Source organism: Streptomyces sp. NPDC005784 (genome assembly GCF_042871525.1).
GTDB lineage: Bacteria > Actinomycetota > Actinomycetes > Streptomycetales > Streptomycetaceae > Streptomyces.
On record NZ_JBIAIQ010000005.1, the window covers coordinates 399672 to 484932 of the forward strand.

Genomic DNA, 85261 nt, shown 5'->3' on the forward strand with positions numbered 1-85261 from the left:
CGACCTCCGCCGCGAACAGCCGCTCCAGACCGGTCAGATCGCCCTCGCGGGCGGCGGAGAGGAACGAGGTGACGAGCCGGGCCTGTTGCTCGGGAGGGGCCTCGAAGCGGGCCTTCGGCGCGGCGATCCGTCGTACCGCCCGCCGGTACAGCTGACGGCAGTTGGGCTCGGTCAGTTCCAGGACGTCGGCGATCTCCCGGTGGCCGTACGCGAAGGCCTCCCGCAGCACGTAGACGGCCCGTTCGGTCGGGGTGAGCCGCTCCAGGAGGACCAGCAGGGCGAGGGACACGGCGTCGCGCTGCTCCGCCGACTCCAGGGGGCCGAGGGTGCCGTCCGCGGTGACGACCGGTTCGGGCAGCCAGGGCCCCACGTACCGCTCCCGCCGTGCGCGGGCCGAGGTCAGCCGGTTGAGGCAGAGGTTGGTGACGACCTTGGCGAGCCAGGCGCCGGGCTGCTCGACCTCCGCGCGGTCGGCGCCGCTGAAGCGGAGATAGGCGTCCTGAACGGTGTCCTCGGCCTCGGCGGCGGAACCGAGCATCCGGTACGCGAGCCCGAACAGGCGCGGGCGGTACGTCTCGAACTCGTCGGCCAGGCTCGTCGTCACGCCTCCAGAGTGGCAGAGCCCGGGCGCCCGCGGACGGCGCGGGTGCCCGGGGTCCGCGGGTGCCGGCTGGGGGACCCGGCGGCGGGGCAAGGGCCTTCGTCACCGCCGCCGGGTCGATCGTGGGGGGACCGGCGATGAATGATCACTCAGTCTTGATCGAGGACACTAAGAGGACTAGACCATAGCGTCAATAGGTATGGACCAATTTTGGGGTCGCGTGATACGGCCCAAGGTCGCGCGTCGTGACGGAAGTTGACCGGAGGAACGGTTCCGCGGAAGTCCACGCCGATCTGCTGTGAGCCACCCCACAGGGGTGCCGCCGCATGGTCGTCGGTCGGGCGTGGCACACTGGCTCTGTACCAGAAGCAGCGCACTCCGGGGTCGGTGTAATTCCGAACCGGCGGTTACAGTCCGCGACCCGGTCGCTTCCAGCGGCCGGTTGACCAGGTGAAATTCCTGGACCGACGGTTAAAGTCCGGATGGGAGGCAGTGCGCGGCGGGCGGGCATCTGTGCGCGCTGCCGTTTGTCGCTTCTCGTCCTTCGGGACGAGTGACCTTTCGGCGTCGCTCCCGGTGTGCCGCGGTCCGCTCATTCTGTCGTCATCGACAGCCCCGGAGTCCGTGCCCTATGAGGCAGGAGGACCCGGGAAGTGTTCACCGGAATCGTCGAAGAGCTGGGTGAGGTCACCGCCGTCGAGATGCTCGACGACGCCTCGCGTTTCCGGCTGCGTGGCCCCGTCGTCACGCAGGGCGCGCAGCACGGCGACTCCATCGCCGTCAACGGAGTCTGTCTCACCGTCGTCGAGCACGAAGGCGACGAGTTCACCGCCGACGTCATGGCCGAGACCCTGAACCGTTCCAGCCTCGGCGCCCTCACGGTGGGCTCCCGCGTCAACCTGGAACGGCCGATGGCCGTGGGCGAGCGCCTCGGCGGTCACATCGTGCAGGGACATGTCGACGGCACCGGCGCGGTGATCGAGCGCAAGCCGTCCGACAACTGGGAGATCGTCAAGATCTCGCTGCCCGCCGACCTTTCGCGCTATGTGGTCGAGAAGGGCTCCATCACGGTCGACGGCATCAGCCTGACCGTCGTCGACGCCGGCCCGGACTACTTCACCGTCAGCCTCATCCCCACCACCCTCGATCTGACCACGCTGGGCCGCAAGCAGCCCGGCGATCCGGTCAACCTCGAGGTCGACGTCATCGCCAAGTACGTCGAGCGACTGCTCGGCGCCCGGGGCGAGCAGCCCGCCGGTCCGCCCGGCGTCCAGGGGGCCGGGCGGTGAACTGGCTCAACTCCGAGGCCTTCGTCCTCCTCGACCAGCACATCAAGTGGTCGGACATGATCGGCAACGTGATCGGTCTGATCGCCCTCGCGCTCGGCTGGCGGCGCTCCCTCTGGAGCTGGCCCGTCCAGCTCCTCTCCGGCGTCATCCTCTTCGTCGCCTTCTTCGGCCACCTCACCGGCAGCGCCGGCAAGCAGGTCGTCGTCATCGTCGTCGCCCTGTGGGGCTGGTGGCAGTGGAACCGCGGCGAGGGCAAGGACGGGCGCATCTCCGTACGGTTCGCCAGCTGGCGCGAGCGCGCGTACATGGTGGGCGCCGCGGCGGTGGGCACCCTCGCGGTCAGCGCGCTGTTCCACGCGTACCCGACGCTGTCCTGGGACCCCTGGCCGGACGCCTACATCTTCGTCGGCACGATCGTCGCCATGTACGCGCAGGCCCGCGGCATGGTCGAGTTCTGGTTCGCCTGGCTGCTGGTCGACCTGGTGGGTGTCCCGCTCAACTTCGCCAACGGCTACGCCTTCTCCGGTTTCGTCTACGTCCTGTACGGCGCGCTCGTCCTGTGGGGCCTGCGCGACTGGTGGCTGCGCTCCCGTGAGGCCGGGCAGCCCGTCCTGGAAGGAGCCCCGGCATGACAACGGCGCCGGTTTGGTACAGCACCGGGCACGATCAAGATGCCTCGGACTTCGCGCTCGACCCCGTCGAGCAGGCCATCGCCGACATCGCGGCCGGCCGCCCCATCGTGGTCGTCGACGACGAGGACCGCGAGAACGAGGGAGACCTCGTCGTCGCCGCCGAGATGGCGACCCCCGAGATCGTCGCCTTCATGATGAGCGAGTGCCGCGGGCTGATCTGCGCGCCCATGGAGGGCGACGAACTCGACCGGCTGCGCCTGCCGCAGATGGTCGACGACAACACCGAGTCGATGAAGACCGCGTTCACGGTGTCGGTGGACGCGTCCGCCGCGCACGGGGTGACCACCGGTATCTCGGCCGCCGACCGCGCCGCCACCCTGCGGCTCCTTGCGGACGGCGCCTCGGTGGCCGACGACTTCGTGCGCCCCGGCCACATCTTCCCGCTCCGCGCCCGGCCCGGCGGCGTCCTGGCCCGCAACGGTCACACCGAGGCCGCCGTCGACCTGGCCCGGCTGGCCGGTCTGCGCCCGGCCGGAGCGATCGTCGAGATCGCCGGCGAGGACGGCCGGATGCTGCGGCTCCCCGAGCTGATCCCCTTCGCCCGCAAGCACGGCCTGACGATCATCTCCATCGAGGACCTGATCGCCTACCGCCGCTCCACCGAACGCGCTACGTCGGCCGAGACCGGGGCGGCCCTCGCCGCACCCACCGTCCGCCGCGAGGCCGAGGTCCATCTCCCCACCGCCTTCGGCGAGTTCACCGCGTACGGCTACCGCTCCACGGCTGACGGGGTCGAGCACGTCGCCCTGGTCCTCGGCGAGATCGGCGACGGCGAGGACGTCCTCGTCCGCGTCCACTCCGAGTGCCTCACCGGCGACGTCTTCCACTCGCAGCGGTGCGACTGCGGTCCCCAGCTCCAGACGTCCATGGAGCGCATCCGGACCGAGGGCCGCGGCATCGTGGTCTACCTGCGCGGCCACGAGGGGCGCGGCATCGGCCTGCTCTCCAAGCTCCGCGCGTACGAACTCCAGGAGCGCGGCCGGGACACCCTCGACGCCAACCTGGAACTCGGCCTGCCCGCCGACGCCCGGGACTACGGCGCGAGCGCGCGGATCCTGGAGGACCTCGGCGTCCACAGCCTGCGTCTGCTGACAAACAACCCCGACAAGACCGACGCGCTCGTCCGGTACGGCCTGCGGGTCGCCGGGCGGGAGCCGATGCCCGTGCAGGCGGGCGAGCACAACCTGCGCTACCTGCAGACCAAGCGGGACCGGATGGGACACGACCTGCCCTGGCTCGACGCGACCACCGTGTCGGCCTGCGGGAGCCAGTGACACCGCACGACCGGTACCACCGGCACGACACAGCACCATCGGCAACACAGCACCACCGGTAACACAGGATCATCGGCAATACAGCACAGCGGGACTGAAGGAGAGACGTGAGCGGCAAGGGTGCACCCGAACTGTCCGTACGCAACTGCGGCGACCTGCGGGTCGCGGTCATCGCGGCACAGTGGCACGACAAGGTGATGGACGGTCTCGTCGACGGCGCGCTGCGCGCCCTGCGCGAGCTGGGAATCGACGAGCCGACCCTGCTGCGGGTCCCCGGCAGCTTCGAGCTGCCGGTCGCCGCCAAGGTGCTGGCGGGCCGAGGCTACGACGCGATCGTCGCGCTCGGCGTCGTCATCCGCGGCGGAACCCCCCACTTCGAGTATGTGTGCCAGGGCGTCACCCAGGGCCTCACCCAGGTCTCCATCGACACCGGCGTCCCCATCGGCTTCGGTGTGCTGACCTGTGACACCGAGGAGCAGGCCCTGGACCGCGCGGGCATCGAGGGCTCCAACGAGGACAAGGGGCACGAGGCGGTGACGGCCGCCGTGGCGACGGCGGCCACCCTCCGCTCAGTATCCGAACCCTGGCACTGAGGTACGGCACCGAGCGCGTAGGGTGAGGACCACCATGTCCAATAAGACGTTCGAGGAGCTCTTCACCGAGCTCCAGCACAAGGCCGCCACGGGCGATCCCGCCACTTCGCGTACCGCCGAGCTGGTCGGCAAGGGCGTTCATGCCATCGGCAAGAAGGTCGTCGAAGAGGCCGCAGAGGTCTGGATGGCCGCCGAGTACGAAGGCAAGGACGCCGCCGCCGAGGAAATCTCGCAGCTGCTCTACCACGTCCAGGTGATGATGGTCGCGCGCGGAATCTCCCTCGACGACGTGTACGCGCATCTGTAGGGGCCGGTCTCAGCAGCGCCCCCACCGAGCACGTCCACCCGTCCCACCCACTCCAGAACAACCTCGAGCAAAGGAAGCCGACCTCATGCTGCGCATCGCCGTCCCCAACAAGGGTTCCCTCTCAGGACCTGCGGCGGACATGCTGCATGAGGCCGGCTACCTGCAGCGCCGGGAGTCCAAGGAACTGCGGATCGTCGACCCGGGCAACGAGGTCGAGTTCTTCTACCTCCGCCCCCGAGACATCGCGATCTACGTCTCCTCCGGGCGTCTCGACATCGGCATCACCGGCCGCGACCTCCTGATCGACTCCGGAGCCAGCGCGGAGGAGATCCTCCCGCTCGGCTTCGCCCGCTCCACCTTCCGCTTCGCCGCCAAGCCGGGCACCGCGAACGGCATCGCGGACCTGAACGGCACGACGGTCGCCACCTCCTACGAGGGCATCGTCGCCAAGCACCTCGCCGACCACGGCATCGACGCCTCCGTCGTACACCTCGACGGCGCCGTCGAGACCGCCATCGAACTCGGCGTCGCCGAGGTCATCGCGGACGTCGTCGAGACCGGCACCTCGCTGCGCAACGCCGGCCTGGAGATCTTCGGCGATCCCATCATGAAGTCCGAGGCGATCGTCATCCGCCGCGTCGGAGCCGACCGCACCGAGGACGCCGAGCCCAAGGTGCAGCAGTTCCTGCGCCGGCTCCAGGGCGTCCTGGTCGCGCGGACGTACGTGATGATGGACTACGACTGCCGCGCCGAGCACCTGGAGAAGGCCGTCGCGCTCACTCCCGGCCTGGAGTCGCCGACCATCTCGCCGCTGCACAACGAGGGCTGGGTCGCCGTCCGCGCCATGGTCCCCTCCAAGGAGGCCCAGCGGATCATGGACGACCTGTACGCGCTCGGCGCGCGGGCCATCCTGACCACGGCCATCCACGCCTGCCGGCTCTGACGGGACCCACGGACATGTCGGACCTTCCCTCCCTTCCCATAACCTTCCGCCCGTCCCGTACCCGGGCCGTGCTGCTCACCGCGGGCGCCTCGATCCTTGTGGTCATCACCACGGTCGCGATGCTTCTGGAGCAACTCGGCCCGGGGGAGAAGCTCAGCTTCATCTTCACCGCGGCGCTCCTCTTCGGCGTGCTGGTGCTGCTCTCGCGGCCCAAGGTCGTCGCCGACGAGAGCGGTGTCACCGTCGTCAACATCGTGAGCCGCCGGCACCTGGACTGGGCCGAGATCTTGCAGGTCAACCTGCGTCCCGGCGACCCCTGGGTGTTCCTCGACCTCAGCGACGGCACCAGCCTGGCGGTGCTCGGTATCCAGCCGGGCATCGCCAAACAGCGCGCCATCGAGGACGCCCGCACCCTGCGCGCCCTGGCTTCGGCCCGTGGCATCCGCGAGCCCGACGGGCACCGCGGCGAACATCAGGGATGACTCTCGGCCTTCCACCCTGCCCTGAGAGCCCATGTCTTGATTAATCTGTTGGCGGAGGCGTTTTTCATGACGCCTCCGCCTCCGATGTGCTCCAGCCCTCAGAGGCCCCCTGCTACCCGAGGAGTGACTCCCTCCAGCGATGGACGGATCGTCCTGTAGTACCTGCGCCGCCCCCTTCCGACATAGCGAGGCGGCGGCATGACCATCCCCCTGTTGCTCCTTGGCACGGCGTTCCTGCTGATTCTCGCCAACGGCTTCTTCGTGGCCGCGGAGTTCGGCCTCGTCACGGTCGAACGCCCCGAGGCCGAGAAGGCCGCCGCCGACGGCGACAAGCGCGCCGGTACGGTCGTGGAGTCGCTCAAGGAGCTGTCCTTCCAGCTCTCCGGAACCCAGCTCGGCATCACCATCACCTCGCTCGTCGTCGGCATGCTCGCCGAACCGGCGCTCGCCCAGCTGCTGGACGGCCCGTTCAGGGCGGTCGGGCTGCCCGAGGGCGCGGTGCCCGGCTTCGCCGTGGTGACCGGCATGCTGCTGGCCTCCGCCGTGCAGATGGTGATCGGTGAACTCGTGCCCAAGAACTGGGCGGTGTCCAAGCCGCTCCAGGTGGCCCGCTTCGTCGCCGGCCCTCAGCACGTCTTCTCCCGTCTCTTCCGGCCGGTGATCGCCGCGCTCAACACGGTGGCCAACCGGCTCGTCCGCGCCCTGGGCGTGGAACCCGCCGAGGAGCTGGCCTCCGCCCGCACCCCCGGCGAACTCGTCTCCCTCGCCCGCCACTCGGCCCGGGCGGGCGCCCTGGAGCAGGACACCGCGGACCTCTTCGTCCGCACGATGTCGCTGGCCGACCTCACCGCGCAGCACGTCATGACGCCGCGGGTGAAGGTCAGCGCACTCCAGTCGTCGGCCACCGCCGAGGACGTGGTCAACCTCACCCGTGCCACCGGCCTGTCCCGCTTCCCCGTCTACCGGGAGCGGATCGACGAGATCGTCGGCATGGTGCACCTCAAGGACGCCCTGGCGATCCCCTCACGCGACCGGCTGCGCACCCCCGTCGGCCGGATCGCCCAGACACCGCTGCTCGTCCCGGAGACGCTGCCCGTGCGGCCCCTCCTGGAGCGGCTGCGCAGTGAACAGCCGATCGCCGTCGTCGTCGACGAGTACGGCGGCACGGCCGGCGTGGTCACCCTGGAGGACATCGTCGAGGAACTCGTCGGCGAGGTCCGCGACGAGCACGACGACGTGCTGGGCGAACCGCCCGAGCTCGCGGCCGCTCCCCCCGAGGACGGCAGGCCCGCCTGGGACGCCGACGGCAGTTGCCGGGTGGACATCCTGCAGCGCATAGGCCTCGACGTGCCCGAAGGACCGTACGAGACCGTGGCAGGCCTCGTCGCCGACCTGCTCGGAAGGATCCCGGCCCCCGGCGACAAGGCCGAGCTCCCCGGCTGGCGCCTCGTGGTGCGACAGGTCGGGCACTACCGCGCCGAACGTGTCCGCCTCGTGCGGACCGCGCTCGCCCCGGAGGCCGTCCGATGAGCATGCTCCAACTCCTTTTCGCGGGCCTGCTGGTGCTCGCCAACGGCTTCTTCGTCGGCGCCGAGTTCGCCCTCGTGTCCGTACGGCGCAGCCAGATCGAACCGCTGGGCACCGCACGTTCCCGGCAGGTCCTGTACGGCCTGGAGCGCCTCCCGCAGATGATGGCGGCGGCCCAGTTCGGCATCACCATGTGCTCGCTGACGCTCGGCGCGGTCGCCGAACCCACCGTCGCCCGTCTGCTGGAGCCGCTCTTCGCGGCAGTCCATCTGCCGGACTCGGTGATCCACCCCCTCGGCTATGTGCTCGCGCTCGCCCTCGTCGTCTTCTTCCACCTCGTCATCGGCGAGATGGTCCCGAAGAACCTGGCGATGGCCGCGCCCGAGAAGACAGCCCTGTGGCTCAGCCCCGGACTGGTCGCCTTCGCGCGTGTGTGCCGGCCGGTCACGGTGGGCCTCGGCGCCTGCGCGCGGCTGATCCTCAAGCTGTTCCGGGTCGAGCCCAGGGACGAGGTCGAAGCGGTCTTCACCAGCGAGCAGCTCAACCGGCTCGTCGAGGACTCCGGACTGGCGGGCCTTCTCGACCCCGAGGAACAGGAGCGCCTGGAAGACGCCCTGGAACTCGGCTCCCGCCCGGTCACCGACGTCCTGCTCGACAGCGGCTCGCTGGTCACCGTGGACCCCTCGGTCACCCCGGGCCAGGTCGTCGCGCTCACCGCGCGCACCGGGTACTCCCGATTCCCGGTGGTCGCGGAGAACGGCGCCTTCATGGGCTGCTATCTGCATGTGAAGGACGTCCTCGACCTGGAGGAGTCCGAGCGTGCGGTCCCGCAGCAGATGTGGCGCCCGATGACCACCCTGCGGTCCGAACTCCCCCTGGACGACGCCCTCACCGTGATGCGCCGCGCCGCCACCCACCTCGCCCAGGTCGCCGACGCGTCCGGCAAGGTCCTCGGCCTCGTGACGCTGGAGGACGTACTGGAGTTGCTGGTCGGCGAGGTGCGGGACCCCGCGCACCGCAACGTCGCGCCGGTACGGGTCGCGGAAGCGCGCCCCAGCCAGGCACCGGAGGAGGCGCTGGCGAGCTGACCGTGAGCGTCGGCCCCGGGTTCCCGGCGGCCGTGCGACCCGTCACGGTCGTACGGCTCCGGCGGAACCGGGGCCTTCTCACATCGCCGAGGGATCCTGCGGGCCGCGTCCCGACAGGACCTCCCCGTAGGCCTGCATGAGGTCCGGCAGACGCAAGGTCGACAGGTCGTCGCGCGACGGTGTGCCGGGGTATCCCGACAGCCGCAGATCGCGGTACGCGCAGCTCTTCTCGTACAGGGTGCGCAGGAAGCGGCCGTTGCCGAGTTCGTCGATCCAGCCCTGGTCGACGACGTGTCCGGCGATCGAACGCAGCTCGTCCAGCGCCTCCTCGTCCCAGATGTCGCCGTTCTCGGCCGCCAGCACCTCACCGATGGAGGTCAGTTCGAGGGGGCGGTAGGAGGGGAAGTCCACGCGGCTGGTGAAGCGCGAGGAGAGGCCGGGGTTGGCGGCGAGCAGGCGGTCCATGCCCTCGGGGTATCCGGCGAGGATGACGACCAGGTGGTCGCGGTTGTCCTCGGCCCGCTTCAGCAGCACCTGGAGGGCTTCGTCGCCGTACGCGTCCCCCTTGCCGTAGCCGGAGTTGGACAGCGAGTACGCCTCGTCCACGAACAGCACCCCGCCGATCGCCGAGTCGATCAGCTCGTTGGCCTTCACGGCGGTCTGGCCGAGGTACTCGCCGACCAGGTCGGCGCGCTGGGCCTCGACCAGATGGTCGCCGCCGAGCAGCCCGAGCGCGTAGAAGACCCGGCCGAGAATGCGGGCCACCGTGGTCTTGCCGGTGCCGGAGGGGCCGGAGAAGACGAAGTGCCGTTTCGGCGGCTGCACCGGCAGGCCCTGTCCGGTGCGCAGCCTGGCCATGTTCAACTGCGCCGACAACGCCTTGACCTGTCGCTTGACGGGCTCCAGGCCAACCATGCGCTCCAGCTCGGCGAGCGCCTCTTCGAGTAAGGCGGGGTCGGTCGGTCCCGCGGGCATCGGCTGCACCGGCACCACGGCCTTCTCCCGGAAGCCGTCGGTCTGGGCGGGCAGCCCGCCGGGCGGCGAGGGATCGGGCTCCGAGAGCCTCAGGTCGCGCCCCTCGGAGCCGAACAGCGGATCCATGCCGTCCGGGCCCTCCAGCACGTCCTGCCCTATCCCGGCGAGCGTGATGGCCGCGAGATCGGCCGCGGCGTCGTCGTACCCGTCCCCCTCGGAGATGGCCGCGAGCCGCGCCGAGGTGTCCATGAAGGAGGGGTCGACCCGGTGCACCGCCCGGTACAGGGGCAGCGCGGCGGCGGACCGCCCGGTGCCCTCGTGGGCGCGGGCCAGCCAGTACCGCAGCTCCTTGCGCTGCGGCTGTTCGCTGCGGCAGCGCATCAGCGCGGACGACAGCAGCGGCTCGGCCTGCCCGTACATCTCCAGCCGGACCCGCGCCATGCCGCCGAACAGTCCGGCCTCTATGCCGAGCATGGGATCGTTGATCAGCGGATCGGTGTGCCGCACCAACTGCTCCCAGTCCTTGACCAGATAGGCGCGGCACGCGTGCAGGAACCGAACCTGGTGGTCCGCGTCGACCGGTGGCAGGCCGGCCAACGCCCGGTCCAATTCGGGGACATGACGTCCGTCGAGCCAGTGCGAGGCGTGCGCGAGCAGCAGGTCGCGCGGACTCTCCAGCACCGGCTGAACCCACCAGCCCAGCCAGTACCAGGAGTTGAGGGTGCGCCGGTGGCGGGAGCGCTGTTCGCCGAAGCGGTCCCGGTGCCGGAACATCCGCAGCAGCGCGGTCGTCGTGTCCACCCGTAGCGCGTGCAGTCCGAGCCAGCCGTCCGCCATACCGGGGTCCATCCGGACCGCGGCGCGGAACTCCTCCTCCGCCTGCGGGTAGGCGCCCATCGTGTAGGCGTCCACACCCCGCAGCCAGGCGAGGTCGGCCGGGGCCTCGGGGCCCTGCGTGCCGAAGTCCATCACGTCCCCCACAAACCGTGCCCCCGATGGTCGGGGAGTGCCTCGCGGATCAGGACACCCCCCTTGCCGCCGGGCCGGTGCCCGTCGGCAGCTCTGGTCGAACGACTGTGCCGCGGACGGGAGTTGAAGCGGTGCGGCAGAGCAGCCGTCCGAAGGTCGCACCGAGAGGCATCGTACCTGCGGTTCATGGGCCTGCCGAAGGGTGCCGCACACCCCGTTCCACGAGGTGGGAGCAGATGGGGCGCACTGGAGACGGTGACCCAGGGTGAGCGAATCACGGCCGGTGGCGTCCGGAAAGAGAGGATGTGGGCAGAACGAAGCCCCCGATCACGGGGGAACAACCGGGGGCTTCGCGACTGCGGGGCGGCTCCCGAAGGCCGCTCCTTCAGAACGTAAGACCTGTACGGCCCCCTGGTCAAGCAGAGTTGAGCGACTGAGGCAACTTCTCTGGAGTGGCTCTTCACAACTTCAGCGCACTGCGGATGGTCCATCACGGTGAGTGATGAACTGGTCCGGTCCAGACGTCCCAACGGGCCCCGGAAGCACCTCGTATCCCTCAGGACACTGCCGCACCACATGGTCCGCGAACGGTCGTGTGGGGTCCTCGGCGAAGTGCCGGCGCTCGGCGCGGACCCATTCGGCCCAGAAGCCGCTCTGTGCCTCTCCGTCCCGTCGCCGCCCCCGCGCCCAGGCCTCCTCGTGCGGCAGCTCCATCCACAGCAGTCGCGCGAGCCACGGGCGCAACACGCGACGTCCCGCGCCGACGCCCTCCAGCAGCACCACGGGCGCGGCCGGCAGCTCACGGACCGGTCCGGACTCCCGGGCGGTCCAGTCGTACGGGGCGTAGCGTGCCGTCTCGCCGCGCCCGAACGGCTCGATCACCTGGCTGAGCAGGCGCCCGGTCCAGCCGAAGAGCTCCTCGTGGGTGGCGATGTCGTCGAGGTGCAGTACGGGTGCGCCGCCCAGAGCCGTCGCCAGTTCTCCGGTGAACGTGGTCTTTCCGGAGCCCGCGTGGCCGTCCACGCCGATCAGGCGGACGGGACCGCAGGACGGCGCCAGCCGGCGCAGTCGCGAGGCGAGGTCGTGAATGGGGCTTCCCGGGGTGAGGTGCGAGGTGGGCATGGGCCTGGCGAACATTCTATCGAGGCGCCGTTCGCGGCGGATCCACAGGTTCAGGGTAGTGCCGCATTGAACCATTCATTGAACAATCCTCAAGAAGTTCGGGGGCTTGCTCCAAAAGTTCCCGACCCTGCGGAACCAGGTATTTCAGATAGGGCGTTCCGGTACTCCGGGATGCTGAGTAGGGTTCCTGTTGCGCAACGGCGAGGCGTCGTATGGGGATGGACAGGGGAAGATGGCCGCGGGCTTATTCGAGGGGCAGTATGTGTGGCATCCGGCGGCCGACGACCGCAGACTTGCGAGCGTCTGCATGGATGTCCGGGCCGGCCGCTATCTGAGCGCCCACGAAGCCCTGTCGGAGACCCGCGCCGACTTCGGATTACGGGCCCATCGTTCCCTGGTCCTCGCCTCCGAGGCCGCCGACTCAGACCTCGCCGAACGCTGGCTGGCCGAGGAGCAGACCCCGGAGTCCGCGCTGATGTGGGCCCGCGTGGCCGTGCTGCGGGCGTTACGCGCGGCCGACGCCAAGGACGACCGGGCCGAGGCCCTGGAACGCATAGCGCTGACCGCCTGCGACCGGGCCGCCGTGATGGACCGCGCCGATCCCACGCCCTGGGTCGCCCGGCTGTCCATGGCCCGGCTGCACGACCTGCGTGACCCCGCCCCGCAGGGGCTGCTGACCCAGCCGCCCGGCCCCTGGCGCCTGTTCTCGCACATCCTCCGCCTCGACCCGTGGAACCGGGAGGGGCATCACCGGTTCCTGGCGTTCTTCTTCGCGCGCTACGGCGGCTCCGTGAACGCCGCCTGGGACGTCGCCGCCTTCCTGAGCCAGCGTGCTCCCGCCACCTCGTCGCTGCGGCTGCTGCCGCTGGTGGCCCTGGTGGAGGGCTACAACCCCACACAGCTGCTGGTCGACCGCACCTGGGAGCAGCCGCAGTGGCGTTCCACGGCGCTCGCGATCTACCAGAACTGGCTGCCGGCGGCGTCCGGGTACCGCTTCACGCCCGTGCTCGACCTGGCGTATCTGGCGCACGCGCTGTTCATGGCGCAGCGCGAGTTCGAGGCGCGCGCGGTCCTGATGGCCATGGGGCCGTACGCCTGCCGCATGCCGTGGAGCGTCTTCGGCGAACCCGAGGAGCAGCTCTCCCGCGCCCGCCGCGCCTGCGGCCTTCCCGTGCCGGGGGCTGGCTGACCGGCCGTCCTCCCTCCCCGACGTCCTGAACCACCCCGAGAGAAAGGTCAGTTGTGTCAGAACGGATATCGCCCCCACGACAGAGAACCGGCGCCGGAAACGATTCCGTCGCCTTCGACGACGACGCGACGCTTCACGCGATGGGGTATCCGCGAAAACTCACCCGCCGATTCCAGGCGTTCGACAATTTCGCGATCTCCTTCACCATCATCAACATCATTTCGGGTATTTTCTCGTCCTTCGGATTCGGACTGAATGCCGGCGGCCCGCGCATTCTCGTGTTCGGCTGGATCGGCGTCTCCGTGATGGTGCTCTTCATCGGCGCCGCGATGGCGGAAGTCGCCTCCGCCTACCCGACCAGCGGGGCGCTCTATTTCTCCGCCGGTAAGCTCGCCAAACGGCACAAGGGCGCCTGGTCCTGGTACACGGGGTGGCTGAATTTCGTGGGTCAGGTGGGCGGCACGGCCGCCACCGGATACGCGGCCGCCACCTTCATCCAGGCGTTCGTCGCACTGCAGTGGCACTCGTACGAGCCGACCGCCGAGCAGACGGTCCTGATCACGGCGCTCATCATCGTGCTCCAGGGTTTGGCCAATACCTACACCGTGCAGCTGGTCGCCCTGCTCAACCGGATCTCCGTGTGGTGGCTGCTGGTCGGGCTCGTAGTGATCGTGAGCACACTCATCGTGATGCCCGACGACCATCAGTCGGTCTCGTTCGTCACGCATTTCGCGAACAACACCGGTTTCACGAACGGGATTTACGGCGGGATGCTCGGCCTGCTGGTCACCAGCTGGACCTTCACCGGCTTCGACGGCAGCTTCCACATGTCCGAGGAAACGGTGCGGGCCACGGTCAACGCACCGAAGGGGATCACCCGTTCGATCGGCTATTCGGCGATCACCGGGCTCATCCTGATGCTTGCCCTTGTGTACAGCATTCATGATTATGACCAGGTCGCCGGCTCCTCGGCGCCGCCCGTGCAGATTCTCATCGACGGACTTGGCATGGGCATGGCAAAGTTCATTCTGCTCATCGTGATCGGATCCATGCTCTTCTGCGGGCTGGCCAACCTGACCAGCAACACCCGCCAGATCTTCGCCTTCTCCCGGGACGGCGCGATGCCGGGCTCCCGCTGGTGGCACTCCGTCTCGCCGCGCACCCGGACACCCGTCAAGGCCGTCTGGCTGGCCGTCGCCTGCTCCCTGGCCCTCGTCCTGCCCGCCTGGTGGTCGCACACCGCCTTCACCGCCATCGTCAGCGTCAACGTCGTCGGACTCTTCCTTGCCTACGCCGTGCCGATCTTCCTGCGGCTGCGGCTCGGCGACGAGTTCCAGCCCGGCCCCTGGAACCTGGGCCGCTGGAGCAAGCCCGTCGGCTGGGTGGCCGTGATCTGGATCCTCGCCAGCAGTGTGCTCTTCATGCTGCCCCAGTTCTCCCCGATCACCGGGGACAACTTCAACTACGCCTCGATCGCCCTGGCCGTGGTGCTGATCGTCGCGACGGTGTGGTGGTTCGCCACGGCGCGCCGCCGTTTCCAGGGCCCCGTCAGCTACGGCCGCCCCGACGAGGTCGCCGCCATGGACCTCGTCTGATCATCCGTCCGCCTCGGCCCCGGTATCCGCCGGGGCCGAGGCGTCCCAGGTCATGCCAGTGGTCCCGACCAATATTGGTGGGCGTGGCACAGGCCGAAGTGCTGGCAGAAGTCGGCCCCCGGCGTACATAGTTGGCGCACAACAGAGCATTGGGCCCGCCCGTTCCGGACACCTGGGGGTTCTCCACCCATGAGCAGAGCCGAACAGCCGTCCCGCAGAATCGTCCTGGCCGCCGCGGTCGCCGCGGCGGCGGTGGGGGCCGCGGGCCCGACGGCCGCCGCCGCCCCGGCCCGCCGGACCAGGGCGCCCGGCGGACTTGTCGACAACCACGCCTGGACCTCGCACAGCGACTGGCGCGCCGGCAGCGCACACGGCACGCGGGCCGTGCGGGGCGCGCGCCCCGGCCTGGTGATCGCCGCCCCGGCCGGCACCACGGACTACACCGACCCGCACACCGGCAAGACCGCCACCTGGGAGTACGCGACCTGGACCTCGCCGGTCCACCGGCTCGCCGTCCCCTCCACGGAGGCCATCGCCTCCTGGAACGCGCACACCCCGGCCGGCACCTGGCTCCAGGTCGAGCTGACCGGCACGTACTCCGACGGCACGGACACCCCCTGGTACGTGATGGGCCGCTGGGCCTCCGGCGACCAGGACATCAGGCGCACCTCCGTGGACGACCAGACCGACGGCCGCAGCACGATCTGGACGGACACCTTCTCCATCGACGACGCCGCCTCCGGCCTGCGCCTCGTCTCGTACCGGCTGCGCCTGACCCTCTACCGCACTCCGGGCTCCAGGATCACGCCCACCGTGTGGCGGCTCGGCGCCATGGGCTCCGACATCCCGGACCGCTTCACGGTCCCGGCCTCGACCCCGGGTCTCGCCCAGGAGCTGAAGGTTCCGCGCTATTCGCAGGAGATCCACGCCGGTCAGTACCCCGAGTACGACAACGGCGGTGAGGCCTGGTGCAGCCCCACCTCCTCGCAGATGATCATCGAGTACTGGGGGCGCAGGCCCACCGCCGAGCAGCTCGCCTGGGTCGACCCCGCGTACACCGACCCACAGGTGTGCCTCGCGGCCCGCTCCACCTACGACTACCAGTACACCGGCTGCGGCAACTGGCCCTTCAACGCCGCCTACGCGTCGACGTACAAGGACCTCCAGGGCGTGGTGACCCGGCTCGGTTCGCTCACCGACCTGGAGACGCTGATCGCCGCCGGCATCCCGGCCATAACGTCCCAGTCGTTCCTCAAGACCGAGCTGACGGGCGCGGGTTACGGCACCTCGGGCCACCTCATGACGGTCATAGGGTTCACCGCGGACGGCGACGTGATCGCCAACGACCCGGCGTCGCCCGGCGACGACGCGGTGCGCAGGGTCTACAAGCGCTCCGAGTGGGAAAACATCTGGCTGCGGACCAAGCGCTACAACGCCTCCGGGAAGGTCGTCTCCGGAACCGGCGGGGTCTGCTACCTGTACTTCCCGGCGCATCCCTCGGCGCGGCAGCGCAAGGCGCTCGCGGCGGTGGGCGTCCGGTGATCCGAGGGGCGGCCCCCGAGCCGGTGGGGGCCGCCCGCCTGTCCTGAACGCGCCCATCGGGGACCGATCGGCGGCCGTCCGCGGGCGGGTGACGAGACCCACACGCGGTGCCTGCCCGCTGGAATCCAGCGGGATCCGAAGCCGGTCGAGGCGCGGACGTGACCCAGCTCTCTACCGGGGAGAGCGGCTCCGGTGGCAAGGTGGTCGGGTCGGGTGGGGAGCCGACGGGAGGCGGGGGACGCCACCGCACCACTACGTCAGCGAGATGCCATGACCGCGAGCTCCGCCACCGCCCCTCGTCTCCGCGCCCGCACCGGCGGCCCCAAGGACGACGGCCCCAAGATCCTCGAACACGTCCTCGGCTGGACCTTCGTGGTGGTCGTGGCGATGCTGGTGACGCAGCTCGGTCTGCTCTGAGGCGGTAGGCCTCAGGGCCGCCCATCGCGCCCCAATGAGCGGTCGCCATGGTTCTGTCATACTGCGCATGTTCCGTCGGCAGTTGGAGACCAGGGCCGAAATTGAATAATAGTCAACAGCGTGACGTCGGCCGCCCCCGGGCGCGGGGCACCGACCGCTCACTGGCGCGCCGCGCCGAACTCATCGCCATCGGGCGGAAGTTGTTCGCCGACACGTCGTACGACGCACTGTCGATGGATGACATCGCACGTCAGGCGCATGTCGCCAAGGGGCTGATCTACTACTACTTCAAGTCCAAGCGCGGCTACTACCTCGCCATCGTGGAGGACTCGGTCGCGGATCTGGTCTCCCGGGCCGCCGACGGTGTGGAGCTGCCTCCGGTGGAGCGGGTCCAGCGCACGATCGACGGCTATCTCCGCTACGCCGAGCACAACCAGGCCGCCTACCGCACGATCATCGCCGGTGGCGTGGGCTTCGACACCGAAGTGCAGGCGATACGCGAGGGTGTGCGCGAGGCCATCGTCGCGACGATCGCCGAAGGGGCGTACGGCAGGGGCAGGATCGGACCGCTGCCGCGCATCGCCCTGCTCGGCTGGCTGCACAGTGTGGAGGGGGCCACCCTCGACTGGATCGGCCACCCGGCGCTGCCGCGCGACATGATGCGCGAACTGCTGGTGAAGATGTTGGGGGGCACGATGCGCGCTGTCGAGGAACTCGACCCCTCCTATGCGGCCCCGCCCGACGCCCGGCGGGACAACTGAGGGAACAGTATGAGGACTAGACCACGCTGTCAATGGTTCGGACCAATTCCCCGTCCCGTCGGCAGGTGGTCGACCTCCGATGCGGGTGTGCCTCCGTTCGGGCGTACTCCCGGCGCCACGGCCGCTGGTCGACCGATTCCGTGATCCGGACCGGGAGCATCGGCTGGGCCAGGTGAGACCCGGCGCCGCTCCACCCGGGTGGGCGTTCGCCGATGTGCCCGAACAGGGAGGAGCGGCGCCGTGCCCGATCGCGCCCCGCAGCCGGTGGACCGTCAACTGCCCACGGACGAGGCGCGGGATCTGATCGCGCTCGTCCGCGACATCACGCGGCGCGAGATCGACCCGAAGGCGGCCGAGGAGGAGGACGCCGGACGCTTTCCGCGCGAGGTCTTCGGGCTGCTCTCGGAATCCGGGCTGCTCGGACTGCCGTACGAGGTGGGCCTCGGTGGCGGTGGCCAGCCGTACGAGGTCTACCTCCAGGTCCTCGAAGAGCTCGCCATGGCCCGCCTCACCGTGGGCCTCGGCGTCAGCGTCCACACCCTGGCCTGCCACGCCCTGGCGAACTACGGCACCGAGGCGCAGCGGGCCGAGCAGCTGCCCGCGATGCTCGGCGGCGGCCTCCTCGGCGCGTACTGCCTCTCCGAACCGTCCTCGGGTTCCGACGCCGCCTCGCTGCGGACGAAGGCGGTGCGGCAGGGGGACGACTGGGTGATCACCGGCACCAAGGCATGGACCACGCACGGCGGGGTGGCCGACTTCTACACCGTGTTCGCGCGCACCGGCGTCGAGGGTTCGCGCGGCATCACGGCCTTTCTCGTACCCGGTGACGCCGAGGGGCTGAGGGCTTCGCCGCCCGAGAGGAAGATGGGCATGAAGGGTTCACCGACCGCGCAGGTCCACTTCGGCGGGGTGCGGGTCGCCGACGGCCGACGCCTCGGTGGCGAGGGCCAGGGCTTCGCGATCGCTCTGTCGGCGCTCGACTCCGGGCGGCTCGGGATCGCGGCGTGCGCGACCGGCGTGGCCCAGGCCGCGCTGGACGAGGCCGTCGCGTACGCCACGGGGCGGCGCCAGTTCGGGCGGCGGATCTCGGACTTCCAGGGCCTGCGCTTCATGCTCGCCGACATGGCCACCCGGATCGAGGCCGGCCGCGCGCTCTGCCTGGCCGCGGCACGGCTGCGCGACACGGGCCGGCCCTTCTCCAAGCAGGCGGCCATGGCGAAACTGCTGTGCACGGACGGAGCCATGAAGGTCACCACGGACGCCGTCCAGGTCCTGGGCGGATACGGGTACACCGCCGACTTCCCGGCCGAGCGGTACATGCGCGAGGCGAAGGCCCTTCAGATCGTCGAGGGCACCAATCAGATCCAGCGCATGGTCATCGCGCGCCACCTCGTGGGTCCCGAGGCGCGCTGACGTCGGCGCGCGCGTCCCGGTGGGCGCCGAACTCGCCCCGCGGGTCCGCAGCCACGCCGAACTCGCCCCGCGCATCGGTGCTCACGCCGAACTCGTTGCGCGGGTCCCGGGACGCGTTGAACTGCCCCTCGCCGTGCGGGTCCCGGCCCGGGACGAAGCGCGCCTCCCCCCGCGGTTCCGTGATCGCGCCGAACTGCCCGTACCCGTACATCACCGAGGGCGCCGCCAGACGCACCCACTCGGGGTCGTGGCGGCCCGGCAGCGTGCGGCCGCGGTCGGCCCAGGTGCGCATCAGGGCGCGGTAGATGGGCGGATCCTGGACCGGCGGGGGTGGCGGTGGCGGCGGTGCCCAGTGAACCGATTCCGCCGGAGCCGGGACGAGGATCCGGCGTCGGCGCCCGGTCGCGGAAGGTGTGGGGCTCATGCCGGGGCAACGCTCGGGCGGGCGGACAGGTCACCCGCCCGCGGAATCGGGCGTGCGTTCGCGACGGGACCCCTGCGGGATCCGCGCAGGAGCGCGCTGTCTGGTCCTCGGCCCATATCTGACGTACCGTCAATTCCGCCGCCGGGGGCCGTGCCCCTCCGGGCGACGTCAAATGCCGAGCGCCCTGGGAGGCTTGACGTGAACGACGACCGCCCCGTCCCCCTCGACGAGTACCCCGTGCACCAGATCCCGCTGTCCATGAAGCATGTCGCCGGCGGCGACCGCAACGCCTACGACCGCTGCATCTTCCACGTCCTCGACCACCAGGGCCGGGCCCTGCTGATCCTCGGCCTCGGCGTCTATCCGAACGTCGGCGTGATCGACGCGTACGCCACACTGCGCCTCGGCGACGCGCTGCACGCCGTCCGGGCCTCCGACGCGCGCGGCGACGACCGGACGAACCTGGCCGTGGGGCCCCTGAGGATCACCGTCGAGGAGCCGCTGCGCAGGCTGCGGCTGCGCTCGGTCGACGACTCCCTGGCGTACGACATCACCTGGACCGCCGACTTCCCGGCCCTGTGGGAGCCGCACCACGTTCAGCGGCGCGGCGGCCGGCTCACCCTGGAGGGCCGCCGCTTCGTACAGGCGGGCGGGGTCGAGGGCGTCATACGCGTCGGCGGCGACGAGATACCCGTTGGCCCGGGGGAGTGGACCGGCACCCGGGACCGCAGCTGGGGGGTGCGCCCGATCCCGGGGGAGGAGGGTGGCCGCCTCGCCGCCGAGAACCCGACCGAGGGATTCCACTGGATCTGGTGCCCGGTGCGCTTCGAGGACCGCTTCCTGATGGTCGTCGTCCAGGAGGACGCCGACGGATACCGCTCACTGGGCGACGCGACCCTCGTGCGCGACGGCGAGCGGGACCTCCAACTCGGCTGGCCCCAGGCGGACATCACCTACCGCTCGGGCACCCGTCAGCCCACCTCCGCCGTTTTCCACCTCACCCGGTCCGTGGACCGCAAGCCGCTGGAGCTGGGGGTGGAGGTGCTGGCCTCGTCCCCGCTCGCGGTCGGTGCGGGGTATCCGCCCGCCGACGACTGGCAGCACGGCACCTGGCGGGGCCGCGGCTGGACGGACCACCGCGTCTACGACCTCTCCGATCCGGCCGCCCATCCCCTCGCCCGCTACGGGGTGACCGACCACGCCGCCCGCTTCACCCTCGACGGGCAGGTCGGGTACGGGATCTTCGAGCACGGCTCGTTCGGCCGCCACGATCCGAGCGGCTTCACCGGGTTCGACTCGGTCGCGCCCTGAGAGGAGTGGCGAGATGGCCACGGCACCCCGCCCGCGTACGACCACCCGTGACCCCGAGGAACTCGCGCGCGGGCTGACCGCCTGGCTGGGCACCCGTCTCCCGGGCGCCGAGGTGGTGAACGTGACAGTCCCCGAGTCCAACGGCCTGTCCAGCGAGACCCTGCTGTTCGACATCGAACACCCCGAACCACCGCTGCGCGCGTGCGCGTTGAGACTGGCGGCGGACCCGGGCGCGTACACCGTGTTCCCCGTCTACGACATGGCGCGGCAGTACCGCACGATGCGTCTGGTCGGCGAGCGCAGCGATCTGCCGGTGCCGCGCGTGCGATGGCTGGAGGAGGACCCCGGGCCGCTCGGGGCACCGTTCTTCGTGATGGAACGCGTCGCCGGGCGCGTACCCCCGGACGTCATGCCCTATACGTACGAAGGCAATTGGCTGCACGCGGCGAGCGATCTCGAACGCGAGCACCTGGAGGCGGCCTCGATCGCGCTCCTCGCCCGACTCCACGACCAAGTCCCCCTCAAGGAAGCGGACTTCCTCGCCCTGCCCGGAGACGGCAGCCCGCTGCGCCGGCATGTCGCGGCCCAACGCGCCTACTACGCGTGGGTGACCGACGGGCGGTCGCGTTCACCGCTCATCGAGAGCGCTTTCGACCGACTGGAGACCCTGTGGCCGGGCGACGAGGGCGAAGCGGTGCTCAACTGGGGCGACGCGCGCATCGGGAACGTCATCTACGACGGCTTCGACCCCGTCGCGGTGCTCGACTGGGAGATGGCGGCGCAGGCCCCGCGCGAGGTCGACCTCGGCTGGACCGTCTACCTCCACCGCTTCTTCCAGGACCTGACCACGGGCTTCGGACAGCCGGGGCTGCCCGGTTTCCTGCGCCGCGACCGCGTCGAGGCCCGCTACGCCCGCCTCACCGGCCACACACCCCGCGACATGGACTTCTACACGCTGTACGCCGCCCTGCGGCACGCGATCGTCATGCTGCGCATCGCCTACCGCCAGGCGCACTTCGGCGAGGTGAGCGTCCCCCCGGACCCGGACACGCTGATCCTGCACCACGGCAGCCTGCGGGCCATGGTGCAGGGCAGCTACTGGGACGAACCGGGCGTCGGGCGCTGAGCGCGCCGACCGGTCAGGCCGCGCGCCGCATCTCGGGAACGCGCAGCGGCCGCGAGCCCGGCCCGCCCACGTGGGAGAACGGCTGCGTCCGCCAGTCGAGACCCTGAGGGAGCGTCAACAGCAGGGCCGTGTCCTGCTCCTGGAGTTCCGCGGTCTCGTCCGCGGGCCGCGCTTCGCCGGCCGTGCGGCCCGTGCCCGAGCAGACCGTGAGCCCGAACGGGTTCCACGGGGAGGCGCACAGCGCGTGCTCCGGCAGGACTTCCTCGTCCGCCAGCAGCGCGATCGGCTGCGCGCAGTCCGGGCAGATCACCCGGTACATCTCGAAAGTGTCGTACGCGTCGAACTCGTCGCCGTCCAGGGCGTCGGATTCGACACCCTCCGGCTCGAACTCGAGGACGGACTGCTGCCGCTTGGGTGCGGTACGACCAGGGCGCTTAAGACTCTGCATGGGATTCTCCCCCTCGGGTGGGCCGACAAGGCGCTGCGACCTCGACCACAGCAAGCACTTCCCGTCCCGTCTCTGCGGTAATCACGTGAACATCACGGACCCGGTTGCATCCATGTGTCGTTCGTCACATGCCGCCCGCAGGTGCCTGGCCCGGTGGAATTTCTCCGCCGGGTGGCGCGCGACTGACTCTAAGCCACATCACAAAGCGGGTATGACCTGCACCGCTGAGGTATCCCGCGGGATCGGCGGCCCTGTAGGTTCTTGCGCCATGGAGGAGCTGGACCGACAGATCGTGCAGCTGCTCGTCGCAGACGGGCGGATGAGTTACACCGACCTTGGCAAGGCCACGGGCCTGTCCACGTCCGCCGTGCACCAGCGGGTGCGTCGGCTGGAGCAGCGTGGCGTCATCCGGGGCTACGCCGCGGTCGTGGACTCGGAGTCCATCGGGCTGCCCCTGACCGCCTTCATCTCGGTGAAGCCGTTCGACCCCAGCGCCCCCGACGACATCGCCGAACGCCTCGCGGGCGTCCCGGAGATCGAGGCCTGCCACAGCGTTGCGGGCGACGAGAACTACATCCTCAAGGTGCGTGTCTCCACCCCGCACGAACTCGAGGAACTCCTCGGGCGGTTGCGAGCGCTCGCGGGCGTGTCGACGCGGACCACGGTCGTCCTGTCGACACCGTACGAATCCCGCCCGCCGCGCATCTGACCGACCGGCCCGCCCGCCCCGTACGGTGACCGCCCCGCCCGGGTTGCCGGACGGGCCCGTCCGCGCGGCCGTGCAGGCCAGGGGTGGCGGTCGCGCAGGCTCAACGGCGCGGTGACGCCGGTCCGTCCGGGCGGCGCCGCACAGGTTCGTCCGCGCGATCACGCGAACCCGTCCGGGAGGTCACGCCGGTCCGTCCACGCGGCCGCGCGGGCCCGTCTCGCGATCACGGAGGTCCTTCCGGGCGGCTCGCACGTCCGCCCAGTCGCTCACGCGGGTCGTCCGGACGGGCAGGCGGACCCGCCACGCCGCCGCACCGACCCCACCCGGGCGACGGCCGGCCGCCGGGAGGCGCGAGACTGTTCCCATGAGTGAGAGCACCGTCCCGTCGGAAACCGTGCTGCTGCGCGGTGGAGAAGTCCACAGCCCCGCCGACCCCTTCGCCACCGCCATGGTCGTGGAACGCGGGCAAGTCGCCTGGGTCGGCTCGGAAGGGGCCGCCGACGCCTTCGCCGAGGGGGTCGACGAGGTCGTGGACCTCGAAGGCGCCCTGGTCACCCCGGCGTTCACCGACGCGCATGTGCACACCACCGCCACCGGGCTCGCGCTCACCGGCCTCGACCTCTCCGACGCGCCGTCCCTGGACGCGACCCTCGCCCTCGTACGCGACTTCGCCGCCGCCCGTCCGGCCGACCCGGTGCTGCTCGGCCACGGCTGGGACGCGGCCCGCTGGCCCGGCGGCCGCCCCCCGACCCGTGCCGAACTCGATCAGGCTACCGGCGGGCGTCCGCTCTACCTCTCCCGCATCGACGTGCACTCCGCGGTGGCCACCAGCGCGCTCCTGGACCTGGTCCCCGGTGTCACGGCGCGTGCCGGGTACGCGCCCGACGGTCCGCTGACCCGTGACGCCCACCACGCCGTGCGCGCCGCGGCCCTCGGTGCGGTCGGTGGCGAGCAGCGCACCGAGGCCCAGCGTGCCGCGCTCGCCCACGCCGCCTCGCTCGGTATCGGCTCCGTGCACGAGTGCGCGGGCCCCGAGATCTCCTCCGAGGACGACTTCACCGGCTTGCTCAGGCTCGCCGGCGAGGAGCCCGGACCGAGGGTCGTGGGCTACTGGGCCGACCGCGATGTCGACAAGGCACGTGCTCTCGGCGCCCTCGGCGCGGCCGGCGACCTCTTCGTCGACGGCTCCCTCGGCTCGCACACCGCCTGCCTGCACGAGCCGTACCTCGACGCCGACCACACCGGCGTCGTCCACCTCGACGCCGACGCCGTCACCGCGCATGTGGTGGCCTGCACCGAGGCGGGCCTCCAGGCGGGCTTCCACGCCATCGGGGACGCCGCGGTGGCCTCCGTGGTCGAGGGCGTCCGCGCCGCCGCCGAGAAGGTCGGCCTGACCCGCGTGCGGGCCGCCCGGCACCGCGTCGAGCACGCCGAGATGCTCACCCCCGAGACCGTCGCGGGCTTCGCCGAACTCGGCCTCACCGCTTCCGTGCAGCCCGCGTTCGACGCGCTGTGGGGCGGCGAGGACGGCATGTACGCCCAGCGCCTGGGCGCCGAACGGGCCCGCACGCTCAACCCGTTCGCGGCCCTGCTGCGCGCCGGTGTGCCGCTGGCCTTCGGCTCCGACAGCCCCGTCACCCCGCTCGATCCCTGGGGCACCGTCCGTGCCGCGGCCTTCCACCGGACGCCGGAGCACCGGGTGTCCGTGCGCGCCGCCTTCACGGCCCATACGCGGGGCGGCTGGCGGGCCGTCGGACGGGACGACGGGGGCATCCTGGTGCCGGGCGCGCCCGCCGACTACGCCGTGTGGCGCACCGGCCATCTCGTCGTGCAGGCCCCCGACGACCGGGTCGCGCGCTGGTCCACCGACCCCCGCTCCGGCACTCCCGGGCTGCCTGACCTGACCCCCGGCAACGACCTGCCCGTCTGCCTGCGCACCGTGGTCGGCGGACGGACGGTATTCGTACGGCCTAACGAGTGATGTCCCGGGGGACCAGGGCCGCGTTCAGGGCCCGGAACCCCGTTGCTCGACCTGCGCGTCCGCGGCGCTGACCAGGGCTTTGTCGGAATAGGCGCAGATCAAGCCAGTGTTGACAGCTGGCCGCAGGGGGCGGGTAGGTTCGGCCGGGTCCACCACCGGACGGCCGACCGGGGAACTTCCGCGCGGCCTCGCAGCGCCGCTGGGTCAGGGGTGGTGTGCCGCACCGGCGCACCGCCACTGGGAGCCAGGCCCAGCGCCGGCGCCGCGAGGCGAGCGAACGTTCCGACAAGTCGGCAGGTGTGACCCGGGTGGGGCCCGGACGTTCAGTAGACAACGGCTTTCGGTCGACCCGCAGCCAGCGGGTCCCTGGTCGGCCCGAAGGGCGCCGGGCCCCGATCCGCAGGACGCGATCTCCGCCCCGGCGCGTCCGCTCTTACCCGCCTCTTGGGGAATCGACACCCCCGTAGGACCGCCGCGTCGCGGCAGCGCAGGTTGGGCGCACTATGGTGGACCCCTGCGTACGGATACGAAGGGGCAGCAGTGAACGACGGCGACGGGACCCGCGCGGCGGAAGCCCAGGGGAGGCAGTTCGGCCCGCTCGGCACGGCCTTGGTGATCATTCCGACCTATAACGAGGCGGAGAACATCAAGAAGATCGTCGGCCGGGTGCGATCCGCCGTGCCCGAGGCGCACGTTCTGGTGGCGGACGACAACAGCCCCGACGGCACGGGCAAGCTCGCCGACGAGCTGGCAGCCGATGACGAGAACGTCCAGGTCTTGCACCGCAAGGGCAAGGAAGGGCTCGGTGCCGCTTACCTGGCGGGGTTCCGCTGGGGCCTGGAGCACGGCTACGGCGTGCTCATCGAGATGGACGCCGACGGCTCGCACCAGCCGGAGGAACTTCCCCGCCTGCTGACCGCTCTCAAGGGGGCCGACCTCGTGCTCGGCTCGCGCTGGGTGCCGGGCGGCCGGGTGGTGAACTGGCCCAAGTCCCGCGAGTTCATCTCGCGAGGCGGCAGCCTCTACTCCCGCGTCCTGCTCGACGTGCCGATCCGGGACGTGACCGGCGGCTACCGCGCCTTCCGCCGCGAGACCCTCGAAGGCCTCGGCCTCAGTGAGGTCGCCTCCCAGGGCTACTGCTTCCAGGTCGACCTGGCCCGCCGCGCGGTGAAGGCCGGCTATCACGTCGTCGAGGTCCCGATCACCTTCGTCGAACGCGAGCTGGGCGATTCCAAGATGAGCCGAGACATCCTCGTGGAGGCGCTGTGGCGCGTCACCACATGGGGTGTGGGCGAGCGGGTCGGGCGGATCACAGCCCGCCGCAAGCAGCCCTGACACATCGGAACCGGCCGACGGGCAGTCCTGATGCCGGGACCGGCCCGCAAGCAGTCCCGACGCCGGGACCGGTCGACGGGGCAGTCCTGGCGCCGGGACTAGCCCACATGAGGTCCCGGCGCTTGGCGCCAGACGCCGGGACCGCAGGCTCCCCGTCCGGTGCCCCAAGCGGCTCACAAGCCCGTCCTGGCGCCTGTGCGGGGCGCAAGCCGGTCCCTGAACCCGTCCGGGCCGGGAAGTGGTTCTGTCGCCCGTGCGGGCCCCCGGCAGCCCTGCAGCCCTGTCGTCCGTACAGGCCCGCGTGTGGTCCGTGGGGGCCGTGCGCATCTCCGCGACCCGTACGAGACGCGGCCCGTACGAGGTGGTCGGTGCACGCCGCGAGCGGCCCTGTCGCCCGGACGCGGCCCGCACGCCTTGGTGACGCAGTGACGCACGGACGGGCCGCGAGGAGTCCTGGAACCTGTGCGGACCACGAGCCGTCCCCGTCGTCCGGAGCGGCCCGGTTCCCCGGCGGCGGGGACTGATCATCCGCTTATCCCGTACTGAGGCGAGCCCAGGCACACTGGGAGCATGACGACAGGCGTTCCGACCCCCACTCACCCCGCCCGCCCACGGCGCTCGCGGCTGCGAACCTTCCTGCCGCTCGGTGTCGCGGTGTGGCTGGTACTGGAGATCTGGCTGCTGACCCTCGTCGCGCGGGCCACGAGCGGCTTCACGGTGTTCCTGCTCCTGGTCGCCGGGTTCGTGCTCGGCGCCGTGGTCATCAAGCGGGCCGGCCGCCGCGCCTTCCAGAACCTCAACCAGACGCTGCAACAGGCGCAGAGCGGTGTCACGCCCACGAGCGAGGGCGGCCGGGGCAACGGCCTGACGATGCTCGGCGGCCTGCTCCTGATGATCCCGGGTCTGATCTCCGACGCGATCGGCCTGCTCCTGCTCGTCCCGCCGGTCCAGAAGGGCCTCAGCCGCTACACGCAGCGCGCTTTCGAGCGCAAGATGCGGCTGGCCGACCCCGGTACCGTCGGCGACGCCTTCCAGCAGGCCCGTATCCACCGCCCCGACGGCAAGGTGGTCCAGGGCGAGGTCATCAGGGACGACGAGCCGCGCCGGCCCGGCGGCACCTATCCGCCCCTGAACGGCTAGCCCTCACGGAGGCCCGGCCGGAGAAGACGCCGAGCCGACAGGCCGGACACTCGCGGCGCCCCCGACGACGTACGAGAATCGAACGGCTGGGCGGCACGGCTGGGCCGCCCCGAGGCACCCGGCCGGACGCCAAGGCAGGGGCCGACGTTCGAGCACGCGGCGCCCGACTCCGCCTCATCCTGTCTGTCGGCCCGCTGGAGCGGCAGCGGGCCGACAGACGGGAAACGGCACGCCGGCGACGTACGAGCAACGGCGCCACGGAATTCACCGGAACCGGAACGCACGAGACCGCGGGCCCCGTACATGACGTACGGTGCCCGCGGTCTCGGCGTGCGGTGTATGCCGCTCGACCCCCGGAGGGGTCAGGCGGACTTGCGGCTGTCCCGCGGATGCACCGCGATGTTCATCGCGCCGGAGCGAAGAACGGCCAGACGCTCCTCGAGGACCTCTTCGAGCTCCTCGCGAGTGCGCCGCTCCATCAGCATGTCCCAGTGCGTGCGCGCGGGCTTCGCCTTCTTTTCCTCAGGGCCGTCGCCGTCGACGAGGAGTGCCTGGGCCCCGCAGACCTTGCACTCCCACTCCGCCGGAATTTCGGCCTCCACCGAGAAGGGCATCTCAAAGCGGTGCCCCTTCTCGCATGCGTACTCCACCGCCTGGCGCGGGGCCAGGTCGATGCCGCGGTCCGTCTCATAGCTGGTCACTACGAGGCGTGTGCCGCGAAGAGCTCGCTCACTCATGAATCGTGCCTCCCGGGCTTGTCGCCCACAGGACAGGTGTCGCTGTCGTCGTCATCCGGTCAACGTCCGGTCGGCGGTAAAGATTCCCGTTGTGGGTCATGCGTCGCCGTCGTAGCCGCCCCTTGTTGTACCCACCGTCGCCCGGTTTGTCACATCTGGCATCAGATGTCACCCAACGCTTCAGTATCATTGACGCGCAGTAACGGTACGCCAGGCAGGCCAAACGCGTACACTACCGCTCTTTGAACCCGGACGCTAAATCATCTCGGGTACGGGATTGCCTGCGTCGCGGATCGCCTGGCGCACCGGGACCCGCGCGAGCAGGACGAAGCCGATGGCGAAGAAGGCCACGAGCGAGACGATCGCGTCCCTATAACTTCCCGTCAGCTGGTAGGTCAGTCCGAACAGCAGCGGGCCGAGCCAGCTCATTCCGCGGTCGCTCATCTCGTACGCCGAGAAGTACTCGGCCTCCTTGCCGCTCGGCACGAGGTGCGAGAACAGGGAGCGCGACAGTGCCTGGCTGCCGCCCAGGACCAGTCCGATGCCGGACGCGAGGACGAAGAACCACACGGGCGCGCCCGCGGGCAGGAAGTACCCGGCGGCGAGGGTGAGCGTCCAGGCGACGAGTGAGCCGAGGATGGTGCGCTGCGCGCCGTACGTGCGGGCCAGCCGGCCCATGCCCAGTGCGCCCCCGACCGCGAGTACCTGGACCAGCAGTACGGCCACGATCAGGGTCGACTGGCTGAGGCCCAGCTCCTCGGAGCCGTAGACGGAGGCCTGCGAGATCACCGTCTGGATGCCGTCGTTGTAGATGAGGTAGGCGAGCAGGAAGGACAGCGTGAGCGGCTGGCCGCGCATGTCGCGCACCGTGGCCGCCAGTTGCCGCCATCCGTGCGCGGACGCCCGCCCGGCGGAGGGCGTACGGCGGTCGCGCAGCCGCCTCAGCGGTACGAGGGTGAAGGCGCCCCACCAGACACCAGCAGAGGCCAGACAGATACGCACGGCCGTCGACTCGGAGACGCCGAAACTGTCATGGGCCGTGAACAGGACCAGGTTCGCGACCAGCACCAGCGAGCCCGCCGCGTACCCGAAGGCCCAGCCCCGGGAGGAGACGGCGTCGCGCTCCTCGGGCGGGGCGATCTGCGGCAGGTAGGAGTTGTACAGGACCATCGACACGGCCAGCGAGGCGTTCGCGACGATCAGCAGCAGTCCGCCCAGCAGATAGCGGTCGCCGTCCAGGAAGAACATGCCGGTGGTGGCTGCGGCGCCCAGATAGGCCGCCGCTGCGAGCAGTGGCTTCTTGCGGCCCGTGCGGTCGGCGGCGGCGCCCGCCATCGGCATCACGAAGATCGACAGGATGACCGAGGCGGAGACCGCGTACGCGAAGAAGGAGCCGGCCCGGACCGGTACTCCCAGCGGGTGGACGAACCCGTCCGCGTCCGCCGCGTGCTTGGCCACCGCTGTCAGATAGGGGCCGAGGAACACGGTGAGCACACTCGTCGAATAGACGGAGCAGGCCCAGTCGTAGAAGTACCAGCCGCGTTGTTCTCGCCGGCGCTCGGCAGCCTCCTCGGCTGCCCCCGCCCGCACGGTGTCCGTGCTCACCCGTGCCCTCGCTTCCCCGTGAACGGACCGCGCGAGGAGGTTCAGAACCAGGTGCCCCGGTCTTCCAGGACCTTGCGCAGCGTGTCGATGTGATCGGTCATGATGCCATCGACTCCCAGGTCCAGGAGCCGGTGCATGCGTTCCGATTCGTTTACGGTCCACACGTGCACCTGGAGCCCGCGCGCGTGGGCGGCCCGTACGAAGCGACGGTCGACCACCGGCACCCCCGACTGCGTCTCGGGCACCTGGGCCGCGACAGCGGAGCGGCGCACGGCGGCCGGTACGCCCCACGAGCGCAGCCGCAGGTTGAGCACCCCGCGGGTGCCGAACGACGTGGCGAGGCGCGGCCCGGCCAGATGCTGGGCACGGGTCACGCGCGCCTCGGAGAACGAACCGACGCAGACACGGTCCCAGGCGTCGGTGCGGTCGATCAGGTCGAGCAGCGGGAGGAGCGCGGGTTCGGTTTTGACGTCGATGTTCCAGCGCACCTCCGGGAGCTCTTCGAGCAGTTCCTCGAAGAGCGGGACCGGCTCCTTGCCCGCCACGCGCGCCTGGCGCACGTCGTCCCACGGGAGGTCCGCGATCCGGCCCGCGCCGTCGGTCACCCGGTCGAGAGTCGTGTCGTGGAAGGCTGCCAGCCGGCCGTCCGCCGTGGCGTGCACATCGGTCTCGATGTAGCGGTATCCGGCGTTCACCGCCCGCCGGAACTGGGCCAGCGTGTTCTCCAGGCCGTCCGCCGATCCGCCGCGGTGCGCGAAGGGGATCGGGCCGGGATGGTCGAGGTAGGGGTGACGAGTGCGCGTGCTCACCCGGGCAGTATGGCGTGCTCCGGTTGACCTGTGGCAACAACGGCGCTGCCGACCGGTGCCGGACGTGCGGCGAACACACGCAGGAAGAGCTGGGCGAGGGGCCCGATGGCGACGGCGTACAGCACGGTGCCGACGCCGACCGTGCCGCCGAGCGCGAAGCCGGTCGCGACGACGGCCACTTCGAGGACCGTGCGCACCAGACGGACCGAGCGGCCCGTGCGCCGGTGCAGTCCCGTCATCAGACCGTCGCGGGGCCCCGGGCCGAACCGGGCGGAGATGTACAGGCCCGTCGCCACGCCGTTCAGCACGATGCCCGCCACCAGCAGGGGAATCCGTACGGCCAGGGCGTGGACGTCCGGGACGAGTGCGAGGGTGCCGTCCATGGCGATGCCGACCACGAAGACGTTGGAGACGGTGCCGAGGCCCGGCCGCTGGCGCAGCGGGATCCACAGGAGCAGTACCGCGGCGCCCACGATGATCGACACGACGCCGATCGTCAGGCCGGTCAGCTCGGCGAGACCCTGGTGCAGCACGTTCCACGGCTCCAGCCCGAGACCCGCTTCCACGAGGAGCGCCGAACTCGCGCCGTACAGGGCCAGGCCGACGTAGAGCTGGAGGAGGCGGCCGGGCAGTCGCCCGGACCCGGGGTCCTCGGCAGGTGCGGACTCGGAACGTGTGGACACGGGATGCCCCCCAGTGGTGGTAGTGGCCTGGCGCATGACACTCTGTGACAGGGGAAGTTGCTTCATCCATGGCCAATTCGGGGAAGGTGGACTGGAATCATGGCGCAGTGGACTTCGGCGGTAGGGGCCGCTCAGCTCGCCCGGCTCCTCAATTCCCAGCAGGAGCGGCCCGCGGGCCCGGGGACCCGGCGTCCGCCCGCGTATCGCGCGCTCGCCGACGGTGTGCGGCTGCTCGTGCTCGAAGGCCGGGTGCCGGTCGCCGCACGGCTGCCCGCCGAGCGGGAGCTGGCGCTGGCTCTGTCCGTCAGCCGTACGACCGTGGCCGCGGCCTACGAGGCGCTGCGGGCGGAGGGCTTCCTGGAGTCGCGCCGCGGAGCCGGCAGCTGGACGGCGGTCCCCGCCGGGAATCCGCTGCCCGCGCGTGGCCTGGAACCGCTGCCTCCCGAGACGCTCGGCTCGATGATCGATCTCGGCTGCGCGGCGCTGCCCGCGCCCGAGCCGTGGCTCACCCGCAGTGTCCAGGGAGCCCTGGAGGAGCTGCCGCCGTACGCGCACACGCACGGCGACTACCCGGCAGGCCTGCCCGCGCTTCGCGCGATGCTCGCCGAGCGGTACACGGCGCGCGGTATCCCGACCATGCCCGAGCAGATCATGGTGACCACCGGAGCGATGGGCGCGATCGACGCGATCTGCCATCTCTTCGCGGGCCGCGGCGAGCGCATCGCCGTCGAGTCGCCCTCCTACGCCAACATCCTCCAGCTGATGCGCGAGGCCGGCGCCCGGCTGGTGCCCGTCGCGATGGCCGAGGGGCTCGCCGGCTGGGACATGGACCGCTGGCGCCAGGTCCTGCGCGACGCGGCGCCCCGGCTCGCGTACGTCGTCGCCGATTTCCACAACCCCACCGGGGCGCTCGCCGGCGAGGACCAGCGGCGCGGGCTGGTGGACGCGGCGCGCTCGGCGGGCACCGTCCTCGTGGTCGACGAGACGATGAGCGAACTGCATCTCGACGACGACCTGGAGATGCCGCGTCCCGTGTGCGGCTTCGACCCGGCCGGCTCGACCGTGATCACCGTGGGTTCGGCGAGCAAGGCCTTCTGGGCGGGTATGCGGATCGGCTGGGTGCGGGCCGCGCCCGACGTCATCCGCAGCCTGGTCGCCGCGCGCGCCTACGCCGACCTCGGCACGCCCGTGCTGGAACAGCTCGCCGTGAACTGGCTGCTCAGCACGGGGGGCTGGGAGCAGGCGGTCGACATCCGGCGCGACCAGGCCCGCGAGAACCGTGACGCCCTCGTCGCCGCGCTGCGCAGGGAGCTGCCCCGGTGGGAGTTCTCGGTGCCGCGCGGCGGCCTCACCCTGTGGGTGCGCACGGGCGGTCTGTCCGGGTCGCGGCTGGCCGAGGTCGGTGAGCGCGTCGGCGTTCGGGTGCCCTCGGGGCCCCGGTTCGGGGTGGACGGTGCCTTCGAGGGCTATGTGCGGCTGCCGTTCACCGTGGGCGGCGCGGTCGCGGACGAGGCCGCGGCACGGCTGGCCGCGGCGGCTCGGCTGGTGGAGGCGGGCGTGAGCGGCGGGGACGACGGGCCGCGGACGTTCGTGGCGTAGCCGAACGGACGGACGCCGGGGCGATGGACACCGGAGCAGTGGACGCCGGGGCAGTAGACGCCGACGGGCCGGAAACCCAGCTGGGTTTCCGGCCCGTCCGGCCTGCGTGCGAAGACCTGAGGAGCGGTGACCCTACCCTTCCGCCACCGCGACCCCGGCGACCTCCGAGGGCACCGGTTCCGCGTTCTCCGCGTCCCCCGGCGTGGTCCGCTCCGGGAGGAGGTCGAGTACCGCACGCCGGTGCGTCTCGCTCGTCGCGTCGTCGTAGGGGTCCGGCGTGGCCGGGACCTGGAGGCGCAGGACGGGCCCCGTGCCCAGGCGGGCGTAGCCGCGGCCGGGTGGTACGTCCCTGGTCGGGGTGGTGTGCGGGGGCGCGCCCAGCATCGATTCCAGCTGGGCGGCCGAGGCCGCGCCGAGCACCACGCGCGCGCGGGTGTGCTGCCGTACCGCGTCGCTGAGGAAGTCGAGGTTCTCGAAGTGCTCGGCGATCACGACCGTGACACCCGCCGCGCGGCCGTGCCGGAGCGGAATCTGCAGCAGGGCCTGCGGGTCCTTGCGTCCGTCGGCGGCGGCCAGATGGCCGATCGCGCTCGGCCGGTCGAGCAGAATCCACAGCGGGTTCTTGATGTCGTCGGGGGCGGGATGCCCCGCCTGCCGGGCGCGGTTGGCGGCGATCAGCCGCCGCTCCGTCTCGTGCGCCGCCCACTCCAGACTGCCGATCGCCCCGGCGGCCGCGCACTCGACGGCCAGTACGCCGTCGCGCCCGGTCAGGCACGCGTACTCGCCGGTGCCTCCGCCGTCGACGATGACGACATCGCCGTACTGGAGGGACTGCAGGGCGATGGAGCGAAGGAGGGTGGTCGTGCCGGTGCCCGGCTCACCCGTGATCAGCAGATGCGGCTCGGTGGAACGGGCACCCGTTCGCCAGACGACCGGCGGAACGTCACGCCGTTCCTCTCCGTAGGCGAGGGGGAGTGTGCGCTGGACGTCCGCCGGATCGGTGAAGCCGAGGACCGTCTCGCCGGGCGCGGTGACGAAGCGCTGGGCGGCGATGTCGGTGGGGAGCGGTGGGAGGACCGTGACGGTGAGTTCGTTGGCCTCCTCGTCCCAGCCGAAGTGGTACTCACGGCCGCGGCCCGACTTGGCGTGCAGGAGCTGTTCGATACGGGCGCGTGAGTCCGGCTCGCCGTCCGTGAAGTACGCCGGGTAGTGGATGAGCAGACGGGAGACCCGTCCGTCGTCGTCGAACTCGTACGAGGCGAAGGCCTCCTCCCAGTCGCCGCCGTGGGCGTACAGGGGAGCGGGGTCGTCGGCCGTGGAGAAGTACGGGACGAGTGCCTCGTAGAGGGACTGCAGGCGTCCGGTCTGTGCCTCGTCGGGGCCGGTCGCGGGCAGTGGCGTGCGCTCGCGACCGGTCCAGGCTGCCGCCGCCATCAGGGTGATGACGGCGAGCAGCGGTCCGTACGGCACCAGGGCCACGATCAGGATCACCGAGGCCACCAGGAACAGCAGCGGCCCGCGCCGGTCCTTGGGGGTGGCGGCCCACTTGCGCCGTCCGGCGGCTGCCAGCCGGCGCAGTCCACGGGTGACCGTGATCAGTGGATGGAGGACATCGGTGGCGCTGTCGGCTGCCGTCCGGGCCAGCTCCCGGCTCTTGGCGATCTGTGCGGTGCCGTTGCTGAGGATGCGGGGGAGAGGGCGCCGGGCCACTGCTGTCTCCTGAAGGTGCGTACGAGGTGGGGACGTCGTCAGAACTTGATCCCGCCGAGGAGGCCCGCCAGGCTCTCCCCGCCGGCCTTGATGCTCGGCGCGATGGCTGTGCTCGCGAGGTAGAAGCCGAAGAGCGCGGCCACCATTGCGTGCGACGCCTTCAGCCCGTCCTTCTTGAAGAAGAGGAAGACGATGATGCCGAGAAGGACGACGCCTGACATGGACAGAATCATTTGAGCTCTCCTGGTTCGTGGGGACGGTCACCATGAGTTGTTCCAGGATCACAGCATGTATCCATACGATAAAAGGTGCAACTGGGTGAAATACGGCAGATTTCACCCGCGCGGTGGAGCTGTCTTGAGCCGCCTGAGCTGGTCCGTTGCGTCCGATGCTCCCTTTGTGATCTTTGCCTCGGAGGGTGCCTGTGATGTGCCGCCGGAGCCAGTACCCTGTCGATTCACCCGAACGGTTGCAGTGAGAGGCGGTCCGGCCGATGAGCGAAGCCCCCGACCCCGAGGTCGTGGAGCTCGCGACCAAGATCTTCGATCTGGCGCGACGCGGCGAGACGGAGACGCTCGCGGCGTATGTCGACGCGGGTGTTCCGGCCGACCTCACCAACGACCGCGGCGACTCGCTCGTGATGCTCGCCGCCTATCACGGTCACGCGGAGGCGGTCGGCGCCCTGCTGGAGCGCGGCGCCGAGGCCGACCGCGTCAACGACCGGGGCCAGACCCCCCTCGCCGGAGCCGTCTTCAAGGGCGAGGAGGCCGTCATCCGGGTCCTCCTGGCCGCCGGTGCCGATCCGGCCGCCGGCACCCCCTCGGCCGTCGACACGGCGCGCATGTTTGCCAAGACGCAGCTGCTCGAATTGTTCGGCACGCAGTAATCCGAACGCTCTGACCAGGCGAGACGCAGGAAAAAGGGGAGGCGGAACGGGGCCGCCGGAAATACGGTCGCGGCAGGAAGAACCGCCGAGTCATCATGTCGACGTGATTCACGGACGCGACGGCTGGGCAGAAGTTGCCGCACCATGCGGGCCGTGACGCGGCCCGCATGGGCCACCGACGAGAGGCAGAGGAAGATGGTCTACAACAAGCAAGAGACGGCGGGCGCCCCGACGTGTTGTTACGCGGCCAGGTAATGCAGGATCCCGGTTGCGTCGACGCTTGATGTGAGGCTGTTTCCCATGTTCGATCCGGTCATAGCGCCCAGCGGAACCCTGCTCGGCCTGCTCCAGAGGGGCCGCGGCGACGGCACGCTGCACGCGCTCACCGCACCGCGGGCCGAAGCGCTCGCGGCACTGAACCACTGTGTTCTCAGGGACCCCCGCCACGACTGGCAGGTGGAGAACCGCTCCCTGTACTACGCCCGTCTCTACCTCGATCTGAGCGGTGAACTCGACGAGATCGAGCGACACCTCTTCGATGTCGAGGACGTCCTCGACGACTGCGAGTCACGCACGGGGCTCGCCCTCGCGGTCCTCGGACACCTCGCCTCCTACGGCAGGCGCGACGCGCTCGCGCTGCTGCGCCGGTACGCCGCCGTCGGCTCCAACTGGGCCTGGGCCCTCGACGAGTTGGCCCTCCGCGACGACGACGCGGGTCTGCGCGCCCTGGCCGCCCCCGTGCTCGCCCGGTTCCCGGCCGATCCGGAGGGTGAGGCCGCACTCGCCGCCGTCGTACGCGACTCCTTCGAGCCGCGGCCCTGGCGGCTGTGGGCCGACGATCCCCGCGCGTCCATCGCCACCCGCGTGCGTGCAGCCCAGGAAGCCGGGTCCTTCGACCGATGGCAGCGCCAGATGCGACCGTCGGGACCCCGCCCCGGGTGGAGCGTCAGCGCCGTCTTCGACTGGGCCCAGCAGGGCATCGACCGAGGAGCCGCGCTGCACGTACCGGCCGCCCGCTGCCTGACAGCCGTCGCCGGACCCGAGGACCGTCCCGAGATCGTCGAGGCCGCGCGCCACGGCGCCGAGGGCGCCCGCTGCACAGCTCTGCGCTATCTCGCCGACGGCAACGATCCGGACGCCCTCGACCTCATCGAAGCGGCGGCCGCGACCGCTTCGACGCCCGTCGCCGAGGCCGCCGTCGACGCCTTCGAACGGATGCGGAGCGTCGCCGCCGTCGACCGGGCCCGGGGCTGGGCGCACCGGCCCGACGCCCTCGGCGCCGCCGCCGGCCGCATGCTCGCCTGCCGGGGCGGGGCACAGGACCGCGACCTCGTCCTGGCCGCGCTGCGCGAGGCGGTACGGGGCGAGGGCCCCGACGCGCCGACCCTGTGGACCCTCGTCGACGGCACCGGACGGCTCGGCATCGCCTGTGCCGCCCCCGTGCTGCGGCACGTCTACCGGGAGACCGCGTCATCGCATCTGCGCCAGCGCGCCGCCCGTGCCCTGGCCGTCACCGATCCCTCCTTCCCCGCCGGCTTCGCCGTCGAGTGCCTGTGGGACTGCGAGGAGACCACCCGCGAGATCGCCGCCCGGCACGCCGAGACCGGTGACGCGCGCGTGGTGGATCAGCTGCGCCGGCTGGCGGCGGATCCGGCCGAGGAGGCCGAAGTCCAGACAGCGGTACGGAGCCGGATCGGGCCCGACATGCCGGCCGTATGAACGTTCGGTGACCCGGGAGTCAGGAGCGCGTGGACGGGGGCTGACCTGGACGGGTGCGGAGCGCAACGCTCACGGGACGTTCATCGTTCGCATAGATCCACGTTGACGCGGCCACGTCCAGTGCGGCGAGAACACCCGTATGCGTGTCGTCATCGTGACCGAATCCTTTCCCCCCGATGTGAACGGCGTGGCCCACTGCGCGCTCCAGACCGCCCGGCACCTCGTCGATCGCGGTCACGCTCCCCTTGTCGTCGCCCCGGCCACCTCCCCCAAGTTCTCGGCCTCCCCCGAACAGGGAGGCGCCCCCATGGGGAGCGGGCCCGACGCCCTCGCGCCGTGCCCGGTCGTCCGAGTCCCCTCCATCCCGCTCCCGGGCTATCCCCAGGTCCGCGTGGCCCTCCCCAGCCGACGCGTCGCCGCGGCCATCACCGAGCACCGCGCCGACATAGTCCACCTGGCCAGTCCGTTCATCCTCGGCGTCCGTGGCATGGCGGCCGCCTCCCGGCTCGGCATCCCCGCCGTGGCCGTCTACCAGACCGACCTCGCCGGATACGCCCGTACGTACATCAGCGCGGGTGAGGCCACCGCGTGGCGGCGCATCCGCTCCGTGCACGCCGCGGCCGACCGGACGCTCGCTCCGTCCAGCGCGGCCCTGCACGACCTGGAGGCGCACGGTGTGCCCCGGGTACGGCTGTGGGCGCGCGGTGTCGACACGGTCCGCTTCCGCCCCGACCACCGCGACGAGGCGCTCCGCCGTGAACTGGCGCCGAACGGTGAGCTGATCGTCGGCTATGTCGGCCGGCTCGCCCCCGAGAAGCACGTCGAACTGCTTTCCGGGGTCTGCGAGATGGAGGGGGTCCGCGTCGTCGTGGTCGGCGACGGCCCCAGTGAGGCCACCCTGCGCGGCGCGCTCCCCGGCGCGGTCTTCCTCGGCCGGCGCACCGGCGACGAACTCGCCCGGATCTTCGCCTCGCTGGACGTCTTCGCGCACACCGGCCCCTTCGAGACCTTCTGCCAGACCGTGCAGGAGGCCATGGCCAGCGGAGTGCCCGTCGTCGCGCCCGCCGCCGGCGGACCGCTCGACCTGGTCGCCCACGGGCGCACCGGGCTGCTGGTCCCGCCGCGCGACAGCGACGCCCTACGGGACGCGGTGCGCACGCTGGCCGCTGATCCCGCGCTGCGGGCGGCCTACGGCGCCGCCGGTCATGCCATGGTCGAGGGCCGCACCTGGGCAGCGGTGGGCGACCAGCTCATCGGCCACTACGAGGATGTGCTCTCCGCACGGAAGCTGGTGGCGGCATGAGTCTGCGCATCGTACGGCTCGCCAACTTCGTCGCCCCCTCCTCCGGGGGCCTGCGCACCGCGCTGCGGGAGCTCGGCGCCGGCTATCTGGCGGCCGGCCACGAACCGGTGCTCGTCATACCCGGCGAGCGCGCGAGCGACCGCGACACCGAACAGGGGCGGGTGATCACACTGCCCGGCCCACTGCTGCCCGGGACCGGCGGCTATCGCGTCCTCACGGACAAGCGGCGGGTGGCCCGGCTCCTGGAGTCGCTCGCCCCCGACCGCCTCGAAGTCTCCGACCGCACCACGCTGCGCTGGACCGGAGTCTGGGCGCGACGGGCCCGGGTGCCCGCGGTGATGGTCTCCCACGAGACCGCCGACGGTGTGCTGCGGACCTGGGGACTGTCCGAGGCGATGGCCCGGCGGACCGCCGACGCCCTCAACGTCCGTACCGCGCACACCTACTCGCGGGTGGTGTGCACCACGGAGTTCGCCGAGCGCGAGTTCGTGCGCATCGGCGCCCGCAATGTCGTACGCGCCCCCCTGGGCGTCGACCTGGTCAACCGGCACCCCGACCTGCGGGACCCGGCGCTGCGTGCCCGCCACGCGCGCGCGGACCAGGTCCTGCTCGTGATGTGCTCCCGGCTCTCGGTCGAGAAGCGTCCCGGTACGGCGCTCGACGCGCTGGAGGCGCTGCTGCGACGCGGCGAGCGGGCCGTGCTCGTGGTCGCCGGGGACGGACCGCTCAGGGCCCGGCTCGAACAGCGGGCCCGGGAGCGCAGGTTGCCCGTCACGTTCCTCGGGCACGTCGCCGACCGCACCCTGCTCGGCTCGCTGCAGGCCTCGGCGGACGTGTGCCTGGCACCCGGGCCCGCGGAGACCTTCGGGCTCGCGGCCCTGGAGGCGATGGCCTGCGGCACCCCCGTCGTCGCCAGCTCGCTCTCCGCCCTGCCGGAGATCGTCGGCTCCGCCGGAGCCACCGCCGGCGACAGCGGGGACTCCTTCGCGGACGCGGTACGGCTGCTGCTCGGCCGCGCCGAGAGCGAGCGCAGGCAGGCCGCACGCGCGCGTGCCGAGTGCTTCGGCTGGGACGCCGCCGTGTCGGGCTTCCTCGCCGCGCACGACGCGGTGGCCGGGACACGGCCGCGCCTCCAGGAGGGCGTGGCATGAGACCGGTTCGGTTCGTCGCCCTCGGGGACTCGCTCACGGAAGGCGTGGGCGACCCCGTCGGGGACCGGTGGCGGGGGTGGGCCGAGCTGCTCGCCCCGGGGCTCGCCCCGGCGGACGCGCCCGTGCGGTTCACCAACCTCGCGGTCAGCGGGGCGCAGACACGGGACGTCCTCGAACGGCAGACCCCGGCGGCGCTCGCCCTTGAGCCCGACATCGTCTCCGTCGTGATCGGCGTCAACGACACCCTGCGGTACACCTTCGACATCCACTCGGTGGCCGAACGGCTCGACAAGGTGTACGCGGCCTTCCGCGCGCGGGACGCCATCGTGATGACGGCCTGTCTCCCCGATCCCGGCTCGATGCTCGGGCTGCCGGGAGCCCTGGCCCGCCCGCTGGCCCGGCGACAGCACGCGGTCAACGCGGTCGTGCACGCGCTCTCGAAGCGGTACGGGGCGATGCATCTGCACGCGGCGGAGGAGGAGTGGCTGAAGGACCGCGCCGTGTGGAGCGCGGACCGGCTGCACCCGGGGGAGCTGGGGCACCGTCAGCTCGCCCTGCGCTTCCACGCCCTGCTCACCGAGGAGGGCATCGCCACCGGGAACACCCCCTCGGGCGAGCCCGAATTCCCCGCGCCGACCCGATCGGCGAGCCTTCTGTGGCTGGCCACGGCGGGAACGGGATGGGTGGCCAGGCGCTGCACGGACCTGCTGCCCCAGTTGCTCACCCTCGCCGCGTCCGAGGTGCGCCACCGGGCCCGGGGCACCAGCGCCCGACTCGACCTGAGCGCCTCGCACGCCGTCGCGTCCGCCCTGGCGGCCCTGTCCGTGTCCGAACGACCGGACGTGGCATGACGGCCGGACGTGGCATGACGGGTGGACGGACACGCGCGGGCGGGACCGGGCGTACGCGGGTCCGGCGTCCCGTTCGCCGGAGTACGGACCTCCCCCGGCCTCAGCGGCGGCGTACGGCCACGAAGCGCACCGGTGTTCCCGGGACCGCCTGAGCGGCCGCCGGGAGGTCGCCGGCACGGACGACCGCGATCACCGGGTACCCGCCGGTGGTCGGATGGTCGGCGAGGAAGACGACCGGGCTGCCGTCGGGCGGCACCTGGACGGCACCCAGCACCATGCCCTCACTGGGGAGTTCGCCGGAGACGGCCCTCTCCAGGGAGGGCCCTTCCGTGCGCAGGCCGATGCGGTTGCTCGCCGCCGAGACCCGGTAGGCGCGGCTCGTGAACATCCGTACGGCCGAGTCCGTGAACCAGTCGTCGCGCGGGCCGAGGGTCACCCGCAGGATCAGTTCGGCGGGCGGGGATCGGTGCGGAACGACGTCCACGCGCGCGTGAAGGGGGCCAGGGTTTCCCAGGGGAAGCACCGCGCCGTCCGTGAGGGGCGGCGGGCCGAGCCCCGAGAGAAGGTCGGTCGAGCGGCTGCCGAGCACCGGATCGACTGCCACGCCACCGGACACGGCCACATAACTCCGCAGCCCCGCGCGCGCGGAACCGACGTCCAGGAGCGCCCCCGCGGGCACCCGGACGGGAGCCCCCCAGGCGGCCGGGCGACCGTCCACCGTCACGGGGCAGGGCGCTCCGGTCACCGCCACGGTGACCGTCGAACGGGGGCGCACGGCACATCCGTTGACCGTCGTCTCCAATACGGCGGTCTCGGCGGGGTTGGCGACGAGCCGGTTGGCCAGCGCCGCCGCGGGCGCGTCGAGGGCCCCGGAGCGCGGTACACCGAGATGCGCGTGGCCCGGCCGCCCCTGGTCCTGGACGGTGGTCAGGGCCCCGGCCCGCACCACCGCGAGGGCCCGGTCGCTCATGAACGCCCCGCCGGAACGAAGCGGACCCGCGCGCCGGGAGCCAGCAGCGCGGCCGGTACGCGCGCGTGGTCCCACAGCACCGCGTCCGTCGTGCCGATGAGTTGCCAGCCGCCCGGCGAACTGCGCGGGTACACACCGGTGTACGGGCCCGCGAGTGCCACGGAGCCCGCGGGCACCGCCGTCCGAGGGGTCGCCCGGCGCGGCACGTCGTACCGCGCGGGCAGTCCCGTGAGGTAGCCGAAGCCGGGGGCGAACCCGCAGAAGGCGACCCGGAATTCGGCCGCCGCGTGGATCTGGGGCACGTCCTCCACCGCAACCCCCCAAAGGGCAGCCACATCCGCCAGGTCGGGACCGTCGTACCGTACCGGGATCTCGACGGCGTCGTCCGCGCGCGCGTCCAGCGGGGGAATCTTCCAGCCGGGCAGCCGCTCGGCGAGCCGCGCGGGATCGTCCAAGCCGTCCAGGAGCACCGTTCGGGCCGCCGGGACGATCTCCCGCACGGACAGCGAGCCCTCCGCGCGGCGCCGCACCAGCTCGGCGTGCAGGGCCTGGGCGGCCTCCCCCGAGGACACCTCGACGAGCAGCGCCCGGGCGCCGACGGTCCGGGTCTTCATGCCGTCGCCGACAGGCGCCGGGTCCGCCCTGTCGTCGACGGGCGCCGGTTCCGAGCTGTCGTCGGCGGGCCGCGCCCTCATGCGAACGCCTCCACGCGCACGCCCGAGGACTCCAGCCGGGCGCGCACCCGGCGGGCCAGTTCGACCGCGCCGGGTGTGTCCCCGTGCAGGCACAGGGAGCGCGCGCGGACCGGAACGCGCTCCCCGGAGTGGGAGGTGACCACCCCGAAGCGGGCCAGGCCCAGCGAGCGTTCGACCACGGCCTCGGCCTCCGTGATCACCGCACCCTGCTGGGTACGCGGCACCAGGGTGCCCTCCTCGGTGTACGCGCGGTCCGCGAACGCCTCCGTGACGACGGGCAGTCCGGCCCGCTCGGCGATCTTCAGGAAGCGCGAGGACGGCAGGCCGAGCACGGGCAGGGCGGCGCCCGCGAGCACGACACCCTCGACGACCGCCGCCGCCTGCTCCTCGTCGTGCACGACGCGGTTGTAGAGCGCGCCGTGCGGCTTCACGTAGGCCACCCGCGAGCCGGCCGCGCGCGCGAAGACCTCCAGGGCGCCGATCTGGTAGGCCACTTCGGCCGCCAGCTCGTCGGGCGGCACGTCCATCGCGCGCCGCCCGAACCCCGCCAGGTCACGGTAGGAGACCTGGGCGCCGATCCGTACGCCCCGCTCCGCCGCCAGCTCGCACACCCGCCGCATGGTGACCGCGTCCCCGGCGTGGAACCCGCAGGCCACGTTGGCGCTGGTCACGACGGACAGCAACTGTTCGTCGTCGGTCAGCCTCCAGCGGCCGAAGCCCTCGCCGAGATCGGCGTTGAGATCGATACGGGTCATGAGCCGCCGTGTCTCCTTTTCCGGCCTCTTCAGGCCACTCGGTACTGCTCGTCACGGGTGTCCGTGATGAACATCTGTCCGGGCGCGTGGGTGATCGCGAACGGCGGACGGGACGCCATCACGGCCGCCTGGGGTGTCACTCCGCACGCCCAGAACACCGGGATGTCGTCCGGGGCCGCGATCACCGGATCGCCGAAGTCGGGGCGCGAGAGATCCACGATGCCCAGCCCCGACGGATCACCGCAGTGCACCGGAGCGCCGTGCACGGCGGGCAGCAGACTGCTCTCCCGGATCGCCGCGCTCAGGTGCTCGGGCGGCACCGGACGCATCGACACGACCATGGCGCCGTGCAGCCGCCCCGCCGGGCGGCACTGACGCGCCGTCACGTACATCGAGACGTTGCGGCCCTGCTCGATGTGGCGCATCGGGACGCCCGCCGAGGTCAGCGCCCACTCGAAGGTGAAGCTGCACCCGATCAGGAAGGACACCAGGTCGGACCGCCAGTACTCGACGACCTCCGTGGGCTCGGCCACCAACACGCCGTGCTCCCACACCCGGTAGCCCGGCAGATCGGTGCGCAGGTCCGCGCCCGCGGCGAGCGGAGTGGTCCAGGAACCGGCGTCGGTGACGTCGAGGACGGGACACGGCTTCGGGTTGCGCTGGCAGAACAGCAGCATCTCGTACGCCCAGTCGGCGGGCACCGAGATGAGGTTCGCCTGGGCGTGGCCCGCGGCGATTCCGGCGGTGGGGACCGACAGCCCCGAACGGAACCGCCGGCGGGCCTTCCCCGGGGTCCACGCGTGCGCGGCGCCGGGGGGCTTCAGCGGGTTCGGCGAGCGGTCCCCCGTGAGGGCCGGCGGCCGGACCTGGACGGTGTCGTTCACAGGAGCTCCTTGCCGCGCGTCTCGGGGAGTCCGATCAGGGCGAGGGCGGCGAGGGCGTAGCCGATCGCGCCGAAGACCAGCGCGCCGCCCACGCCCCAGCTGTCCGCCAGGAAGCCGACCGTCGTGGGGAAGGCCGCGCCGACGGCGCGCCCGGTGTTGTACGCGAAGCCCTGTCCCGTGCCCCGCACAGCCGCCGGGTACAGCTCGCTGAGGAACGAGCCGAAGCCGCTGAAGATCGCCGACATGCAGAAGCCGAGCGGGAAACCGAGCACCAGGAGAAGGGTGTTGGCGCCGCTCGGGATGTTCGCGTAGGCGAGGACGCAGGCCGCGGAGAGGATCGCGAAGAGCAGGATGTTGCGTTTGCGGCCCAGTCTGTCCGTGAGGAGACCGCCCGTGAGGTAACCGAGGAAGGCTCCGGAGATCAGCAGCGTCAGGTAGCCGCCGGTGCCGACGACCGACAGTCCGCGCTCCGTCTTCAGATAGGTGGGCACCCAGGTGGCCAGCGTGTAGTAGCCGCCCTGGACACCGGTGGAGAGCAGGACCGCGAAAAACGTGGTGCGCAGCAGGCCCGGGACCTCGGCCGTGCCGGGCTTGAAGATCGTGGTGAACGACCCCTTGTCCGCGCTCTGTTCGCGGACCGCGGCCGACTCCGGCGCGTCCTGCACCTGGCGCCGGACCCAGACCACGAGCAGCGCGGGCAGCGCGCCGGTCCAGAACATCACTCGCCAGGCGATGTCGTCGTCGAGGTACTGGAACACCAGCGTGTAGACGACCACCGCCAGGCCCCAGCCGACGGCCCAGGCGCTCTGGACCGCGCCGAGCGTGCGCCCCCGGTGCCGGGGGCTCGCGTACTCGGCGACCAGGACCGCGCCGACCGCCCACTCGCCGCCGAAACCGAGGCCCTGGAGGGCACGGAACACCAGCAGCGTCTCGTAGTTCGGTGCGAAACCGCAGGCCACGGTGAACACCGCGTAGGTGATCACGGTGATCATCAGCGCCTTGACGCGTCCGATCCGGTCCGCGACCACACCGGCGACGGCGCCGCCGACGGCGGAGACGACCAGCGTGACCGTCGTGAACAGGCCGGTCTGGCCGCTGTCCAGGCCGAAGTACGCCGCGAGGGCGACCATGCTCAGCGGCAGGGTGAAGTAGTCGTACGAGTCGAGGCCGTAGCCGCCGAACGCGCCGCCGAAGGCACGCCGGCCCCGCGGGCCGAGTGCGCGCAGCCAGCCGAACGCGCCTTCCTGATCGGTGGGTTCACCCGTGACGGGTGGAGTGCCGGGGGTCAGGGCCTGGGATGGAGGGGTCGTGCTCATTGGCACCTCGCAGTGAGGGACGGAGGGTGCTTGAGGACTGAGCCGTGCCGTGCGGAAGCCGTGGGCACTCGGCGGTTCGCGGTGCGGAGTGGTACGCGGAGCGGTGTGCACATGCGGTGCGGAGAGGTGCACTCGCGTGGTGGTGCGGTGAGCGCCTGCCCGACAAGGTAGAGGATCGTTGAACGATCCCTCAATACCCGTGTTGTTTCGTTCTTGTATCTGCGGTTGAATTCCGGGCATGGCAGAGCTGACGGAACTGGCCGACGATCGCGCCCTGTTGGGACGCACCAGCACCGCCGAGCGGGTCTCGGACATCCTCAGGAGCCGGATCGCCGAGGGCTTCTTCCCGCCCGGGGCGCGGCTGTCGGAGGACAGCATCGGCGGCGCGCTCGGTGTCTCGCGGAACACGCTGCGGGAGGCGTTCCGGCTGCTCACGCACGAGCGGCTGCTGGTGCACGAACTCAATCGAGGGGTCTTCGTGCGAGTGCTCACCGTCGAGGACGTCGAGGACATCTACCGCACCCGGTCCCTCGTCGAGTGCGCCGTGGTCCGCGGGCTCGGCAGCCCGCCGTACGCCGTGGAGGGGATCGCCGAGGCCGTCTCCGAGGGGCAGCGGGCGGCCCGCGAAAGTGACTGGAAAGGAGTGTCGACCGCGAACATTCACTTCCACCGCGAGCTGGTCGCGCTCGCCGGCAGCGCCCGGACGGACGAGGTGATGCGCAGCGTCTTCGCGGAGCTGCGTCTCGCCTTCCACGTCGTGGACGACCCCCAGCGGCTCCACGAGCCCTACCTCGTGCGCAACCACGAGATCCTCCAGACCCTCCGGGCGGGCGACCGGGACGGCGCGGAGCGCCTCCTCGCGGGCTACCTCGACGACTCGCTCAAGAACCTCGTCGAGGTGTACGCACGCCGCGTGGCCGACGGGGGACAGGGCGTCGGCTGACGCGGAGCGCCTCCGGCGTGGGGTGAGGGAGCCGCCGGAGTCGCGCCCAGGGGGCTCGGGGCGAGTGTCCGGCTCGGCCGGGCGACGCACGGCTGCCCCGTACGGGTGTTCGGTCCTGGCGTCGCGGTGCTGGAGTGTGGCGTCGGACATGTGGGGCCCGTGCGCGAGTGGCCCGCCCGGCCGCGGCCGGCCCGGGCCGGGGGACCGGGCCCGGCGTTGCGGGGCCGGTGTGCGGGGGCTGTGCGGTGGGTGTGGGGCCACGCCGGGGCGGCGGTTTCATGGCGGTGCCGGGGACGGCGGTCGCTTCTGCGCCGTTTCGACCGTTGTCGGACCGAGGACCTAGTCTGTGCACCGTGACTTCGCCTGCATCGACGGACAGCGTTCCGCCCCAGCTCAGCGCGGGGCCGCGCCCGGCGCCGGGCCCGGCCGCCGACGAGGGCCTGGCGCGGCGGCTGCGCGCGCTCGCCTGCACCGCGCCGCTGCACGACCTGGACGTGCGCAAGGCGAACCTCGCGGGCGAGTACACGCTGTACGGCATGGCCGAGGTCGCCCTCGCCGCCATCGATCTCGTCACACTGAACATGGACTTCGACACCGGTGCCGACCACGACCAGATAGTGGCCAGGCTCATCCCGCGCATCGCCGCCCAGGCACCCAGGCGCCCGGTCGCCGAGCACGAGCGCGTGGCCCGCTGGGTCCTGGAGAACCTGATCAACGTCGGAAGTGTCGACCGGGGCTTCCGGGCCGTGTACGGCACCTTCGCACCGGACGGCACCTATGTGCGCCGCGACTACGACTTCAAGCTGATCGAGGAAGTCCCCGGCTACGGGGGCAGCGTCTACCTCCGTACGACCGACGAAGCGGTCAACGTGCTCGTCGGCGCCCTCGACACCGACGTCACCAGCGCGCAGATCGCCGCCGAGGTCAAGCTGGAGGTGCTGATCAGCCGCGGCCGGCTGGCCGACGCGCAACTCGCCGCCGAGCAGGCCCGCTACCGGACCGTTCAGTACGCGGAGACGCTGCGCAAGGCCCTCGACGCGACCCGGCGCAATGTCCGGGCCGTCGACTGGCTCCAGGCTGTGCCCGACATGATCGCCGAGGCCCTGGACCACGTCGCCGACCGGTACCGCCACGAGAACGCGATCCTCACCAACATCCGCAAGGCCCGTGACGAGTCCGAGGACCCCGAGCAGAAGCGGCGCGCCGCCGAGCTCGTCGACATAGTCAAGGACTGCATCCGCCGGCACACCCAGCTCCAGTCCCGCCTCCTGGAGGCCGGCCCGCTGTTCCGCGCCGAGCAGGACCGGCAGGCCTTCGGGACCCCCATGACGACCTCTGGGATCGACCTCTACGGCCATCTGGTCGCGCCGGTGCTCCCCCTGCCCGTGGAGCGGGCGCTGCGCGTCACCGACGCCTTCTTCGCACGCGGGACGGGCCTGCGCACACCCGTCGCCGTCCGTGTCGGGGACCTCGTCGACATCCTGCTGACGCCGCCGCTGGAACGCGAGCACCTCGGGGCGGAGATGCCCGAGCCCGACCTGATCGCCACACCGGACGACAGCCGCTTCAGCGAGGAGCAGCTCGTCTCCGCGAAGGAGCTTCTGAATCTGCCCCCCGACGCGCCGCGCCGGCTGTCCGGTCTGCTCGCCGAGGCGCGCCGCCGCGATCCCGAGCTGCCCTACCTGGTGGCTCTGCTGGCCGTGCACGCCGCGAGTCCGCCGGTCGGCACCGCCTACCGGCAGGGCGAGGAGCGCCTGCTGTTCGCCGTGGACGACGGGACCGAGCTGGACGATCCGGAATTCGGCGGGGCCGATCTGATCGTCGGCATGGCCCTGCTCGACGCGGCCGGGATGAAGGCGGACCGGGCATGAACGGTCCACCGCGAGAGCTCCGGGGCTGCGGGTCGCCCGCGGTCCTCGTGCCCCGCCGGTTCCTCGCGTCCCGCCGGGTCCTCGTGCCCTGCCCGGTCCTCGCGTCCGGCGCCACCGCCCCCGCCCCCGCGACGAAGCCGCACCCCTCCGCCCCGCGAGCCCCGCACGGGGCAGCCGCCCGCACCCGTGTACGTACCCTCGTACTTCCGAACAAGGAGCCCCAGCCGTGACCGAGCACGTCGAGTGGAGTGAACCGGAGGCCACCGCCGCACCGGCGAACGCCCCCGTCACACCTGCCGACGCCGCCGACGCGGCGCGGCTCGTCGCCTTCGGGCTGCAGCCCAAGCTGCAGCCCGCCCGCGACCAGGAGTACACCGAGCTGCTGCGCCGCTACCGCGAGGACCCGCCCTTCGCGCGGCTCGCCGACGCGGTCGCCGCCGGCCTCGGGCTGGTCGTCCTGGAGGTGTCCCCACGCGCGGGGATGGCGGTGACCGCCGCCGAGGACTCCGTCTTCGCCGTCCGTATGGGCGACTACGCGCGACGCGCCTCGACCGACTCCGGGGACCGGTTCCTGCACGGACTCGCCCACCTCGCCGTGGCCGCCATGGCCTTCCCGCGCCCCGAGGACCTTGCGGACGACGGATACATCGGGCGCGTCTCGGTCAACGGCGTGGACGCCTTCGTACGACAGGCCTGCCGACGCCTGGAGGAGCGGGCCGAGGAGACCGGCGAGAACACCGACCCGGCGACCGACGCGCCGGGCCTGGAGGCGGCCTGGCGGATCTGGGCGCGGCGCAGCTCCACCGGGGCCACCAAGGACGCCCGAAGACTGGCCGGTTCGACGACGGGCATCATCGCCAAGGCCGTCGCCTTCCTCACCGAGTCCGGGTTCCTCCAGCGCACCGGCGACGATTCCGGCGGGACGTACCGGACGACGGCCCGCTATCAGCTCCAGGTCCGTGACATGGCGGGCAGCGCGGCCATGGGCGAACTGCTGGAACTGGGCATCGTCCCGGTGACCGACGGCACGGCGACGCTGCTGCCCGCCGCGGACGGCGACGACCTGGAGCTCGTGGCCGGAGCCGGACTGCCCTTCCACTCCTGACGTCCGCCCGCCCCCGGCTCCCCCCCCACACGACCTCACCTCCCCACACGACTACGAGAGTCCGCCGCCATGTACGAGCTGTCCCGGGTCCGCCTCTACTCCATCGGGCCCGCCGGTGCGCGCTACGCCGACACCGTGCTGGACCTGCGCGGCGTCGGCGAGCCCGTACCCGATCCCGCGCCCACCCAGGCGGAGTTCTTCGAGGAGGAGCCGGTCGGCCCGCCGCGCCGGCCCGCGCCCGCAGGCGTGCTCTTCCTGGAGAACGGCGGCGGCAAGTCGGTCCTGCTCAAGCTGATCTTCTCGGTGATGCTCCCCGGCCACCGCAACACGCTGGGCGGCGCCAGCTCCGGCGTGCTGCGCAAGTTCCTGCTCGCCGACGACTGCGGACACGTCGCGCTGGAGTGGCAGCACACGCTGACCGGTGAATGCGTGGTGGTCGGCAAGGCGAGCGAGTGGCGCGGACGGCAGGTCTCCAACGACCCCCGGAAGTTCGCCGAGGCCTGGTACTCGTTCCGGCCGGGACCGGGCCTCAGCCTGGACAACCTGCCCGTCGCCGAGGCCACCGCGGTTCGGCCGCCGGTCGAGGGTGCCTCCGGAGCGCAGGGGCGGCGGCGCACCATGAAGGGCTTCCGCGACGCGATCACCGAGGCGGGCAAGGTCTACCCGCACCTGGAGGTGCACTGGGAGGAGATCCACGACCGCTGGAACGAACACCTCGGCGACCTGGGCCTCGACCCCGAACTCTTCCGCTACCAGCGGGAGATGAACGCCGACGAGGGCGAGGCCGCCGGCCTCTTCGCGGTCAAGAAGGACTCCGACTTCACCGATCTCCTGCTGCGCGCGGTCACCGACACCCGCGACACCGACGGGCTCGCCGACCTGGTCGGTGGCTTCGGCAACAAGCTGGGGCGCCGCGCCGAACTCATCGCCGAGCGCGACTTCACCGCCGGTTCCGTGGACCTGCTCGGCCGGATCGTCGACGCCGCCGAGGGACGAGCCCGCGCGCGTGACATCCACACGGGCGCCGAGCGGCGGACGAGGACGCTGGCACGCAGGCTGTCCGCGCGGGCCGTGCGGGAGCGTGTGCGCGCCGGTGAGCTCGCCCAGCGCGTGACCGCCGCCGCGTACGCCGTCACCCATGCCGAGGGCGCCCGTGAGCGCAGCGCGCTGATCGCCGCCGAACTCGCCTACCGTCACGCCTCGCTGGCCCTCGCCAGCGCGGAGAAGTCGGCGGCCGCGCAGAAGCGCGAGCTCGCCGACGCGCGCACGCTGCACGCCGCCTGGCAGGCCGCCGAGGCCGTGCTGCGCCACCGTGCCGCCGCCGACCGTTCCACCCGCGTGGCCGACGCGATCCGCGAGGCCGAACGGGACGCCGCTCCCGCGCTCGCCGCCCGCGCCAGGGCCGCCGTCGACCTCGTCCGCGCCCTGCACCGGGCCGCCGAGGGCGCCGAGTCGCTCGCCAACGAGGAGGAGGAGCGGTCCGCCGGCCTTCAGGAGGTCGGGGAGACGGCGCACGCCGACTCGACGGCCGCCGCCACCGCGGCGCAGCGTGCCCGCAGCGAGGTCGGTCATCTGCGTCAGCGGCTGGCCGAGGTCGAGCAGGAGACCGCCGAGGCGGTCCGGGCCGGCTGGCTCGACGACAGCGCCCCCGACGCCGACCCGGCCCGGGCCGCACTCGCCGCCAGCGACGCGGAGAAGGCGGCCGTCGCCGCCTGGGACACCGCCCGTGAGGCCTCGCGACGCGCCGCCGACCAGGCGCGGGAGGCGGCGTCCGCCGAGTCCCGCGCCGAGCTGACGGCGGCCCGCGCGGCGGACGCCGCGACGGCCGCGGAGCGGTCGTACGAAGCGGAGCGCCGCACGGCCGAGGCCCTGGCCGAGGAGGAACGGCTCGCGGAGCTGCTGAGCCTGCCGGGCGCAGACACCCCCCGCGGTGTTCCGCAGCCCCGCCGCGACGAGGACTCCGACGGTCTTGCCGGCTCGTCGGGCGGTGCCCCGCTGGCTCCCGAAGAGCTCGACCGGTACGCCGACGACCTCCGCGAACTACTCGACGAAGGGGTCGCCGCGTCCGAGCGGCAGCTCTTCGAACTGCGCACCGCCGCGGCCGACGACGCAAGGATCCTCGGGGCGCTCGGCGACGGCGGGCTCCTGCCGCCCGGCCCGGACGTCCTCGCCACCGTCGAGTACCTCGGCGAGCACGGCATCCCCGCGCTGCCCGGCTGGCGCTACCTCGCGCAGGCCGTCGATCCCGTCGACCACGCGCGCGTGCTGGCCGCCCGGCCCGAACTCGTCGACGGCGTGATCATCACCGACCCGGACACCCACGCGCGGGCCCGCGAGGCCCTCACCGACGCGGCGCTGCTGCCGCGCTCGGCGGTGGCCGTCGGCACGGCCGCCGCCCTGCTCGCCCCGACCCCGGCCACCGACGCGGGAGACGGCGGCGTCTTCCTCGTACCGCCGAACCCGGCCATGCACGACGAGCACGCGGCCGACGAGGAACGCCAGACGCTGCGGGCCCGCACGGGCCTGCGGGACGAGGAGATCCGTACCCTCGCCACCCGCCTCGGCAAGGACCGGGAGCTGGCCGCGCGGCTCGCGTCCTGGCGCACCGGCTGCCCCGCCGGACGGCTCGCCGAACTGGCCACGACCGCCCGAGACGCGCGCGCCTTCGCGGAGGAGGCCGAGGCCGAGCTGGCCGAGGCCCGTACCGTCCGCGCGGAGGCCGATGAGACGGCGGCCGACGCGGCCCATGTACGCGACGAGCGGCAGGAGGCCGCGCAGAAGGCCCGGCGCGCCGCCGACGCCCTCGCCGGACTCGCCTTCCGGCTGCGCGAACGCGCCGGATGGCAGGTCAAACTCCGGGAACTCGCCGACGAGGCAGCCGAGTCGGAGGCCCGCGCCCAGGTGTGTCTGGAGCGCGCCCGCGCCGCCGACGAGGACCGCCGCGCCACCCAGCGTGCCGCCGACGACGCCCGCCGCACGGCCCGCGCGCTGCGCGCCGAGCGCGCGGAGATCGCGGGCGCCCCCGACGAGGTGACACATGACGGGACGGCGGCGGCCAAGGCCTCGCTGCCCGCCCTGCGGGAGGCCTACCGGGCCGCTTCGCAGCTGTACGAGCAGGTCGGCGTGGGAGCCGACCTGCGGGCCGAGCAGACACGGGCCGAGAGCGACGAGAGCACGGCGCTCGCGGAGCTGGACCGGCTCAGCAACAAGGTCCGCACGCGCGCCGCGCAGCTCCTTGAGTCACCGGACGGTTCCGACAGCCCCTCCCGGCAGGCCGCCGCCGCGCGGGCCGAGGAACTGGTGCAGCTCCTGGAGACCCGGATGTCGACCGCGAGCGAACAGCTCGGGCGGCTGCGCGGCGAGGCCGAGCGGCACGCACCCGAGGACGGCGAGGTGCACACCGAGCTGGCCGACGAACTCGTTCCGAGCGACGCCGAGCACGCCCAGACCCTGCTGCGCACCGCCATGACCGAACTCGCCTCCCGCACCGAGGCGTTGAACCGGGCCCGCGAGGCACACGCGGAGTTCCTCGACGCCCACCGGTCCGCCGAGGACGCGGCCGGCGGCTTCGACGAGACGTCAGCCCTGCTCAGGGACCTGATCCGGGAGCACGTCGACGAGGAGCAGGACGAGCCCGAGCCCTACCCCGGCACCCTCGAAGAGGCGCGGAACTCAGCCGCCGAGAGCCGCCGCTCGCTGCGCGGCTGCGCCGCCGACCTCTCCACGGCCGAGGCCGCCGTCCGCGAGGCGAGCGACATCCTCGTACGGCACGCCAACTCCACGCGCTACGAGCAGGTGCGCACCCCCGCCCGGCAGCAGATCCGCGAGCTGCCCGCCTCCTCGCTGCCCGAGCACGCACAGAAATGGGCGGACGCGTTCGCGCCCCGGCTGCGCGTACTGACCGACGAACTGGAACAACTGGAGCGCAACCGCGACTCGATCGTGGACCGGCTGCGCGGGCTCGTGGAGTCCGCCCTCGCCACACTGCGGTCCGCACAGCGGCTGTCCCGGCTGCCGGAAGGACTCGGGGAGTGGTCCGGGCAGGAATTCCTGCGCATCCGCTTCGAGGAACCCGACCAGGCCACCCTCGCCGAGCGGCTCGGTGAGGTGGTCGACGAGGCCACCCGTGCGGCGGTCAAGAAGAACTCCGACATGCGGCGCGACGGTATGTCGCTGCTGCTGCGCGGAGTCGGCGCAGCGCTCCAGCCCAAGGGCGTCGCCGTCGAGATCCTCAAGCCGGATGCCGTGCTGCGCGCCGAACGCGTCCCCGTCGGGCAGATGGGCGACGTGTTCTCCGGCGGTCAGCTGCTCACCGCGGCCATCGCGCTGTACTGCACGATGGCCGCACTGCGCAGCAACGACCGCGGCCGTGACAAGCACCGGCACGCCGGCACCCTGTTCCTCGACAATCCCATCGGGCGCGCCAACGCGACGTATCTGCTGGAGCTCCAGCGGGCCGTCTCGGACGCGCTCGGCGTCCAACTCCTCTACACCACCGGCCTGTTCGACACGACCGCGCTCGCCGAGTTCCCCCTCGTCATCCGGTTGCGCAACGACGCCGACCTTCGTGCCGGGCTGAAGTACATCAGCGTGGAGGAACATCTGCGGCCGGGACTGCCGCGGGAGGCGCCCGCCGGGGAGACCGTGCACACCGAGATCACCGCGACCCGGATGTACAAGCGTCCGGCGCCGATCGCCCCGTAGAAACACGGCGGTCGGGGAACTGCGGGCCGTCCGTGGCCGGTCGCGCAGTTCCCGTTCCCCGCACCCCTCGCGGGGTTCAGTCCCGTTCCCCGTGTCCCTCGCGGTGCTCGGTTCAGTTCCCCGTGCCCCTCGCGGGGCGCTCGTCTACGCGTCCTCCTTCAGCATGTCGGAGCACTTCTCGCCGATCATCATTGTCGTGATGCACGGGTTCACGGAGATCAGATCCGGCATCGCCGAGCCGTCCGCGACCCGCAGACCCTCGACCCCCTTGACCCGCAGCCGCGCGTCGAGCGGGGCCGAGGCGTCGTCGTCCGCGCCCATCTTCACGGTGCAGGACGGGTGGTAGACGGTGTTGTGGGTCTTGTGGATGTAGTCCAGCAGCTCGTCGTCGGACCGGATGTCCGGTCCGGGGGCCAGCTCCGCGCCCGCCCAGCCGCTCAGCGCGGACTGGGAGACGATCCGCCGTGCCAGCTTCAGCCCGTACGTCATCACCCGCACGTCGTGCTCGTGCGTGAAGTAGCGCGGATCGACTTTCGGTTTGTCCCGGTAGTCGCGGGTGCGCAGCCGCACGGTGCCGCGGGACTTGGCGAGCGCCACCGCCGAGATCGTCACGATGGAGGCGACCAGCATCATCCAGCCGGCCGGCCAGCCGAGATGCGGATTGCCTATCTTCTTGGACCAGTTGTAGACGGAGCCCGCCACGGGACAGCGCGCGGCCAGCTCCGCGAAGCAGAGCGCGACCATGAACTGCCCGGCGAAGACCATCGGCCAGGACCACCAGTAGGCGGCACCGCCGCTGGCGTAGCCGAAGTAGAAGAGCTGGAAGGTGCCGGTGAGGATGGAGATGCAGCTGATGCCGGCGGCGAAGGTGTGGAAGTTGCCGAGAGTGCGCTTGAGTTCGGGTCTGTAGCCGAACTCGGTGAGTTCGGCATCGTCGTGGTGGTGTGGGCGGACGATTGGTCTGCGGTTGTCATGAGCGGACTCCAGGTGGGCCTGGGGACGGGGTGAGGGAGCGGCTCGTGCGGGTGCCGGTGCGGGTGTGGGTGCGGATGCCGGGTTCTACGGGGGAGCGGTACGCGGGCACCATGTCCGCGTACTTGCGCCGGGGCGGCCGGATGCACCGCCCCGGACGATCAGGATCAGGCGAACCAGCCTTGCGGGGACGGATCGGTGTTGCGCCAGATGTGTTTGGCCTCGCGGTACTCGGCCAGTCCCGAGGGCCCGAGTTCGCGGCCGAGGCCTGACTGCTTGAAACCTCCCCACTCGGCTTGCGGGACGTAGGGGTGGTAGTCGTTGATCCACACCGTGCCGATGCGCAGCCGGGCCGCGACGCGCTGGGCCTTGGCCTCGTCGGTGCTGAAGACGGCGCCCGCCAGCCCGTAGACCGTGTCGTTGGCGAGGCGCACGGCCTCGGCCTCGCCGCTGAAGCGCTCCACGGTGAGCACGGGCCCGAACGACTCGTCCTGGACCACGGACATGTCGCCGCTGCACTCGTCGAGGACGGTCGGCGGATAGTAGAAGCCCGCGTCGAAGCCGGGCCCCGTCGGCCGCGCGCCACCGCAGCGCAGCACGGCTCCCTCCGCCAGGCCCTTGGCGACGTACGCCTCGACCTTGGCGCGATGCGCCGCCGAGATCAGCGGCCCGGTCTGTGCCCGCTCGTCGAACGGCCCGCCCAGTCTGATCTCCGAAGCCCGCCGTACGAGCTCGTCGACGAACCGGTCGTGCAGCGTGTCCTCGACCAGCAGCCGCGCGCCCGCCGAACAGACCTGCCCGGAATGCAGGAAGACCGCGGTCAGCGCCATGTCGACGGCCGTCTCGAAGTCGGCGTCGGCGAATACGATGTTCGGGTTCTTGCCGCCGAGTTCGAGCGCCACCTTCTTGACCGTCCCGGCCGCGGCGGCCATCAGCCGGCGCCCGGTCCCGAGGCCTCCGGTGAAGGAGACCAGGTCCACGTCCGGATGGTCGGCGAGCGGGGCGCCCGCCTCGGGGCCCGCGCCCAGCACCAGATTGGCGACGCCCGGAGGCACTCCGGCCTCTTCCAGGAGCCGCATCAGATGGATCGCCGTGTGCGGAGTCAATTCGCTCGGCTTGAGGACGAAGGTGTTGCCGGCGGCGAGCGCCGGTGCCACCTTCCAGGCCGTCTGCAGGAGCGGATAGTTCCACGGGGTGATCAGCGCGCAGACCCCGACGGGTTCGTACACGACACGGCTGTCGACGCTCGGCGTGCCCGTCTCGATGACCCGGCCGGTCTCGGCGGCGGCCAGCCTGCCGAAGTAACGGAAGCAGTTGGCGATGTCGTCGATGTCGTACTCGCTCTCGACGAGCCGCTTGCCGGTGTCCAGCGACTCGGCGCGGGCGAGGGCGTCCTTGTCGCGGACGAGGAGGTCCGCGACGCGCAGCAGCAGGTCACCGCGGTCCACGGCCGGGGTCGCGGGCCAGGGGCCCTCGTCGAAGGCGCGGCGCGCGGCGGCGATGGCCTCCACCGTGTCCTTGCCGCCCGCCTCGTCGACGACGCCGACCAGTGAGCCGTCGGCGGGACAGCGGATCTCCCGGGTGCCCTCGTCGAGCGGGCCCCGCCATGTTCCGTCGATGTACAGGTCAGGCACGTGGGCCTCCCAGTCGCGCGATCAACCACTCATGGAAGATCCCGATGTGATGCTCGGTCGGAACCAGCACACCACCGTTGCGATAGGCCCGGGACGCCATCGCCGGCTGTGTCCTTTCACAGGCTTCGAAGTCCTGTTCGTTCACCCGGTGGAACAGCTCCACCGACTTGGACACGTCCGCACCCGACTCGACGACCTCCGGGGCGTAGCGCCAGTCGCACTCGACGACCGTGCGGTCCTCGGCGAGCGGGAACATGCGGTGCAGGATGGAATCGACGCCGCGCGCCCCGCCTCCCCGTCCACCGCCGGAGTGGTCCGCGTCACCCGGCCGTGCCGAGTGAGCTACTGGTGCGGGGTGGGTCACTTGAGCCGCATGAGGCACTTGAGCCTTGCCGCCCACGTGAGCCGAATTCGTCACGTGGGTGCCACGAGCCTCCCTGCCGTCGGGCGGTCCCGATGAGGACCGTGACCGTCGTCGGTGCCTCCCTCTCCGGTCTGTACGCCGCCCGCGAGCTGCGCGCCCAGGGCTTCGACGGACGGCTGGTGATCGTCGGAGACGAACCCCACCGACCCTACGACCGGCCTCCCCTCTCCAAGGACTTCCTCACCGGCCGCGCCGACGAGGACCGACTCGCACTGACCGACGCCGAGGAGTGCGCGGGGCTCGACGCCGAGTGGCTCCTCGGCATACGCGCCCGCGGCCTCGACGCTCGTGGCCCCACCGTCATCCTCGACGACGGCCGCACCGTCTCCACGGACGGAGTCGTCATCGCCACGGGCGCCTCCGCCCGCCGCCTCTCCGGTGACGGTCTCCTCGGCGTGCACACCCTGTGCACCGTCGACGACGCCCGGGCCCTGCGCGCGGAACTCGCCGCGGGACAGCGCCGTGTCGTCATCGGCGGCGGCTTCATCGGTGCCGAGACCGCGTCCTCGTGCGCCGCCCTCGGCCATGACGTCACCGTCGTCGAGGCCGCACCGCTGCCCCTCCTTCCCCAACTCGGCCCGGACATGGCGGCCGTGTGTGCCGCACTGCACCGGCGCGCAGGCACCTGCCTCGTCACCGGAACCGGCGTCGCCGGCTTCCGGCGGAGCGGCCGCGCGTCTCCAGGCGCGGTCATCGGAGTGAAACTGTCCGACGGTCGCACCCTGCCCGCCGATGTCGTGATAACCGGAATCGGTGCCGCCCCGAACACCGGCTGGCTGGCGGGCTCGACGCTCGCCCTGAGCGGCGGAGTGCTGTGCGACGACGGCTGCGTGACAGGAATTCCGCAGGTCGTCGCCGTCGGTGACGTCGCCCGGGCCGAAGGCACCCGCACCGAACACTGGACCTCCGCAACTGAGCAACCCCGGTTCGCGGTGGGCAATTTGCTCGCAGGACGCACTGTGGCGACCCTGCGGTCCCTGCCCTACTTCTGGTCTGACCAGTACGGTGCGCGGATCCAGTTCGCGGGCCGACGACAGGAATCGGACACGGTCGGGATCGTCGAGGGAGCCCTCGACGACGGCGGACCGGCAGAGGGCGGCTCCTCACCCTCTATGAGCGTGCCGGCCGGACGACAGCGGTGCTCGCGGTCGACCGCCCCCGTCCCTTCATGCGCATCCGCCGTGAACTTGTCGCGCAGTGAGGACCCGGTAGAGCGGGCGACACGGTGAGGGAGTGACTCCGGTGGCCGCCGGACGAGCGCGGGCGCGAGGGGCAGGTGGAGGCCCGTCCCGTTCCCTTGCGCCGGCCGGCCGTGTGAGCAGTGGCCCCCCAACGCTTCGTCGCGACGTGCCGCTCCCGCCCACGCCGTACCCGGGGTGGAGGCAGGGAGGTCTGCCGCTCCGCTAAGGGTGCGACAACTGTCCGGCCCCGCCCCGCCTGCGTATCCGCTCCTGGGCCCGCGCCGAGATCCGTGCCTGACGCCTGGCCTTGCGGCGCTCGCGACGCAGTGCGCGCGCGGTGCTGCTCGGCACCGACACGACGCCGTTCCGCTGGTTCCACACCTGCCGTGTCACCCAGACGTCCAGTGCGGCCCATGTCGCGACGACCGTACTGGCCACGCTGCTCAGGACCATCGGGAAGGCCAGCCAGGACTCCGCCATCGTGCACAGGAAGGCCACCACGGCCTGTATCAGCGTCACCGCGATGATGAGCACCGCGCGCACGGCCGACGTACGCACCGGATCGGGCAACCGGCGCCTGCGCGCGGGCTCCTCGATCCACAACGGCCGGTAGTACGACCGCTCTTCGTGGGCCTCTTGTCCGTCCGTGGCAGCGCCCTTCTCATCAACTCGGCCGCCCCTGTCCGTTGCGGTTTCCTGGTACTCCGCCCTGCCGGGCTCGCCCGTCCTGGTCCGCCGCTCGTCCGGCCGACCGCGCCCAGCTGCCGGAATATCGTGATCCGGTGCCCGGGTGGCCAGTTGTGCCGCCTCGCGCGTCCCAACCCCAGTAGCGGGTGCCCCGCTCCGCTCCGCCGTGCCCATCAACTTGTCACTCCCCACCGCCCAGCAGCCCTCTCGCACGGGTGTCTTTGCGACCCCCGCTCCCCAGTGGCTGCCCGGCTTGCGCTCTTTTACGCCGCCTGAGCGCGGCATGCGGCACCTGTGGCCGATTCCGCCCTCAATTCCCGTACAGAAAGACGAACGACCTGCCCCGAAGATTCCCGCCGAGCGAAGAATTCCGGCCAACTGACGATGTTCCCCGCTCCGATGTGATCCGGCCCCAAGTGCCGGATTCAGGGAGGCAATCTCCCCCAATGAACGGACAACTCCCCATGTCTTGTTCCCCGTCGAGCCCGGACCGCGTCCGGACGGGTCTTCGAGTTACCTCTGGGTCAGTAGTAGGCTCACGCCGTTTGTTGACGCACATGTGTACCCCCGGCCGAGGGGGTCGAGCTGGGGGAGGCCATGCGCTTTCGCGGGAAGTCCATCCGCCGGAAGATTGTGGCGCTGCTCCTCGTGCCCCTGGTGTCCTTGACCGCGATCTGGGCTTTCGCGACCGTGCTCACGGGGCGTGAGGCAAGTCGGCTCTTCAACGTGTCCGAGATCGTGCAGAAGATCGACTACCCGACAGAGGACACCGTCAGAGTCCTCCAGCAGGAACGCCGCCAGACGCTCGTCTACTTGGCCGATCCTCGCGCGTCGGACGGGCTGGCCGCGCTCAAGCGCAGCCGCGGTGCCACGGATCGCATCGTGGCGAAGGTCCGCAGGAACGCCAACGACAAGGGCGTGCGCAAAGAGCTGAGCGGGGGCACCGCGGAGCGCCTCACCTCTCTCCTCGACGCGCTCGACGGGATCTCCTCGCTGCGCAGCGGCATCGAGGACGGCACCGTCAACCGTGTTCAGGCCCTCGGCCTCTACAACCGTCTGATCGATCCCTGCTACGTCCTGATGGCCAACCTGCACGTGGTCGACGATGTGGAGCTGGACAAGGAGGGCCGCGCCCTCGTCAATGTGTCCCGCGCCCGCGAACTGCTCTCCCGTGAGGACGCCCTCCTCGGCTCCGCACTGGTCGCCGGTCACATCACCCGGGACGAACTCCGAGACCTCTCCGACCTGGTGGCCCAGCGCACCCTCCTCTACGACATCAGCCTGCCCTTGCTGCCCTCCTCGGAACGCGACCGCTTCGAGCGCTACTGGAGGAACGCCGGCACCGGGCCACTGCGCGTGGCGGAGCAGGCCGTGGCCGCTTCCACGGCCGGCTCGCCGAGCGGCGTCACCGCGAAGAGCTGGGACGGCGCGGCCGGGCATGTGCTCGCCGAACTCGGCGACCTCGAGGACCGGGCCGGCGACCACTACCGGGACCGGGTCAGGCCCGTCGCCATGGGCGTCATCCTCCAGGCTGTCGTCGCGGGCGTGGTCGGTCTGATCGCCCTGCTGATCTCGCTCGTCATGTCCGTGCGCATCGGCCGGAGCCTCATCCGCGACCTGCGCCGGCTGCGTCTGGAAGCCCACGAGGCGTCCGGCGTACGGCTGCCCAGCGTCATGCGCCGCCTCTCCGCCGGTGAGCAGGTCGACGTCGAGACCGAAGTGCCGCGCCTGGAGTACGACAGGAACGAGATAGGCGAGGTCGGCCAGGCCCTCAACACCCTTCAGCGCGCCGCCGTCGAGGCGGCCGTCAAGCAGTCCGAACTGCGCGAGGGCGTCTCCGAGGTCTTCGTCAATCTCGCGCGCCGCAGTCAGGTCCTGCTCCACAAACAGCTCACCCTCCTCGACACCATGGAACGCCGGACCGAGGACACCGACGAGCTGGCCGACCTGTTCCGACTCGACCACCTGACCACCCGAATGCGACGCCATGCCGAGGGTCTGGTCATCCTGTCCGGCGCGGCGCCGTCCCGGCAGTGGCGCAAGCCGGTCCAGCTGATGGACATCGTCCGCGCGGCTGTCGCCGAGGTCGAGGACTACGAACGCGTCGAGGTACGCCGGTTGCCGCGCGTCGCCCTCACGGGTCCCGCCGTCGCCGACCTCACTCATCTCGTGGCCGAACTCCTGGAGAACGCCACGGTGTTCTCGCCCCCGCACACGGCCGTGCACGTCGTCGGTGAGCGCGTCGCCAACGGCTTCACCCTGGAGATCCACGACCGCGGCCTCGGCATGGCCGCCGAGGCACTGCTCGACGCCAATCTGCGGCTCGCCGAGACCCCCGAGTTCGAACTCTCCGACACCGACCGGCTCGGCCTCTTCGTGGTCAGCCGCCTCGCCCAGCGGCAGAACGTCCGCGTCTCGCTCCAGCCGTCTCCGTACGGCGGCACCACCGCGGTCGTCTTCATGCCGGACGCTTTGCTCACCGACGACGTACCGGACACCAACGGCATCGGATTCCGCCTCGACCGCACCCTGCCCACCAAGGAGGGCGGGACGGAGGAGCGCCGCAACGCTGCACTCACCCAGTCTTCCGTGCGTCTGCCGGGACTGCCCGCCTCGGTCCTGGACGGCCCCGTCGAGCTGGACGCGCCCGTCGACCTGGACACGCTCACCGGATTCCCCGGGGCTCTCGGCGACGACGACAGCGAACGCGGGGGACTGTTCCGCCCGCGGCGCTCGATCGCCGGAGTTCCAGCAGGGCGGCACCAGCAGGCCGGGGACAGCAGCGACGATCCCGCCCGCTCCGCGGACGACGACCGTCCGGGCACCGCTCCCGTCCCGCTGCCGCGACGCCGGGCACCCAAGCTCGTCAGCTCCCACGGCCGGCCCGTCACCCAGGCCAGGTCGTGGCGAGACCGGGCGGACGACGACACGGACCGGGACCTCGAATCGGCGCGGAACCTGGGCACTCCGTCGGACCCGGAGCCGAGGGAGAGCGCGGATCGCCCGGAACGCCGTGCGACGGAACTCGAAGGCGCGAGGCCACTGCCGCAGCGGCGCGGCGAGCGATCCGCTGCCCCGGCCCGGCGCGACGGTGGGCGCTCCGGTGTCCCCGGTCCGCGTGGGGCTTTCGGTACACCCGAGCGACCCGGCCTTCATGAGGCACCCGAACCTCGCACAGCGCCCGGCCGCCGTGAGGGCCCCGGCCATCCGGACGCTCCGGGCCTCGGAGATGCCCCGGCTCTGCCCCGGCGCACCCGCACCACCGCGTCGGCCGTGAGCCCGGACGAAACGACCCCGCAGCGCGACATCGCGGTGGGGCAGGCAGAATCGGGTACGGCCCCGCTGCCCCGGCGCGTCCGACAGGCCAGTCTGGCACCGCAGTTGAAGGACGGACCGGCGCGGCTCGCCGAGCGCGGCAACGGCCGCGACGGCACGGGGGCGGACCCCGCCGAGCGGGACGCCGACGAAGTACGCAGCCGGATGGCCTCGCTCCAGCGGGGCTGGCAGCGCGGCCGCGAAGAGAACGCCGTGGGCGACCAGGCCCAGGACGGCTCAGCACGACGAACGACAAAGGGGGATGGTCGATGACCGCACCGAAGGCCGCAGGGCCCACCGCGACCAGCAATGTGTCCGGTGAGCTGAACTGGCTGCTCGACGAACTGGTGGACCGTGTCGCCAGCATCCACAAGGCGATCGTGCTCTCCGGCGACGGCCTTCCGACCGGGGCCTCGAAGGACCTCACACGGGAGGACAGCGAGCACCTGGCCGCCGTCGCCTCCGGCTTCCACAGCCTCGCCAAGGGCGTCGGCCGCCACTTCGAGGCGGGCAGCGTCCGCCAGACCGTCGTCGAACTCGACGAGGCCTTCCTGTTCGTCACGGCGGCCGGCGACGGCAGCTGCCTCGCCGTCCTCTCGGACGCCGACTCGGACGTGGGCCAGGTCGCATACGAAATGACGCTCCTCGTCAAGCGAGTCGGCGTACATCTTGCCGCCAGTCCGCGCACCGATCTGACTTCGGGCGGGTAGTGGGATGACATGAGCGGAGACGGTCAGGGAAGACGCCACTGGTTCGACGACGAGGCGGGACCGGTGGTCCGTCCGTACGCCATGACTCGCGGCCGCACCACCAGCACGGGCCAGCACCGCCTCGATCTGATCGCGCTGGTGGTCACGGAACAGCACGCCGAGGACCCCGAGGCGGACCACACGCTGTCCCCGGAACACGTGGACATCGTCGAACTCTGTCGTGGCGTCCCCCAGTCGGTCGCCGAACTCGCAGCCGAACTCGATCTGCCCATCGGAGTGGTGCGGGTCCTCATCGGGGACCTGGTGGACGACGAAATGGTGCATGTGACACGCCCCGTACCCCCTGCCGAACTGCCGGACGAGAGTATTCTGCGCGACGTGATCAGCCGCCTCCGGGCGCTCTGAGCTGGGCGGAAACGGGGAACAGACGTGACAGGCTGGCAGTTCTGGGTCGACCGGGGCGGTACCTTCACGGACATCGTCGCGCGATGCCCCGACGGTCGGCTGCTGACGCACAAGCTGCTCTCCGACAATCCGGCCCGCTACGCCGACGCGGCCGTCGCGGGCGTCCGTGAACTCCTCGGCAGCGAAGGGGACGCCGCGGGCGCCCCGGTGGACGCCGTCCGCATGGGCACCACCGTCGCGACCAACGCCCTCCTGGAACGCAAGGGCGAGCGCACGCTCCTCGTCACCACCAGGGGCTTCCGCGACGCCCTGCGCATCGCCTACCAGAACCGCCCCCACATCTTCGCCCGCGCGATCGAACTCCCCGAACTGCTCCACGAGCGGGTGGTCGAGGTCGACGAACGGATCGCCGCCGACGGCACCGTCCTGCGCGCCCCCGACCTGGACGCCCTCGTCGCACCCCTCCAGGAGGCATACGACGACGGGATCCGCGCGATCGCCGTGGTCTGTATGCACAGCCACCTCCACCCCGCCCACGAACAAGCCGTGGGCGAGCTGGCGGCCCGCACCGGCTTCTCGCAGATCTCCCTCTCCAGCGAGGTCAGCCCGCTGATGAAGCTGGTGCCGCGTGGTGACACGGCCGTCGTCGACGCCTACCTGTCGCCCGTGCTGCGCCGCTACGTCCAGCACGTCGCCGCCGAACTCCGGGGCGTACGGCTGATGTTCATGCAGTCCAACGGAGGCCTCGCCGAGGCGGGCCAGTTCCGCGGCAAGGACGCCATCCTGTCCGGACCCGCCGGCGGCATCGTCGGCATGGCCCGGATGTCGCAGCTCGCCGGCTTCGACCGCGTCATCGGCTTCGACATGGGCGGTACGTCCACGGACGTCTCCCACTTCGCCGGAGAGTACGAGCGGACCTTCACCACCCGGATCGCCGGGGTCCGGCTGCGCGCCCCCATGCTGGACATCCACACCGTCGCCGCGGGTGGCGGATCGGTGCTCCACTTCGACGGCTCCCGCTACCGCGTGGGCCCCGACTCGGCCGGCGCCGACCCCGGACCCGCCTGCTACCGCAACGGCGGTCCGCTGACGGTCACCGACGCCAACGTCGCACTCGGCCGCATCCAGCCCGCCCACTTCCCGAAGGTGTTCGGCCCCGGCGGGGAGCAGCCCCTCGACGGCGCCCTGGTCCGCGACCGGTTCAACGCCCTCGCGCACGAGATCCGAGAGAGGACCGGAGACGACCGCACCGCGGAGCAGGTCGCCGAGGGCTACCTGCAGATCGCCGTGGCCAACATCGCCAACGCCGTCAAACGGATCTCCGTACAGAAGGGCCACGACGTCACCCGCTACGCGCTGACCACCTTCGGCGGCGCCGGTGGCCAGCACGCGTGCATGGTCGCCGATTCCCTCGGCATCCGCACCGTCCTGGTCCCGCCGATGGCAGGCGTCCTGTCCGCCCTCGGCATCGGACTCGCCGATACGACAGCCATGCGCGAACAGTCCGTCGAGGCGCCCCTCGAACCGTCCTCGATGCCCGGCATCCTCAAGACGGCCGACGATCTGGAGGGCGCCACCCGCGCCGAACTCCTCGCCGAGGACGTTCCCGAGGACCGCATCCGGATCACCCGCCGGGCCCAGCTCCGCTATGACGGCACGGACACGGCGCTGACCGTCGAGCTCACCGAGCCCGGCACCATGAACCACGCCTTCGAAGAACGTCATCGCGCCACCTACTCCTTCACTCTCGACCGCCCGGTCGTCGTCGAAGCCCTCTCCGTGGAAGCCACCGGTCTCACCGAAACCCCCGATCTCTCCGCCCTCGCCCCCTACCGGGCCGCACCCGCATCCCGCTCGGCCACCCCGGAGACCGTCAGCCTTCACACGGGAGGCACCTGGCGCGAAGTGCCCCTGCACCGCCGCGAGGAGCTCCCGCCCGGCGAGACCGTGAACGGACCCGCGATCATCGCCGAAGCAGGCGCGACAACCGTCGTCGACGACGGCTGGCGGGCCGCGACGACCCACGACGGGCATCTGGTCATGGAACGCGCGGCGATTACGGAGAGTTCCGAACTCGACACGGAAGCGGATCCCGTTCTGCTCGAGGTCTTCAACAACATCTTCATGTCCATCGCGGAACAGATGGGCGCACGCCTGGAATCGACCGCCCAGTCCGTCAACATCAAGGAGCGCCTGGACTTCTCCTGCGCCCTCTTCGACCCCGACGGCAACCTGGTGGCCAACGCCCCGCACATCCCGGTCCACCTGGGCTCGATGGGGACCAGCGTGCAGGAGGTCGTCCGGCGGCGCGGCGACACCATGCGGCCCGGCGACACCTACGCCGTCAACGATCCCTATCACGGCGGCACCCACCTCCCCGATGTCACCGTGATCACCCCGGTCTTCGACACGGAGGGTGAGCGGATCCTGTTCTACGTCGCCTCGCGCGGCCACCACGCCGAGATCGGTGGCATCGCCCCGGGCTCCATGCCGGCGAACAGTCGCACCATCGACGAAGAGGGCGTCCTTTTCGACAACTGGCTGCTCGCCGAGAACGGCCGCTTCCGGGAGGCGGAGACACTGGCCCTGCTCACCGAGCCGCCCCACCCCTCGCGCAACCCGAAGACCAACCTCGCCGACCTGCGCGCACAGATCGCCGCCAACAGGAAGGGCGTCGAAGAAGTCGGCCGGATGATCGAGGACTTCGGGCTCGATGTCGTCCAGGCGTACATGAAGCACGTCCAGGACAACGCGGAGGAAGCGGTGCGCCGCGTCATCGACACGCTCGAAGACGGCGAGTTCGCCTACGAGACCGACTCAGGGGCGGTCATCCGTGTCCGCGTCTCGGCAGACCGCGAAACACGCTCCGCCACAGTCGACTTCACGGGCACGTCCGCACAGCTCACCACCAACTTCAACGCGCCCTTCGCCGTGGTCAACGCCGCGGTCCTGTACGTCTTCCGCACCCTGGTGGACGACGACATCCCGCTCAACGACGGCTGTCTGCGCCCCCTGCGCATCGTGGTGCCGCCGGGGTCGATGCTCGCCCCCGAGCCCCCGGCCGCCGTCGTCGCCGGCAACGTGGAGACGTCCCAGGCGATCACCGGCGCCCTCTACGCGGCCCTCGGCGTGCAGGCCGAGGGCTCGGGCACCATGAACAACATCACCTTCGGCAACGAGCGCCACCAGTACTACGAGACCGTGGCCTCCGGATCGGGTGCGGGCGACGGCTTCCCCGGCGCCCCCGTCGTACAGACCCACATGACGAACTCGCGGCTCACCGACCCCGAGGTCCTGGAGTGGCGACTGCCCGTCCGGCTCGACGAGTTCGCGATTCGACGCGGCAGCGGCGGCCCCGGACACTGGCGGGGCGGCGACGGCGCCGTACGCCGTATCCGGTTCCTGGAACCGATGACCGTCTCGACGCTCTCCCAGCACCGCAGGGTGCCGCCGTACGGCATGGCGGGTGGCGAGCCCGGTGCGCTCGGCGCCAACCGGGTGGAGCGCGCCGACGGTACCGTCACGGAACTCGGCGGAAGCGATGCGACGGACGTCGGACCCGGCGACGTGCTCGTCATCGAAACCCCCGGCGGCGGGGGCTACGGCCCACCGCCGCACGACCCCCATCAAGCAGGAGAAGAGATCGATGATCTTCGGGCGTTCTGAGCGCGGCAAGCCTCCGGTCGAGCCCGTCACGCTCAAGATCCTGGTGGCAGGCGGCTTCGGCGTGGGCAAGACGACCCTTGTCGGCGCGGTCAGCGAGATCAAGCCGCTGCGCACCGAGGAACTCCTCACCGAGGCGGGCCGGCCCATCGACGACACCAGTGGCGTGGAGGGCAAGCACACCACCACTGTCGCCATGGACTTCGGCCGGATCACGCTGCGCGAGGACCTGGTGCTCTACCTGTTCGGGACCCCCGGCCAGGACCGTTTCTGGTTCCTCTGGGACGAGCTCGCCACGGGTGCCCTGGGCGCCGTCGTGCTGGCCGACACCCGCCGTCTGGAGGACTGCTTCGCCGCGGTCGACTACTTCGAACGGCGCTCCATACCCTTCGTGGTCGGAGTCAACTGCTTCGAGGAAGCCGCCCTTTACCCCGCGGAGGACGTCCGCCAGGCCCTCGACCTCGACCCTGGTGTGCCCGTCGTCCTCTGTGACGCGCGGGACCGGGAGTCCGTCAAGGAGGTCCTCATCCGCGTCGTCCAGCACGCGATGGCGTACGCCGCCGCCCGCCGCGAGAGCGTCACGACCTGACGCGGGCGCGGCGCCGCGGCCGTCACGACGCACAGGGGCGGCCCGTACCCCCGCCGACAGGGGTACGGGCCGCGGTCATGCACGCGCGCGTGGTTCACGTGAGAACCACGCACGCGTGGACACCTGTTTCGCGCCGACGCGCCGCCCGCGCCGACAGCGCGGGTGCAGGGGTCATTCGATGGTGTCGTCGTGCCAGCCGAAGCTCTTCTCCACCGCCTTGCGCCAGTTGTGGTACTCGCTGTCGCGCACGGAGGCCTCCATGGACGGCGTCCATTCGACGTCCTTCTGCCAGTGCGTCTTCAGCTCGTCGAGGTCGTTCCACACCCCGGTCGCGAGTCCGGCCGCGTACGCGGCGCCCAGGCAGGTCGTCTCGGAGACCTTCGGGCGGATCACCGGTACGCCGAGGACATCCGCCTGGTGCTGCATCAGCAGATTGTTCTTGGTCATGCCACCGTCCACCTTCAGGGTGGTGATCTGCACCCCGGAGTCCTGGTACATGGCGTCCACGACCTCACGCGTCTGCCAGCTGGTGGCCTCCAGGACCGCGCGCGCGAGGTGCGCCTTCGTGACGTACCGCGTGAGACCGGTGATGACGCCACGCGCGTCCGAGCGCCAGTAAGGGGCGAACAGACCCGAGAAGGCGGGCACGATGTACGCGCCGCCGTTGCCCTCGACGCTCGCCGCCAGCGTTTCGATCTCGTCGGCGGAACGGATGATGCCCAACTGGTCCCGGAACCACTGCACCAGCGCGCCCGTGATCGCGATCGACCCTTCGAGGCAGTAGACCGGCGCCTCGGTGCCGATCTTGTATCCCATGGTCGTCAGCAGTCCGTGCTTCGAGGGAACGGGCCTGTTGCCGGTGTTCAGCAGCAGGAAGCTGCCGGTGCCGTACGTGTTCTTGGCCGTGCCGACGTCGTAGCAGGCCTGCCCGAAGACCGCCGCCTGCTGGTCGCCGAGCGCCGACGCGACCGGGACACCGCCGAGTTGGCCCACGGCGGTGCCGTACACCTCGGCGGAGGACCTGATCTCGGGGAGTACCGCTTCGGGGATGTTCATCGCGGAGAGGATGGACGGGTCCCACTGGAGGGTTTCCAGGTTCATCAGCATGGTGCGCCCGGCGTTGGTCACGTCGGTCACGTGCCGCCCGCCGTCCGTGCCACCGGTCAGGTTCCAGATGAGCCACGAGTCGATGGTGCCGAAGGCGATCTCACCGCGCTCGGCGCGCGTGCGCAGGCCCGGGACGTTGTCGAGCAGCCAGGCCGCCTTCGGCCCGGAGAAGTAGCTCGCGAGGGGCAGGCCGGTCTGCTCGCGGAAGCGGTCCTGACCGTCCGGGCCGCCCAGTTCGTTGCAGAGCGCCGACGTGCGGGTGTCCTGCCAGACGATCGCGTTGTGGACGGGCTTGCCGGTGGCGCGGTCCCAGAGAACCGTTGTCTCGCGCTGGTTGGTGATGCCGAGCGCGCTCAGCTGGTCGGCGCGCAGCCCGGCCTTGGCGATCGCTCCCGCGACCACGGCCTGCACCTTGGACCAGATCTCGGTGGCGTCGTGCTCCACCCAGCCCGGTTTGGGGAAGATCTGGCGGTGTTCGCGCTGGTCGACGGCGACGATCGCGCCGTCCCGGTCGAAGATGATGCAGCGGCTCGAGGTGGTGCCCTGGTCGATTGCGGCGACGTATTTCTCGGCGTGGTCCGTCATGTCGTCCCCTTACGTGTTCTTCGTCAGGAGGCTGAGTTCTCGTCAGGAGGGTGGCTGGGCCTTCGTCAGGCGGCTGCGCTTCCGGGGTGGCCGCGTTCCGTCAGAAGGCCACGTTGTAGATCCCGGCGCCGATGGCGGCACCCGCGATCGGGCCGACCACCGGAATCCAGGAGTATCTCCACTCCGAGGTGCCCTTGTTGGGAATCGGCAGCAGCGCGTGCGCGAGGCGGGGTCCCAGGTCGCGGGCCGGATTGATGGCGTACCCGGTCGGGCCGCCCAGGGAGAGGCCGATGCCGACGACGAGGAAGGAGATGAGCAGCACCGGCAGACCCGCGTCGCCGATGCCCGCGACGTGCTTGCTGCCGCCGACCAGCCCGAGAATGGGCAGCATCAGGGCGGCCGTGGCGATGATCTCGGTGATCAGGTTCTGCACCGGGTTGTCGATCTCGGGGCGCGTCGAGAAGATCCCCAGCGTCTCGATGGCCTTGTCCTCCTCGGCGTTGAGGTTGAACTGGCCGAGGTAGAGCAGCCAGCACAGGACCGCCCCGATGATGGCTCCGGCGAACTGCCCGAGGAGGTAGAAGGGCACGTCCGACCACTTCGTCGAGCCCTCGATCGCGAATCCGATGGTGACCGCCGGGTTGATCTGCCCTCCTGACAGCGGTGCCGCGGTATAGGCGCCGGCGAGGACGCCGAAGCCCCATCCGAAGGCGATGACGACCCAGCCCGCTCCCTGGGCCTTGGACTTGTTCAGCGTGACAGCGGCGCACACACCCGCGCCGAACAGAATCAGAATCGCGGTGCCGATCAACTCGCCGACAAAGATGTCTCCGTTGCTCATGGCGGCTCCTAGGCTCTCGCCCGGGGCGATCCGCTCCGGGCCACCGTGCAGGGTGCGTTTCCCATGGCTACTTCAGCCGAAGGCAGGGAGATCCCGCGCCCCGCTCGGCGTCCGTGACGAGCGTGCCGTCGCAGCGGAATCGCCCGTGGGGGACGGCCCTGGGTACAGGTCGGAACCCGAGCGGAGCGGTGCTTGAAGACGCCCGAATGCGGCGATGCCGACTGACACCCGGAAGTGTTCTCCGGCGCCCGGGGGGCGTCAAGGTCGCGGACTGCAACGGTTCGAGGGCGCAAAGAGGACGCGCCGCGGAGGGACGCGTGCGTCGTACGAGCGGACCATTTCCGGGAAGCCGGGAAGCCGGGAAGCCGGGAAGCCGGGAAGCCGGGAAGCCGGGAAGCCGGGAAGCCGGGAAGCCGGTCAGCCGGTCAGCGTCTGCCCGTACGGCTCCATCGGCGCGCCCCCCGTGCCGCGGAGGATCTCATGACCGGGCAGCCCCGCCCGCCCCAGCACCCAACTCGCCCCGTCCAGAACCTTGGCGGCCTGCTTGAGGGGTGCCAGCGAGGTGGCCGCCTGCCGGTGGTCGATCACGCTGCCGGGGGCGCACAGCACCGTGGCCAGCGACAGGGTGACGGCGCGGCCGCCGGCCGCCCAGGGTGTGTCGAGCACCGAGGAGACCAGCGGGTCGAGGGCGTCCGGGTCGGCGAGAACCAGGAAGTCGTCGCCGCCGATGTGCCCGACCAGCGTCGTCTCGGACGCCGAGAGCTGCAACGCCCGCCCGACCGCCCGGATCAGCTCGTCGCCGGCCGCGAACCCCGCTCCGTCGTTGACCTGCTTGAAGTGGTCGATGTCCAGCCAGCTCAGAGCGAACATCCGGCCGTCCGCGATCCGCCGGTCCACCTCCCCGGTGATCGCGTCCGAACCGGGCAGCCGGGTCAGCGGGTTGAGCCCCGCCGCCTCCTCGACCCGGCTCTCGGACAGCGCCCGTACGAGGTCCGCTAGGCGTACGACGCCCACACACCGTCCGTACCGGTCGACGACCGCGACATCGTCGGACGTACGGTCCCGGTCCCCGTCCGCGACGACGTCGAGCACTTCCCAGGCCGTGGCGTCGACGCCGACCGTACGCGGTGGATCACCGAGCTTGGAGGCGGGCCGATCGGCGTACAGCGCATGCCCGTAGCGCCCGGACATCGACAACAGGAAGCGTGACCGGTGCACCGAGCGGACCGGCATCCCGGACGGGTCCACGAGCAACACCCCGGACACGTCGGGCGACCCGGTGAGCAGTGCCCTGACCTGTCCGGCCGACGCGGTGGTCGGCAGCAGCGCGGCCGGGCGTACGAACTGCCGTACGGACGGCCCGGACCGGGGCGCGCTGCGGACGCCGGGCGACAGCGCCGGAACGTATACGTCCGCCGAGGGCAGCCGGGCGGGCGGTGCGAACAGTTCGCCCTGCGCGAGCTGCGCGCCCGCCGACACCGCGGCGGCACACTGCAGTTCCGTCTCGACCCCTTCGACGGACAGCAGCGCGCCGAGCTGTTCGCACAGTGTCCGCATCGCGCGCACCGCGGCGGGCCGCGACAGCAGGGACACGTCGAGCTTCATCAGCTCGGGGGCCAGATCCGTGAGCAGGCGCAGCGGTACGTCGCCGTCGCCGATGCCGTCCGCGCAGATCCGGAAACCCTCGCCGCGCACCGCGGCGACCGCCTCCAGCAGGGCGTGCTGCGGCACGTGCGTGTACGGCGGGCCGACGTCGACGGTGACCTCCCAGGGCAGCCGCCCGGCTTCCCGCACCTCGTTCCGCAGTGCCGAGAGGCTGCCGAGGTCGGCCAGGGTTCCGGCGAACACGTTGACGTGCAGGGGCAGCAGTGTCTCCCTGCGGGCGGCGGCCCGGATGGCCAACGCGGCCAGCCTGCCGTCGAGTTCGGGGTCGCGGCGGGCCTGAGCCAGGATGTCGCCGGACTCCGGACGGGCGAGTATCTCCAGCGCCGCGACCCCTCCGGTCGTCAGATTGACGACCGGCTGGAAGGCGAAGCGGACAGTATCCGTCCAGGAGGGCACAGCAGCATAGTGCCGCCGTCGGCGTACGCCGGTGGGCGATTCATGAGGAGTTCACGCAGGATTCCGGGGTCGTCACAGTGGGTGTGTACGAGCCCCCTGGCGGCCCGCACGCGCTTCCCGACCGAGGGGGGTTCGAAGGCCGTGCCGTCCGGGTCGGGCGGGGTCGGTCCTCGGGCCGGCGGCGCGGGGCCCGGTCCTCCGAAGCCCCGGGTCCGGCGTGGACCACCCCGGGGCTACCGCACCGCCACGACCGAAGAGCCGTGTCCGAACAGCCCCTGGTTCGCGGTGATTCCCACATGCGCCCCGGCGACCTGCCGGGCACCCGCACCGTCCCGCAACTGCCACGTCAGCTCGCACACCTGGGCGATGGCCTGCGCCGGAACGGCCTCTCCGAAGGAGGCGAGCCCGCCGCTGACGTTCACCGGTATGCGCCCGCCGAGCGCCGTGGCGCCCTCGCGCAGCAGTTTGGCGGCTTCGCCCTCCCCGCAGAGCCCGAGGTCCTCGTACCACTGCAGCTCCAGGGCCGTCGACAGGTCGTACACCTCGGCGAACGAGAGATCATCGGGCCCGATACCCGCCTCCTCGTACGCCGCCCGGGCGATGGACGACCGGAAGGTCCCGGCCGCGGGCTCCACCGCGACCGCCGAGTCCGTCGCGATGTCCGGCAGATCCAGCACCGTGTTGGGATAGCGCGGTGTCACGGTCGACACCGCGCGGATCCGAACCGGCTCGGATGCCCCGTGCCTGCGCGCGAACTCCATGCCGGCCAGCACCACGGCCGCGCCGCCGTCGGACGTCGCGCAGATGTCGAGCAGCCGCAGCGGATCGGCGACCACGGCCGACGCGGCGACCTCCTCGACCGTGACCCTCTTGCGGTAACGGGCATGGGGATTGAGTGCGCCCAGGGCCGCGTTCTTCACCTTGACCTGGGCGAAGTCCTCCAGGGTGTCGCCGTACAGAGCCATCCGGCGCCGCGCGTACAGCCCGAAATACGTCGGATTCGTCGCCCCGAGGACGCGGAAGCGCAGCCAGTCCGGATCGTCCTGCCGGTCCCCGCCGGCGGGGCGGAAGAACCCCTTGGGTGCCGCGTCGGCGCCCACCACGAGGACCACCTCCGCGAGACCCGAGAGGATCTGCGCACGTGCCGTTCCGAGTGCCTGCGCCCCGGACGCGCACGCCGCGTACACGCTCGCGACGCGTGCCCCCTGCCACCCCAGCGCCTTCGCGAACGTCGCCCCCGCCACGTACCCCGGATAGCCTCCGCGCACGGTGTCCGCGCCCACGATCGAGTCGACGTCCCGCCAGTCGATCCCCGCGTCGGTCAGTGCCGCGCGCGCCGCCGCGACCCCGTACTCGACGAAACTCCGCCCCCACTTGCCCCATGGGTGCATCCCCACGCCGAGCACCGCCACATCACCGCTCACACCGCCACTCCCGTCCGCCATGTGCCTCTCATGCCGTCACCCCTGTCGGCCGCCAGTGCCACGTCGTCCAGGTCGTCTCCCTGTCCTCGTTCAGCACACCGGGGACGATCTCCACCTCCATGCCCACCGTCAGGTCGGCGACGGTGATCCCGGGAGCCGCCTGGCCGAGGACCACGAGGCGCTCGGATTCCAGCTCCACAGCGATCAACGCGCAAGGCTTCCACGAGAGTTCCGGATCGGTCACATAGGGTGACGGCGGTCGGTACCGGCTGTCGGTGTACGACCAGACGCGGCCACGGGGGGACAGCGGCACCTCGGCCAGCTCGCCGCCCGTACACCCCGGATTGCGGCAGAAGGCGTCCTCGCGGGGGAAGAAGACCGAGGTGCACGCCGAGCAACGTGTGCCGAGCAGACGGAAGTCGTTCCCTTCCCCGGTGAACCACCCGGCGACCACAGGTGTGCGTGTGCGCGACACGATCCCTCCACTGCACTGGATCTGACGGGACGTCAGAAGTGTGCCACGGGCAACAGGAATTGGGCAGGGCGTCCGGGCGAACCAACGGGTGCCCTTCTGGCGTCGGAGTACCTGCCGGGGCGGCCGGGGCCCACGGGGGTGGTTCCGGCCGCTCCGCCCGGGCCGCCCCGTCCCGGCCGCCCAGTTCGGCCCACTCTGAAGACGTCCGTCCGGTGATCGGCTACAGTCCGCGGCGTGTCCGCAACCCCGCACCCACCCGCCGACTTCGCGCCCGATTCGCACTGCTCGAGCTGTGGCGCCCCCTACGGAGAGGGCATCTCCGGCTGGCCCCGCACCTGCGCCGCCTGCGGCACGGTCGCCTACCGCAACCCGCTGCCGGTCGCGGTGGCCATGCAGCCCGTCTACGACGACAGGGGCGCCTCCTTGGTCGTCATCACCCGGACCATCGCCCCCGCGCGCGGGGGCGTGGCCCTGCCCGGGGGATTCATCGACCACCGGGAGGACTGGCGGCACGCCGTCGTGCGCGAACTCAAGGAGGAGACGGGCATCGACGTGGCGAGCAGGGAAGTGCGGCTCGCGGACGCGATGAGCTCTCCCGCGGGCCATCTGCTGCTCTTCGGGCTCCTCCCGGAACGCCCCGCCGCCGAACTGCCGCAGTCCGCCGCCACCGACGAGACGGAAGGCTGGCATCTGCTGCGCCGGCCGGCCGAACTCGCCTTCCCGCTCCACACCCTGGCGGTCCGCGCCTGGTTCGAGGGACGGTACATCTGAGGATCAGGGTGTCCCCAGCCCCCGCACCCGTACGGGATACGGCGGCTCGCTCAGACCCCCCGCGCCTCCGGCCCGTCGCACCACCACCTCGTCCCCTTCCCAGCGGGTCACATAACGCTCGGCCTCCGGTTCCTCCCACCCGTCGCCCGCGTCCGGCACGACGAGCCCACCTCCGCTGCGCCCGCGCGCGGGCGCCCACGCCTCCAGCTCCAGACCACCGTCGGCACCGCGGACGGGCAGGACGGTACCGGCCCGTGCGAGCACCGGATTCCGCGACAAGGGGGCGTCGACCAGCACCTGCGCCGGCCCTTCGTACGCCTCCTCGGTGACCGTGTCGTACCAACGTCCCCGCGGCAGTTGCACCGCCCGCCGGACCGCCCCGTGGTCCATTACGGGCGCCACGAGGAGGCAGTCGCCGAGCAGGAAGGCGTCCTCGCAGTCGCGCAGGGCCCGGTCCTCCGGATTGCCCCACCACAGCGGCCGGACGTACGGGGCACCGGTGCGGCGCGCCGTATGCGCCAGCGTCATGAAGTACGGGAGCAGCCGCCGCCGTTCGAGGAGTGCCACGCGCGCGTGCTCCAGGACCTCGTCACCGAACTCCCAGGGCTCCCTGCGCCCGGCTCGCAGGCTCGCGTGGGTACGGAACAGCGGGAGGTACGCCCCGAGCTGGAACCACCGCAGATAGAGCTCGGGCGACGGGCTGCCGTCGAAGCCGCCCACGTCGGGTCCCGAGTAGGGCACCCCGCACAGCCCGAGCCCCATCACCAGGGACAGCGACGCCCGCAAGCCCGGCCAGCCCGTGGCCACGTCCCCGGACCAGGTCCCTCCGTAGCGCTGCAGTCCCGCCCATCCGGAACGCGAGAAGAGGAACGGCCGCTCCTGGGGCGCGAGTTCACGCAACCCCTCGTAGGCGGCTCGGGCCATGCCCAGCGCGTACACGTTGTGCGCCTCGCGGTGGTCACCGCCACGGCCCTCCAGGGAGTGCCGCGCGGAACGCGGCAGTGTCGACTCCCCGAAGGCCGTGAACGACGTCGGCTCGTTCATGTCGTGCCAGAACCCCGCGAACCCCTGAGCCAGCCGCTCCTCGTAGAGCCTGCCCCACCACGCACGCGCCCGAGCGTTCGTGAAGTCCGGATAGACGGATTCCCCGGGCCATACGACCCCCCGCACGAGTTGCCCCGAGGCGTCCCGCACAAAGGCGTCCTCGGCGAGACCGCTGTCGTACACGGCGTTGCCCGGCTCCGCCTTGACCGCCGGGTCGATGATGGAAACCAGGCGGATTCCGTCGCGCCGGAGCTCCTCCGCCAGCACCGGAAGCTTGGGGAACCTGTCGCGATCGACCGTGAACACCTGGTGGGCGTCGTAGTGGTCGATGTCCAGGTGCACGGCGTCCAGCGGCAGGCCGCGCTCCCGATAGCCGGCGACGATTCTGCGCACCTCCTGCTCACTGCCGAAGCCCCACCGCGCGTGCTGGTGTCCCAGTGCCCATGCGGGCGGCAGCGCGGCGGCGCCGGTCAGCGACGCCCAGGAGTGCAGCACGCGCGCGGGAGTCCCCACTATGACCCAGCAGCGCAGCGGGCCCCCGTCCATGCGCAGCTCGCACGATCCGGCCCGGTCGTGCCCGGAGCCGGCGCCCTCCTTGCCCTCGCGCAAGGTCACGGTGCCGTCCCACGAGGTGTCGTGGAACACGAGATGCGTGGCCGCGTCGGCGACCACCATCTGCACGGGCATCGTGAGGTACAGCGGATCGTCGCCCGGCCCGAAGGCCTGTCCGGGGTCCGTGTTCCACAGTCGGTACGTCCCGTCGCGCAGACGGGACCCCGCGGCCCGTCCGCCCAGACCGAAGAAGCGTGCGTCGGCCGCCACTTCGGAGCGCTGCATCCAGCGTGCCGTGCCGCCGTCGACGGGCTCCCACCACCGGGGCGGCAGATCGCGACGCATGATCACCCCACCGGGGGTAAGCACCTGGATCGCGCCGTGCCGTGAGACCACGATCGTGACCCGCTCGGCCACGACCCGCCAGCCGCCGTCCTTGTCCGGCTCCAGGACGGCCCGTGGGTCCGGCTCCGGGCGGCGGCCCGCGAGGGCGTACGACGGCTCCGGCGCGACCGCGTCCCAGCCCCAGAACACCGCTCCGCCCACCGTGACCGTGATCCGCAGCTCCGAGCGCGTGAAGCGGACGACGCCGCCACCGGGCCCCGGCTCCACACCGAGCACCGGCCCGGGTACCCGCGCCCGCTCGGCGCCCCGCTGCGGCAACGCGGTGGCGTCGGCACGCCTCCTCCGCCACGCGGCTCGCACCGTGAGCAACCCCTGAGTGGCACCCCCCGAGCCGATCGCTTTCACCGAACGCACCAGGTCACGACCGTCCATGCTGCTCACCCTGCCACTACCGGCGCCCGATGAGTGAGTCGTTCAACTGCCGTTCACCTGTAGTGACGCCACATCTTCATGTCGCGGACTATGTGTGGCGTGCCCTGGTGCAGAAGTCGATCACATGGCATCGTCCGTGTCAGCCGCGTGACGCGCACACCCCCGCTCGTGCGCGACCGACGCACACGACGCGCACAGTCCGGGAGCCGCCCCATGTCCACCACGAATCCCTCACCGCTCTGGCAGCCCACCGACGAGGTCATCGCCCAGGCGCAGGTCACGAAGTTCCAGGCCTGGGCGGCCGAACGGCACGGAGCCCCGTCCGACGGCGGCTACGCGGCCCTGCACCGCTGGTCGGTCGACGAGCTGGACACGTTCTGGAAAGCCGTCACCGAGTGGTTCGACGTGCGGTTTTCGACCCCCTACGCGCGCGTGCTCGGCGACCGCTCCATGCCCGGTGCCGCATGGTTCCCCGGAGGGTCCCTCAACTACGCGGAGCACGCCCTGCGCGCCGCGGAGACCCGCGCGGACGAACCAGCCCTCCTGTATGTCGACGAGACGCACGAGTCCGTCCCCGTGGCGTGGTCAGACCTGCGCCGCCAGGTCGGCTCCCTGGCGGCCGAACTGCACACCCTCGGCGTACGCCCGGGAGACCGCGTCAGCGGCTACCTCCCGAACATTCCCCAGGCCGTGGTCGCCCTGCTCGCCACAGCCGCTGTGGGAGGCGTCTGGACGTCCTGCGCCCCCGACTTCGGCGCCCGCAGCGTCCTCGACCGCTTCCAGCAGGTCGAACCCGTGGTCCTGTTCGCCGTCGACGGCTACCGCTACGGCGGCAAGGAGCACGACCGCCGGGACACGGTCGCCGAACTGCGCCGTGAACTGCCCACCCTGCGCGCCGTCGTGCACATCCCGCTGCTCGGCACCGAGGCACCCGAGGGCGCCCTGGACTGGTCGGCCCTGACCACCGCCGACGTGGAGCCCGTCTTCGAGCAGGTCCCCTTCGACCACCCCCTGTGGGTGCTCTACTCCTCCGGCACGACCGGCCTCCCGAAGGCCATCGTCCAGTCCCAGGGCGGCATCCTCGTCGAGCACCTCAAGCAGCTCGGCCTGCACTGCGACCTGGGCCCCGAGGACCGCTTCTTCTGGTACACGTCCACCGGCTGGATGATGTGGAACTTCCTCGTCTCCGGGCTGCTCACGGGCACCACGATCGTGCTGTATGACGGCAGCCCCGGGTACCCGGACACGGGTGCCCAGTGGCGCATCGCCGAACGCACCGGAGCGACCCTCTACGGGACGTCCGCCGCGTACGTCATGGCGTGCCGCAAGGCGGGCGTCCACCCCTCGCGCGACTTCGACCTGTCCCGGGTGCGCTGCGTCGCCACCACCGGCTCGCCGCTGCCGCCCGACGGATTCCGCTGGCTGCACGACGAGGTCCGCGAGGACCTGTGGATCGCCTCCGTCAGCGGCGGCACCGATGTGTGCTCCTGCTTCGCCGGAGCGGTACCGACGCTCCCGGTGTACATCGGCGAACTCCAGGCCGCCGGCCTCGGCACCGACCTCCAGTCCTGGGACCCCAGCGGAAAGCCCCTGACCGACGAGGTCGGCGAACTGGTCGTCACCAACCCGATGCCGTCGATGCCCATCCGCTTCTGGAACGACCCCGACGGCAGCCGCTACCACGACAGCTACTTCGACACGTATCCCGGAGTATGGCGCCACGGCGACTGGATCACCGTCACTTCACGAGGCTCGGTGATCATCCACGGCCGCTCCGACTCGACGCTCAACCGGCAGGGCGTGCGCATGGGCTCGGCCGACATCTACGAAGCAGTCGAGCGACTCCCCGAGATCAAGGAGTCACTCGTCATCGGCGTCGAACAGCCCGACGGCGGCTACTGGATGCCGCTGTTCGTCCACCTCGCCCCCGGAGCCGTCCTGGACGAGGCTCTCCTGAACCGCATCAAGGGAACCATCCGGGAGCAGCTCTCCCCGCGCCACGTTCCCGACGAGGTCATCGAAGTACCCGGAGTGCCCCACACCCTGACCGGCAAGCGCATCGAAGTGCCCGTCAAACGCCTCCTCCAGGGCGCCCCCATGGAGAAGGCCGTCAACATCGGCTCCGTGGACGACGTCGAACTCCTGCGCTTCTACGAAGAGCTGGGCCGCGAGCGCGGCTGATCAGCCTCCGTAGGTGGCCTCGGACTCGCCGAGCACAGCGGCGAAGTCCGAGGCCAGGCGCACGGCGTCGGCGGGTGGGAGTTCCGCGACCGAAATACGTACGCCGGGCGCGGCCGAGGTCCTGAAGCGCGCGCCCGCGGCGACCCACCATCCGTACGAACGCAGCCCGTTCACGACGGCGGACTCGTCCCGGACGGGTACCCAGACGTTCATCCCGCTCACACCGTGGGCCTCCACGCCGCGGTCGGCGAGCTCACGGAGCAGCGCGTTCCGACGCAGCGAGTACGTCTCCTGGGCGCGCGCCACCAACGCGCGCGTGCCCTCGTCCGTCATCAGCCCGTACACCGTCTCCTGCAGCAGATGACTGACCCAGCCCGACGTCAACAGCAGGCGACCGTCGTGACGGGCCAGCGTCGTCGGATCACACGCCGCGGCCGCCCACCGGAGATCGGTCCCCAGGAACTTGCTCACCGTGCGCACATGGACCCAGCGGTTCAGTGCGCCCGAGGCCAGGGTGTGCAGTGGCGCGTCAGCGACCGACGACGCGTGATCGTTCTCCACGACCAGAACCTCGGGGTCCTCATGGAGCACGTGGACGAGCGCGTCCCGCCGTTGTCCCGAGAAGCTGCCGCCCCAGGGATTCTGCGCCCGCGGACTGCACACCACTGCGCGTACCCCCGCCCGTAGAGCCGCCCGCAGGGCCTCCGGGCGGATGCCCTGGTCGTCCACCGCGACCGGAACCGTGCGCAGTCCCAGCGCCGTGACCAGATCCAGCAGATGGTGATAGCCGGGATCCTCCATCGCGACCGCGTCCCCCGGACGCAGCTCCACCGAAAGCAGCCGCCCGATCAGATCCAGCGCACCATGAGCGAACGTCACGTGCTCGGCCGGCACTCCGTCGGGCTCCAGCCAGTCCCGCACCGCATCCTCCAGCCGCGTCAGGCGCGGCGTACTGCGATGCGAGCGCGCACCGGGGGAGAGCCGCGACGGCGGCACCAGCCGGGGGAGCAGTTGGGGGTCCGGATGCCCGCCCGCCAGATCGCGTAGCCCGTCCGGCACGCGCGGCGGCCGCCGTGACGCCACCGCGGGCGCGGCAGCGACCACGGTCCCGCCGCGCCCGCGGGTCACCACGATCGCTCGCTGCCGCAGTTCCTTGTACGCCGTCGCGACCGTCCCCGGGCTCACGCCGAGCCGGTCGGCCAGACCGCGCACGGGAGGGAGTGCCGTGCCCGGCTCCAAAGCACCTTCAGTCACGCCGCGTTCGACGGACGCGGCAATTCCCTTGGCTGTCGTGCCGTCGATCGAATATTGTGTTGCCACGTTGCCAAGTATGTATCAATACATAATCCGGGGCAAGGGGGAGCAGTGAGTCCGACGCGCCGAGCAGCCGGATGGTCGACACGCATTCCAGGAGGCCCCGACGGCCGAAGAATGCTCTGGATCGCCCTGGTCGACCGCATCGGCAGCGGCCTGTGGGCATCCGTCTCCGTCCTGTACTTCACCTACGTCACCGGTCTCTCGATCGCACAGATCGGCACCCTCGTGGCGGCGGCCGGAGCCGTCGGCATCGCCGGCGCACCCCTCGGCGGGCGCATCGCCGACCGCCTGCCGCTCACCCGGGTCCTGATCGCACTCCAACTCCTGCGCGCCCTCGCCTCCTTCGCTCTGCTGACCACCGACAACTACGTCCTGCTCGTGGCGTTCTCCGCAGCGGGCAGCTTCGGCGACCGTGCCGCGAACGTCCTCACCAAGCTCTACGCCACCCGCGTCTCGGGACCCGACCGGGTCCGCTACCAAGCCGTCAACCGCACCGTGGCCAATGCCGGTTGGGCCCTGGGAGGCCTCGTCGCGGCCGGCGCCCTCACCGTCGGAACCACCGCCGCGTACCAGTGGCTGCTCGCGGGCGACGCCCTCTCGTTCGTGGCAGCCGCCCTCGCGACTGCCCGCTGCGGCGAACCGTCCTCGGCCACCCGCACCATCACCACATCGAAGGACCCCGTTCCCGCGACGCCACCGGCCAGTCCCTGGCGCGACCGCACGTACCTCGCCTACGTCGCCACCGAGACCGTCCTCTTCCTCGACGACGCCGTGTTCAAGGTCGGGCTGCCCCTGTGCATCGCCCACTCCGACAGAGCTCCCCATGGCCTCGCACCGCTGCTGATGGTCCTGAACAACGTGATGGTCGTGACCCTCCAGGTCCCCCTGGCCCGGTTCGGCGCCACAACGGCCGCGGCCCGTGCGCTGCTCATCCCGCTCTCCGCCTTCTTCGCCCTCGGAGGCGTCACCATGGCGCTCTCGGCCAAGGGCGGAGCCGTGGCCGTGACCGTCTTCCTGACCGCAGCGGCCACCACTTTCACGGTGGCGGAGATGCTGCACGCCACCGTCTCCTGGGAACTCTCCGTGGCCCTCGCCCCCGACGCGGCGCAGGGCGCCTACCTCGGCGTCCACGGACTGGCGCCGGCCGTGCAACGCAGCATCGGACCACTCGCCGTCACCGCGGCCATCGCCACCGGCCCCCTCGGCTGGACCCTCTTCGGCACGACCATAGCCATGACCTGCATGTTTCAGCATCGCATCGTGCGCGACCGGCTCTCCCGCCCCGCATTGTCAGTGCCGCCCGTTACTGTGAGTGAGCATTGATCGACTGTGCACAGGGGGAAACATGGCGAACACCCAGCACCACACCATGCGACGCGTCCTGCGCCGCGAAATCGCCGGCACCATCGGCCTGCTGACCGACGAACAGGACTTCCGGGCGATGCGGCGGTACCGCACCTTCGCCTTCGACGACCACACGACCTATCTCCGGCAGGTCGAAGCCCTGCTCAAGACCCTCGCCGCCCAGGGCAGCCACACCACGGTCGCGCTCTTCGACCCCGAGGAGTACGCCGCATACTGTGCCGAAAGCGGCCTTGAACCCGACACCCCGGTCAGCCGCACCCGCTTCACCGCGCAACTGGCATCGACCGGCCCCACGGTTCCCTACGACGGACAGTCCCTGGACGAGCTGGTTCCGGACCTCGTCGACGAAGCGGTCCGCCGAGCCACCTGGGAGTACGCGACCAGTCTTCTGGCCCGCATCGGCACCTGTGCGACCTGCGGTGAGGACATCGGCCGCGCCTCCTTCATCCGCGCCGCCCACCTCCTCACCCGCGTCGTCGACACCGCGGGCCCGGGCGACCTCCACCTCGTGTGCAGCGTGTCGACGGCGCCCGACACACTCGTCGCCGTGCTGAGGGCGGAGGGCCGCACCGAAGGCGCCACACGCCTCGACGAATCCGAAGCCCTCGAATTCACCACCGTCCTGGCCCTCGGCATCGCCACACGAAGCGCCGGCGGACTCGTCATGCGCACCACCGCACCCGACACCACCGACCGCGTCTACGGATGGCGCCTGCGCGGCGAAGACCTGGAGCCCCTCACCGCCGGGGAGGTGTTCGACGCCTACTGCACCGACATCGATTCCGGCGATCTCGTCTCCCCGGAATCGGGCGTCGACTACTGCGCACCACCCGACCTCGGAGACGAGGGGAGGGGGACGGGCCACACGCACTGATCGCGAGAGGGGCGCCCCATCCGCAGATGGAGCGCCCCTCTGTACCGCCAACCGCTGTCGCTCGGTGGACGGCGCGGTCCGGCTACTCGCCTGACAGCACCGCCTGCGCCGCTGTGCGCGCCTCTTCCGCCGTGTCCGTGGCACGTGCGGCCGAGGCGGCGCGCTCGCACTGGGCCAGCGTGTACTTCGCCAGCGTCGCCCTCACATAGGGGATCGACGCGGCACCCATCGACAGGGAGGTGACGCCCAGACCGGTCAGCACACAGGCCAGCAGCGGGTCCGACGCGGCCTCACCGCAGACACCACAGCTCTTGCCCTCGGCCTTCGCCGCCTCGGCGGACAGCGCGACCAGGTCGAGCAGCGCGGGCTGCCACGGGTCCTGCAGACGGGACACCGCGCCCACCTGACGGTCCGCGGCGAACGTGTACTGCGCGAGGTCGTTGGTCCCCAGGGAGAGGAACTCGACCTCCTGCAGAATCGACCGTGCCCGCAGCGCGGCCGACGGGATCTCCACCATCGCGCCGAACTTCGCCTGCAGCCCGGCCGCACGGCACGCGTCCGCGAACGCCTTGGCGTCCGTGCGGTCCGCGACCATCGGAGCCATCACCTCGAGATAGACCGGCAGCCCCTCCGAAGCCTTCGCGAGAGCGGTGAGCTGCGTACGCAGCACATCAGGGTGGTCGAGCAGCGAACGCAGACCCCGCACGCCGAGCGCGGGATTCGGCTCGTCGGCCGGAGTCAGGAAGTCCAGCGGCTTGTCCGCGCCCGCGTCGAGCACTCGCACCACGACACGGCCTTCGGGGAAGGCTTCGAGCACCTGGCGGTACGCCTCGACCTGCTTCTCCTCGGTCGGCGCCTGCTTGCTGTCATCGAGGAAGAGGAACTCGGTACGGAACAGACCGACGCCCTCGGCACCGGCCTCCACGGCCGCCGGCACGTCGGCCGGACCGCCGACGTTGGCCAGCAACGGCACCTTGTGTCCGTCGGAGGTGGCACCCGGACCCGTCGAGGCGGACAGTGCCGCCTTGCGCTGGGCCGCCGCCGACTCCAGCTGGGCCTTCTTCTCCGCGCTCGGCTCCACGAAGATCTCACCGGTACTGCCGTCGACGGCGATCACGGTGCCTTCGGCGAGTTCCCCGGCCCCGGGGAGCGCCACGACGGCCGGTACACCGAGCGCACGCGCCAGGATCGCGCTGTGGCTGGTAGGCCCACCCTCCTCGGTGACGAAGCCGAGGACCAGGGTCGGGTCCAGCAGCGCCGTGTCGGCGGGCGCGAGGTCACGCGCGATAAGGACATAGGGTTCGTCGCTGTCCGGAACGCCCGGCATGGGCACGCCGAGCAGCCGCGCGACGATACGGTTCCGCACGTCGTCGAGATCGGCCACGCGTCCGGCGAGGTACTCACCGGCACCGGCCAGCAGCGCCCGATACGCGGCCAGCGCGTCGTAGACCGCACGCTCGGCCGTACTGCCGACGGCGATCCGCCGGTCCACATCGGCCATCAGCTCGGGGTCCTGGGCCATCATGGCCTGCGCCTCGAGTACCGCCTGGGCTTCGCCCCCCGCCAGATTGCCGCGCGCAATCAGGTCGGCTGCCACAGCTTCCACGGCCTTGCGGGCGCGTCCCTGTTCGCGCGCCGCGTCCTCCGGCGGAATCTGCTTGGCAGGCGGTTCGAGAACCGCCGTCCCCATGTGCCGAACCTCGCCGATCGCCACACCGTGGCTCACGCCGACGCCTCGCAGCGTTGTCTCCATCTAACCCTCCCCGATAGTGCGGCGGGTATCGCCGCCGTGATGGTTGCCGAACGCGCCGTCCAGGACAGCGTTGAGGTCACTGCCAGCCGAAGAGTTCGTCGCCGGCCTTCACGTCGCCGTCCTCGCGGACGTCGGAGAGGGAGTCCGCCGTGGCTTCCAGGGCCACTACCGGGCACACCGGGGATTTGCCGGCCGCCTCGACGGCGGCGGGGTTCCACCGCACGACGCTCTGGCCGCGCGTTACGGTGTCCCCCTTGTTGACGAGCAGCTCGAAGCCCTCGCCATTGAGCTGCACGGTGTCGATGCCCAAGTGCGTGAGTACGCCGTGGCCCTCGCCGTCGACGACGACGAACGCGTGCGGGTGAAGGGAGACGATCACGCCGTCCACGGGAGCGACAGCCTCCGAGGGTTCACGCACGGGGTCAATCGCCGTACCGGGGCCGACCATCGCTCCGGAGAACACGGGGTCCGGTACCGCGGCGAGTCCGATGGCGCGTCCTGCAAGAGGGGACGTCACGGTGGTCATGGGAAGCCTCCGAGGGGGTGGAGATCTATACGGGCCGTCACTGTCTGTCCCGGACAGCGCACTGTTGAGCAGGATATGTCATATGAAGTGCCGGTTCCGCGCGAGAGATCCCGGTTGGCGCCGTAGAGCACAGGGCAAACGATTTGCGCCTGCTCCCGCACCCCATGTACAGTCGTACTCCTGCTTGAGGCTGAGCGGCGTGACCAAGCGTCGTTGCCCGGCAGCACCCAACTTGTCAGATCCTATCTCGGGGTCCTGTTTCGCATGTCTGCGGGACGGTGGTCAGGGAAACGGAAAAGCACTGATAGAGTCGGACTCGCCGGAAAGGGAAACGCGAAAGCGAATCACCTGGAAAGCACCGAGGAAATCGGATACGGAAACGGCCTGATAGAGTCGGAAACGCAAGACCGAAGGGAAGCGCCCGGAGGAAAGCCCGAGAGGGTGAGTACAAAGGAAGCGTCCGTTCCTTGAGAACTCAA

The 85261-nt window shown here is 71.4% G+C and carries 69 protein-coding genes, 2 pseudogenes and 1 riboswitch (1 of these 72 running past the window's edge); of the genes and pseudogenes, 41 read left to right on the forward strand and 30 right to left on the reverse strand.

Going from position 1 to position 85261, the window contains the following annotated elements:
• Window positions 1–604: the 5' portion of an RNA polymerase sigma-70 factor gene (locus ACFYR3_RS12155; RefSeq protein ID WP_389282660.1), read on the reverse strand. The gene continues 326 nt to the left of window position 1, outside the view; the window shows 604 of its 930 coding nt (coding positions 1–604); its start codon is at window positions 602–604; its stop codon lies beyond the left edge, outside the window.
• 366 nt (window positions 605–970) lie between these two features.
• Window positions 971–1101, forward strand: a riboswitch (FMN riboswitch).
• A 153-nt stretch (window positions 1102–1254) separates the two neighbouring features.
• Between ACFYR3_RS12155 and ACFYR3_RS12160 the strand changes: the two genes are divergently transcribed.
• From ACFYR3_RS12160 to ACFYR3_RS12200, 9 genes are all read left to right on the forward strand, one after another.
• The gene (locus ACFYR3_RS12160) at window positions 1255–1890 is read left to right on the forward strand and encodes a riboflavin synthase (protein WP_355839453.1); all 636 of its coding nucleotides are present in this window, start codon (window positions 1255–1257) and stop codon (window positions 1888–1890) included.
• A complete protein-coding gene (locus ACFYR3_RS12165; RefSeq protein ID WP_355839451.1) occupies window positions 1887–2522 on the forward strand; it encodes a nicotinamide mononucleotide transporter family protein in 636 nt (211 codons plus the stop codon). Before ACFYR3_RS12160 ends, ACFYR3_RS12165 begins: the two co-directional genes overlap by 4 nt.
• Entirely contained in the window at window positions 2519–3856 is a 1338-nt protein-coding gene (locus ACFYR3_RS12170) for a bifunctional 3,4-dihydroxy-2-butanone-4-phosphate synthase/GTP cyclohydrolase II (protein ID WP_355839449.1), read from the forward strand. Before ACFYR3_RS12165 ends, ACFYR3_RS12170 begins: the two co-directional genes overlap by 4 nt.
• Window positions 3857–3963: 107 nt before the next feature.
• Window positions 3964–4449, forward strand: coding sequence for a 6,7-dimethyl-8-ribityllumazine synthase (gene ribH / locus ACFYR3_RS12175; RefSeq protein WP_151468514.1), 486 nt, complete (start codon window positions 3964–3966; stop codon window positions 4447–4449).
• Window positions 4450–4483: 34 nt separating this feature from the next.
• Entirely contained in the window at window positions 4484–4756 is a 273-nt protein-coding gene (locus tag ACFYR3_RS12180) for a phosphoribosyl-ATP diphosphatase (protein ID WP_030038616.1), read from the forward strand.
• A gap of 85 nt (window positions 4757–4841) precedes the next feature.
• Entirely contained in the window at window positions 4842–5699 is an 858-nt protein-coding gene (hisG, locus tag ACFYR3_RS12185) for an ATP phosphoribosyltransferase (RefSeq protein ID WP_355839447.1), read from the forward strand.
• A 14-nt stretch (window positions 5700–5713) separates the two neighbouring features.
• Entirely contained in the window at window positions 5714–6181 is a 468-nt protein-coding gene (locus ACFYR3_RS12190) for a PH domain-containing protein (RefSeq protein WP_355839445.1), read from the forward strand.
• Between the two features lie 198 nt (window positions 6182–6379).
• Window positions 6380–7711 (forward strand): hemolysin family protein, encoded by a 1332-nt coding sequence (locus ACFYR3_RS12195; protein ID WP_355839443.1) that lies wholly within the window; start codon window positions 6380–6382, stop codon window positions 7709–7711.
• Window positions 7708–8796, forward strand: coding sequence for a hemolysin family protein (locus tag ACFYR3_RS12200; RefSeq protein ID WP_355839441.1), 1089 nt, complete (start codon window positions 7708–7710; stop codon window positions 8794–8796). The genes ACFYR3_RS12195 and ACFYR3_RS12200 overlap by 4 nt, the downstream gene beginning before the upstream one ends.
• 78 nt (window positions 8797–8874) lie before the next feature.
• Here ACFYR3_RS12200 and ACFYR3_RS12205 read toward each other — a convergent pair whose 3' ends face one another.
• Both ACFYR3_RS12205 and ACFYR3_RS12210 read right to left on the reverse strand, forming a co-directional pair.
• Window positions 8875–10740, reverse strand: coding sequence for an AAA family ATPase (locus tag ACFYR3_RS12205; protein WP_389282664.1), 1866 nt, complete (start codon window positions 10738–10740; stop codon window positions 8875–8877).
• 468 nt (window positions 10741–11208) lie between these two features.
• A complete protein-coding gene (locus ACFYR3_RS12210) occupies window positions 11209–11862 on the reverse strand; it encodes a uridine kinase (RefSeq protein WP_389282666.1) in 654 nt (217 codons plus the stop codon).
• 232 nt (window positions 11863–12094) lie between these two features.
• Between ACFYR3_RS12210 and ACFYR3_RS12215 the strand changes: the two genes are divergently transcribed.
• The 6 genes from ACFYR3_RS12215 (at window position 12095) to ACFYR3_RS12240 (ending at window position 18779) form a co-directional block, all read left to right on the forward strand.
• Window positions 12095–13051: a hypothetical protein gene (locus tag ACFYR3_RS12215; RefSeq protein WP_355839435.1), complete on the forward strand. Its 957-nt coding sequence runs from the start codon at window positions 12095–12097 to the stop codon at window positions 13049–13051.
• 53 nt (window positions 13052–13104) lie between these two features.
• A complete protein-coding gene (locus tag ACFYR3_RS12220; protein WP_355839433.1) occupies window positions 13105–14646 on the forward strand; it encodes an amino acid permease in 1542 nt (513 codons plus the stop codon).
• 189 nt (window positions 14647–14835) lie between these two features.
• Window positions 14836–16188, forward strand: a complete 1353-nt coding sequence (locus tag ACFYR3_RS12225; RefSeq protein WP_355839431.1) for a peptidase C39 family protein — start codon at window positions 14836–14838, stop codon at window positions 16186–16188.
• 270 nt (window positions 16189–16458) lie between these two features.
• Window positions 16459–16605, forward strand: coding sequence for an SCO1431 family membrane protein (locus ACFYR3_RS12230; protein WP_355839429.1), 147 nt, complete (start codon window positions 16459–16461; stop codon window positions 16603–16605).
• A gap of 101 nt (window positions 16606–16706) precedes the next feature.
• A complete protein-coding gene (locus tag ACFYR3_RS12235) occupies window positions 16707–17366 on the forward strand; it encodes a TetR/AcrR family transcriptional regulator (RefSeq protein WP_356783139.1) in 660 nt (219 codons plus the stop codon).
• A 240-nt stretch (window positions 17367–17606) separates the two neighbouring features.
• Window positions 17607–18779 carry an acyl-CoA dehydrogenase family protein gene (locus ACFYR3_RS12240; RefSeq protein ID WP_355839425.1) on the forward strand — a complete coding sequence of 391 codons (1173 nt, stop codon included), beginning with the start codon at window positions 17607–17609 and terminating at the stop codon, window positions 18777–18779.
• Here the strand turns inward: ACFYR3_RS12240 and ACFYR3_RS12245 are convergent.
• Window positions 18742–19203: a hypothetical protein gene (locus ACFYR3_RS12245; protein WP_355839423.1), complete on the reverse strand. Its 462-nt coding sequence runs from the start codon at window positions 19201–19203 to the stop codon at window positions 18742–18744. The two genes, ACFYR3_RS12240 and ACFYR3_RS12245, sit on opposite strands and share 38 nt — an antisense overlap.
• 198 nt (window positions 19204–19401) lie before the next feature.
• On the opposite strand from ACFYR3_RS12245, the gene ACFYR3_RS12250 reads away from it, so the two are divergent.
• Both ACFYR3_RS12250 and ACFYR3_RS12255 read left to right on the forward strand, forming a co-directional pair.
• Window positions 19402–20514, forward strand: a complete 1113-nt coding sequence (locus ACFYR3_RS12250) for a hypothetical protein (RefSeq protein ID WP_389282669.1) — start codon at window positions 19402–19404, stop codon at window positions 20512–20514.
• Window positions 20515–20527: 13 nt separating this feature from the next.
• Entirely contained in the window at window positions 20528–21640 is a 1113-nt protein-coding gene (locus tag ACFYR3_RS12255; protein WP_389282671.1) for a phosphotransferase family protein, read from the forward strand.
• 13 nt (window positions 21641–21653) lie between these two features.
• Here ACFYR3_RS12255 and ACFYR3_RS12260 read toward each other — a convergent pair whose 3' ends face one another.
• Window positions 21654–22088, reverse strand: a complete 435-nt coding sequence (locus tag ACFYR3_RS12260) for a hypothetical protein (RefSeq protein ID WP_355839418.1) — start codon at window positions 22086–22088, stop codon at window positions 21654–21656.
• A gap of 268 nt (window positions 22089–22356) precedes the next feature.
• Between ACFYR3_RS12260 and ACFYR3_RS12265 the strand changes: the two genes are divergently transcribed.
• The 4 genes from ACFYR3_RS12265 (at window position 22357) to fxsA (ending at window position 27253) form a co-directional block, all read left to right on the forward strand.
• The gene (locus tag ACFYR3_RS12265; protein ID WP_355839416.1) at window positions 22357–22797 is read left to right on the forward strand and encodes an Lrp/AsnC family transcriptional regulator; all 441 of its coding nucleotides are present in this window, start codon (window positions 22357–22359) and stop codon (window positions 22795–22797) included.
• Between the two features lie 364 nt (window positions 22798–23161).
• Window positions 23162–24778, forward strand: a complete 1617-nt coding sequence (locus ACFYR3_RS12270) for an amidohydrolase (protein ID WP_389282674.1) — start codon at window positions 23162–23164, stop codon at window positions 24776–24778.
• A gap of 540 nt (window positions 24779–25318) precedes the next feature.
• The gene (locus ACFYR3_RS12275; protein ID WP_355839412.1) at window positions 25319–26113 is read left to right on the forward strand and encodes a polyprenol monophosphomannose synthase; all 795 of its coding nucleotides are present in this window, start codon (window positions 25319–25321) and stop codon (window positions 26111–26113) included.
• A gap of 570 nt (window positions 26114–26683) precedes the next feature.
• Window positions 26684–27253, forward strand: coding sequence for an FxsA family membrane protein (fxsA, locus tag ACFYR3_RS12280; protein WP_355839410.1), 570 nt, complete (start codon window positions 26684–26686; stop codon window positions 27251–27253).
• A gap of 362 nt (window positions 27254–27615) precedes the next feature.
• On the opposite strand, the gene ACFYR3_RS12285 is transcribed toward fxsA, so the two are convergent.
• The 4 genes from ACFYR3_RS12285 to ACFYR3_RS12300 all read right to left on the reverse strand — a co-directional run bounded on the left by ACFYR3_RS12285 (window position 27616) and on the right by ACFYR3_RS12300 (window position 31123).
• Window positions 27616–27990 carry an RNA polymerase-binding protein RbpA gene (locus tag ACFYR3_RS12285; protein ID WP_081223278.1) on the reverse strand — a complete coding sequence of 125 codons (375 nt, stop codon included), beginning with the start codon at window positions 27988–27990 and terminating at the stop codon, window positions 27616–27618.
• A gap of 255 nt (window positions 27991–28245) precedes the next feature.
• Window positions 28246–29595 (reverse strand): MFS transporter, encoded by a 1350-nt coding sequence (locus ACFYR3_RS12290; protein WP_355839408.1) that lies wholly within the window; start codon window positions 29593–29595, stop codon window positions 28246–28248.
• A gap of 41 nt (window positions 29596–29636) precedes the next feature.
• A complete protein-coding gene (locus ACFYR3_RS12295) occupies window positions 29637–30404 on the reverse strand; it encodes a glycerophosphodiester phosphodiesterase (RefSeq protein WP_355839406.1) in 768 nt (255 codons plus the stop codon).
• Window positions 30401–31123 carry a hypothetical protein gene (locus tag ACFYR3_RS12300; protein ID WP_355839404.1) on the reverse strand — a complete coding sequence of 241 codons (723 nt, stop codon included), beginning with the start codon at window positions 31121–31123 and terminating at the stop codon, window positions 30401–30403. The genes ACFYR3_RS12295 and ACFYR3_RS12300 overlap by 4 nt, the downstream gene beginning before the upstream one ends.
• Window positions 31124–31186: 63 nt before the next feature.
• Here ACFYR3_RS12300 and ACFYR3_RS12305 point away from each other — a divergent pair, with 63 nt between their 5' ends.
• Window positions 31187–32686, forward strand: a complete 1500-nt coding sequence (locus ACFYR3_RS12305; protein WP_355839402.1) for a PLP-dependent aminotransferase family protein — start codon at window positions 31187–31189, stop codon at window positions 32684–32686.
• 132 nt (window positions 32687–32818) lie between these two features.
• Here ACFYR3_RS12305 and ACFYR3_RS12310 read toward each other — a convergent pair whose 3' ends face one another.
• Together ACFYR3_RS12310 and ACFYR3_RS12315 are read right to left on the reverse strand one after the other, a co-directional pair.
• Window positions 32819–34396, reverse strand: a complete 1578-nt coding sequence (locus ACFYR3_RS12310; protein WP_355839400.1) for a hypothetical protein — start codon at window positions 34394–34396, stop codon at window positions 32819–32821.
• Window positions 34397–34434: 38 nt separating this feature from the next.
• On the reverse strand, window positions 34435–34629 hold the full coding sequence (locus ACFYR3_RS12315) for a hypothetical protein (RefSeq protein ID WP_355839398.1): 195 nt from the start codon (window positions 34627–34629) through the stop codon (window positions 34435–34437).
• A gap of 260 nt (window positions 34630–34889) precedes the next feature.
• On the opposite strand from ACFYR3_RS12315, the gene ACFYR3_RS12320 reads away from it, so the two are divergent.
• The 5 genes from ACFYR3_RS12320 to ACFYR3_RS12340 all read left to right on the forward strand — a co-directional run bounded on the left by ACFYR3_RS12320 (window position 34890) and on the right by ACFYR3_RS12340 (window position 40306).
• Window positions 34890–35282: an ankyrin repeat domain-containing protein gene (locus tag ACFYR3_RS12320; protein WP_355839396.1), complete on the forward strand. Its 393-nt coding sequence runs from the start codon at window positions 34890–34892 to the stop codon at window positions 35280–35282.
• A gap of 300 nt (window positions 35283–35582) precedes the next feature.
• Entirely contained in the window at window positions 35583–37001 is a 1419-nt protein-coding gene (locus ACFYR3_RS12325; RefSeq protein ID WP_389282678.1) for a HEAT repeat domain-containing protein, read from the forward strand.
• Between the two features lie 139 nt (window positions 37002–37140).
• Window positions 37141–38304: a glycosyltransferase family 1 protein gene (locus tag ACFYR3_RS12330; RefSeq protein ID WP_355839393.1), complete on the forward strand. Its 1164-nt coding sequence runs from the start codon at window positions 37141–37143 to the stop codon at window positions 38302–38304.
• On the forward strand, window positions 38301–39455 hold the full coding sequence (locus tag ACFYR3_RS12335) for a glycosyltransferase (protein ID WP_356783151.1): 1155 nt from the start codon (window positions 38301–38303) through the stop codon (window positions 39453–39455). The genes ACFYR3_RS12330 and ACFYR3_RS12335 overlap by 4 nt, the downstream gene beginning before the upstream one ends.
• Window positions 39452–40306, forward strand: coding sequence for an SGNH/GDSL hydrolase family protein (locus ACFYR3_RS12340; protein ID WP_355839389.1), 855 nt, complete (start codon window positions 39452–39454; stop codon window positions 40304–40306). Before ACFYR3_RS12335 ends, ACFYR3_RS12340 begins: the two co-directional genes overlap by 4 nt.
• A gap of 100 nt (window positions 40307–40406) precedes the next feature.
• Here the strand turns inward: ACFYR3_RS12340 and ACFYR3_RS12345 are convergent, their stop codons facing one another.
• The 5 genes from ACFYR3_RS12345 to ACFYR3_RS12365 form a co-directional block, all read right to left on the reverse strand.
• Window positions 40407–41276: a biotin-dependent carboxyltransferase family protein gene (locus ACFYR3_RS12345; protein WP_355839387.1), complete on the reverse strand. Its 870-nt coding sequence runs from the start codon at window positions 41274–41276 to the stop codon at window positions 40407–40409.
• Window positions 41273–41890: an allophanate hydrolase subunit 1 gene (locus ACFYR3_RS12350; RefSeq protein WP_389282723.1), complete on the reverse strand. Its 618-nt coding sequence runs from the start codon at window positions 41888–41890 to the stop codon at window positions 41273–41275. Before ACFYR3_RS12350 ends, ACFYR3_RS12345 begins: the two co-directional genes overlap by 4 nt.
• A gap of 77 nt (window positions 41891–41967) precedes the next feature.
• Window positions 41968–42726, reverse strand: coding sequence for a 5-oxoprolinase subunit PxpA (locus ACFYR3_RS12355; RefSeq protein WP_355839385.1), 759 nt, complete (start codon window positions 42724–42726; stop codon window positions 41968–41970).
• Window positions 42727–42755: 29 nt separating this feature from the next.
• A complete protein-coding gene (locus tag ACFYR3_RS12360; RefSeq protein WP_355839977.1) occupies window positions 42756–43550 on the reverse strand; it encodes a putative hydro-lyase in 795 nt (264 codons plus the stop codon).
• 56 nt (window positions 43551–43606) lie between these two features.
• On the reverse strand, window positions 43607–44926 hold the full coding sequence (locus ACFYR3_RS12365) for an MFS transporter (RefSeq protein WP_389282681.1): 1320 nt from the start codon (window positions 44924–44926) through the stop codon (window positions 43607–43609).
• Between the two features lie 238 nt (window positions 44927–45164).
• On the opposite strand from ACFYR3_RS12365, the gene ACFYR3_RS12370 reads away from it, so the two are divergent.
• The 4 genes from ACFYR3_RS12370 (at window position 45165) to ACFYR3_RS12385 (ending at window position 53549) form a co-directional block, all read left to right on the forward strand.
• Window positions 45165–45869 (forward strand): GntR family transcriptional regulator, encoded by a 705-nt coding sequence (locus ACFYR3_RS12370; protein ID WP_355839382.1) that lies wholly within the window; start codon window positions 45165–45167, stop codon window positions 45867–45869.
• Between the two features lie 353 nt (window positions 45870–46222).
• Window positions 46223–47740 carry a hypothetical protein gene (locus ACFYR3_RS12375; RefSeq protein ID WP_355839380.1) on the forward strand — a complete coding sequence of 506 codons (1518 nt, stop codon included), beginning with the start codon at window positions 46223–46225 and terminating at the stop codon, window positions 47738–47740.
• Between the two features lie 226 nt (window positions 47741–47966).
• The gene (locus ACFYR3_RS12380; RefSeq protein ID WP_355839378.1) at window positions 47967–48845 is read left to right on the forward strand and encodes a hypothetical protein; all 879 of its coding nucleotides are present in this window, start codon (window positions 47967–47969) and stop codon (window positions 48843–48845) included.
• Between the two features lie 69 nt (window positions 48846–48914).
• Window positions 48915–53549 (forward strand): hypothetical protein, encoded by a 4635-nt coding sequence (locus tag ACFYR3_RS12385; protein WP_389282684.1) that lies wholly within the window; start codon window positions 48915–48917, stop codon window positions 53547–53549.
• Window positions 53550–53693: 144 nt separating this feature from the next.
• On the opposite strand, the pseudogene ACFYR3_RS12390 reads toward ACFYR3_RS12385, so the two are convergent.
• The 3 genes and pseudogenes from ACFYR3_RS12390 to ACFYR3_RS12400 all read right to left on the reverse strand — a co-directional run.
• Window positions 53694–54523 (reverse strand): annotated as a pseudogene (locus ACFYR3_RS12390) (amino acid permease).
• Window positions 54524–54688: 165 nt separating this feature from the next.
• Window positions 54689–56155, reverse strand: coding sequence for an aldehyde dehydrogenase family protein (locus tag ACFYR3_RS12395; RefSeq protein ID WP_355839374.1), 1467 nt, complete (start codon window positions 56153–56155; stop codon window positions 54689–54691).
• A pseudogene (locus ACFYR3_RS12400) lies at window positions 56148–56423 on the reverse strand (SRPBCC family protein); the annotation flags it as partial. The pseudogene ACFYR3_RS12400 and the gene ACFYR3_RS12395, both read right to left, overlap by 8 nt.
• A 197-nt stretch (window positions 56424–56620) precedes the next feature.
• Here ACFYR3_RS12400 and ACFYR3_RS12405 point away from each other — a divergent pair.
• Complete coding sequence (locus tag ACFYR3_RS12405) at window positions 56621–57808, forward strand: NAD(P)/FAD-dependent oxidoreductase (RefSeq protein WP_389282686.1); 1188 nt, start codon at window positions 56621–56623, stop codon at window positions 57806–57808.
• Between the two features lie 174 nt (window positions 57809–57982).
• Here ACFYR3_RS12405 and ACFYR3_RS12410 read toward each other — a convergent pair whose 3' ends face one another.
• On the reverse strand, window positions 57983–58621 hold the full coding sequence (locus ACFYR3_RS12410) for a hypothetical protein (RefSeq protein WP_389282688.1): 639 nt from the start codon (window positions 58619–58621) through the stop codon (window positions 57983–57985).
• A gap of 423 nt (window positions 58622–59044) precedes the next feature.
• On the opposite strand from ACFYR3_RS12410, the gene ACFYR3_RS12415 reads away from it, so the two are divergent.
• The 5 genes from ACFYR3_RS12415 to ACFYR3_RS12435 are packed head-to-tail and all read left to right on the forward strand — an operon-like array spanning window position 59045 to window position 67129.
• Complete coding sequence (locus tag ACFYR3_RS12415; protein WP_355839370.1) at window positions 59045–62035, forward strand: nitrate- and nitrite sensing domain-containing protein; 2991 nt, start codon at window positions 59045–59047, stop codon at window positions 62033–62035.
• Complete coding sequence (locus ACFYR3_RS12420) at window positions 62032–62472, forward strand: roadblock/LC7 domain-containing protein (RefSeq protein WP_355839368.1); 441 nt, start codon at window positions 62032–62034, stop codon at window positions 62470–62472. Before ACFYR3_RS12415 ends, ACFYR3_RS12420 begins: the two co-directional genes overlap by 4 nt.
• A 9-nt stretch (window positions 62473–62481) precedes the next feature.
• The gene (locus tag ACFYR3_RS12425) at window positions 62482–62877 is read left to right on the forward strand and encodes a DUF742 domain-containing protein (protein WP_355839366.1); all 396 of its coding nucleotides are present in this window, start codon (window positions 62482–62484) and stop codon (window positions 62875–62877) included.
• 24 nt (window positions 62878–62901) lie between these two features.
• The gene (locus tag ACFYR3_RS12430) at window positions 62902–66543 is read left to right on the forward strand and encodes a hydantoinase B/oxoprolinase family protein (protein WP_389282691.1); all 3642 of its coding nucleotides are present in this window, start codon (window positions 62902–62904) and stop codon (window positions 66541–66543) included.
• Window positions 66524–67129, forward strand: a complete 606-nt coding sequence (locus ACFYR3_RS12435; RefSeq protein ID WP_355839362.1) for an ATP/GTP-binding protein — start codon at window positions 66524–66526, stop codon at window positions 67127–67129. The genes ACFYR3_RS12430 and ACFYR3_RS12435 overlap by 20 nt, the downstream gene beginning before the upstream one ends.
• Window positions 67130–67300: 171 nt before the next feature.
• On the opposite strand, the gene glpK is transcribed toward ACFYR3_RS12435, so the two are convergent.
• The 5 genes from glpK to ACFYR3_RS12460 all read right to left on the reverse strand — a co-directional run bounded on the left by glpK (window position 67301) and on the right by ACFYR3_RS12460 (window position 73601).
• Window positions 67301–68821, reverse strand: a complete 1521-nt coding sequence (glpK, locus tag ACFYR3_RS12440; protein ID WP_355839360.1) for a glycerol kinase GlpK — start codon at window positions 68819–68821, stop codon at window positions 67301–67303.
• Window positions 68822–68921: 100 nt separating this feature from the next.
• Window positions 68922–69662 carry an MIP/aquaporin family protein gene (locus tag ACFYR3_RS12445; RefSeq protein ID WP_355839358.1) on the reverse strand — a complete coding sequence of 247 codons (741 nt, stop codon included), beginning with the start codon at window positions 69660–69662 and terminating at the stop codon, window positions 68922–68924.
• 417 nt (window positions 69663–70079) lie between these two features.
• The gene (locus ACFYR3_RS12450) at window positions 70080–71723 is read right to left on the reverse strand and encodes a GGDEF domain-containing protein (protein ID WP_355839356.1); all 1644 of its coding nucleotides are present in this window, start codon (window positions 71721–71723) and stop codon (window positions 70080–70082) included.
• A 233-nt stretch (window positions 71724–71956) separates the two neighbouring features.
• On the reverse strand, window positions 71957–73147 hold the full coding sequence (locus ACFYR3_RS12455; protein ID WP_389282725.1) for a lipid-transfer protein: 1191 nt from the start codon (window positions 73145–73147) through the stop codon (window positions 71957–71959).
• 28 nt (window positions 73148–73175) lie between these two features.
• Window positions 73176–73601: a zinc ribbon domain-containing protein gene (locus ACFYR3_RS12460; protein ID WP_355839972.1), complete on the reverse strand. Its 426-nt coding sequence runs from the start codon at window positions 73599–73601 to the stop codon at window positions 73176–73178.
• Between the two features lie 255 nt (window positions 73602–73856).
• On the opposite strand from ACFYR3_RS12460, the gene ACFYR3_RS12465 reads away from it, so the two are divergent.
• Window positions 73857–74393: an NUDIX domain-containing protein gene (locus tag ACFYR3_RS12465; RefSeq protein WP_355839354.1), complete on the forward strand. Its 537-nt coding sequence runs from the start codon at window positions 73857–73859 to the stop codon at window positions 74391–74393.
• A gap of 3 nt (window positions 74394–74396) precedes the next feature.
• Here the strand turns inward: ACFYR3_RS12465 and ACFYR3_RS12470 are convergent, their stop codons facing one another.
• The gene (locus tag ACFYR3_RS12470) at window positions 74397–76766 is read right to left on the reverse strand and encodes a TIM-barrel domain-containing protein (protein ID WP_355839353.1); all 2370 of its coding nucleotides are present in this window, start codon (window positions 76764–76766) and stop codon (window positions 74397–74399) included.
• A 213-nt stretch (window positions 76767–76979) separates the two neighbouring features.
• On the opposite strand from ACFYR3_RS12470, the gene ACFYR3_RS12475 reads away from it, so the two are divergent.
• Entirely contained in the window at window positions 76980–78947 is a 1968-nt protein-coding gene (locus ACFYR3_RS12475; protein WP_389282694.1) for an acetoacetate--CoA ligase, read from the forward strand.
• On the opposite strand, the gene ACFYR3_RS12480 is transcribed toward ACFYR3_RS12475, so the two are convergent.
• Window positions 78948–80267: an aminotransferase class I/II-fold pyridoxal phosphate-dependent enzyme gene (locus ACFYR3_RS12480; RefSeq protein WP_355839349.1), complete on the reverse strand. Its 1320-nt coding sequence runs from the start codon at window positions 80265–80267 to the stop codon at window positions 78948–78950.
• Between the two features lie 111 nt (window positions 80268–80378).
• Between ACFYR3_RS12480 and ACFYR3_RS12485 the strand changes: the two genes are divergently transcribed.
• Window positions 80379–81587 (forward strand): MFS transporter, encoded by a 1209-nt coding sequence (locus tag ACFYR3_RS12485; protein ID WP_389282696.1) that lies wholly within the window; start codon window positions 80379–80381, stop codon window positions 81585–81587.
• 22 nt (window positions 81588–81609) lie between these two features.
• A complete protein-coding gene (locus ACFYR3_RS12490) occupies window positions 81610–82503 on the forward strand; it encodes a hypothetical protein (protein ID WP_389282698.1) in 894 nt (297 codons plus the stop codon).
• An 82-nt stretch (window positions 82504–82585) separates the two neighbouring features.
• Here ACFYR3_RS12490 and ptsP read toward each other — a convergent pair whose 3' ends face one another.
• From ptsP to ACFYR3_RS12505, 3 genes are all read right to left on the reverse strand, one after another.
• Window positions 82586–84256, reverse strand: a complete 1671-nt coding sequence (ptsP, locus tag ACFYR3_RS12495; RefSeq protein WP_355839343.1) for a phosphoenolpyruvate--protein phosphotransferase — start codon at window positions 84254–84256, stop codon at window positions 82586–82588.
• A 76-nt stretch (window positions 84257–84332) separates the two neighbouring features.
• Entirely contained in the window at window positions 84333–84782 is a 450-nt protein-coding gene (locus ACFYR3_RS12500) for a PTS glucose transporter subunit IIA (RefSeq protein WP_355839341.1), read from the reverse strand.
• Between the two features lie 282 nt (window positions 84783–85064).
• A partial coding sequence (locus ACFYR3_RS12505) for a hypothetical protein (protein WP_389282700.1) occupies window positions 85065–85261 on the reverse strand: 197 nt, incomplete at its 5' end.

What these genes read in the sequence shown, in the direction of transcription:
- ACFYR3_RS12170 (WP_355839449.1), top strand. Translation starts at nt 2,519, where the DNA reads ATGACAACGGCGCCGGTTTGGTACAGCACCGGGCACGATCAAGATGCC.
- ACFYR3_RS12180 (WP_030038616.1), top strand. Translation starts at nt 4,484, where the DNA reads ATGTCCAATAAGACGTTCGAGGAGCTCTTCACCGAGCTCCAGCACAAG.
- hisG (WP_355839447.1), top strand. Translation starts at nt 4,842, where the DNA reads ATGCTGCGCATCGCCGTCCCCAACAAGGGTTCCCTCTCAGGACCTGCG.
- ACFYR3_RS12190 (WP_355839445.1), top strand. Translation starts at nt 5,714, where the DNA reads ATGTCGGACCTTCCCTCCCTTCCCATAACCTTCCGCCCGTCCCGTACC.
- ACFYR3_RS12195 (WP_355839443.1), top strand. Translation starts at nt 6,380, where the DNA reads ATGACCATCCCCCTGTTGCTCCTTGGCACGGCGTTCCTGCTGATTCTC.
- ACFYR3_RS12200 (WP_355839441.1), top strand. Translation starts at nt 7,708, where the DNA reads ATGAGCATGCTCCAACTCCTTTTCGCGGGCCTGCTGGTGCTCGCCAAC.
- ACFYR3_RS12205 (WP_389282664.1), bottom strand. Translation starts at nt 10,740, where the DNA reads ATGGACTTCGGCACGCAGGGCCCCGAGGCCCCGGCCGACCTCGCCTGG.
- ACFYR3_RS12210 (WP_389282666.1), bottom strand. Translation starts at nt 11,862, where the DNA reads ATGCCCACCTCGCACCTCACCCCGGGAAGCCCCATTCACGACCTCGCC.
- ACFYR3_RS12215 (WP_355839435.1), top strand. Translation starts at nt 12,095, where the DNA reads ATGGCCGCGGGCTTATTCGAGGGGCAGTATGTGTGGCATCCGGCGGCC.
- ACFYR3_RS12225 (WP_355839431.1), top strand. Translation starts at nt 14,836, where the DNA reads ATGAGCAGAGCCGAACAGCCGTCCCGCAGAATCGTCCTGGCCGCCGCG.
- ACFYR3_RS12230 (WP_355839429.1), top strand. Translation starts at nt 16,459, where the DNA reads ATGACCGCGAGCTCCGCCACCGCCCCTCGTCTCCGCGCCCGCACCGGC.
- ACFYR3_RS12245 (WP_355839423.1), bottom strand. Translation starts at nt 19,203, where the DNA reads ATGAGCCCCACACCTTCCGCGACCGGGCGCCGACGCCGGATCCTCGTC.
- ACFYR3_RS12255 (WP_389282671.1), top strand. Translation starts at nt 20,528, where the DNA reads ATGGCCACGGCACCCCGCCCGCGTACGACCACCCGTGACCCCGAGGAA.
- ACFYR3_RS12260 (WP_355839418.1), bottom strand. Translation starts at nt 22,088, where the DNA reads ATGCAGAGTCTTAAGCGCCCTGGTCGTACCGCACCCAAGCGGCAGCAG.
- ACFYR3_RS12265 (WP_355839416.1), top strand. Translation starts at nt 22,357, where the DNA reads ATGGAGGAGCTGGACCGACAGATCGTGCAGCTGCTCGTCGCAGACGGG.
- ACFYR3_RS12270 (WP_389282674.1), top strand. Translation starts at nt 23,162, where the DNA reads ATGAGTGAGAGCACCGTCCCGTCGGAAACCGTGCTGCTGCGCGGTGGA.
- fxsA (WP_355839410.1), top strand. Translation starts at nt 26,684, where the DNA reads ATGACGACAGGCGTTCCGACCCCCACTCACCCCGCCCGCCCACGGCGC.
- ACFYR3_RS12285 (WP_081223278.1), bottom strand. Translation starts at nt 27,990, where the DNA reads ATGAGTGAGCGAGCTCTTCGCGGCACACGCCTCGTAGTGACCAGCTAT.
- ACFYR3_RS12300 (WP_355839404.1), bottom strand. Translation starts at nt 31,123, where the DNA reads ATGCGCCAGGCCACTACCACCACTGGGGGGCATCCCGTGTCCACACGT.
- ACFYR3_RS12305 (WP_355839402.1), top strand. Translation starts at nt 31,187, where the DNA reads ATGGCGCAGTGGACTTCGGCGGTAGGGGCCGCTCAGCTCGCCCGGCTC.
- ACFYR3_RS12315 (WP_355839398.1), bottom strand. Translation starts at nt 34,629, where the DNA reads ATGATTCTGTCCATGTCAGGCGTCGTCCTTCTCGGCATCATCGTCTTC.
- ACFYR3_RS12320 (WP_355839396.1), top strand. Translation starts at nt 34,890, where the DNA reads ATGAGCGAAGCCCCCGACCCCGAGGTCGTGGAGCTCGCGACCAAGATC.
- ACFYR3_RS12325 (WP_389282678.1), top strand. Translation starts at nt 35,583, where the DNA reads ATGTTCGATCCGGTCATAGCGCCCAGCGGAACCCTGCTCGGCCTGCTC.
- ACFYR3_RS12330 (WP_355839393.1), top strand. Translation starts at nt 37,141, where the DNA reads ATGCGTGTCGTCATCGTGACCGAATCCTTTCCCCCCGATGTGAACGGC.
- ACFYR3_RS12335 (WP_356783151.1), top strand. Translation starts at nt 38,301, where the DNA reads ATGAGTCTGCGCATCGTACGGCTCGCCAACTTCGTCGCCCCCTCCTCC.
- ACFYR3_RS12340 (WP_355839389.1), top strand. Translation starts at nt 39,452, where the DNA reads ATGAGACCGGTTCGGTTCGTCGCCCTCGGGGACTCGCTCACGGAAGGC.
- ACFYR3_RS12345 (WP_355839387.1), bottom strand. Translation starts at nt 41,276, where the DNA reads ATGAGCGACCGGGCCCTCGCGGTGGTGCGGGCCGGGGCCCTGACCACC.
- ACFYR3_RS12350 (WP_389282723.1), bottom strand. Translation starts at nt 41,890, where the DNA reads ATGAAGACCCGGACCGTCGGCGCCCGGGCGCTGCTCGTCGAGGTGTCC.
- ACFYR3_RS12355 (WP_355839385.1), bottom strand. Translation starts at nt 42,726, where the DNA reads ATGACCCGTATCGATCTCAACGCCGATCTCGGCGAGGGCTTCGGCCGC.
- ACFYR3_RS12365 (WP_389282681.1), bottom strand. Translation starts at nt 44,926, where the DNA reads ATGAGCACGACCCCTCCATCCCAGGCCCTGACCCCCGGCACTCCACCC.
- ACFYR3_RS12370 (WP_355839382.1), top strand. Translation starts at nt 45,165, where the DNA reads ATGGCAGAGCTGACGGAACTGGCCGACGATCGCGCCCTGTTGGGACGC.
- ACFYR3_RS12385 (WP_389282684.1), top strand. Translation starts at nt 48,915, where the DNA reads ATGTACGAGCTGTCCCGGGTCCGCCTCTACTCCATCGGGCCCGCCGGT.
- ACFYR3_RS12410 (WP_389282688.1), bottom strand. Translation starts at nt 58,621, where the DNA reads ATGGGCACGGCGGAGCGGAGCGGGGCACCCGCTACTGGGGTTGGGACG.
- ACFYR3_RS12415 (WP_355839370.1), top strand. Translation starts at nt 59,045, where the DNA reads ATGCGCTTTCGCGGGAAGTCCATCCGCCGGAAGATTGTGGCGCTGCTC.
- ACFYR3_RS12420 (WP_355839368.1), top strand. Translation starts at nt 62,032, where the DNA reads ATGACCGCACCGAAGGCCGCAGGGCCCACCGCGACCAGCAATGTGTCC.
- ACFYR3_RS12425 (WP_355839366.1), top strand. Translation starts at nt 62,482, where the DNA reads ATGAGCGGAGACGGTCAGGGAAGACGCCACTGGTTCGACGACGAGGCG.
- ACFYR3_RS12435 (WP_355839362.1), top strand. Translation starts at nt 66,524, where the DNA reads ATGATCTTCGGGCGTTCTGAGCGCGGCAAGCCTCCGGTCGAGCCCGTC.
- glpK (WP_355839360.1), bottom strand. Translation starts at nt 68,821, where the DNA reads ATGACGGACCACGCCGAGAAATACGTCGCCGCAATCGACCAGGGCACC.
- ACFYR3_RS12445 (WP_355839358.1), bottom strand. Translation starts at nt 69,662, where the DNA reads ATGAGCAACGGAGACATCTTTGTCGGCGAGTTGATCGGCACCGCGATT.
- ACFYR3_RS12470 (WP_355839353.1), bottom strand. Translation starts at nt 76,766, where the DNA reads ATGGACGGTCGTGACCTGGTGCGTTCGGTGAAAGCGATCGGCTCGGGG.
- ACFYR3_RS12475 (WP_389282694.1), top strand. Translation starts at nt 76,980, where the DNA reads ATGTCCACCACGAATCCCTCACCGCTCTGGCAGCCCACCGACGAGGTC.
- ACFYR3_RS12485 (WP_389282696.1), top strand. Translation starts at nt 80,379, where the DNA reads ATGCTCTGGATCGCCCTGGTCGACCGCATCGGCAGCGGCCTGTGGGCA.
- ACFYR3_RS12490 (WP_389282698.1), top strand. Translation starts at nt 81,610, where the DNA reads ATGGCGAACACCCAGCACCACACCATGCGACGCGTCCTGCGCCGCGAA.
- ptsP (WP_355839343.1), bottom strand. Translation starts at nt 84,256, where the DNA reads ATGGAGACAACGCTGCGAGGCGTCGGCGTGAGCCACGGTGTGGCGATC.
- ACFYR3_RS12500 (WP_355839341.1), bottom strand. Translation starts at nt 84,782, where the DNA reads ATGACCACCGTGACGTCCCCTCTTGCAGGACGCGCCATCGGACTCGCC.